Source organism: Crossiella cryophila, assembly GCF_014204915.1.
In the GTDB taxonomy this organism is placed as follows: domain Bacteria; phylum Actinomycetota; class Actinomycetes; order Mycobacteriales; family Pseudonocardiaceae; genus Crossiella; species Crossiella cryophila.
In genome coordinates this window covers 3,162,567-3,277,909 of sequence record NZ_JACHMH010000001.1, presented here as the reverse complement: position 1 = coordinate 3,277,909, position 115,343 = coordinate 3,162,567, and the positions used below count along the sequence as shown (strand labels likewise).

At 71.4% G+C, this 115,343-nt stretch carries 97 protein-coding genes, 2 pseudogenes and 1 riboswitch (2 of these 100 cut by a window edge); of the genes and pseudogenes, 38 read left to right on the top strand and 61 right to left on the bottom strand.

What is annotated here, in order from left to right; translation table 11 throughout:
- On the bottom strand, window positions 1-508 hold the 5' portion of the coding sequence (locus HNR67_RS15215; RefSeq protein ID WP_312987310.1) for a sensor histidine kinase. 755 nt of this gene lie to the left of the window's left edge; only the first 508 of its 1,263 coding nucleotides appear in the window; it begins with the start codon at window positions 506-508; its stop codon lies off the left edge, out of view.
- 155 nt (window positions 509-663) lie between these two features.
- Between HNR67_RS15215 and HNR67_RS15210 the strand changes: the two genes are divergently transcribed.
- The 4 genes from HNR67_RS15210 to HNR67_RS15200 all read left to right on the top strand — a co-directional run bounded on the left by HNR67_RS15210 (window position 664) and on the right by HNR67_RS15200 (window position 5,413).
- The gene (locus tag HNR67_RS15210; protein ID WP_185002709.1) at window positions 664-1,080 is read left to right on the top strand and encodes a hypothetical protein; all 417 of its coding nucleotides are present in this window, start codon (window positions 664-666) and stop codon (window positions 1,078-1,080) included.
- A gap of 204 nt (window positions 1,081-1,284) precedes the next feature.
- Complete coding sequence (locus HNR67_RS43475; protein WP_312987308.1) at window positions 1,285-3,030, top strand: hypothetical protein; 1,746 nt, start codon at window positions 1,285-1,287, stop codon at window positions 3,028-3,030.
- The gene (locus tag HNR67_RS43470) at window positions 3,027-4,271 is read left to right on the top strand and encodes an aldehyde dehydrogenase family protein (RefSeq protein WP_221489909.1); all 1,245 of its coding nucleotides are present in this window, start codon (window positions 3,027-3,029) and stop codon (window positions 4,269-4,271) included. The genes HNR67_RS43475 and HNR67_RS43470 overlap by 4 nt, the downstream gene beginning before the upstream one ends.
- Entirely contained in the window at window positions 4,265-5,413 is a 1,149-nt protein-coding gene (locus HNR67_RS15200) for an MFS transporter (protein WP_185002708.1), read from the top strand. The genes HNR67_RS43470 and HNR67_RS15200 overlap by 7 nt, the downstream gene beginning before the upstream one ends.
- Here HNR67_RS15200 and HNR67_RS15195 read toward each other — a convergent pair.
- Genes HNR67_RS15195 through HNR67_RS15170 form a run of 6 tightly spaced genes read right to left on the bottom strand, consistent with a single transcriptional unit; the run spans window position 5,379 to window position 10,856 of the window.
- Entirely contained in the window at window positions 5,379-6,176 is a 798-nt protein-coding gene (locus HNR67_RS15195) for an ABC transporter permease (RefSeq protein WP_312987306.1), read from the bottom strand. The two genes, HNR67_RS15200 and HNR67_RS15195, sit on opposite strands and share 35 nt — an antisense overlap.
- On the bottom strand, window positions 6,154-6,954 hold the full coding sequence (locus HNR67_RS15190; protein WP_185002704.1) for a 2-aminoethylphosphonate ABC transporter permease subunit: 801 nt from the start codon (window positions 6,952-6,954) through the stop codon (window positions 6,154-6,156). The genes HNR67_RS15195 and HNR67_RS15190 overlap by 23 nt, the downstream gene beginning before the upstream one ends.
- Window positions 6,951-8,021: an ABC transporter ATP-binding protein gene (locus HNR67_RS15185; RefSeq protein ID WP_185002703.1), complete on the bottom strand. Its 1,071-nt coding sequence runs from the start codon at window positions 8,019-8,021 to the stop codon at window positions 6,951-6,953. The genes HNR67_RS15190 and HNR67_RS15185 overlap by 4 nt, the downstream gene beginning before the upstream one ends.
- Entirely contained in the window at window positions 8,018-9,046 is a 1,029-nt protein-coding gene (locus tag HNR67_RS15180) for a 2-aminoethylphosphonate ABC transporter substrate-binding protein (protein WP_185002701.1), read from the bottom strand. Before HNR67_RS15180 ends, HNR67_RS15185 begins: the two co-directional genes overlap by 4 nt.
- Window positions 9,047-9,057: 11 nt before the next feature.
- Window positions 9,058-9,744, bottom strand: coding sequence for a phosphonatase-like hydrolase (locus HNR67_RS15175; protein WP_185002699.1), 687 nt, complete (start codon window positions 9,742-9,744; stop codon window positions 9,058-9,060).
- On the bottom strand, window positions 9,741-10,856 hold the full coding sequence (locus tag HNR67_RS15170; protein ID WP_185002697.1) for a TIGR03364 family FAD-dependent oxidoreductase: 1,116 nt from the start codon (window positions 10,854-10,856) through the stop codon (window positions 9,741-9,743). Before HNR67_RS15170 ends, HNR67_RS15175 begins: the two co-directional genes overlap by 4 nt.
- Before the next feature lie 142 nt (window positions 10,857-10,998).
- Here HNR67_RS15170 and HNR67_RS15165 point away from each other — a divergent pair, with 142 nt between their 5' ends.
- A complete protein-coding gene (locus HNR67_RS15165) occupies window positions 10,999-11,502 on the top strand; it encodes a GNAT family N-acetyltransferase (RefSeq protein ID WP_185002696.1) in 504 nt (167 codons plus the stop codon).
- Here HNR67_RS15165 and HNR67_RS15160 read toward each other — a convergent pair.
- The gene (locus HNR67_RS15160) at window positions 11,463-12,086 is read right to left on the bottom strand and encodes a hypothetical protein (protein ID WP_185002694.1); all 624 of its coding nucleotides are present in this window, start codon (window positions 12,084-12,086) and stop codon (window positions 11,463-11,465) included. The two genes, HNR67_RS15165 and HNR67_RS15160, sit on opposite strands and share 40 nt — an antisense overlap.
- Window positions 12,087-12,142: 56 nt before the next feature.
- Here HNR67_RS15160 and HNR67_RS15155 point away from each other — a divergent pair, with 56 nt between their 5' ends.
- Window positions 12,143-12,868 (top strand): alpha/beta fold hydrolase, encoded by a 726-nt coding sequence (locus tag HNR67_RS15155; RefSeq protein ID WP_185002692.1) that lies wholly within the window; start codon window positions 12,143-12,145, stop codon window positions 12,866-12,868.
- Here the strand turns inward: HNR67_RS15155 and HNR67_RS15150 are convergent.
- Genes HNR67_RS15150 through HNR67_RS15135 form a run of 4 tightly spaced genes read right to left on the bottom strand, consistent with a single transcriptional unit; the run spans window position 12,855 to window position 18,011 of the window.
- A complete protein-coding gene (locus tag HNR67_RS15150; protein WP_246492515.1) occupies window positions 12,855-13,622 on the bottom strand; it encodes a GntR family transcriptional regulator in 768 nt (255 codons plus the stop codon). The two genes, HNR67_RS15155 and HNR67_RS15150, sit on opposite strands and share 14 nt — an antisense overlap.
- Before the next feature lie 20 nt (window positions 13,623-13,642).
- The gene (locus HNR67_RS15145; protein ID WP_185002689.1) at window positions 13,643-16,363 is read right to left on the bottom strand and encodes a bifunctional acetate--CoA ligase family protein/GNAT family N-acetyltransferase; all 2,721 of its coding nucleotides are present in this window, start codon (window positions 16,361-16,363) and stop codon (window positions 13,643-13,645) included.
- A gap of 7 nt (window positions 16,364-16,370) precedes the next feature.
- The gene (locus HNR67_RS15140) at window positions 16,371-17,546 is read right to left on the bottom strand and encodes an acetoin utilization protein AcuC (protein WP_185002687.1); all 1,176 of its coding nucleotides are present in this window, start codon (window positions 17,544-17,546) and stop codon (window positions 16,371-16,373) included.
- A 21-nt stretch (window positions 17,547-17,567) separates the two neighbouring features.
- On the bottom strand, window positions 17,568-18,011 hold the full coding sequence (locus tag HNR67_RS15135) for an ester cyclase (protein WP_221489907.1): 444 nt from the start codon (window positions 18,009-18,011) through the stop codon (window positions 17,568-17,570).
- A gap of 64 nt (window positions 18,012-18,075) precedes the next feature.
- Here HNR67_RS15135 and HNR67_RS15130 point away from each other — a divergent pair, with 64 nt between their 5' ends.
- On the top strand, window positions 18,076-19,602 hold the full coding sequence (locus tag HNR67_RS15130) for an AMP-binding protein (protein WP_185002684.1): 1,527 nt from the start codon (window positions 18,076-18,078) through the stop codon (window positions 19,600-19,602).
- On the opposite strand, the gene HNR67_RS15125 is transcribed toward HNR67_RS15130, so the two are convergent.
- Both HNR67_RS15125 and HNR67_RS15120 read right to left on the bottom strand, forming a co-directional pair.
- The gene (locus HNR67_RS15125) at window positions 19,552-20,916 is read right to left on the bottom strand and encodes a pyridoxal phosphate-dependent decarboxylase family protein (protein ID WP_185002683.1); all 1,365 of its coding nucleotides are present in this window, start codon (window positions 20,914-20,916) and stop codon (window positions 19,552-19,554) included. The two genes, HNR67_RS15130 and HNR67_RS15125, sit on opposite strands and share 51 nt — an antisense overlap.
- A 10-nt stretch (window positions 20,917-20,926) precedes the next feature.
- Window positions 20,927-22,270: a glutamine synthetase family protein gene (locus HNR67_RS15120; RefSeq protein ID WP_185002681.1), complete on the bottom strand. Its 1,344-nt coding sequence runs from the start codon at window positions 22,268-22,270 to the stop codon at window positions 20,927-20,929.
- Window positions 22,271-22,481: 211 nt separating this feature from the next.
- Here HNR67_RS15120 and HNR67_RS15115 point away from each other — a divergent pair, with 211 nt between their 5' ends.
- Together HNR67_RS15115 and HNR67_RS15110 are read left to right on the top strand one after the other, a co-directional pair.
- Entirely contained in the window at window positions 22,482-23,024 is a 543-nt protein-coding gene (locus HNR67_RS15115) for a MarR family winged helix-turn-helix transcriptional regulator (RefSeq protein ID WP_185002680.1), read from the top strand.
- An 87-nt stretch (window positions 23,025-23,111) separates the two neighbouring features.
- Window positions 23,112-24,569: an aldehyde dehydrogenase family protein gene (locus tag HNR67_RS15110; protein ID WP_185002678.1), complete on the top strand. Its 1,458-nt coding sequence runs from the start codon at window positions 23,112-23,114 to the stop codon at window positions 24,567-24,569.
- A gap of 97 nt (window positions 24,570-24,666) precedes the next feature.
- Here the strand turns inward: HNR67_RS15110 and tuf are convergent, their stop codons facing one another.
- Window positions 24,667-25,854: an elongation factor Tu gene (gene tuf / locus HNR67_RS15105; RefSeq protein WP_185002676.1), complete on the bottom strand. Its 1,188-nt coding sequence runs from the start codon at window positions 25,852-25,854 to the stop codon at window positions 24,667-24,669.
- Window positions 25,855-26,396: 542 nt separating this feature from the next.
- A complete protein-coding gene (locus HNR67_RS15100) occupies window positions 26,397-27,248 on the bottom strand; it encodes a sulfurtransferase (protein ID WP_185002674.1) in 852 nt (283 codons plus the stop codon).
- A 98-nt stretch (window positions 27,249-27,346) separates the two neighbouring features.
- On the opposite strand from HNR67_RS15100, the gene HNR67_RS15095 reads away from it, so the two are divergent.
- The 5 genes from HNR67_RS15095 to HNR67_RS46235 all read left to right on the top strand — a co-directional run bounded on the left by HNR67_RS15095 (window position 27,347) and on the right by HNR67_RS46235 (window position 32,755).
- Window positions 27,347-28,039, top strand: coding sequence for a metal-dependent transcriptional regulator (locus HNR67_RS15095; protein ID WP_185002673.1), 693 nt, complete (start codon window positions 27,347-27,349; stop codon window positions 28,037-28,039).
- A gap of 267 nt (window positions 28,040-28,306) precedes the next feature.
- On the top strand, window positions 28,307-29,512 hold the full coding sequence (galK, locus tag HNR67_RS15090; protein ID WP_185002671.1) for a galactokinase: 1,206 nt from the start codon (window positions 28,307-28,309) through the stop codon (window positions 29,510-29,512).
- Window positions 29,513-29,606: 94 nt separating this feature from the next.
- Complete coding sequence (gene galE, locus HNR67_RS15085; RefSeq protein ID WP_185002669.1) at window positions 29,607-30,566, top strand: UDP-glucose 4-epimerase GalE; 960 nt, start codon at window positions 29,607-29,609, stop codon at window positions 30,564-30,566.
- A 3-nt stretch (window positions 30,567-30,569) separates the two neighbouring features.
- Window positions 30,570-31,169: a flavoprotein gene (locus HNR67_RS15080; RefSeq protein ID WP_185002668.1), complete on the top strand. Its 600-nt coding sequence runs from the start codon at window positions 30,570-30,572 to the stop codon at window positions 31,167-31,169.
- 881 nt (window positions 31,170-32,050) lie between these two features.
- Window positions 32,051-32,755 carry a helix-turn-helix domain-containing protein gene (locus HNR67_RS46235; RefSeq protein ID WP_312987298.1) on the top strand — a complete coding sequence of 235 codons (705 nt, stop codon included), beginning with the start codon at window positions 32,051-32,053 and terminating at the stop codon, window positions 32,753-32,755.
- A 19-nt stretch (window positions 32,756-32,774) separates the two neighbouring features.
- On the opposite strand, the gene HNR67_RS15070 is transcribed toward HNR67_RS46235, so the two are convergent.
- From HNR67_RS15070 to HNR67_RS15055, 4 genes are all read right to left on the bottom strand, one after another.
- A complete protein-coding gene (locus HNR67_RS15070; RefSeq protein WP_185002666.1) occupies window positions 32,775-33,887 on the bottom strand; it encodes a DUF4192 domain-containing protein in 1,113 nt (370 codons plus the stop codon).
- Window positions 33,888-34,078: 191 nt separating this feature from the next.
- Entirely contained in the window at window positions 34,079-37,438 is a 3,360-nt protein-coding gene (locus HNR67_RS15065) for a phosphodiester glycosidase family protein (RefSeq protein WP_185002665.1), read from the bottom strand.
- A gap of 207 nt (window positions 37,439-37,645) precedes the next feature.
- Entirely contained in the window at window positions 37,646-38,164 is a 519-nt protein-coding gene (locus tag HNR67_RS15060; RefSeq protein WP_185002663.1) for a M23 family metallopeptidase, read from the bottom strand.
- Window positions 38,165-38,727: 563 nt separating this feature from the next.
- Complete coding sequence (locus HNR67_RS15055; RefSeq protein ID WP_185002662.1) at window positions 38,728-40,572, bottom strand: Xaa-Pro dipeptidyl-peptidase; 1,845 nt, start codon at window positions 40,570-40,572, stop codon at window positions 38,728-38,730.
- 232 nt (window positions 40,573-40,804) lie between these two features.
- Between HNR67_RS15055 and add the strand changes: the two genes are divergently transcribed.
- From add to HNR67_RS15030, 5 genes and pseudogenes are all read left to right on the top strand, one after another.
- Window positions 40,805-41,818: an adenosine deaminase gene (gene add, locus HNR67_RS15050; protein WP_246492513.1), complete on the top strand. Its 1,014-nt coding sequence runs from the start codon at window positions 40,805-40,807 to the stop codon at window positions 41,816-41,818.
- A gap of 102 nt (window positions 41,819-41,920) precedes the next feature.
- Window positions 41,921-44,863 carry a helix-turn-helix transcriptional regulator gene (locus tag HNR67_RS15045; RefSeq protein ID WP_185002660.1) on the top strand — a complete coding sequence of 981 codons (2,943 nt, stop codon included), beginning with the start codon at window positions 41,921-41,923 and terminating at the stop codon, window positions 44,861-44,863.
- 133 nt (window positions 44,864-44,996) lie between these two features.
- Window positions 44,997-46,094, top strand: coding sequence for an alpha/beta hydrolase (locus HNR67_RS15040; RefSeq protein ID WP_185002658.1), 1,098 nt, complete (start codon window positions 44,997-44,999; stop codon window positions 46,092-46,094).
- A gap of 1 nt (window position 46,095) precedes the next feature.
- Entirely contained in the window at window positions 46,096-48,468 is a 2,373-nt protein-coding gene (locus HNR67_RS15035) for a GMC oxidoreductase (RefSeq protein ID WP_185002657.1), read from the top strand.
- A pseudogene (locus HNR67_RS15030) lies at window positions 48,465-49,076 on the top strand (patatin-like phospholipase family protein); the annotation flags it as partial. The gene HNR67_RS15035 and the pseudogene HNR67_RS15030, both read left to right, overlap by 4 nt.
- Window positions 49,077-49,273: 197 nt before the next feature.
- Here HNR67_RS15030 and HNR67_RS46660 read toward each other — a convergent pair.
- Window positions 49,274-50,020 (bottom strand): DedA family protein, encoded by a 747-nt coding sequence (locus HNR67_RS46660; RefSeq protein ID WP_407645130.1) that lies wholly within the window; start codon window positions 50,018-50,020, stop codon window positions 49,274-49,276.
- Complete coding sequence (locus tag HNR67_RS15025) at window positions 49,999-50,616, bottom strand: class I SAM-dependent methyltransferase (protein WP_247758681.1); 618 nt, start codon at window positions 50,614-50,616, stop codon at window positions 49,999-50,001. The genes HNR67_RS46660 and HNR67_RS15025 overlap by 22 nt, the downstream gene beginning before the upstream one ends.
- A gap of 82 nt (window positions 50,617-50,698) precedes the next feature.
- On the opposite strand from HNR67_RS15025, the gene HNR67_RS15020 reads away from it, so the two are divergent.
- On the top strand, window positions 50,699-52,051 hold the full coding sequence (locus HNR67_RS15020; protein WP_185002654.1) for a CoA transferase: 1,353 nt from the start codon (window positions 50,699-50,701) through the stop codon (window positions 52,049-52,051).
- Window positions 52,052-52,069: 18 nt separating this feature from the next.
- Here the strand turns inward: HNR67_RS15020 and HNR67_RS15015 are convergent, their stop codons facing one another.
- Entirely contained in the window at window positions 52,070-53,542 is a 1,473-nt protein-coding gene (locus HNR67_RS15015) for a PucR family transcriptional regulator (protein ID WP_185002652.1), read from the bottom strand.
- A gap of 133 nt (window positions 53,543-53,675) precedes the next feature.
- On the opposite strand from HNR67_RS15015, the gene HNR67_RS15010 reads away from it, so the two are divergent.
- The 4 genes from HNR67_RS15010 (at window position 53,676) to HNR67_RS14995 (ending at window position 58,477) form a co-directional block, all read left to right on the top strand.
- The gene (locus HNR67_RS15010) at window positions 53,676-55,115 is read left to right on the top strand and encodes a sodium:solute symporter (RefSeq protein WP_185002651.1); all 1,440 of its coding nucleotides are present in this window, start codon (window positions 53,676-53,678) and stop codon (window positions 55,113-55,115) included.
- Window positions 55,116-55,345: 230 nt separating this feature from the next.
- Window positions 55,346-56,335, top strand: coding sequence for an agmatinase (speB, locus tag HNR67_RS15005; protein WP_312989586.1), 990 nt, complete (start codon window positions 55,346-55,348; stop codon window positions 56,333-56,335).
- Entirely contained in the window at window positions 56,332-57,516 is a 1,185-nt protein-coding gene (locus HNR67_RS15000; RefSeq protein ID WP_221489903.1) for a pyridoxal phosphate-dependent aminotransferase, read from the top strand. Before speB ends, HNR67_RS15000 begins: the two co-directional genes overlap by 4 nt.
- A gap of 460 nt (window positions 57,517-57,976) precedes the next feature.
- On the top strand, window positions 57,977-58,477 hold the full coding sequence (locus tag HNR67_RS14995) for a PadR family transcriptional regulator (protein WP_221489902.1): 501 nt from the start codon (window positions 57,977-57,979) through the stop codon (window positions 58,475-58,477).
- Window positions 58,478-58,953: 476 nt separating this feature from the next.
- Here the strand turns inward: HNR67_RS14995 and HNR67_RS14990 are convergent, their stop codons facing one another.
- The 3 genes from HNR67_RS14990 to HNR67_RS14980 all read right to left on the bottom strand — a co-directional run bounded on the left by HNR67_RS14990 (window position 58,954) and on the right by HNR67_RS14980 (window position 63,515).
- On the bottom strand, window positions 58,954-59,928 hold the full coding sequence (locus HNR67_RS14990; RefSeq protein ID WP_185002647.1) for an aldo/keto reductase: 975 nt from the start codon (window positions 59,926-59,928) through the stop codon (window positions 58,954-58,956).
- 33 nt (window positions 59,929-59,961) lie between these two features.
- The gene (locus HNR67_RS14985; protein WP_185002645.1) at window positions 59,962-61,236 is read right to left on the bottom strand and encodes a glycosyltransferase; all 1,275 of its coding nucleotides are present in this window, start codon (window positions 61,234-61,236) and stop codon (window positions 59,962-59,964) included.
- 1,235 nt (window positions 61,237-62,471) lie between these two features.
- The gene (locus tag HNR67_RS14980; protein ID WP_185002643.1) at window positions 62,472-63,515 is read right to left on the bottom strand and encodes an aldo/keto reductase; all 1,044 of its coding nucleotides are present in this window, start codon (window positions 63,513-63,515) and stop codon (window positions 62,472-62,474) included.
- Between the two features lie 135 nt (window positions 63,516-63,650).
- Here HNR67_RS14980 and HNR67_RS46655 point away from each other — a divergent pair.
- Window positions 63,651-63,794, top strand: a pseudogene (locus tag HNR67_RS46655) (TetR/AcrR family transcriptional regulator); the annotation flags it as partial.
- Window positions 63,795-64,276: 482 nt separating this feature from the next.
- Here HNR67_RS46655 and HNR67_RS45665 read toward each other — a convergent pair.
- The 4 genes from HNR67_RS45665 to HNR67_RS14960 all read right to left on the bottom strand — a co-directional run bounded on the left by HNR67_RS45665 (window position 64,277) and on the right by HNR67_RS14960 (window position 69,842).
- Entirely contained in the window at window positions 64,277-65,545 is a 1,269-nt protein-coding gene (locus tag HNR67_RS45665) for a Gfo/Idh/MocA family protein (RefSeq protein WP_221489901.1), read from the bottom strand.
- Between the two features lie 33 nt (window positions 65,546-65,578).
- Entirely contained in the window at window positions 65,579-66,460 is an 882-nt protein-coding gene (locus HNR67_RS14970; RefSeq protein ID WP_185002639.1) for a spermidine synthase, read from the bottom strand.
- A gap of 492 nt (window positions 66,461-66,952) precedes the next feature.
- A complete protein-coding gene (locus tag HNR67_RS14965; RefSeq protein WP_185002638.1) occupies window positions 66,953-69,103 on the bottom strand; it encodes an alpha/beta fold hydrolase in 2,151 nt (716 codons plus the stop codon).
- 115 nt (window positions 69,104-69,218) lie between these two features.
- Window positions 69,219-69,842, bottom strand: coding sequence for a maleylpyruvate isomerase family mycothiol-dependent enzyme (locus tag HNR67_RS14960; RefSeq protein ID WP_221489900.1), 624 nt, complete (start codon window positions 69,840-69,842; stop codon window positions 69,219-69,221).
- Between the two features lie 381 nt (window positions 69,843-70,223).
- On the opposite strand from HNR67_RS14960, the gene HNR67_RS14955 reads away from it, so the two are divergent.
- Window positions 70,224-70,610, top strand: coding sequence for a CGNR zinc finger domain-containing protein (locus HNR67_RS14955; RefSeq protein ID WP_185010671.1), 387 nt, complete (start codon window positions 70,224-70,226; stop codon window positions 70,608-70,610).
- On the opposite strand, the gene abc-f is transcribed toward HNR67_RS14955, so the two are convergent.
- On the bottom strand, window positions 70,585-72,204 hold the full coding sequence (gene abc-f, locus HNR67_RS45660; RefSeq protein ID WP_185002634.1) for a ribosomal protection-like ABC-F family protein: 1,620 nt from the start codon (window positions 72,202-72,204) through the stop codon (window positions 70,585-70,587). The genes HNR67_RS14955 and abc-f overlap by 26 nt on opposite strands.
- A 91-nt stretch (window positions 72,205-72,295) precedes the next feature.
- On the opposite strand from abc-f, the gene HNR67_RS14945 reads away from it, so the two are divergent.
- Window positions 72,296-72,913 carry a TetR/AcrR family transcriptional regulator gene (locus tag HNR67_RS14945; protein WP_312987290.1) on the top strand — a complete coding sequence of 206 codons (618 nt, stop codon included), beginning with the start codon at window positions 72,296-72,298 and terminating at the stop codon, window positions 72,911-72,913.
- Between the two features lie 9 nt (window positions 72,914-72,922).
- The gene (locus HNR67_RS14940) at window positions 72,923-73,843 is read left to right on the top strand and encodes a LysR family transcriptional regulator (protein ID WP_221489899.1); all 921 of its coding nucleotides are present in this window, start codon (window positions 72,923-72,925) and stop codon (window positions 73,841-73,843) included.
- A 7-nt stretch (window positions 73,844-73,850) separates the two neighbouring features.
- Here the strand turns inward: HNR67_RS14940 and HNR67_RS14935 are convergent, their stop codons facing one another.
- The 8 genes from HNR67_RS14935 to HNR67_RS14900 all read right to left on the bottom strand — a co-directional run bounded on the left by HNR67_RS14935 (window position 73,851) and on the right by HNR67_RS14900 (window position 80,501).
- On the bottom strand, window positions 73,851-74,474 hold the full coding sequence (locus HNR67_RS14935; protein WP_185002630.1) for a DUF2567 domain-containing protein: 624 nt from the start codon (window positions 74,472-74,474) through the stop codon (window positions 73,851-73,853).
- Window positions 74,474-74,683, bottom strand: coding sequence for a biotin synthase auxiliary protein BsaP (gene bsaP, locus HNR67_RS14930; RefSeq protein ID WP_185002629.1), 210 nt, complete (start codon window positions 74,681-74,683; stop codon window positions 74,474-74,476). The genes HNR67_RS14935 and bsaP overlap by 1 nt, the downstream gene beginning before the upstream one ends.
- A gap of 37 nt (window positions 74,684-74,720) precedes the next feature.
- On the bottom strand, window positions 74,721-75,761 hold the full coding sequence (gene bioB / locus HNR67_RS14925; RefSeq protein ID WP_185002627.1) for a biotin synthase BioB: 1,041 nt from the start codon (window positions 75,759-75,761) through the stop codon (window positions 74,721-74,723).
- Window positions 75,762-75,835: 74 nt separating this feature from the next.
- On the bottom strand, window positions 75,836-76,687 hold the full coding sequence (locus HNR67_RS14920; RefSeq protein ID WP_185002626.1) for a hypothetical protein: 852 nt from the start codon (window positions 76,685-76,687) through the stop codon (window positions 75,836-75,838).
- Entirely contained in the window at window positions 76,687-77,406 is a 720-nt protein-coding gene (bioD, locus tag HNR67_RS14915; protein WP_185002624.1) for a dethiobiotin synthase, read from the bottom strand. Before bioD ends, HNR67_RS14920 begins: the two co-directional genes overlap by 1 nt.
- Window positions 77,407-77,454: 48 nt before the next feature.
- Window positions 77,455-78,732 (bottom strand): adenosylmethionine--8-amino-7-oxononanoate transaminase, encoded by a 1,278-nt coding sequence (locus HNR67_RS14910; protein ID WP_407645129.1) that lies wholly within the window; start codon window positions 78,730-78,732, stop codon window positions 77,455-77,457.
- Window positions 78,733-78,758: 26 nt separating this feature from the next.
- Window positions 78,759-79,580, bottom strand: a complete 822-nt coding sequence (locus tag HNR67_RS14905; RefSeq protein ID WP_185002622.1) for a hypothetical protein — start codon at window positions 79,578-79,580, stop codon at window positions 78,759-78,761.
- A 105-nt stretch (window positions 79,581-79,685) separates the two neighbouring features.
- Window positions 79,686-80,501, bottom strand: a complete 816-nt coding sequence (locus HNR67_RS14900) for a hypothetical protein (protein WP_185002621.1) — start codon at window positions 80,499-80,501, stop codon at window positions 79,686-79,688.
- Window positions 80,502-80,651: 150 nt separating this feature from the next.
- Between HNR67_RS14900 and HNR67_RS14895 the strand changes: the two genes are divergently transcribed.
- Window positions 80,652-83,270 (top strand): glycoside hydrolase family 97 catalytic domain-containing protein, encoded by a 2,619-nt coding sequence (locus HNR67_RS14895; protein ID WP_246492512.1) that lies wholly within the window; start codon window positions 80,652-80,654, stop codon window positions 83,268-83,270.
- A gap of 64 nt (window positions 83,271-83,334) precedes the next feature.
- Here HNR67_RS14895 and HNR67_RS14890 read toward each other — a convergent pair whose 3' ends face one another.
- Window positions 83,335-84,576 (bottom strand): cytochrome P450 family protein, encoded by a 1,242-nt coding sequence (locus tag HNR67_RS14890; RefSeq protein ID WP_185002617.1) that lies wholly within the window; start codon window positions 84,574-84,576, stop codon window positions 83,335-83,337.
- Between the two features lie 191 nt (window positions 84,577-84,767).
- Here HNR67_RS14890 and HNR67_RS14885 point away from each other — a divergent pair, with 191 nt between their 5' ends.
- On the top strand, window positions 84,768-87,503 hold the full coding sequence (locus HNR67_RS14885; RefSeq protein ID WP_185002615.1) for a glycoside hydrolase family 38 N-terminal domain-containing protein: 2,736 nt from the start codon (window positions 84,768-84,770) through the stop codon (window positions 87,501-87,503).
- Here HNR67_RS14885 and HNR67_RS14880 read toward each other — a convergent pair.
- Genes HNR67_RS14880 through HNR67_RS14860 form a run of 5 tightly spaced genes read right to left on the bottom strand, consistent with a single transcriptional unit; the run spans window position 87,464 to window position 92,891 of the window.
- The gene (locus tag HNR67_RS14880; protein WP_185002613.1) at window positions 87,464-88,681 is read right to left on the bottom strand and encodes a CehA/McbA family metallohydrolase; all 1,218 of its coding nucleotides are present in this window, start codon (window positions 88,679-88,681) and stop codon (window positions 87,464-87,466) included. The two genes, HNR67_RS14885 and HNR67_RS14880, sit on opposite strands and share 40 nt — an antisense overlap.
- A complete protein-coding gene (locus HNR67_RS14875; protein ID WP_185002612.1) occupies window positions 88,678-89,763 on the bottom strand; it encodes an ABC transporter ATP-binding protein in 1,086 nt (361 codons plus the stop codon). Before HNR67_RS14875 ends, HNR67_RS14880 begins: the two co-directional genes overlap by 4 nt.
- On the bottom strand, window positions 89,763-90,584 hold the full coding sequence (locus tag HNR67_RS14870) for a carbohydrate ABC transporter permease (protein WP_185002610.1): 822 nt from the start codon (window positions 90,582-90,584) through the stop codon (window positions 89,763-89,765). Before HNR67_RS14870 ends, HNR67_RS14875 begins: the two co-directional genes overlap by 1 nt.
- A complete protein-coding gene (locus HNR67_RS14865; RefSeq protein WP_185002609.1) occupies window positions 90,581-91,519 on the bottom strand; it encodes a carbohydrate ABC transporter permease in 939 nt (312 codons plus the stop codon). The genes HNR67_RS14870 and HNR67_RS14865 overlap by 4 nt, the downstream gene beginning before the upstream one ends.
- Entirely contained in the window at window positions 91,503-92,891 is a 1,389-nt protein-coding gene (locus HNR67_RS14860) for an extracellular solute-binding protein (RefSeq protein ID WP_185002607.1), read from the bottom strand. Before HNR67_RS14860 ends, HNR67_RS14865 begins: the two co-directional genes overlap by 17 nt.
- Window positions 92,892-93,047: 156 nt before the next feature.
- On the opposite strand from HNR67_RS14860, the gene HNR67_RS14855 reads away from it, so the two are divergent.
- Window positions 93,048-94,124, top strand: coding sequence for an AsnC family protein (locus tag HNR67_RS14855; protein ID WP_185002606.1), 1,077 nt, complete (start codon window positions 93,048-93,050; stop codon window positions 94,122-94,124).
- Between the two features lie 3 nt (window positions 94,125-94,127).
- On the opposite strand, the gene HNR67_RS14850 is transcribed toward HNR67_RS14855, so the two are convergent.
- The gene (locus tag HNR67_RS14850) at window positions 94,128-95,417 is read right to left on the bottom strand and encodes an amidohydrolase family protein (protein WP_185002605.1); all 1,290 of its coding nucleotides are present in this window, start codon (window positions 95,415-95,417) and stop codon (window positions 94,128-94,130) included.
- Window positions 95,418-95,490: 73 nt separating this feature from the next.
- Between HNR67_RS14850 and HNR67_RS14845 the strand changes: the two genes are divergently transcribed.
- On the top strand, window positions 95,491-96,087 hold the full coding sequence (locus HNR67_RS14845; RefSeq protein ID WP_185002604.1) for a TetR/AcrR family transcriptional regulator: 597 nt from the start codon (window positions 95,491-95,493) through the stop codon (window positions 96,085-96,087).
- Here the strand turns inward: HNR67_RS14845 and HNR67_RS14840 are convergent.
- Window positions 96,084-97,556, bottom strand: a complete 1,473-nt coding sequence (locus HNR67_RS14840; protein ID WP_312987286.1) for an aminotransferase-like domain-containing protein — start codon at window positions 97,554-97,556, stop codon at window positions 96,084-96,086. The genes HNR67_RS14845 and HNR67_RS14840 overlap by 4 nt on opposite strands.
- A gap of 107 nt (window positions 97,557-97,663) precedes the next feature.
- On the opposite strand from HNR67_RS14840, the gene HNR67_RS14835 reads away from it, so the two are divergent.
- The gene (locus HNR67_RS14835; RefSeq protein ID WP_185002601.1) at window positions 97,664-99,169 is read left to right on the top strand and encodes a DUF885 family protein; all 1,506 of its coding nucleotides are present in this window, start codon (window positions 97,664-97,666) and stop codon (window positions 99,167-99,169) included.
- A 1-nt stretch (window position 99,170) separates the two neighbouring features.
- Entirely contained in the window at window positions 99,171-99,797 is a 627-nt protein-coding gene (locus HNR67_RS14830) for a LysE family translocator (RefSeq protein WP_185002599.1), read from the top strand.
- 7 nt (window positions 99,798-99,804) lie between these two features.
- Here HNR67_RS14830 and HNR67_RS14825 read toward each other — a convergent pair whose 3' ends face one another.
- Genes HNR67_RS14825 through HNR67_RS14815 form a run of 3 tightly spaced genes read right to left on the bottom strand, consistent with a single transcriptional unit; the run spans window position 99,805 to window position 102,732 of the window.
- Window positions 99,805-100,686, bottom strand: a complete 882-nt coding sequence (locus HNR67_RS14825; protein ID WP_185010668.1) for an RluA family pseudouridine synthase — start codon at window positions 100,684-100,686, stop codon at window positions 99,805-99,807.
- A 41-nt stretch (window positions 100,687-100,727) separates the two neighbouring features.
- Window positions 100,728-101,291 carry a signal peptidase II gene (gene lspA / locus HNR67_RS14820; protein ID WP_312987284.1) on the bottom strand — a complete coding sequence of 188 codons (564 nt, stop codon included), beginning with the start codon at window positions 101,289-101,291 and terminating at the stop codon, window positions 100,728-100,730.
- A gap of 58 nt (window positions 101,292-101,349) precedes the next feature.
- Complete coding sequence (locus tag HNR67_RS14815) at window positions 101,350-102,732, bottom strand: aminotransferase class V-fold PLP-dependent enzyme (protein WP_185002598.1); 1,383 nt, start codon at window positions 102,730-102,732, stop codon at window positions 101,350-101,352.
- A 35-nt stretch (window positions 102,733-102,767) separates the two neighbouring features.
- A riboswitch (SAM riboswitch) is annotated at window positions 102,768-102,882 on the bottom strand.
- A gap of 261 nt (window positions 102,883-103,143) precedes the next feature.
- On the opposite strand from HNR67_RS14815, the gene HNR67_RS14810 reads away from it, so the two are divergent.
- Window positions 103,144-103,773 (top strand): hypothetical protein, encoded by a 630-nt coding sequence (locus HNR67_RS14810; protein ID WP_185002596.1) that lies wholly within the window; start codon window positions 103,144-103,146, stop codon window positions 103,771-103,773.
- Here the strand turns inward: HNR67_RS14810 and HNR67_RS14805 are convergent.
- Window positions 103,739-104,395, bottom strand: a complete 657-nt coding sequence (locus HNR67_RS14805; protein WP_185002595.1) for a M23 family metallopeptidase — start codon at window positions 104,393-104,395, stop codon at window positions 103,739-103,741. The genes HNR67_RS14810 and HNR67_RS14805 overlap by 35 nt on opposite strands.
- A gap of 113 nt (window positions 104,396-104,508) precedes the next feature.
- Between HNR67_RS14805 and HNR67_RS14800 the strand changes: the two genes are divergently transcribed.
- Entirely contained in the window at window positions 104,509-104,760 is a 252-nt protein-coding gene (locus HNR67_RS14800; protein WP_185002593.1) for a hypothetical protein, read from the top strand.
- Window positions 104,761-104,765: 5 nt separating this feature from the next.
- On the opposite strand, the gene HNR67_RS14795 is transcribed toward HNR67_RS14800, so the two are convergent.
- Window positions 104,766-105,284: an SDR family NAD(P)-dependent oxidoreductase gene (locus HNR67_RS14795; protein WP_312987281.1), complete on the bottom strand. Its 519-nt coding sequence runs from the start codon at window positions 105,282-105,284 to the stop codon at window positions 104,766-104,768.
- A 23-nt stretch (window positions 105,285-105,307) separates the two neighbouring features.
- Window positions 105,308-105,457, bottom strand: a complete 150-nt coding sequence (locus tag HNR67_RS45655) for an SDR family NAD(P)-dependent oxidoreductase (RefSeq protein ID WP_281403235.1) — start codon at window positions 105,455-105,457, stop codon at window positions 105,308-105,310.
- Window positions 105,458-105,536: 79 nt separating this feature from the next.
- On the opposite strand from HNR67_RS45655, the gene HNR67_RS14790 reads away from it, so the two are divergent.
- Both HNR67_RS14790 and HNR67_RS14785 read left to right on the top strand, forming a co-directional pair.
- A complete protein-coding gene (locus HNR67_RS14790; protein ID WP_246492511.1) occupies window positions 105,537-105,989 on the top strand; it encodes a hypothetical protein in 453 nt (150 codons plus the stop codon).
- Window positions 105,990-106,010: 21 nt separating this feature from the next.
- Window positions 106,011-106,451 carry a hypothetical protein gene (locus tag HNR67_RS14785; RefSeq protein WP_185002592.1) on the top strand — a complete coding sequence of 147 codons (441 nt, stop codon included), beginning with the start codon at window positions 106,011-106,013 and terminating at the stop codon, window positions 106,449-106,451.
- Here HNR67_RS14785 and HNR67_RS14780 read toward each other — a convergent pair.
- The 8 genes from HNR67_RS14780 to HNR67_RS14745 form a co-directional block, all read right to left on the bottom strand.
- A complete protein-coding gene (locus HNR67_RS14780; protein WP_185002591.1) occupies window positions 106,448-107,929 on the bottom strand; it encodes a potassium/proton antiporter in 1,482 nt (493 codons plus the stop codon). The two genes, HNR67_RS14785 and HNR67_RS14780, sit on opposite strands and share 4 nt — an antisense overlap.
- A gap of 208 nt (window positions 107,930-108,137) precedes the next feature.
- Window positions 108,138-108,710 carry a TetR/AcrR family transcriptional regulator gene (locus HNR67_RS14775; RefSeq protein ID WP_312987278.1) on the bottom strand — a complete coding sequence of 191 codons (573 nt, stop codon included), beginning with the start codon at window positions 108,708-108,710 and terminating at the stop codon, window positions 108,138-108,140.
- A gap of 39 nt (window positions 108,711-108,749) precedes the next feature.
- On the bottom strand, window positions 108,750-111,908 hold the full coding sequence (gene ileS / locus HNR67_RS14770; protein WP_185002587.1) for an isoleucine--tRNA ligase: 3,159 nt from the start codon (window positions 111,906-111,908) through the stop codon (window positions 108,750-108,752).
- Between the two features lie 420 nt (window positions 111,909-112,328).
- Window positions 112,329-112,931 carry a hypothetical protein gene (locus HNR67_RS14765; protein ID WP_185002586.1) on the bottom strand — a complete coding sequence of 201 codons (603 nt, stop codon included), beginning with the start codon at window positions 112,929-112,931 and terminating at the stop codon, window positions 112,329-112,331.
- Between the two features lie 25 nt (window positions 112,932-112,956).
- Complete coding sequence (gene wag31, locus HNR67_RS14760) at window positions 112,957-113,784, bottom strand: DivIVA-like cell division protein Wag31 (RefSeq protein WP_185002584.1); 828 nt, start codon at window positions 113,782-113,784, stop codon at window positions 112,957-112,959.
- A 46-nt stretch (window positions 113,785-113,830) separates the two neighbouring features.
- Window positions 113,831-114,115 (bottom strand): YggT family protein, encoded by a 285-nt coding sequence (locus HNR67_RS14755; protein ID WP_185002583.1) that lies wholly within the window; start codon window positions 114,113-114,115, stop codon window positions 113,831-113,833.
- A 19-nt stretch (window positions 114,116-114,134) separates the two neighbouring features.
- Complete coding sequence (locus tag HNR67_RS14750) at window positions 114,135-114,830, bottom strand: cell division protein SepF (RefSeq protein WP_185002582.1); 696 nt, start codon at window positions 114,828-114,830, stop codon at window positions 114,135-114,137.
- Between the two features lie 57 nt (window positions 114,831-114,887).
- Window positions 114,888-115,343: the 3' portion of a YggS family pyridoxal phosphate-dependent enzyme gene (locus HNR67_RS14745; RefSeq protein WP_185002581.1), read on the bottom strand. It continues 285 nt past the right edge of the window; only the last 456 of its 741 coding nucleotides appear in the window; the start codon falls outside the window, past its right edge; it ends in the stop codon at window positions 114,888-114,890.

The following is a 115,343-nucleotide window of genomic DNA, read 5'->3' as shown; positions in this document are numbered from 1 at the left end:
GCGGCGCCCACCACTTGTCCGGGCCGCCGCTGAGCGGGATCACGTCGAGGATGAAGTAGGTGGAGTACCGGCTGAACGGCAGGGTGAACGCGCCGACCAGGAACACCGGGATGATCAGCGTGAGCAGGCTGACCCCGAACCCGGTGATCAGGTGGATCATCAGCCAGCCCGCGATCCGCAGCCGCGCCCACGGCGAGCGCGGCCCGCTGGAGAGATCGGTGACCTGGATGCCGAGCAGGGTGCGCACCGCGGTGGTCTCCAGCACGCCGAGCGCCGGGATGAGCGTGGTCAGCAGCAGGGTGCCGATGGCGAACAGCACCGAGAGGGTGGCCAGCGTCCAGCCCTGCGGCAGCGGCAGCACCACGAAGTCGCGCAGCAGCTCCGCGACCGCGGTGCCCGCGACGAAGTACGGGCTCAGCAGCGCGCCGCCGAGCACGAGGTAGATCCACCGCAACAGGGTGGACCTGCTCGTCAGCGGGGCGAGCAGCTTGCCGAGGACAGCGGGCACGGGGACGATCCTGACAGGTCCGGCCCGGCCGCGGGCTCACTCCAGGGCGGTGTGGCCTTCCCCCTTGTGGGGGAGTCCGATGGACCGGGGGCGGGATGCCCCGGACCAGGGGCTGCGGCAGGCTGGGGGCACACTACGAGCCGGAGGTGCCGATCATGCCGACGTCCCAGCGCGCGACCCGCGGCACCGCGTGGCTCGGCTACGCGGCCTGCGTGTGGGCGCTCGGGTTCGCGGTGATGGTGTTCCTGACCGACCGGCCCGAACACGGCGGCTGGGGCCTGACCCTGTTGCCCACCGGCGATTCGCCGACGTTGTGGCTGCTCCAGCTGGCGGCGAGCCTGCTGATCCCGGCGGGCGGGGTGATCGCGCTGGCGCTGACCCAGCCCTGGGGCGCGAACTTCCCGCGTCCGCTGCTGCTCACTGTGGTCTGGACCGGCGCGGCGCTGGCCCTGGCCCAGGCCGGCTACGGGGTGTTCGGCTCGACCCGCTTGGATCCGTGGCAGACCGCCTGGTTCGTGGTGATGGGCCTGCTGCTGGCCACCACCGGACTGCTGCACCGCCGCGCGCGGTGAGACGTTTCACAGCGGCCGACTAAAGCAATTCTGGCTCCTTACGCGATCTTCACAGCTTTTCCGGGTTTATCCTGCCCGATTCGCGGCGATCCGTTCCATTTCGTCCGGATCACCGTGGGATGTCGGGTGGATTTCTTATACCAGTTCATTACCTTTCCGGTTCTGCGGCACCCGTCGCAAGGCTTACACCGTTAGTGGGACGTCATGGACAGGACAGGTTCCCGCTGCGTAGGTTTTGAGACATCCCATCACCCCATCGCGCAATTCCGGGGAGCAGGTCCGATGCCGCCACGAGACTGGTGCGTAACCGAGTCAGCCAAAGTCAGCGCGTTGCTCGACAAACGCGGGGATGCCACCGGCGAGGTCCTTTTCGGCGCCGGTTTCGGACCGTCCGGGTTACCGCACATCGGCACGTTATGCGAGGTCGTGCGTACGAGCTTCGTCCAGCGAACGTTCGCTGAGACCACCGGCAGGCCGACCAGGCTGGTCCTGGTCTCCGATGACATGGACGCGTTGCGGAAAGTCCCGGACGGCTTTCCGAACCGGGAACTGCTGACCGGTCACCTGGGTATGCCACTGCATCGGGTGCCGGATCCATTCGAGCAGGATGAAAGCCTTTCCAGTGGAATCAACGCCCGCCTGCGCCGGGTGCTGGACGCCTTCGAGGTCGAGTACGACCTGGTGTGCAGCTCCACCGCGTACGCATCTGGTAAGTACGATGACACGATCCGTTCACTACTCGCGGACCTGGCCGGGTGCAACGATCTGGTGGGCGCCTCGGTGGGCCCGGTGCGCCGGAGTTCGTACAGCATCCTGATGCCGGTTTCGGCTTATACCGGCCGGGTCATCGAACACACCAGGGTCCTTTCGGTGGATCCGGTGGTGGGCTCGCTCACCTATGAGATCCCGGCCGACGTGATCATCCAGCGGCCCGGCCTTGACTACGGGATCGAGCCGCACGAGTACTACGCGGGCGAGCCCATCGGCGAGCCGATCACGGTCTCCGCGCTGGGCGGGGCCTGCAAACTCCAGTGGAAGGCCGACTGGGCCATGCGCCTGCTCGCCCGCGGCGTGGCCTACGAGATGCACGGCGAGGACCTGGCCGCCTCGGCCCAGGTGGTCCGCCGGATCTTCGCCCGGCTGCGCCGCGAGCCGCCGGTGCTGTTCGGCTACGGCCTGTTCACCGACGAACGCGGCCACAAGATCAGCAAGTCCCGCGGCAACGGCTTCTCCCTGACCGAGGCCCAGGACTACCTCACCCAGGAGGCCCTGCGCCTGCTGCTGTACCGGAAACCCCGGCGGCCCAGGCGGTTCGCCCCGGCGCTGGCGCCGCGGATCAACGACGCGGTGCGGCACGAACTCCGCCGCGCGGCCGATCCCGGGCGCGGCGCGGGCGCCAGGGTGCGGCTGCACCGGATCGGCGCGGGGGCTGGGGTGGCCGGGCCGGGGTTCGGGAAGCTGGTGCGGGTCCTGGACGCCTGCGCGCCGGTGGACTTCGCGGCGGCGGTGGAGTTCGCGCGGCGGTACTTCGCGGAGGTGGACCACGAGCTGCTGGTGAAGGCGTGGCACTTCCACGACGCCCGCCGCCCACTCACCGCGGCCCCGGGAACCGCCGCCGATCGCCCGCACGACGCGACCCCGGCCGCACCTCGCCCGCGCGATGCCGCCCTACTCCCCTGGCTGCCGACCCCCGCCCACACCGCCCTGCTCCAGCGCGTCGCCGAGGTCATCGAGCTGGCCCCGCCCGCCGAACTCGCCATCCGCCTCGGCCTGCTGCTCACCGTCTCCCCGCTCGGCAAGCCCGCCGCCTGCCGAACCCTCTACCTGGCCCTGCTCGGCCGCCCACACGGCCCGCGCCTGGCCACCTGGATCCGGATCACCGGACCCAAGCGCACGCTCCGGCTGTTGCGCGAGACCCTCGCCCGCACCGAACAAGGTGGTTCGCCGTGACCGTCACCACTGCCCCCGTGTCCACTGTGGACTTCCCGGAGATCCGGCAGCGCGCCGCCTCCTTCGCCGCCGACCTGCGTGAGCGCACCGAGGAGATCGTGCGCAGCCTCTCCGGCTACCAGTGCGCGAACGTGGCGCTGGACGAGATCGAGCGCTCGGTGGAGTTCCTGGACAACCTGCACCACAACCGCGAGTACTTCCAGGGCCGGATCCAGGGGGTGACCAGTTTCCTGCCGTTGAACCAGCCGCTGTACGCCACCGTGTGCTTCGGCGTCATCCCCTCGCTGCTGGCCGAGGACGCCGCGCTGCGCCCGCCGACGGTGATGCACCCGCACTACCGCAAACTCGCCGACGTCCTGGACCTGCCGCGCTACTTCCCCAATCTGCGAGTGTCCTATCAGGACCGGGAGGTGTTCGTGGCGCAGCGGGCCCGGCGCACCGACGCGGTGGTGTTCACCGGGTCCCCGGACAACGCGGCCAAGGTCCGGCGGCTGTTCCTGAAACGGACCCTGTTCATCCTCAACGGTTCCGGGCACAACCCCCTGGTGGTCACCGAGTCCGCGGACCTGGAACGCGCGGTGGACAGCGCGCTGCGGGTGGTGCTCTACAACCAGGGTCAGGACTGCGCAGGGCCCAACGCGATCCTGGTGCACCGGGAGCGGCTGGCCGAGTTCCGCTCGGCGCTGGTGCTCCGGCTGCGGGGTCTGGAGCACCGCGTCGGCCCCTACGCCGATCCGGACAACCTGGTCGGGCCGAACAGCGATCCGGACCACCCGCTCAAGTTGATCCGGATGTTCAAGGAGGACCGGGAGTTCTGCGTGTACGGCGGTGAGATCAACCCGGTCAGCGGGATGATCCGGCCGACGGTGTTCGAGAAGGATCTGGCGCTGGGCGGGAACTTCCAGGAGTTCTTCGCCCCGGTGTTCTACCTCCAGCCCTACGACTCCGACGCCGACCTGGCGGGCTACTTCACCGACCACCGCTACCGGCAGAACGCCATGTACGTCTCGCTGTTCGGCGCCAGCCCGTACGTGGACTCGCTGCTGGACACCCCGCTGCACGAACCGGACTCGATCCTGCGGGACACCGATCTGCACCTGACCGAGAAGGGCTACCTGCCCTACGGCGGCCAGGGTCCGGCGGCCTCCTGCCGGTATGTGGACGGGGAGCGGGTGCCGGGCGCGACCTCGCCGCAGCGGGACATCTTCCGGCATCTCGTGGCGCCGCGGCTGGCATGCTGAGCCGCCGCTGGGAACCGGTCGCCGCGGTCAGCACGGTCGCGGTGGTCGGCCTGGCCACCGGGCTGGCGATTCCGTTGGTGTCACTGCGGTTGGCCGCGGCGGGGGCCTCCAGCGCGGTGGTCGGCGCGGCCGCCGCGCTGCCCGCGCTGGGCATCCTGTGCGCGGCCCCGCTGACCGGTCCGCTGACCCGGCGCTGGACGGTGAAAACCGTGCTGCTGGGCGCGTTGGCGCTGTCCGCGCTGAGTTTGCTGCTGCTCACCACGACCGCGGATCTGACCGCCTGGCTGGTGTTGCGGTTCACCGTGGGCGCGGCCGCCGGGATCCTGCTGGCGCTGGGCGAGACCTGGATCAACGAGGTGGCCGCGGACGGGGTGCGCGGGCGCTGGGTCGCGGTGTACACCTCGGTGTTCACCCTCTGCCAGGTCTCCGGGCCGGGACTGCTGGCCTGGCTGGGTTCCGGCGGGTCAGTGCCGATCCTGGTCACCGTGGCCGCGCACCTGCCGGGTGTGCTGCTGCTCGCGCTGACCCGGTGCGAGGTCGGCGGCGGACATCAGCAGCGGTCGTTCGGGTTGCTCGGTTTCGCCCGCCGGGCGCCGGTGATCGTGCTGGCGGTGCTGATGTTCTCCTTCTTCGACAGCGTGGTGCTCGCGTTGTTCCCGTTGTACGGCATGGCCTACGGGCACCCGGAGCAGGTCGCGGTACTGCTGGTCGGCGCGGTCTTCGCCGGGGACGCGTTGCTCCAGGTGCCGCTGGGCTGGCTGGCCGATCGGGTGGACCGGGGCAGGCTGCACCTGGCCTGCGGGGTGGTGGTGTTGTTGCTGGCCTTGGGTTTGCCGGTGCTGATGGCGCATCCGGTGCTGCTGTGGCCCGCGCTGGTGTTGCTCGGTGGTGCGGCGGGCGGGGTCTACACGCTCGGGCTGGTGCGGATCGGCGAGGGGTTCCGGGGCGCCGACCTGGTCACCGCGAACGCCTGCGCCACCACGGTCTGGGGCCTGGGCAGCCTGGCCGGGCCGCCACTGGGCGGGCTGGCGGTGGAGTTGCTGCGGCCGGACGGGCTGATGCTGGCGCTGGCCGCGGTGACCGGGTTGTTCCTGCTGTCCGGGCGGATCAGCGTTCCGCGCCACGGGGTTTCAGCGCGCTGAGCCCGAACAGCCCGGCCACGGTGAGTGCCAGCAACAGCATGGTGCTCGCCGCGGCCAGGAACACCTCGCCGCGGTCGGTGTGCGCGAAGATGCTCACCGGCAGCGTGCGCCAGTCCGGCGGGTACAGCATGATCGTCGCGCCCACCTCGCCCATGGACAGCGCCAGGCCCAGCCCGGCCGCACCGGACATCGCGGGCAGCAGCAACGGCAATCGCACCCGCCACAGCACCCGGCCCGGCCGCGCACCCAGGCTCGCCGCGACCTGGTTGAGCGCCGGATCCGCCCGGTCCAGCGCGGCGGCCACCATGCTGTAGGCGAAGGGCAGCACGATCACCAGGTGCGCGATCAGCACGATCCACCGGGTGCCGTTGAGCAGCAACGGTTGTCGGCTGAACGCGACCAGCAGGGCCAAGCCGACCACCACCGAGGGCACCGCGATCGGCAGGTGCAGCACCAGGTCCACGATCCGGCGCGGGATCGGCGGCAGGCTCCGCACCACGACCGCGCCCCAGGTGCCCAGCAACACGGCGGCCAGTGAGGCCAGTGCCGCGGTCTGCAGGCTCACCACCGCGCTGGCCAGTCCGTCGCCGGAGACCGCCGTGGCCAGGTGCCCGGCGGTGTACCCGTCCGGCAGCACGCTGTTCCAGCTGCTCGCGATCGCGGCCAGCGCGATCATCGCCAGCGGGGCGAGCACGATCACGCCGAACAGCACGGCGAAGACCAGCCACAGGATGATCCGGCTACGCCTTGTCCAGACCAACACGGTCTGCCCCCGTCCTGCTGAAGACCCAGCGGTAAAGACCATAGAGAGCGAGGGAAAGGGCCACGTTGACCACCGCGACCACGCTGGCCTGCGGGAAGTCGAAGGTGACGATGCCCTTGGTGTAGACCAGCATCGGCAGGGTCACCACGTCCTTGGCGCCGACGAAGAGCACGATGCCGAACTCGTTCATGGTGAGCAGCAACGTCAGGCACGCCCCGGCGGCCAAAGCGGGACGGGCCTCGGGCAGCACCACTCGCCACAGCACCCGCCACGGCCGCGCGCCCAGACTGGCGGCCACGTCCAGCTGGGCGCCGGAGATCTGCCGGAACGCGGCCAGCGCGGGCCGCAGCACGAACGGGGTGTAGAAGGTGATCTCGGCGAGCAGCACACCCCATGGCGTGTACAGGAAATCCAGGGTGCCCTGGCCGAGGATCGCGTTGAGCACGCCCGCGCTGCCGTAGAGGAAGGTGAAGGACAGCGCGATCAGGAAGGAGGGGAACGCGAGCACCGCGTCCACCAGTCTGGCCGCCACTCCGGCGCCGGGGAACGGCGCGAAGGCCAGCACCAGCGCCAGGAAGGTGCCCAGCAGCAGGCAGCCGACGGTGGCGCAGACCGCGAGCAGCACGGTCCGCCACACCGCGCGGCCGAACTCGGCGGAGGCGAACACCTCCGCCCAGGCGTCGCCGGTGAAGGACTGCTGGGCCAGCAGCACCAGGGGGTAGACGAAGAAGCCGAGCACCACCAGCAGTGGCGGCAACAGCCACAGCAGCCGGGTCACCGGGCACCGCCGGCCGGGACCAGCGGACAGCCGTCGGCCACGGTCACCCCGACCCGCTCGCCCAGCGCGGGCAGGCCGTCCATTGTGGACACTTCGGCACGGGCGGGGCCGAGGCCGTCGAGTTCCAGGTCCAGCCGGAACCCGTTGCCGCGCCACTGCACGCCGACCAGCCGGGCGGGCAGGCCACCGGCGGCCTCGGCGTGCACCGTGAGCCGGTGCGGGCGCACGCCCAGGGTGGCCTCCTGCCCGGCCAGCATCGTGCCGGTGGTCTCCGCGCGCAGGGTCAGCGAGCCGAGCCGGACCTGGGCGCCGGTGTCCGCGCCGATGTCCAGCACCCGCACCGGGAGCAGGTTGGCCGAGCCGAGGAAGGAGGCGGTGAACGCCGAGGGCGGCCGCTGGTACAGCTCGCGGGCCGGGCCGATGTCGACCAGCTTCGCATCGCGCATGACCGCGATCCGGTCGGCCAGCGCGAGGGCCTCGCCCTGGTCGTGGGTGACGTGGATGATCGCGGTGTCCGGCAGTTCGGCGCGCAGCCGCAGCAGCTCGGCGATCATGTCCTCGCGCAGGGCGGCGTCGAGTGCGGAGAGCGGTTCGTCCAGCAGCAGCACCGGCGGCCGGATGGCCAGTGCGCGGGCGATGGCGATCCGCTGCTGCTGCCCGCCGGAGAGTTCGCGCGGATACCGGTCCCGGAAGCCCGCCATGCCAACGAGTTCGAGGACCTCGGTGACCCGGCGTTCGATCTCCTTGCGACCGGCGCGGCGGGCACGCAGGCCGAAGGCCACGTTGTCGAAGACCCGCATGTGCGGGAACAGCGCGTAGCTCTGCACCACCACGCCGAGGCCACGCCGGTGCGGTGGCAGGTCGGTGACGTCCTCGCCGCCGAGGAAGACCCGGCCGCCGCTGGGCCGCAGGAATCCTGCGATGGCCTTGAGCGCGGTGGATTTGCCCGAGCCGGAGGGGCCGAGCAGGGCGAGGGTCTCGCCGACGGCGACCTCCAGGTCGAGTCCGGCCAGCGCCACCGTCCGTCCGAAATGGACGCTCACCTGTTCAAGGCGTACCGCGCTCATCGGCCGACTGCCTTGCCGTAGGCGGCCAGGTCGGCGTCCAGGCGGGTCAGCACCGTGTTCCAGTCCGGCTGCCAGATGTCGACGCCGTCCAGTTCCGCGCTGATCCGGGTGGCCAGCTCGCCCTCGGCCTTGATGTCGGCGCGCCCCGGCGTGCCGAAGCTCTCCGGCGCGGTGCGCTGCACCTCGGTGGAGAACAGGAACTCCAGCAGTTTCTTGCCGGACTCGCTGTGCGGGGCCTGTGCGGCCAGTCCGGCGTGGTACGGGATGGCGAAGGTGGACCGCTTGCCCGCGTTGTCGGCGGGCAGGAAGATCCGCATGTTGGACTTGTCGTTGTTGATCAGCGCCAGGTTCATCTGCAGGTCGCCGTTGGCCACGTGCAGTTCGCCCTTGGCCACCTTGGGTTGCAGCTTGCCGGTGGAGGAGGACGGGCCGACGTTGTTGGTCTCCAGGCGCTTGAGGTAGTCCAGGGCGCCCTGGTCGCCGAGCACGTGCTGGAGCTGCAGCAGCACCGCGGTGCCGTCCCCGGCCTGGCCGGGGGTGGAGTACTGGAGCTTGCCCTTGAAGCGAGGGTCCAGGAGGTCGTCCCAGGTGCGCGGGGCGGGCTGGGCGTGGTCGGGGTTGTAGACCATGACCAGGTAGTTGTTGATCATCGCCGCGTACCGGTCGCCCGGGTCGCGGGCGCCGGCCGGGACCTGGTCGGCGCCCGGGATCCGGTGCTCGGCCAGCAGGTTCTGCTGAGCGGCGCGCTGGATGAACGGCGGCAGCGTGACCAGCACGTCGGCCTGGGGGTTGGCGCGTTCCTTCTCCATCCGGGACACGATCCCGCCGGAGCCCTCCTCCACCACGTTGACCGCGATGCCGGTCTTCCTGGTGAATTCGGCGAACCGCTTGGCGTACCAGTCCTTGAGGCCGTCGGCGCTGTAGACGACGACGGTGTCCGCACCGCTGCCGCCCGCGGTGCCACCGCAGGCGCTACCGACGGCGAGCAGGGTCAGGGTGATGGCGGCGGCCAGCAACCGGCGCATGGGGTTCTCCCTCAACGGCTTTCGGGCTTGATCAGCAGATCGGGTAGCTCACGGACGGAGTCGAGCACGTGGGTGGCGCCTGCGGCGGTGAGCGCCGCGCGGTCGTGGGCTCCGGTGAGCACGCCCGCGACCACGGTAGCGCCCGCACGGAGTCCACTGTGGACATCGGCGGTGGTGTCGCCGACCACGGCGACCTGACGGACGTCGGTGATACCCAGCCGCAGCACGGCGGTGAGCACCAGGTCGGGGTAGGGCCGTCCGCGCCCGGCCTCGGCGGGGGTGAGACTGAGGTCGACCAGGTTTTCCCAGCCCAGTCCGGCCAGCAGCCGGTCCCGGGTGGGCGCGGCGAACCCGGTGCCCAGGGCGACCTTGATCCCGTTGTCCCGCAGGCGGGTGATGGCCTCGGCCGCGCCGGGCACCGGGTCGCAGTGTCCGGCGTCGACCAGGTCGGCGTATGCCTGCTCGAATGCCTGGTTGGCGGTCTGGGCGCGGTCCTCGTCGTTGTCGAGCAGCGCGCGGAAGACGGTGATCTTGGATTCCCCCATGGTGGCGCGCACGTAGTCGAGCATGCCGGGGTAGGCGGGCGCGTCCGGTGCGACGCCGACCGCGCCGACCGCGGCGGTGAACGCGCGTTCGACCAGTCCGCCGTCGAGCACGGTGGTGCCGGCCATGTCCAGCACTGCCAAGGTGATCGTCACAGTCCGGCCTCCAGCGCGGTGGTTTCGGCGATCGCGGGCGAGCAGGTCATGCCCCGCCCGCCGGGTCCGGCGATGACCCAGGCCCGGTCGGTGAGCCGGGCCCGGTGCACGATCTCGCCGGTCCGGCTCTGCGCGTACACCCCGGCCCAACGTCGCCGGATCGGCGGAAGTGCCTGTCCCAGCAGGGATTCGGTGACCTCGCGCAGGTACTCGTACGGTGCTTCCTCGGTGTCGAACGGGAACGGTTCCTCGTACCCGTGCGTGTCGCCGATGGTCAGCCCGCCGTCGCGGCGCTGCACGACCAGCAGCTGCATGGCGTGTTCGGCGGCCACCGCGGCCTGCGGCTGGTTGGCGCGCAAGGCATCCAGGGCGGGTCCGGCGTAGGCCGGGTAGTAGCGCAGGCTGTCCGCGTCGGCCACCGCGGTCGGGAAGTCCGCGCCGAGCGGTTCGGTCTGCATCATCTGCAACCGCACCCGCCGCAACGGCAGTTCCCCGGCCACCTCCCTGGCCAGCCCGCCGAGCTGCGCGCCAATGCACAACAGCACCAGGTCGGCCTCGTGCCGCTGCCCGTGATCGTCCCGGACCCCGTCCGCGGTCAGCTCGCGCACCTCGCGGCCGGGCAGCCAGGTGTAGCGACCGGTGGCCTGGAGGTGTTGGCGCAGCGCGGGTTGCGCGGTCCTCGGCTCCACCGCTCCGTCCTTGTCGCACCACAGCGCGGCCAGGAAGTCCCCGCGCAGCGCCGGGTTGCGCAGCCGGGCCTGCTCGGGGTCGAGCAGGGTGGTGCCGCGCTGGGCCGCGGCGGCGGAGGCGGCGAACGCCTCGGCCACGGCCAGTTCGGCGTCGGTCCGCAACACGGTGAGCGACCCGGCAGGCCGGAACCCGAGCGCGGGCACCTCGGCGCCCAGCCGCTCCCACAGTTCGCGGGCGCGCAGCGCGGTGGCCAGTTCGGCGCCCTCGGACCGCCCGCTCACCCAGACCAGGCCGAAGTTGCGCACCGAGGCGCCCCTGGCCTCGGGCTCGCGTTCGAGCTGGATGACGTCATGGCCTCGGGAGAGGGCCTGCCAGGCGTGCATGGTCCCCAGCACGCCGCCGCCCACGATCAGTACTCGCACCCGGCACACGGTTGTCGGCGCAACCGAACAGCCCGGGACCATCAGCCCAACCAGGGGTGAACTCCCAGGTAAAGATGAACTAGACCAGTTACCTGTTCGTTATCCAGCGGCGGTGTCCAGGGCTAATGGGTACGGTGCCGCGGTGCCCGTGATCGAACGCCTCCGGCTGGAGCACGCCGCGGCCGTGCTCGCCTTCGAGCTGGCGAACCGCGCCTACTTCGCGGCCTCGGTGCCCGACCGGGGCGATGACTACTTCACCGGTTTCCAGCAGCGGCACCACGCGCTGCTGGCGGAGCAGGCGGCCGGGGTGTGCCATTTCCACGTGGTGCTCGGCGAGGGCGGCGAGGTGCTGGGCCGGGTGAACCTCGTCGATGTGGCCGATGGCTGCGCAGAGCTGGGGTTCCGGATCGCGGAGCAGGCCGCGGGCCAGGGCCTGGCCACCGCCGTGGTGCGCGAGATGTGCGCGCTGGCGGCGCGGGACTACGGACTGGCTAGCCTGCGGGCCGCCGCGGCGGTGGACAACCTCGGCTCGCGGGCCGTGCTGGGCCGCGCCGGGTTCACACCGACCGGCGAGCAGGTCCTCCTGTCCGGGCAGCCGGGGCTCCGCTACCTGCTGCGGCTGGCCGCTCCCGCGATCACCCGGTGAAGGAGCGCGGACACCCGCTCCGCGGGCACCCCGTCCAGTCGCGCCGAGATCAGCACCTCGTCGCCGTGCTGGCTCAGCACCGCGTAGACGTCCTCGCCCAGCACCCGGCACTCCCGGCCGCGCCGCTCCACCAGCCACCCGGCGTCCTCGAACGCGCCGGCCAGCGCCCACAGCGGCACGCGCGCCCGGATCTCGACGGCGTCCGGGAGGCCCCACTGCTCGCGCGGTAGCCACTCGATCCCGCCGTCCCGCACCAGCAGCACCCGAGCTTGTTCCAGCCGCTGGATCAGCCGACGCGGGTCGACCAGTGGCAGCGTCCCGTCGCCCGCGCTCAGCGAGTCGAAGTGGTGCCAGCGCAGCTCACCGAGCACCTGCTCGGCCTGGTCCCGCACCACGACGGTCAGGTCACCCATGCACATGCAGTAGACGGGTTCCAGGCCCTCGCGCACCGCGAGCACCTCGCCCCACCCGGCGGCCTCGGGACCGCGGGCGAGCACCACTCCACGATCGCCCGCACCGCGCTTGACGGGGATCCGGTACTCCCGGGTCACCCGGATCGTGTGCGCCTGTGTCCACTCGATCACACCGGCCAGTATGCGGCTTGACCCTCACAGCGGTGTGAGGATTTACCGTCCCGATCATGACCCGCCACACCGTCCTGCTGGCCCATGGCGTCGGCAGCACCGTCGAGGACAGCTTCGGCCCGATCCTCGACGCCCTGTCCCGCGAGCACACCGTCATCGCCCAGGACTACCCCGGCTCCGGCGCCACCCCGCCCGAGCCACTGACCCTGGACGGCCTGGCCGACCGCCTGGTCGAGGGGGTTGAAGGCCCGTTCACCGTGCTCGGTTTCTCCACCGGCTCCGCCGTGGCCGTGCGCATCGCCACCCGCCATCCGGACCGGGTCGACGGCCTGATCCTGACCGCCGGTTTCGGCTACCCCGAACCGCACCTGCGCCTGGCCCTCACGCTCTGGCGACGGCTGGTCGAGTCCGGCGAGCACGCGGCGCTGGCCGAGTACCTGACCCTGCTGTGCCACAGCACCGACCACCTGGCCACCGCGGACGTGCCCGCGCTGGTGGCCGGACTGACCAAGTGGCTGGCCGACGACCCCACACCGGGCGTGCTCGACCAGCTCGCGATGGCCCTCGACGTCGACGTCCGGGCCGAGCTGCCCGGTATCCGGGTGCCCACGCTCGTGCTCCCGGCCCGCGGCGATGTGCTGTGCACGCCAGGACATTCCCGGGTACTGGCCGAGGGCATCCCCGGGGCGCGGCTGGTGGAGCTGGCCGGCGGGCACGCGGTGGCGCAGGAGAACGCCGCGGCCTGGGCGGCGGAGGTGCTCGGGTTCCTCAGTGCGGTTTGAGGTGGGTGACGAAGCTGAACCGGTCGCCGCGGAAGAGCGAGCGGACGCGTTCGATCGGGTTGCCGTGCTGATCCGTTGAGATCCGGTGCAGCAGCAGCATGGGCAGGGCCGGGTTGGTGCCGATCAGCAACGCCTCGCGCGGGGTGGCCAGTACCGTCTCGACCCGTTCCTCCGCCTCGGCGAAGATCACGCCCAGCTGCTGCTGCAGGCAGGCGTAGAGCGATTCGGCCGGGTCGAAGACCTCCAGCAGCCCGGGATAACGCTGCTCCGGCAGGTAGGTCGACTCCAGCCCGACCCGCTCGTCGTCGGCCAGCAGCACCCGCTCGATGTGGATCACCGGCGCGCCCACCTCGACCCGCAGGTCGATGGCCAGACCGGCGTCGGCGGTGAGCCGTTCCAGGGTGATCAGGTTGCGCCCCGGCCGCACGCCCTGGGCGCGCATGCCCTCGGTGTAGCTGGACAGCGACAGCGGCTGGCTCAGTTTGGGCGGCGCGATGCTGGTGCCGCTGCCGTGCCGCCGTTGCAGTTTTCCTTCCAGCACCAGCTCCCCCACGGCCTGGCGCAGGGTGACCCTGGACACGCCGAACCGTTCCGCCAGCTCGCGTTCACTCGGCAGCATGGTGCCGGGGCCCAGCTCCTCGATCACCGCGCGCAGTTGGACCTTGACCGCGTAGTAACGAGGGATCCGCCCGTGTTCGGGGATCCCGTCGCGAACCGGTTCCCCGGCGCGGTGGGCAGGCTGGGCAGGTGGCATGTGATCAACCATATGTCCAGTCAGCGAAGTCGGCGCGGTCCACTGTCCGGTCGGGACGGTGGCGGGCCGAGGCAGGCGCGGGCGCTGGTCACGAACGCGCCCGCGGCGGAGGCCAGCACCGGTTCCAGGGCAAGCGATCGGACCTCCGGCAGGTCCTCGGCCAGCGCGGCCACCCGGAGCACGATCCCGGCCAGCGCGTCCAGGTCGGCAGGCACGTCGCCGCGGTAGCCCATGAGCAGCGGAGCCGCCTTGGGTGCGCGGACCAGGCTGTCGGCGTCCACGTCGGTGAGTGGCACGGCCCGGTAGGCGCGGTCACCGAGCAGGTCACTGACCACTCCGGACAGTCCGAAGGAGACCAGGGTGCCGAAGGACGGGTCGTCCTGCAGGCCGATCACACAGGAAGCGCCCTTGGGGGCCATGGCCTGCACGTAGACCTCGGCGTTGGCGGAGACCTCGCGCAGGTCCGCGTACGCCGAGCGCACCGCGTACCGGCCGGGCAGGTCCAGGCGCACGCCGACCAGGTCACCGCGGTGCCGCAGCCGGGCGCTGGCGGACTTGAGCGCCACCGGGTAACCGATCTCCGTGGCTGCCTCGATCGCGGTGTCCACATCGGACACCACCCGGTAGGGCACGATCCGGATGCCGTAGCAGCCCAGCAGGTCCAGCACCTGCTCGTCGGTGAGCGGCACCTCCTCGGCGGTCACCCACTCGTCCACCAGCGCACGGGCCCGCGCCGGGTCGATGTCCTCCGGGCGGGAGAAGTGGCCCTGCGGCGCGGACCGCCACTGCGCGTACCGGACCGCTCTGGACAGGGCGAGCACCGCGCGTTCCGGGCTCGGGTAGGAGGGCAGCGAGCCGGGTCCCGGCGCGCCGTCGGGTCCGGGCACGGCCAGCTCGGCGGGCACGCCTTCCACGGCCAGGAACGTGGACACCACGGGCTTTCGGGCCCCGCAGCCCTCGGAGACCGCCTCGCGCAGCGCCCGCGCGTAGGAGGTCCCCGGCACCGCGACCGGTGGGGCGAACACCGCGACCAGGGCGTCCACATCGTCGCGGCAGACCGCCTCGCGGATGGCCTCGGCGAAGACCTCCGGTGCGGCCGAGGGGCCGACGTCGATGGGCTCACAGGCCAGTTCCAGGCCCTGGGCGAGCGCGGAGTCGGCGGCGAGCATGCCCAGTGCCGAGGAGTTGCCGACGATGGCCACCCTCGGTCCGGCCGGCAGTGGCTGGTGGGCGAAGAGCAGTGCGGTGTCGAAGAGCTGGGCCAGTGACTCGACCCGGATCACCCCGGCCTGCTCGAACAGCGCCTGCACGGATGCCTCGTCCACCGCCACCGAGGTGGCCGCCAGTCCGGGCCGCACCGCGTGCCGACCGGACTTGACCGCGATGATCGGTTTGGACCGGCCGAGCCTGCGGGCCAGCCGCCCGAACTTGCGTGGGTTGCCGAAGGATTCCAGGTACAGCAGCACCACGTCGGTGGCCGGATCGGTCTCCCAGTACTGGAGCAGGTCGTTGCCGGAGACGTCCGCCCGGTTGCCCGCGGAGACGAAGGTGGACAGGCCGAGGCCGCGTTCGGCCGCGGTGGCCAGGATGGCGCTGCCGAGTGCGCCGGACTGGCAGAAGAAGCCGGTGCGGCCGCGGCCGGGCAGGGTGGGCGCGAGGCTGGCGTTGAGCCGCACGGCCGCGTCCATGTTGACCACGCCGAGCGCGTTGGGCCCGACCACCCGCATGCCGTGCGCGCGGGCCTCGGTGACCAGCTCGCGCTGCCGGGTGGCGCCCTCGGTGCCGGTCTCGGCGAACCCGGAGCTGACCACGACCAGGGCTTTGACCCCCTTGGCCAGACAGGCGTCCATCACCTCGCCGACCTTGGCGGCCGGCACCGCGACCACGGCGAGGTCCACGTCGTCGGGGATGTCGAGCACCGTGGGGTAGGCGCGCACGCCGCGGACCGAGCGGTGCTCGGCGTTGACCGGGTAGACCGGTCCGGCGAAGTCGGCGACCAGGAGGTTGCTGAGCACGGCGTGGCCGACCTTGGCGTGGTCGGTGGAGGCGCCGATCACCGCGACCGAGCGCGGGTGCAGCAGGTTGTGCACGCTGCGCGCCTCGGCGGCCTGTTCCCGCGAGTGCGCCACGGCGAGGGATTCGGTGGTGGGGTCGATGGCGAATTCCAGGTGCAGCACGCCCTCGTCGAAGGCCCGGCTGACCGCGTACCCGGCTTCCCGGAACACCCGGACCATCTGCCGGTTCTCCGCGAGCACCTCGGCCACGAACCGGCGCACGCCGACCTCGCGGCCCGCCGCGGTGAGGTGTTCGAGCAGGATCGAGCCCAGGCCACGGCCCTGGTGCGGGTCCTCGACCACGAAGGCGACCTCGGCCACCTCGCCGTCGGGTGACTGCGCGGTGACCGGGGACTTGATCAGCGCGGCCTTGCCGGTGCCGCTGAGCCGGTCGAACCGGCCAACCGCCAGGATCTCGTCGCCGAGCAGCGCGACCAGGGCCACCCGGTGCTGGTGGTCAACGGTGGTGAACCGTTTCAGGTCGCGGTCCGGAATGCGTGGGTACGGGCCGAAGTAACGCAGGTAGCGGGTGCGCTCGGACAGCCTGCCGTGGAAGGCGCGCAGGCGTTCGGCGTCGTCGGGAGTGATCGGCCGCAGGTGCACCGTGCCGCCGTCGGACAGCACGACGTCGGCTTCCCAGTGGCGCGGGTAGTCGTAAGGATCCGGTTCAGACTCGGACTCGCTCATCGGTCCCTCAGTCGCGTGGATCATCGGGGTCGAGGCCGTGCAGCGGGAAGACCGCTCGCCGGGTGTCCCGGATGGCGGAATCCACCGCGTCCTCGGCGGAGTTGTCCCATGGCACAAAGCTAGGGTCGCACTCGTCGGTCATCGAGGTGGGCAGCGGCACGTGTGGCGCGAGTCGCGCCGTGTGCGCGATCCAGTCCGCCGGCAGGCTGGTGTCAGGGTCCAGATCGCGGTCCAGGACGGTGGCCAGCAGGTGCGTCCACGATCGGGGGACAACGCGCATGAGCGCGTAGCCACCGCCGCCGAGCACCAGCCATTTGCCGTCCGCGTAGGTCTCGGCCAGCTCGCGTAGTGCCTGGTAGGTGGCCCGGTGCCCGTCCACCGACAGCGACATGTCGGCCAGGGGGTCCTCGCGGTGGGTGTCCGCGCCGCACTGGGTGACCAGTACCTGCGGCCGGAACGCCTTGAGCAGCGAGGGCACCGTGGCGTGGAAGGCACGCAGCCAGCCGGCGTCGGTGATCCGCGGTGGCAGCGCCAGGTTGACCGAGGTGCCCTCGGCCGCGCCCACGCCCAGCTCGCGGGCGTAGCCGGTGCCCGGCCACAGGGTCAGCGGGTGCTGGTGCGCGGAGATGGTGAGCACCCTCGGGTCGTCGTAGAAGGCCGCCTGCACGCCGTCGCCGTGGTGCACGTCGACGTCGATGTAGGCGACCCGTTCCACGCCCTGGGCGAGCAGGTCGGCGATGGCCACCGAGCAGTCGTTGTAGACGCAGAACCCGGCCGCGTGCCCGGCCATCGCGTGGTGCAGGCCGCCTGCCAGGTTGACCGCGCGGTCCGCCCTGCCCTCGGCGATGGCGCGGGCCGCGACCAGCGAACCGCCCGCGACCAGCGCCGATGCCTCGTGCATGTGCTCGAAGACCGGGTTGTCCGGGGTGCCGAGGCCGTGCCCGACGTCCCAGGCCGAGGTCGGCGCGGCCTGCACCGCGGCCAGGTAGCTCGGCTCGTGCACCCGTTCCAGCTCGGCATCGGTGGCCGGCACCGGCAGGTGCAGGCCCACCCCGTCCAGCACGCCCAGCGAGCGGGCCAGCCGCACGGTCAGGTCGAGCCGGACCGGGTTGAGCGGATGGTCCCCGCCGAGGTCGTAGCTCAGAAACGACTCGTCCCACACGACTGCGACCCGGTCACCCATGAGGTGAAACCTACCTCGAACTCACCCGGACAAGCCCTGGATCGGGGCCAGCCCGAGCTGCACCAGGATGCTCAGCATGTCGGTGTAGACCCGCTCGCACACCAGGTGGGCGCCCTCGAAGACGAAGAACGCGGTGGCCCGCACGGTGAACTCGCGCCCGGTGGCCGGGATGCCGCGCAGCGGGCCCTGGTGGGTGCCCTTGAGTAAGAACTCCGCGATCACCGCGTCATCGGCGTGGTGCAGTGCGAGCAGCTCGTTGCGCTGGTCCGGGAACGCGGTCCGGCTCTCGTCGAAATACCTGGTCACGGCCTCGGCGCCGTCGTAGACGTCCCCGGTGGCGACGATCTCGTAGCGCGGGTGCTCGAAGGTGCCGAGGGTGACGTCGAACTCGTGCCGATTCTCCGACTCCATGTGCTCCCGCACGATCGCCTCACGGGTGGCGCGCAGCTCCGAGTTCACCGACACCTTGGCACTCCTTGCTCGTTCTGGGTGTTTACGCGCCCATGGTGCCCCGGCACGATCGTGCATCGTGGCTATTCCTCGGATTTCCGCACCGGATCGAGAGCTTGCCAACCACTACCGCGCGCTGGGCGTGTGGCGGGAAACGACCGTGTTGTCCGATCTACGCCGGGCGGTGGCGGAGTTCCCGGAGCGCCGCGCGATCGTCGCCCAGGTCGCCGGGCAGCCGGAACCGGTGTGCCTGACCTACCGCGAGCTGCACCGGCAGGTGTTCCGGTTCGCCGACGCGCTCCGGGCCAGGGGTGTCGGGCCTGGTGCGGTGGTGTCCTTCCAGCTGCCCAACCGGTGGGAGAACGCCGCGCTGACCCTGGCCTGCGCGGCCCTCGGCGCGATCGCGGCGCCGATCATGGCGAGCATGGGGCCACGCGAGCGGGCCCGGTTCCAGCAGTGGACCGGCGCGCGGACCTGCGTGCTGGCCGAGGATCTGCCCTTCTTCCTCGACGGCGACTGGGCCGGGGTGGACGACGGGTCAGAGGATGATCCGGACCGGGTGTTCCTGGTGCTGTTCACCTCGGGCACCACCGGCGAGCCCAAGGGCGTGCTGCACAGCCACAACACCCTGCACGCCAACCTGGTCAGCTTCGCCGCCGAGGAGGACCTGGGTGAGCCGGTGGTCTCGGTGACCCCGCACTCGCTGTCCCGGATCGCCGGACTGGGTTTCGGCGTGCTGCTGCCGCTGTTGCGTGGCGGCACCGCGCTCTACCAGGACGAGTGGGATCCGGCCGGGCTGCACCGGCTGATCTCGGCTCAGGGCGCCACCGTGCTGGCCGCCGCGCCGCCGTTCATCGCCGCGCTGCTGGCCGCGCACCGGGCCGAGCCGCTGCCGCTGTCCTGGCGGTGCGTCATGGCCGGTGGCATGCCGATCCCACGCCAGCTGCCCGGCGAGGTGGCTGAGCAGTTCGGGCTGCCACTGCGGGCGCTGTGGGCGATGACCGAGGGCGGTTTCAGCTGGACCAGGGCCGATGACCCGGCCGATGCCGCCACCAACAGCGACGGCCGGTTCGGGCCGCACCTGGAGTTCGAGCTGGCCCCCGGCGCGCACGAGGACGAGTCCCGGCTGTTCATCCGCGGCGCCGCGGTGGCACTGGCCACCCTGGACACCGGTTCCGGCGCGGTCAGGGTGCTGGCCGAGCACGGCTGGTACGACACCGGCGACCTGGCCCGCGCCGACGGGCGCGGCGGGATCCGGGTGACCGGGCGCAGTGTGGACCGGATCGGCGGTATCTCGATGATCCTGGTCAAGGAGGTCGAGGACGAGCTGGCCGGGCATCCGGCGGTGGACCAGGTGGCACTGGTCGGCTACTCCGACCGGTTCCAGGGCGAGCTGGCCTGCGCGGTGGTGGTGCCCGCGGGTCCACCACCGACGCTGAGCCAGTTGCGCGCCTACCTCACCGAACGCGGCATGACCGAGTGGTACCAGCCGCATCGCCTGGAGCTGGTGGCCGAGCTGCCGCGCAACGAGATGGGCAAGGTGCGCAAGAACCTGCTACGCGAGCGGATCGCCGCCGCGGACCAGACCTTCCACCCTGGCATGTAGTGCGTCCACAGTGGACTCGTGCTCGGGTTTCATCAGGACGCTGCGCAGGATCCGCGCCTGTGCGGCGTCCTCGTTGAGCCGGTGCCCACGTTGGCGCAGTGCCTCGGGGGTGACGGTGTAGGTGGCCAGGAACACCGGGTCGGCCTGGCTGGTCATGCCCCGGTCCATCGTCCCGGCGCTGGCGGTGTCCACTTCGGACAGTGTTGGCCTGGTGGGGAAGTAGCTGACGATGTCGAGTTCGGGGCGCTGGTACAGGGTCAGCTCGGCCGAGTCCTCGATCAGATCGGTCCAGCGTTGCGCGGCCCGGCGTCCGGCCGCGACCACCTCGCCGAGGCCGGATCTGTTCAGCGGCAACACCTTCAGCGTCAGCCAGAGTGCCGCCGCGGCGGCTCCGGCCCGGCTGCACTCCAGGGAGATCTCGCCCAGGTGCAGCTCGTCGGAGGTGAAGTAGGTGTAGGGCGAGTCGTGCCGGTAGAAGCGGCCCACCGCGGGATCGGCGAAGAGCACCGCACCGCAGCCGTAGGGCTGCAGGCCATGCTTGTGCGGATCGACCACCACCGAATCGCAGCGCGCGATGGCCCGGAACGGCTCGGCCGGGATGCCGAACTCCCCCGCGACCAGGGAGAAGAACCCGCCGTATGCCGCGTCCACGTGGATCCGGACGCCGTAGGTCTCCTTCAGCGCCAGGGCTTCGTGGATCGGGTCCACCGCGCCGAGTCCGGTGGTGCCGGGGGTGAGCACCACGGTGCCGACGTCCCCGCGCCGCAGCCGCTGTTCGAGGGCGTCCAGGTCGATCCGGCCGCCGGCGTCGACCGGCACCGGCTCACCGGCGATGCCGAGCACCTGGCACATCCGGCTGTGCGTGTAGTGCGCGTCCGCGCTGTAGAGCACCACCTTGCCGGGGTGGGTCTCCCGCGCCACGAACAGCGCCTCCAGGTTGGCGATGGTGCCGCTGCTGGTGAGGTGGCCGAGGTGGGTGTCGTAGCCGAACATCCCGGCGAGCTGGGCCACGACCTCCTTCTCCAGCTCCGCGGTGGCCCGGCCGCCGTCCAGGGCGTGGTTGTTCGGGTTGATCTGCATCGCGGCCACGTACCCGACGATCGCGGCCGGGTGCGGTGGTTTGAGCATCTGGCCCGCGTAGCTCGGGTGGAAGAACGGGTAGTTGTCCCGCAGCCGCTCCCCCAGTTCACCGAGTGCCTCGCCGAAGCGGGTCTCGTCCACCTGCAACGCCGGATGCGGGGTGAAGTCGCCGAACCCCTTGGCCCAGGACTCGTGCTGGTCAACGGCGGCGCTCAGCCAGTGCCGGAGATTCACCTTGCGCTCCTCACAGGTGGTAGGCGTACTCGCGGAACTCCCAGTCGGTGACATAGCGGGCGAACTCGGCCACCTCGAACCGCTTGACCGCGGCGAAGGCCTCGACCAGTCCCGGCCCGAGCAGCTCGGTGAGCGCGGTGTCCGCGACCAGCGCGTCCACCGCGGCACCCAGGTCACCGGGCAGCGTGCCCGCCTTGGCCGGGTCGTAGCCGTAGCCGATCAGCGGGTCGCCGGGCCGCAGTTTCTCGCTGATGCCCAGGTAGGCGGCGGCCAGCACCGCGGCCGCGCCCAGGTACGGGTTGGCCGCGGCATCGCCCAGCCGGACCTCCAGCCGGGCCCCGCCGCCGCGTTCGGGCGGGATCCGCACCAGCGCACAGCGGTTGTCCAGGCCCCAGTCCACCAGGAACGGGGCCAGGGTGTCCGGCTGCAACCGGCGGTAGGCGTTGATCGTGGGCGCCAGCAACGCCGTCAGCGCGGGCGCGTGCGCCAGGATCCCGGCCACCGCGGACAGGGCCAGCTCGGACAGGCCGTGCGGGCCGTCCGGATCGTCGAACAGGTTCGCCCCGGCACCGTCCGTTATGGACAGGTGCAGGTGGAAGCCGGAGCCGCCGTCGTCGTTGAACGGCTTGCCCATGAAGGTCGCGTGCAGCCCCTGGGTGGCGGCCAGTTCGCGCACGCCGAGCTTGAAGCCGAAGCAGGCGTCGCTGGCGGCGAGTGCGCCGGTGTGGCCCAGGTTGATCTCGAACTGGCCGGAGCCGAACTCGTGGTTGCCGCCGACGATGTCCAGGCCCATCCCGGTCAGGCCGCGCAGGAAGTGCGGCAGCAGTCCGCGCGGATCGCCCTTGAGGCCGGTGGTGTAGACGTTGCCCAGCCCGTGCCCGTACCGGCGGAAAGCGCCATCCGCCTCCTCCAGCAGGAAGAACTCCAGCTCAGGACCGACCACCGGACTGAGCCCTTCGGCCGAGAAGTGCTCCAGCACCCGGCGCAGGGCCGCCCGCGGATCCTCCACCGCGGGCGACCCGCCCGGCTCGGACACCTCGGCAACGCACCAGGCCAGTCCGTCGGCCCAGGGCAACCGGGTCACCGTGTCCAGGATCGGCCGGGCCACCACATCGGGCAGTCCGGCCGCCAGCGCGGTCGGCGCGGCGATGTTCTCGCCCCGCGCGCTGGTGTAGTAGACGCCCCGACAGAAGGACAGTCCGCGCTCGGCCACCTCGGGCAGCAGCCGGACCGGGATCTCCTTGCCACGCGGGATGCCCAGCAGGTCGGGGAAGAGCACCCGGATCAGGTCGACGCCGTCCGCGGCCAGCGCCGACGCGACGGCCGTGGCCCGCTCACCCGCACTTTCGGCCATGCCCGACCCTCCGGAAAGTTGTTTGGACCCGAACAATACGTAGGCGCCGCAGGGCACACAAGGGTCAATCGTTTGGCCCCAAATGAACTTTGGTGCCCATTTGCATGCGCATGCACCGGCCCGTGGAGGCGCCCAGTCCACTATCGGGGAAGCAAACGATTTGGGCACGCCTGACACGTTCACTCGGTCGGCGCGCCCGGTTACCCGCACAATGATCGCTGTGACCACACAGCGCACCGTCCAGGAGACCGAGCACGCGGTCCGGGAACGGCTCGGCGACCTGCCGCTGGACTTCGAGGCGATGGCGGCGGTCGCCAACATCCACCGGGCCGCGGTCGCGGTGCGCAATCACATGGAAAGCGTCATCCTCCGGCCCGCCGGGCTGACCTGGACCGGGTTCGTGGTGCTCTGGGTGGTCTGGATCTGGGGCGACATGGAGACCAGGCACGTCGCCGCGGAGGCAGGCATCACCAAGGGCACGCTCACCGGGGTGGTCAAGACCCTGGAGCAGAGCGGCCTGGTCGAACGGCGCGAGCACGCCGCGGACGGCAGGCTGGTGGTGCTGCACCTGACCACCAAGGGCAAGCGGTTGATGCGCAAGCTGTTCCCTGCCTTCAACGCCGAGGAGTCCTTCGTGGTCGACGAGCTGTCCAGCTCGCGCCGCCAGGCCCTGGCCACCACCCTGCGCGGGCTGATCGGACACCTCGAACGCGAGGGCGAACCGCGCCGGGCCGCCCTGCGTGAACAGGGCTGATCGGCCCAATCATCATGCCCGGCAGGCGGTTGACCCGCCTGCGGCCGCGACCTAACTTGTTTGGAACCGAACAAGCCAGGGGGCGGAATGGTCGCGACCGTGGCCGGGGTGCGCATCCCCGAGGAGCATTGGATCGGTGGCGCCTGGGTTCCCTCGGCCCGCCGGTTCACCGATCTCTCCCCGCTGGACGAGCAGCCCATCGCCGAACTGGCCCTCGGCGGCCCGGCCGAGGTGGACGCCGCGGTCACCGCTGCCCGCAGGGCCTTCCGCGATTTCTCCCGCACCACCAGGGAGGAACGCGCCGAGCTGTTGCACGCCATCGCCGATGAGGTGCTGGTCCGGCTGGACCACCTGGCCGCGGTGGAGACGGTGGACAGCGGCGGCCTGCTGCGCACCCACCTGCGCGCCACCCTGCCCAGGGTCGCGCACCACTTCCGCTTCTTCGCCGACCGGCTGCTGGAGCTGCACCACCCCGACTTCCACCTGCGCGCGCACCGCAACCACGTGAGCTGGGACCCGGCCGGGGTGTGCGGACTGATCACGCCATGGCACTCGCCGCTGCTGCAGGCGAGCTGGCGGATCGCCCCGGCGCTGGCCGCGGGCAACACGGTGGTGCTGAAACCGGCCGAGTGGGCGCCGCTGACCGCCGCACTGCTGTGCCGGATCACCGCCGAGGCCGGCCTGCCCGACGGGGTGCTGAACCTGGTGCAGGGCACCGGAACCGAGGCGGGCGCCGCGTTGGCCGCGCATCCGGGGCTGGCCCGGCTGGCCTACACCGGCTCCGCACCGGCAGGTCGCCGGGTGGCCGCCGCGGCCGGTGCCACACTGACGCCGGTTTCGTTGGAGCTGGGCGGAAAATCGCCGATCATCATCTTCGCCGACAGCGATCTGGACCGGGCCGCCGCGGTCGCGGTGGAACAGTTCGACCACGCCGGCCAGTTCTGCCACGCCGGCGGCAGGCTGCTGGTGGAACGCCGGGTCGCCGAGGAGTTCAGCACCCGATTCCTGATGCGTGCCAACGCCCTGCGCCAGGGCGACCCGCGGGACGTGCGCACCGACATCGGCCCACAGATCCACCGCACCCACCTCAAACGCATCGACGGCTTCGTCACCCGCGCCCTGGCCGCGGGCGCCCGCCCCCTGCTCGGCGGCTCCCGCCACGACCGGCTGGGCGGCCTGTACTACCGCCCCACCCTGCTGGCGGACCCACCACCCGGCGGCGAGATCCTCACCGAGGAGATCCTCGGCCCGGTACTCACCCTGCAGACCTTCGACACCGAGGCCCAGGCACTGTCCCTGGCCAACAACAGCAGGCATGGCCTGGCCGCCACCGTGTTCACCGGCAACACCGACCGCGCCCGCCGCGTCACCGCGAACCTGGTCGCGGGCACGGTGTGGGTCAACTGCGGCGCGGTCCGCGACCTGCGCGCGCCCTACGGCGGGGCCCGGCAGTCCGGCATCGGCCGCGGCGGCGGCCAGTGGAGTTTCGACTTCTACTGCGACCTCAAGAACACCGTCTTCGCCCCCGACGGCCTGCTGGACTGACCCCGCGACGGGTCTGGCCCCGCGACACGATGCCGCGGGGCCAGCCCATTCCGTCAGCGCGGCCAGCCCGATTCCTCGGTGCGGCCCGCCCACTCCTTCAGTCGAGCAGCTCGCTGATGGTGCCCGCGCCCACGGTCCGCCCACCCTCACGGATGGCGAACCCCAGGCCCGCGCCCATCGCGACCGCCTTGCCCAGCCGCACGGTCAGCTCGACCGAGTCGCCAGGACGCACCACGACGCCCTCGGGCAGCTCGATCTCACCCACCACGTCCGCGGTGCGGAAGTGGAACTGCGGCCGGTAGTTGGCGTGGAACGGCGTCCGGCGACCGCCCTCCTGGGTGGAGAGCACGTACACCTGCGCGGTGAACGCGGTGTGCGGCCGCACACTGCCGGGCAGCGCCAGCACCTGCCCACGCTGCACCTGCTCCCGCTTCACCCCGCGCAGCAGGATCGCCGCGTTGTCCCCGGCCTGCGCCCGGTCCAGGGACTTGCCGAAGGTCTCCAGCCCCGTGCACACACTGCCGAAGGTCGGCTCCAGCCCGACCACCTCCACCGCGTCGCCGAGCGCGATCGAGCCCTGCTCCACCGCACCGGTCACCACGGTGCCGCGACCGGTGATGGTCAGGACGTTCTCGATCGGCATCAGGAACGGCAGGTCGAGGCGGCGCACCGGCTCCGGCACGTGCTCGTCCACCGCGCGCAGCAGGTCGAGCACGCTGTTCACCCAGCGCTCGTCGCCTTCCAGCGCGCGCAGTCCGGACACCGGGATCACCGGCACCGCGTCCCCGTCGAAGCCGTACCGGGACAACAGGTCCCGGATCTCCAGCTCCACCAGGTCCAACAGCTCCTCATCGGCCACCACGTCCGCCTTGTTCAAGGCCACCACCAGGTGCTCGACCCCGATCCGCCGGGCGAGCACGATGTGCTCCCTGGTCTGCGGCTTGGCCCCGTCCTCGGCGGAGACCACCAGGATCGCCCCGTCCAGCTGCGCCGCACCCGTGATCATGTTCTTCACGTAGTCGGCGTGCCCCGGCATGTCCACGTGCGCGTAGTGCCGGGTCGGCGTCTCGTACTCCACGTGCGCGATGTTGATGGTGATCCCGCGCTCAATCTCCTCCGGCGCCTTGTCGATCCGGTCGAAGGCGACGTAGTCGGTGGTGGACCCGGCCTGCTCGGCGAGCACCTTGGTGATCGCGGTGGTCAGGGTCGTCTTGCCGTGGTCGACGTGGCCCATGGTGCCGATGTTGAGGTGCGGCTTGGTCCGGGTGTACTGCTGCTTGCTCATGACTGTTCCTCGGGTCGGATGAGACCAGGCTCGACCCTCACGTTCGGTGAGGGTCAAGCGAGAACCGACCAACGACCCCCGGTCGGATGAACGAGCAGGGGGCCGCCGGGGCGGGCCACCCTCCTCCTTCGGTTCTCCACAGCGGGAGGAGGGTCAGCTTCGCGCGCCGGACAGCCAGGCTGAGACGGCCGACAGCGCGCCCGGCAGGCAGTGGCCTGCGAGCGATGCGCTGTGGACGGTCCCGAACATGCCGCGAAGAATGACAGGACGCGGTGCGCCCTGTCATCCGATTTTCCTTGCACCGCCAAGATTTCCAGCCAGGCACCACCATTCCCGGCGACACCTCGCCGTTCCCGGCAAGACCCCACCACTCCGGCAGCACCCCCGCCTCTCATCGAGGCCCCCAGCTTCCTTGCGGCGCCCCACTTCCGCTCGCGGCGCCCGCCCAGTCACCCGGGCAGTCAGCTAGTCCCCACCCAGTCACCCGGGCAGTCAGCCAGGCCCCGCCCAGTCAGCCGGGCAGCTCACCAACACCCGCCGGATCAGCCCGGCAGCTCACCGGTGGCCACCGGACGGCTCGGATCCGCCGACCAGTTCGACCACGACCCCGCGTACAACACCGCGGGCGCCGCCGCACTCGTCAGCCCCGACACCTCCAGCGCGAGCACGATCGAGGAGGCCGTCACCCCCGACCCGCAGTACGCCCCCACCGGCTGCCCCGCCCCGACCCCCAGCTCCCGGAACCGCGCCGCCAGCTCCTCGGCGGTGCGCCAGGACCCGTCCGGCCCGATGTGCCCGGAGAACGGCGCGTTCACCGCCCCCGGCACGTGCCCGGCCGCCGGGTCGATCGGCTCGACCTCACCGCGGTAACGCTCCGGCGCGCGGGCGTCCAGCAGCAACGCCTCCCGGGCCCATTTCCCGGCCTGCTCGGCGTCCAGCACCGGCAACTGCCCCGGTTCGACCACGATGTCACCCGGCCGTGGCGACGGGACTTCGGCCGTGACCGGGTGTCCAGCCTTCGTCCACGCAGAGTAACCTCCGTTGAGTACGGCGACCTCGCCATGCCCGGCCCAGCGCAGCAGCCACCACAGCCGCGCCGCCACCGAACCGTCGCCCGCGTCGTAGGCCACCACGGGTGTCCCGGCGGACACCCCGGCCGCGCGCAGCACGGCCTGGAGGTGATCTGTGCCGGGCAGGGGATGACGACCGAGGGGTCCCGGCGTTGCAGAGAGGTCGGCGTCGAGGTCGACGAAGACCGCGCCCGGCAGATGGTCGCGGTCGTAGTCGGCGCGGGCCGGCGGCCCGGCGAGCCGCCACCGCACGTCGAGGACCACCGGTGGGTGGTCAGTGGTGAGCAGCTCGGCCAGCGCGGCGGGAGTGATCAGCGGATGCACCACCCCATACTGCCCGCCCGCACTACTCCTGACACCGGGTGAACGCCATGGATGTCAGCCAGTAGGACTAACATTGCCCACGACGAAGGGGAGCGCGTGTGAACGACCTCATCGACACCACCGAGATGTACCTCCGCACCATCTACGAGCTTGAGGAAGAGGGCGTGGTTCCACTGCGCGCCCGCATCGCCGAGCGACTGGAACAGAGCGGGCCGACGGTCAGTCAGACCGTCGCGCGGATGGAGCGCGACGGGCTGCTCATTGTCGCCGACGACCGGCACCTTGAGCTGACCGACGCCGGCCGCAGCCGGGCGATCGCCGTGATGCGCAAACACCGGCTCGCCGAACGCCTGCTGGTCGACGTCATCGGCCTGGAGTGGGAGCACGTGCACAGCGAGGCTTGCCGCTGGGAGCACGTGATGAGCGAGGCGGTCGAGCGCAAGCTCGTCAAACTCCTCAACCACCCCACCACCTCGCCCTACGGCAACCCCATCCCCGGTCTGGACCGCCTGGGCGTCGGCGAACCCGCCCCGCCCGCGGACCTGGACCTGCGCCGGCTCACCGACATCGCCAGGGCGGGCGGTGGTGAGGTGGAGGTCTGCCGCATCGCCGAGCACGTCCAGTCGGACCCGGACCTGATGAACGAACTGAAGTCGGCGGGCATCACCCCCGGCGGCACAGTGCGGGTGCACCAGTCCGGCGCCAGCCAGCCCGTACGCGTCACCGGCGACTCCGCCTCGGCCGAGCTGACCTACGACATCGCCCACGCGGTGCTCGTCCGAACCCGCTGAACCCGCCCGACCCGCTGGCCACCAGCAGCGGGTCCGGGCGGCGCCCGACGCCCCGATCCGGGCCGCCTCCAGTGACCCGGTCCGGGCAGTCCCCAGCACCTCGGCAGTCCCCGGCACCTCGGCAGTCCCCGGCACCTCGGCCGAGGTAACGCCCGGCCCCCAGCCTGGGCAGCCCCAGGCAACCTGGCTCCGAGGTCTCCAGCGCCTCCGGACGCAGCACCACCAGCTCACTCACCATCCGCCGCCGCTATCCACCATGGAGTACGTGTGAACCAGGCCCAACGGGCGGCGGAGGAGTTCCGCACGCGCATCGGTGAACCCACTGGCGTGTGGTCGGCCCCCGGCCGGGTGAACCTGATCGGCGAGCACACCGACTACAACGACGGTTACGTGCTCCCCTTCGCGATCCCGCACCGCATCGCCGTGGCCGCCGCCCCCCGCACCGACGGCCTGCTCTCGGTGGCCACCCTGGGCGATGACGGCAAGCTCAACCAGGCCGACCCCGTCCCAGTCGCCGCCCTGACCCCCGGCCTGCTCTCCGGCTGGCCCGCCTACCCCAGCGGCGTCGCCTGGTCCCTGCGCGAGAACGGCATCCCGGTCACCGGCGCCACCCTGCTCATCGCGGGCGACGTCCCCGCGGGCGCCGGCCTCTCCAGCTCCCACGCCCTGGAATGCGCCACCGCCCTGGCCCTCCTGGATCTCTCCGGCCACCCGGCGGTCCAGGCCCCCGCTTCTCCCGGCTCGGGCGCGGCCAGCCTCGCCCCCGACCTGCCCACCCTGGCGCGCTGGATCCAGCGCGCCGAGAACGACTTCGTCGGCGCCCCCACCGGCCTGCTGGACCAGACCGCGTCCCTGCGCTGCGTCGAGGGCCACGCCCTGTTCCTGGACGTCCGCTCCGGCGAGACCGAGCAGGTCCCGTTCAACGCCGCCGCCCACGGCCTGGAGATCCTGGTCATCGACACCAGGGCCAGCCACTCGCACACCGACGGCGGCTACGCAGCCCGCCGTGCGGGCTGCGAACAGGCCGCCGAACTGCTCGGCATCCCGGCCCTGCGCGATGTCTCCCTGGACGGCCTGGCCGCGGCCGAAGCCACCCTCCCGGAGAACCTGCGCCCCCTGGTCCGGCACATCGTCACCGAGAACGCTCGGGTCCTGGCCACCGTCGACCATCTGCGCGCGGGCGACCTCGCCGCGATCGGCCCGATCCTGACCGCCTCGCACGCCAGCATGCGCGACGACTACCGCATCTCCTGCCTGGAACTCGACGTCGCCGTCGACTCCGCCCTGAACGCGGGCGCCCTGGGCGCCCGGATGACCGGCGGCGGTTTCGGCGGCTCGGCGATCGCCCTGGTCCCGGTCGAACTGGGCGAGCGGGTCCGCGCCGAGGTCACGGCCGCCTTCGCCGAACGCAGGCTGACCCCGCCGCGCCTGTTCAGCGGGGTGCCCGCGGCGGGCGCTGGCAGGGACAAGTAGCCGCTTCGCTAGGTTGACCCGGTCGGCCGCCGCCGCGGAACTCCAGCGCGGCCGCGCTGACCAGCAGTTCTCTCCCACAGGAAGGTTGGATGTAGTGAGGCTTCTCGTCACGGGCGGCGCCGGATACGTGGGCAGCGTGTGCGCTGCCCGGTTGGTGGAGTCCGGACATGAGGTGACCGTGGTGGACGACCTGTCCACCGGCCACGCCGACGCGGTTCCCGCGGGCACCCGGTTCGTGCAGGGCGACATCGGCGAGGTCGCGGGCACCCTGCTCGCCGAGGGCTTCGACGGCGTGCTGCACTTCGCCGCCAAGTCCCTGGTCGGCGAATCCATGGTCGACCCGGCCAAGTACTGGCAGGGCAACGTGGTGACCTCGCTGAAGCTCCTCGACGCGATCAAGGAACACGGCACCCCCCGCCTGGTCTTCTCCTCCACCGCCGCCACCTACGGCGAGCCGAAGGAGGTCCCGATCCAGGAGACCGCGCCGACCAGCCCGACCAACACCTACGGCGCGAGCAAGCTGGCCATCGACCACGCGATGACCTCCTACGCCGCCGCCCACGGCCTGGCCGCGGTCAGCCTGCGCTACTTCAACGTGGCCGGCGCCTACGGCCAGTTCGGCGAGCGCCACGCCACCGAGACCCACCTGATCCCGCTGGTGCTCCAGGTCGCCCTGGGCCAGCGCGAGCAGATCCAGGTCTTCGGCGACGACTGGCCCACCGAGGACGGCACCTGCGTCCGCGACTACATCCACGTCGTCGACCTGGCCGACGCCCACCTCCTCGCCCTGGAACACGCCACCGCGGGCGAGCACCGGATCTTCAACCTGGGCAACGGCACCGGCTTCTCCGTCCAGCAGGTCATCGAGACCTGCCGCACGGTCACCGGCCACCCCATCCCCGCCAAGATCTCCCCCCGCCGCGCGGGCGATCCCGCGGTGCTGATCGCCGCCAGCGACCGCGCCCGCGAGGACCTGGGCTGGAAGCCCCAGCGCGCCGACCTGGCCGGCATCGTCGCCGACGCCTGGGAGTTCACCAAGGCCAGGACCAACTGACCCATGCCTGACACCCCCGTCCCCGCCGCCCCGGCGGCCACCTCAGCCACCCCGGCGAGTGCCCCGACCACTCCGGTGGTCGGCCCAGCCACGCCGGTGGTCGGCCTGGTCGTCTCCGGGGCAGGCGGGGCCGAGGGACTCCTCGACGGCTTCGTCCGCCCCGCCGTCACCCAGGGCTGGCAGGTGGCCATCACCCTGACCCCCACCGCCGCCCGCTGGTTCGAGGCAGCCGACCTCGTAACGCCCCTGGCAGATCTCACCGGTCTCCCGGTCCGCTGGAACCCCCGCCTGCCAACGGAACCCAAGCCACACCCGCCCGCGGACTGCTACGCGGTGGCCCCCGCCACGGCCAACACCATCGCCAAACTGGCCCTGGGCCTGTCCGACAACCAAGCCCTCACCCACCTGTGCGAAGCCCTGGGCATGCCCAACACCCCGGTCATCCTGCTCCCGAGGGTCTCCCCGGACTCCACCCGCCACCCAGCCTGGCCCGGCCACCTGGAACGCCTCCGCGACGCAGGCGTCCGCATCCTGCCCACCACCAGCGGCCCCACCATCCCCTGGGAACAGGTCCTGGCAGCGGTGGCGGACGAACTCAGCTGACGCGCCGAGCCCACCAAGCAACCACGCCGAGCCCGTCGCAAGGCGCCCGTCGGCGTCACCGCGGACACGCCACAGCACCCGCGACGGCACCAGGCTCATCAACAGCGTCCCGCTAGGCGGCGAAGCCCGCTCTCGTCCGAAGCGCAGCGGCCAAGTGCCGCGCCACGGTCATCCCGCAGTGTCCCGCCGCGCCAACGGCCAACGGCCAACGCAGGCTGGTGTCCGCCACCGACAACGCCGCCCGGTCCTGGGCGAGACGGGCGAATGTGACGGTGGCGCCGTGATCAGTCGCTGGCACACCGAGGCAGTGCGGGCCAGCGCGCTGGACTGGACGATCCTGCGACTGTCGAGCTTCGCCCCGAACACACTGGGCTGGGCCGATCTGTCCGGGCCGGTGCACCGGCCCGGACATGACCGGCACGGCCGCCCAGGGTGTGTTCGATCTGCGGGACATGGACATGGACATGGCGACGGCGGATATCCTCCTCTCTTCCGTCCACAATGGACAGACTGGTAGTTGATCTGACCCGAGCCGCTCAGCGTGCCGCATCAAGCGGCGCGCCTGGCGGAGGCATGGGCTCGGTTGCTCGGGCGGGGATGGGAACGGCGATCGTGGACGCGATCGCCGCTGGGGCGTCCTGGGCACGGCGGGGGCATAGCGCCGTGGTGACCGGGACATGTCGCTGGTGCCGGGCGGGGCGCGACGGGGTTCGGGTCGTGGGCTGGGGATCACCTCCGGGAGTTCAGTGGCTGACCGGCAGGACCGCGGGTAACCGATCAGCGGTCGGACGCTTTGTCGTTATTCGATAAGGCCGAGGTTCGGGGGAACCATTGAACGTGCTGTGTTGGGGGCCGGGGCGCCCACTCGGTGGTCGCGGTGGGTGGCGGTGGTCGCCGCGTTTGTGGGGATCGTCCGGCTGGTCGAGGTGGGAATCCGGCTGACTGTGGGGGAACAGTCGGTCGGACTGGCGAGGTCGGCGACCGCGCCGCACGGGCTGGCGCCGAGGTTTCGGGTCGGGGGTGGGATCGTCACCTTTCTCGCTCGGGACGGTTCGGTGGAGTTCTTCTGGATGGCGCTGCTGGCCTGGCTGCCTTACGCGCTGATCGGTGTGGTTGCGCTCCTCCTGGCGGCTCGGGTGATGCGTCGGGTCAATGTGGGTGAGCGGCCGATGTTCGCCGCGACGACGGCGCGAGCGTTGCGGCACATCGGGTTCCTGCTGTTGTTCGGCAACCTGGCCGCCGGGGTGCTCGACTCCGTGGCGCGGTCCGGGCTCACCGAGGTGGTGCTGACCGTCCCCGCGATGCTCCAGTGGCCGGACGGTCGTGCGTTGGTCTGGACGTTGGTCGGGTTGGCCGCGCCGGCCGGGTCGGAGATCGTCCGGCGCGGTGTGGTGGTGCGGGACGAACTCCTGGAGCGCCGGGGCATGACGCTCACCGAGCTGTCCCATCGGGTTCAGATCAGCATCGCGAATCTCTCCATTCTCAAGTCCGGCAAGGCAAAGGCCATGCGGTTCTCCACGCTGACCCTGCTGAGCGACGCGCTGCGCTGTCAGCCGGGCGAGCTGCTGAGGTACCGCTCGGACTGACCGGCGGGGGTCTCGCGGTTCAGTCCACCTTGGTCGACTGCTGGGGGATGACGATGTCCATGCCGAGCCGGTGGGAGTTGTTGACCGCGGTCAGCACGTCCTTCGGCGGCAGTCCGGCGTCGATGGCCCGGCCGAGCAGCGAGGCCAGCATGTGGCCCGGCTGGGCCTTGGTGGCGTGTTCCAGGGCGATGTTGGCCAGCACGCCGTCACCCCGGCGGTACGCGGCGAAGGCGAGCAGGGTGGCCGGTTCGGCGCATTCCGGCGCCGGGGTCTCGCGGGTCAGCTCCAGCCACAGCCGCTCGGCGGCATCGCCTGCTTCCTCACGCAGGGTCATGGTCAAGGCCACGTCCCGGACCCGGTGGTCGTTGAGGGACAGCGCGAGACGGACGATGAGGTTGTCGGTCACCTTGAAGGAGCCGTCCGCGATGTTCTTCAGTTCGGCCTGGATGGCACGGATGCCTGCCGCGGGCGTCGGGCCGCCGCCGGGGATCGTGTGGTCCGTGTGCCAGTCGAGCCGGCAACTGCGCCTGCTCAGCGCCTGTTCCTCACCCTCCAGGTTCTTGGCCAGCTCCGCTCGGGAGTCGTAGGTGATGCCGCCCGCGGCGACGGTGGCCACGGTCAGCAGCGAGGCATCCGGATCCGGCACCGCTCCGGTGTTCTCCGGGTGTTCGTAGTCCTGCCAGGAGGCGTTGTGCCGGGTGCTGTCGGCCCACAGCGATTCCATGACCTCGATGCCTTGTTTGCGGAGTACCTGGGTGAGGGCGAGGACCAGCGCACGCCGCGGCGGCCGGGTGGGCAGGGCGACGACGGTCCCGGATTCGTCCGGCTCGGTGGGTTTGCGCGTGCCACCGCCGATGACGCAGAGCTGCACCGAGGTGGCTCCGCTCTCGAGGATGTTGTCGCGGGCGAACGCGACGAACTCCTCCTCACCCTTGGGCGAGGGCAGATCGGCGCGGAGAACGCGTTGGATCTCCAGCCTGGCGCGGTCGGCCAGGTAGAGGATCACCACCGAATCGGTCGGGTGGAAGCCGATGAGCGGTGGCAGGGCGGCGATGACGTCGCCGGGTTCCCAGAGGTGGACGGTCTGCCGGGGTGGGCACGGTGGGGCGGCGGTGGCCGTGGCTGTGGTCATGGATCGAGCTTGGCGGGGAGGGGGCGGGGAGGGAATCGGCTCGGCGGGAGGCTGTGGACAGGTGCCTTGTTGTGGATAGGTCGCGATCTTGAGAGCGGTTTCAGGCGGGAGTGGCGGCGGGGTGGTGTATAAGGCGGTCCCGGCGTGGTTGGTGCCGGGACCGCCGCTGGGATTTCGGATTCCGCCGCAAGTCAGCGGACTGTGACGGGTGCGCTGACAGCCGTGTTGTTGACGGTCAGCGTGAGGGTGGCCGTGCCGGGTCGCAGGGCGGTGAGCACGCCGGTCGCCGGGTCGAAGGCGGCGATGTGCGCCGGGCCCGCGGTGGCCGGTGGCCCCACATGCAGTGCGTCGGTCGCGGTGTAGGTGGCCGCGATGGGATAGGTGATCGGGAACGTCCGGGCACCCTGCCGCACGGTCGGCGTCAGCCGGTGGCCGACGCCAGGGGCCAGCGTGGCCGGGACGTCCAGCGTCAGGCCGTCCACATGCGGGCGCTGCTCGGCCTGTACGGGATTCGCGGCGGCGGGGTCGACCCGGAGCAGCGTCCAGCCGGTGAATCCGCCGTCGGCCGGGGCCGCGGCCGGCGCCTTCCCGGAGTTTCCGTTGATCAGGTAGGGGACGCCGTCGCGCCTGGTCGCGTGGAACAGGCCGGCGTGCGCGGCCACCGACACCGCCGGTTTCCCGCTCCTGGCCCGGAATTCGGCCAGCCAGGTGGTCAGCAGGCTGGCTTCCTTGGCGTCGGACAGCTCCGAGGCGGCCGCGGGGGTCGGATCGTCCACCGGGTGGTGCATCGCGACCAGCACCGACCTGACGTTCGGATCGGTGGCCGCGGTGTCCAGCGCGGTGCGCAGCGCGCGTACCTGGTCGAATCCGCCCGCGCGGAGCGAGCCCAGCGAGGAGTCGAGCAGGATCAGGCGCAGGCCGTTCTTGTCGACCACCCGGTGGGTAGCGCCGAAGTGCTTGCGGAACTCGGAGGTGTCCCCCGGTCCGTAGGTCTCGTGGTTGCCGGGCAGGTAGAACCAGGGAACGCGGTCGCCCAGCTCGCTGTCCAGGATCTGCCGGGCCAGGGCCATGTCGGCGGGCAGGGCGCGGTCGACGAGATCGCCGTTGATCAGCACGACCTCGGGCCGGGCGGCCAGCGCTTCGCGGAGGGTGCGCCGGGCCTGTGCGACCAGCGGGCCCTCGGGGGCGTCCGCGGTGAACTGGGCGTCGCTGACCACCGCCACCCGCACCGCGCCTGGACGGGGTTCCAGCGTGCCGGTGCGGATGATCGCCGGGTCCTGGGCCATGGGATCGGCGGGAACGGTGATCGGGACGGCGGCCTGCGCGGTCAGTTCGGCGAAGGCGATCTTGCCTTCGTACTGGCGTTCGCGGTCGGTCTCCACCACGTAGAGCCGTTGCAGGCGGAGCTGTCCGGTCAGCGCGGCCGGAATCGGGGCCTCGACGTAGCGCCAGCCGGTCCAGTCGACCTGGCGGGCGAGGTCCACGACGGTGGGCGTGCCCGCGGCGTCCAGCAGGGTCATGCGCAGCCACGCCTTGCTGTTGTCACCGTGTGCCCACACGCCAAGCCGTTGGGTGCCAGGGGGCAGCGCGGCGGGCGGGTCGGCGTTCAGATAGGCGGCGCGGGTCGCGGTGGTGCCGGTGAGGCGGTAGTCGAGACCGATCGCCTTGCCACCGTTTCGGCCTGGCACCAGGGAAATCGTGGCACCGACCACGGCAGGGAAGACACTGGTCTGCCAGCCGGTCAGATCGTCCATTGTGGACACAACGCGAGGGCTGACGCCGACAGTGACGCCCAGGTGGGTGGTCAGGTCGCCGACCTTGGCCTTGACCACGGTGGCACCGGAGCCGGTGACGGCCGCGGCGACGAAACCGTTGCGGTCCTTGCTGATCTGCACCACGCGCTGGTCGTATTCGAGGGTCACGTCGGCGGGTTCGAGCCAGCTGCTGAAGCCCTCGGCGTCCTGCCCGAGGATCTGGAACCGGCCGCGGGCGCCCAGTCCGGACAGCGAGACGCGCTCAGTGTCGGAGTCGATCCGGGCGGCCTTACCCAATACGGTGAAACTCGCCGATCCCTTGGCAGAACCCCGGGAAGCGGTCACAGTCGCCTTCCCGGAAGTGCTAGCGTGGAACACACCTCGGGACACCTTCCCGGCTTGTGTTGGGGCAACACGCCAGGTGGGTTCACCGGGGACAGGGGCACCAGTCTCGTCGTGACCATGGGCAGTCACGACTCGGGTCTGACCGGCAAGCACTCGGTCGGCCGCACCGGCCCGGACAGCCGGTTCCACGCGGAAGGCGGTCAGACGGCCGCTGCCGCGATTCGCGGTCAAGCCGATTCCGTTGGGCACCAAGCGTTCGCCACCGTCGGAGGGCTGGTTGTGCACGCCGGCGGCACTGTCGCCGGGGCGGCGGGCCAGCAGCGTGGACGAGCCGCCGCCGTCCAGGTTCAGGGCGTCGTCGGCACCGAAGGAGCGCAACAGTTCGGCGAGTTCGCGTTCGGTCATGCCTCGGCTGTCGGCCTGCCTGCCGTCGACCGTCACCATCCACAGGCGACGGCCGTCAGCGGAGAAGCCGACGGCGGTACGCGGGTGCATGGTGGTGTCGTCGAGGTTCTGCACGACGCCGTCCTTGACCAGGACCCGATTGCCGCCGACCGCGGCGAGCGGGACCGGGCCGTCGGTACGCGGCTTGTAAGCCACCTCGACCCGTTGACCCGGGACGAGACCGGCGAGGCGATCGGCGCCCGCGTCGACGCCGAGCAGGTAGGCGGTGTTGGCCGGGATCGGCCCCTCACCCGGGGTGGGACGGACCGCGGTCACCACGCCGTCACGCAGCTCTACCTCGGTCGCCTTGGACGCGGTGCCGATGGCGGTGCGGCGGGACGCGTGGCCCCACAGCGCGGTGAACACGCCGACGCCGTTGGCCGCGATGACCGGTGAGTTCAGGTTGGTGCCAGTCAGGCGGATGCCGCCGGGCAGGGTGATGGTGGCATCGAGGAACACCTCGGCCAGACGTCCCAGATCAGCGGGACCGACGGCCGCGGTGAGGTTGTGGCCGGTGGCGGGGGCGTGCCGCAACGCGCCCGCGTCCATGCCGACGCCGAGCGGGGCGCCGGTGGCGTTGATGTCGAAGAAGTCGCCGTTGACCCCGGCGACCACACCGCGGGCGGCGGCCTGTTCGGACAGCGGGCTGCGGGCCGCGACCACGCCGGGGCTCAGGTAGGCGGGGCGCAGGGTGCCACGGCCCAGGTCGGCGGTGAGGACATCGCCGCGGATCCAGCCACGGGCGTCCAGGCGGTCGAACTCGGTCAGGTCCAGGCCGGGGGCGACCGGCGAGGTCACCTCGCTCACCGGCAGGGCGTCCGCGCGGGGCGCCGCCGTGGTGAGCGTGGCAATGGCGCCGTCGGCGGCGGAGGCGGCCGGGGCGTCCTCGATCGGACGCGGGCCCAGCGGTGCGGTGACGCCGTGCCGCTCGGCCAGGGCCGGGGCGGGGACGGCGGTGGTGAGGGCGAGGACCGACAGCAGGGCGACGGTGGCGCGCAGGGCTCGCACGGCGACCTCCGGATCAGGACGGACATCCAGCTTGGTGAATTGCCAACAGAAAGCACAACGCACCTGGGGGAAGTTTGACTAGCCGCCAGATGGACGCCGGATGACACGCCCAGGAAAAAGCGGACCTCCCGGCCCAGGGGGGTGAGACCGGGAGGTCCGTGGGTGGCGCGTCACTGGGGGGGGCGATCTGACGCGCCACGTCAGGGGTCAGCAGTTCTGACTGGTGTAGTTCCGGGTGCCGTAATACAGGGCGGCCGCGCCGTTGAAGGCGATGCGGACGGCGGCGCCGTTGAGGCGCTGCTCGAAGTGCAGGTGTGCGCCGGTGGAGCCACCGGTGTTGCCGACGTTGCCGATCTGCTGACCGCGGGTGACCCGCTGGCCGACGCTGACCCGTTGCGCCGACAGGTGGGCGTACCGGGTGCGCCAGCCCGCGCCGTGGTCGATCTCGATCCACCGGCCGTAGCTGGTGGAGCCGAGGTTGCCGACGACGGTCACCGTGCCGGCGGCCGAGGCGTCCACGATGTCCCCCTCGTCGTTGGCGCGGTTGAAGTCGATGGACAGTTGCGGGTTGTGGTTGGTGCGGGTCTGTCCGGACCAGACCTGTCCGCAGGGGAACGGCAGTTGGAACGCGGGTGCGGCGCTCGCCGAACCCGTGCCGACCACGACGGTCAGCACGGGGGCGACGACGACTCCGGCGAGCACCGCGACAAGACGCTTGCTGGGCATGTGACCTCCGCAGGGATGAGGAGGTGACAGGACAGCAGCGGCTTGTACAACCCGCCTACAAACCATATACAAACTGCGGCGGCACTTGGTTAAGAATTCTCGAAATCGGTTCAGGTGACTTGATCACGACTGGTCGCGACGTTTGGACGACTCGGGCGGGGCGGAAAGGCCCAGGGAAGGGAGGGAGGGCAGGCGGGGACTAGGCCGGGAGCGAGGAGCAGAGGCCCGGCGACGCTGGCCGGGGTTGCTGGCGGCCGGGCCCAGGGGCACTGGTGGGGACAGGCCGAGGCCCCCGAGCTTGGGTGCTCGGGGGCCTCGGTGGTTGGGGTTGATCAGCGAGGTCGCCGGCGGTTCGGGCTGAGCGGCGGGTCGCCGTTGGTTGGGCCTGAACCGACTGCGTCGCTGGTGGTTGAGACTGAACCGGCGGGTCTCCGTTGGCTGGGACTGAACCGTCGGGGTCGCTGGTGGTTAGGGCGAACCGGCGGGTCGCCGTTGGCTGGGGCGAACCAGTGGGTCTCCGTTGGTGGGGATGGGCCCCGGGCCGCCGTTGGTTGGGTTGTGGGCTACGAGCCGAAGGCGGCTCGGGCCGCGGCGGTGCCGCCCACGATCGGGAGGGTGAACTCGGACTGGTTCAGGTTGACCGACAGGCCGGCGCCGGGCTTGGGGCGCAGGGTGTAGTCGTAGTCGCTGGAGAGCAGGACCAGGCCGAGTTTGTGGCCTGCGGGCAGGACGTAGTCGTCCGGCTGCATCTCGAGGTTCACCCGGTACTGCACTCCCGGGCGCAGGGGCTGGGTGCGGTCTTCGCTGGTGCGGTTCTGGGGGTCGGTCCAGCCTCGGGTGATGATGTGGTTCTTGCCGTCGGGGGCTCGGTCGACCAACAACGCCGTGAGGTTGGCGGCGGGGCGGGTGAAGGAGACCTTGAGGTCCACGCCGACGGTGCCGGACACGCGCAGTGGGGCCGCGGCCGGGCCGCTGAAGTAGGACAGCCGGTGTGGGGACTCGGCGGCCGCGGTCAGGTCCTCCGCCTTCTTGCTCGCGTCGTCGACGATGTTCTCCAGGACCGGGCGGCCGTGGACTCCGTCTACGTGGCTCAGGGCGCCGGTGGTGTTGCCGCCGGGCAACGGGTGGAAGCCGACCTCGCGGGTGCCGGGGGCTGGCCATTCGGCCTCCTGCACCCAGCTCTTGTCCTCACGCTGCACGGTGGCGCGGGGTTCCTGCTCCACCCCGTTCTGCTGGCTGTACAGGTACCGGGTGAACCAGCGGTTCAGGGTCTTGAGCCACTCGTCCTTGCGCAGGCTGAACGGGTCGGAGTGGCCGGACTGGTGCCACCAGATCTTGTGCGGGGTGCCCTGCTTGCGCAGCTGCTCGTACCACTGCGCGGCGTGCTTGGTCTTGACGTTCCAGTCGTTGAGGCCGTGCACGACCAGGGTCGCGGCCTTCACCTTGCGGACGTCGTTGAGGTAGTTGCGCTCGTCCCAGAACTCGCTGTAGTCGCCGGTGATCCGGTCCTGGGCGGTGGCGACCTCGGCGATGATCGGCTTGCAGACCTCGCGGTCGGTGCGGGTGTAGACGTACTCGGCGAGCACGTCGGCGTCCTCACCCTGGTAGGTGCCGGGGGCGACTACCGCGCCATCAGCCCGGTAGTAGTCGTACCAGCTGCTGATCGCGGCGATCGGGACGATGGCCTCCAGGCCCTTGACCCCGGTGCTGGCCACCGCGTTGGGCAGGGTTCCGTTGTAGGACACGCCCATCATGCCGGTCTTGCCGGTGCTCCAGGTCGCCGTCGCGGCGGCGCCCTTCTCGTCGCGGGCCGGGGCGCGGCCGTTGAGCCAGTCCACAATGGACTTCGCGCCGATGGTCTCGTTGCGGCCGCCGGTGGTGGGGCAGCCGGTGGACTCGCCGGTGCCAAGGGACTCGCCGTAGACCACCGCGAAGCCGCGGGAGGTGAAGTACTCCTCGTAGCGGGACACCGGGATCGGCTTCTCCCGCGGTCCGCCCACGGCGGCCTCGACCCGCTCGTCGGTGCGGGCGCTGGTGACCGCGCCGTCGCGGCCGGGGCGCTTGGGCACGTGCAGCTCGACGTCGACGTTGTGGTTGGGCACGTCGTTGGTCGGCGCGTAGTACGGGCTGGGCAGGTAGACCACCGGCACCTTCAGGCCCGTGGTGGTCACCTTGGGCCGCACCACCAGCGCGTGTGCCTCGTCGTCCTTGCCGTCCCGGTCGGAGTCGACCGGCGCGCGCACCCAGACGTTCTCCCGCAACACGTCCTTCGGGTCGAACACCGGTTGGGCCGCGCCGTCGGCGAACACCGGACCGCTCGGCGGGGCGGCCACGGCGGGGGCCGCGGTCAGCGGCAACGCGGTCAGTGCGAGCGCCACGGTCAACGGAACACTGCGAGCACGCCTCATGGGCACTCCTGGTGATCTTGTGTGCTGGTTGGCACCGGCACCCTTTCCCGAGGTGTGGCGCGTGTCAATAGCCCGTTGACCGGCTCCCAACGGATGGTCAAGACTGACCGGGTGACCTTGTTGACCGGTGCGCTGCTGCCGCTGTACGGCAGCGACCACTCCCGGGGCGACCTGGCCTGGTAGCGGCGGCTTCCGCCCTCAGCCCACCGCACCTCACCGAAAGGTCATCCCCATGGACATGCGTTCCTTCGTCGCCGCCCTGCCAAAGGCCGAGCTGCACGTACACCTGGTCGGCGCCGCCTCGGTGGACACCGTGCTGGAACTGGCCCGCAGGCACCCGCACCGCGGCGTCCCCACCGACCGGGCCGAACTGGCCCGCTACTACGAGTTCACCGACTTCGCGCACTTCATCCAGGTCATCGGCGCACTGGGCAGGCTGGTCACCACCGAGGACGACGTGGTCACCCTGCTGGTCGGCCTGGCCCGCGACCTGGCCGCCAACCAGGTCCGCTACGCCGAGGTCACCGTCACCCCGGTCAACCACTTCAACGCGGGCATCGGCGATGAGGACCTGGTCCGGGCGCTGGCCACCGGCCGGGAGCGGGCCGCGGCCGAACACGGCGTCGAGCTGAACTGGATCTACGACATCCCCGGCGAGCAGGGCGTCGAGGCCGGCTGGCGGACCGTCAACTGGTACCTGGACCACAAGCCCGCGCACACCGTCGGCTTCGGGCTGGGCGGGCCGGAGATCGGCGTGCCCCGGGGCCAGTTCAAGCCCATGTTCGACCTGGCCCGCGAGGCCGGACTGCCCAGCGTGCCGCACGCCGGGGAGACCACCGGCCCGGAGTCGGTGTGGTCGGCGATCCACGATCTGGGCGCGGTGCGGATCGGGCACGGCATCCACTCGGTGCAGGATCCCAAGCTGCTCGCCTACCTGGCCGAGCACCGCATCCCGCTGGAGATCTCCCCGCACTCCAACCTGCGCACCCGCGAGGTGCTCGACCTGGCAGATCACCCGCTGCCAAAACTGTTGGCCGCGGGCGTGCCGGTGGTGCTCAACACCGACGACCCCGGCATGTTCGACACCGACCTCAACCGCGAGTACCTGGCCGCGCACGAGAAGATGGGCCTGACCGCGAAACAACTGGTCGAGATCGCGCGCACCGGGGTCGAGGTGTCCTTCGCGGGTGAGGCGACCAAGGCCCGGCTGCTGGCCGAGCTGGACTCGGTCACGCTGCCCGGCTGAGGACCTTCTCTGGAGAACCCCCCATCGGACGGCTCCGCGTCGCCGCCGCGGGACTGGCATAATCACTCCGCGGCGGCGATGTGGGTGGGGGGTTCGGAAACGATGTCCGGTCGGCGGGATCAGCAGATCACCCCGACGGCAGACCCGACGCTGCGTCCGCTGGTCGGACGGCAGCCGTTGCTCAAGGTCCTCGGCAACACGCTGAAGCGCTCCACCCGCAAGACCTTCTTCCTGGTCGAGCTGGTCGGCGAGCCCGGCGTCGGCAAGTCCCGGCTGGTCACCGAAGTGGCGAACCAGGCCCGTGAACTGGGCATGGCCACCCTGGCCGGCCGGGCGGCCGAGTTCGAGCAGGACGCGCCCTTCGCCGCGGTGGTCGACGCCCTGGACGACCACCTCGAATCCCAGATCGGCCTGCTGACCCGGCGGCTGCCGCTGCCCGAGGCGCGGTTGCTGTCCTCGGTCTTCCCCGGGCTGACCATCGACCTGCCGCAGGTGCCGATCCCGGCCGGGGCCGGTGGCGCGCGCTACCGGCTGCACCGCGCCGTGCGCACGCTGCTGGAGGTGCTCGCCGAGTCCTCCGGGCTGACCCTGCTGCTCGACGACGTGCACTGGGCCGATGAGGCCACCATCGAACTGCTCGACTACCTGGTGCGGCATCCCCCGCGCGGGCAGGTCGTGATCGCGGTGGCCTACCGGCCGGCGCAGGTCTCCGCCCGGCTGCGCACCGCGCTGTCCCAGGTGCCGGCCGGTCAGGGCACCCGGGTGACGGTGAGTCCGCTGTCGCAGAAGGAGACCGAGGAGTTCCTCGGTCCAGGGATGAGCCAGGCGAAGCGGCGCAGGCTGTACGAGTCCAGCGGCGGCAACCCGTTCTACCTGGAAGCGCTGTCCAGGGCGGAGAACGGCAACGGCAACCCGCTGGCCCAGATCACCGGCGACCTGGCCGAGGACGCGCTGCGCGATGTGCCGGACGCGGTGCGCTCGGCACTGCAGGTGGAACTGGGTCAGCTCTCCTCCAAGGCGCTGCTGATCGCGCACGCCGCCGCCGTGGTGGGCGATGAGTTCGAGCCCGCCGCCGCGGCCGCCGCCGCTGAGCTGTCCGACGGCGAGGCGCTGACCGTGCTGGACGAGCTGGTCGGCCGGGACGTGGTGCGGATCGCGCCGACCCCTGGCCGCTTCCGCTTCCGGCACCCGCTGGTCCGGCACACCGCCTACACCTCGGCCTCCGCGGGCTGGCGGATGGCCACCCACGGCCGGGTCGCGGCCTACCTGCAGAAGCTCAACGCGCCCGCGCCGCAGCTGGCCAGGCACGTGGTCCGCTCGGCCGGGTTCGGCGACGTCGACGCGGTCGGCGTGCTCACCCAGGCCGCCCGCTCGGTCGCGCCGCGCGCGCCGATGACCGCCTCCTACTGGCTCACCCAGGCGCTGCGGCTGCTGCCGGACATCCCGGCCAACACCGGCGACCGGATCCAGCTGCTCATCGAACTGGCCGCCGCCCAGGGCGTGACCAGCCAGTTCACCGAGGCCAGCGGCACCGCGCTGGACGTGCTGGAACGGCTGCCCGCGCAGGCATACCAGCAGCGGGCGATGGTCGCGGGCAACATCTACGCCAGGGTGACCCGGCTGCTCGGCCGGGCGGTCGAGGCGCGTGCCCTGCTGCAGCGGGAACTGCGCGCGGTCCCGGCCGAGGCCATCCAGCACGCCGGACCACTGCACCTGCGGCTGGCCGTGGAGGCCATCTGGTCGGCGGAGTACGCCGAGTCCACCCGGCTGCTCGACCAGGTGCCCACCGAGCTGGTGCCGCAGCCGATCGCCTACGCCGTGGCCGCGCTCCGGCCGATGCCCGCCATCGCCGGCGGGGACGGCGCGCGCGGCCTGGCCCTGCTCGACGAGGCCGACCGGGTGCTGGTCACCGCCACCGCCACCGACCTCGCGCCCTGGCTGGACGCCTTCACCTGGCTCTGCTTCAGCGACCTGCTCACCGGCCGCTACCGCAACGCGCTGCCCCGGTTCGAGCGGGTGGTGGAGATCGCCCGCAACACCGGCCAGAACTACATCCTCCCCCCGCTGCTGGTCGGTCAGGCCCAGGCGGCGGCGGTGCTCGGCGACATGGACGAGGCGTTCACGCTGACTGAGGAGGCCATCGACATGGCCAGGGTCGGCGGCTCGCAGCAGTCCATGGCGATGGCACTCGGCTCCCGTTCGCTGCTGCTGACCTGGTCCGGCGAACACACCGAGGCACTGCGGGTGGCCGCCGAGGCGACCGAGGCCGGTGGCCTGGTGCCCGAGTGGTGGGGGCTGCGGGCCAGGGTCGCCCAGGCCATCGCGGTGGCCCACTCCGGCGACCTGGACGGGGCCGCCGCGGACGAGGTGTGCGACCTGCTGGAGTCGGTGCAGCGGGACCAGCCGATGCTGCTGTTCTGCTGCGAGGCCATGGCGCACCTGCTGGCAGGCGCGGGCCGCTGGGCCGAGGCCGCCGCCTGGGCCGACCGCGCCGAGCGGATCGCCGACCCGGCGCTGGAGATCAACCGGGCGCTGGCAGGCACGGTCCGGGCGCACGCGCTGACCGGCACCGATCCGGCCGCCGCCGCCGAACTGGCGCTGCGCTGCGCCGCCGTGCTCGAACAGGCCGGGCTCAAACTGGACGCCGCCCGCGCCCGGCTGCGCGCCGGACTCGCCTTCACCGCGGCGAAAGACCGGGTCAGGGCCCTGCCCGAGCTGGCGACCGCGGCCGATGCCTTCGCCGCCTGCAGGGCGAAATCACTGCGGGCCGAGGCGCTGCGGGCCACCCGCCGCCTGGGTGTCCGGGTGGCCGTCCCAGGTGGACCGAAGCAGAGCGGGCCGTTCGGATTGTCACCGCGAGAACTCGAAATCGCCCGACTTGTGCTCGACGGGCACACCAATCAGCAGATTGCTGAGAAGCTGTTCATCGGCATCCGCACGGTGGAGACCCACGTGTCACACGTGTTCACCAAGCTCGGCGTGACCTCGCGGGCCAGCGTCGGCCGGGTGCTCGGGCCCGCCCTGGACGCCCACGACAAGGGCTGAACCGACCGTCGACACCGGGGTCGGGGCAGCTCAGCGGCCCGACCCGGATGAAGATGTCAGTGATTCCCACGATGGCACGGACCACGCGTCCTGGCCAAGGTGGACACACACACGATGGTCAGGTGAAGGACCCATGAAACGCGAGATCCCGCTGTACACGCTCGACGGCGTGCGCGACGCGGACGTGTCCACGCACCCGTTCACCACCGAGGACGGCCTCGGCCTCAGCATGCTGCGGTTCCGGCGCGCGGAGAGCCAGGACGTCGTGCTGCTCATCCCCGGACTGACCCAGTCCAGCGACATGTACATCATGCCGGAGCACCGCAACCTGGTCAGCTACCTGCTGGACAACGGCTTCGGCGACGTGTGGACGCTGGACAGCAGGCTCAGCAACCGGCACCCCTACAACCAGGGCATGCACCGCTACTCCCTCGACGACGTGGCGCACTGGGACAACGCCGCGGCGGTCGAGACCATCCGGCGCTCGATCGGCCCCGACCGCAGGCTGCACGTGATCGCGCACTGCCTTGGCGCGGTCTCCTTCCTGATGAGCGTGTTCGGCGGGGCGGTCAACGGCATCACCAGCGTGGTCGCCAACAGCGTCGCGCTCACCCCGAACCTGCCCACCTACTCCGCGGCGAAGATCTCCTTCGAGCCGGAGCTGTTCGAGTACGTGCTGGGCTTCGAGTACATGGACCCGCGCTGGGGGGACGCGCCGCGGTTCACCCGGCCGTGGCTGGCCGCGAAGGTCATCTCGGCGATGCACCGCGAATGCGATGTCTCCGCCTGCCACATCCTGAGCCACCTGTGGGGAGCGGGCTGGCCGGCGATGTACCGGCACGAGAACCTGCTGGAGGTCACCCACCGCAGGCTGGGCGACCTGTGCGGCGGCAGCGGGATGAACTACTACCGGCACGTCCGCAAGATGTACCTGGCCGGGCGCGCGGTGAAGTACGACCCGAAGGACGAACGGCACGAGGAGCTGCCCAACGACTACCTCGGCAACGCGGCCAGTGTGACCACCCCGATCCTGCTGACCACCGGCGATGCCAACAAGGTCTTCGGCGACTCCAACGAGATCTGCTACCGCAAGCTGGAGAAGATGGCGCCGGGGCGGCACGAGTTCCGCATCCTGCCCGGCTACGGACACCTGGACCCGTTCATCGGCGAGCACGCCGACATGGACGTCTTCCCGCACCTGCTCGACTTCATCAAGCGACAGGCCGGCTGAGATGGCCGAACACGTCGACGTCGTGGTGGTCGGAACCGGCTTCGGCGGTTCCGTCAGCGCCTACCGACTAGCCGAGGCAGGCAAGTCGGTGGTGGTGCTGGAACGGGGCCGGAAGTACCCGCCCGGCTCCTTCGCCCGCTCCCCCGCGGAGATGCGCAACAACTTCTGGGACCCGACGCGGCGCCAGTACGGGCTCTTCGACGTGTGGAGCTTCCGCGGTTTCGCCTCGGTGGTCTCCGCCGGGGTCGGCGGCGGTTCGCTGATCTACGCCAACGTGCTCAAGCGCAAGGACGAGAACTGGTTCGTGCACGACGAGCCGTTGCACGGCGGCGGCTACGAGACCTGGCCGATCACCAGGGCCGACCTTGACCCGCACTACGACGCGGTGGAACGGATGCTGACCCCGGCGCCGTACCCGCTGGACCACCCGGATTTCTCGGATATGCCGAGGACGAAGGCCATGCGCGAGGCGGCGACCGCGCTCGGCCTGGAGTTCGAACGACCGCCGCTGGCAGTCCGGTTCGCGGCTCGGCCAGGGGGCGAGCCGGGAACCGGGCTGCCGATCGAGGAGGCGGGCTACGGCAACCTGCACGGGGAGCAGCGCCGTACCTGCCGGTTGTGCGGTGAGTGCAACATCGGCTGCAACGACGGCGCCAAGAACAGCCTGGACCACACCTACCTGTCCGCGGCGCAGCACTACGACGCCGACATCAGGGACATGTGCGAGGTGCGGTTGATCCGCCCGCTCTCCGGCGGCGGCTACGAGGTGGGCTACCGGGAGCACCAGCCCAACGGGGTCACCAGGGCGCGCACCATCAGCTGCGACCGGCTGGTGCTGGGCGCGGGCACCTTCGGCACGCTGCACCTGCTGTTGCGCAACCGGCCGCGGCTGCCGCGGCTGAGCCGGGCGCTGGGCACCCGGTTCACCGGCAACGGCGACCTGCTCACCTTCCTGCTCAAGGCCAAGGACCGCGACGGGGTGCGCGATCTGGAGGCCAACCGCGGACCGGTGATCACCAGCGCGATCCGGGTGCCGGACGCGGTGGACGGGGAGGGCATCACCGGGCGCGGGCACTACATCCAGGACGCGGGCTACCCGAGCTTCGTGGCCTGGCTGGTGGAAGCGGCCAACGCGCCCAGTCAGCTCAACCGGATCTTCGGGTTCGCGGCCAAACGACTGCTCAACGCGATCGACCGGTCGCCGAGCACCTCGCTCTCGCACGACCTGTCCGAACTGCTCGACGACGGCGTGTTCACCGAGAGTTCGGTGCCGCTGCTGGGCATGGGACGGGACATCCCGGACGGGGTGGTCCGGATGCGCGAGGGCTGGCTGGACGTCGACTGGACCACCGAGACCAGCGAGGAGTACTTCAGCGGGGTGCGCGCCACCATGCGCGGGGTGTCGGAGGTGCTGGGCGGGGAGTACCGGGACAACCCGATGTGGCTGACCAAACGGATCATCACCGTGCACCCGCTGGGCGGGGCGCCGATGGGGCGGCACTCCGGCGAGGGCCTGTGCGATCCCTACGGCGAGGTGTACGGGTATCCGGGGCTCTACGTCGCCGACGGCTCGGCCATGCCGGGACCGGTCGGCCCGAACCCCTCCCTGACCATCGCGGCCTGGGCGGACCGCCTCTGTGATCGGCTCCTCGGGGGAGGGGAGTCCGAGTACGGATCCACGGTCGAGCCCATGGACCAGCACTGTTCGGAGGGAGCAGTGCGGGTCCCCGAGGAGCCGGCCGGCCGAGGGGGGCCGGCCGGCTCCGCCGGGTTGTCCTTCACCGAGGAGATGACCGGTTCCTTCGCCCTCGGCGAGACCGAACCCCGGCAGGGCGAGCTGGTCGGGCGGCGGGACGAGCGGGGGCTCTCCTTCCGCCTCACCATCGCCATCGAGGACCTGGACCGGTTCCTGGACGACCCGAGTCACCTGGCCAAGGCCACCGGCTGGCTGCACTGCGACGACCTGGGCGGTCGGCTCGCGGTGCCCTTCGGCCGGTTCAACCTGCTGGTGCCGGGCTCGGCCACGGACACCCGGCACATGTACTACCGGCTGCACCTGGACGACCTGGCAGGCAACCCGCTGACCCTGACCGGGCACAAGGACCTGCACGACGACGCCGGTCCTGACCTGTGGTCGGACACCACCACGCTGTACGTGCGGATGTACTCCGGGCACGTCTACGAGGACGACGAGCCTGGCGAGCCGATCGGCGCTGGCGTGTTGCACATCCGGAAACGGGACTTCCTGCAGCAGCTCACCACCATCCGGGCCACCGGACCAGATCCGCTGGGCTCGGTGGAGCGGTTCGGCCGGATGTTCCTTGGCAGGTTGTGGGAGGTCTACGGCCCGCGCGGACCGGAGGACGAGGAATGAGCGGTGGACTGGCGCTGGTGCTCTCCGGGGGCGGGGCGCAGGCGGCCTACTTCGGCGCGGGGGTGGCGCAGGGGCTGGCCGAGCTGGGGCGGACGCCGCGGATCTACTCCGGGACCTCGGCCGGTGCGCTCAACATCGGGCTGCTGGCCGGCGGGATGAGCCCGGACGCGCTGACCCACCTGTGGGCCGAGCTGGGTTCCGCCGACGTCTACCGCTTCCGCGCCGACCTGTACCGGCTGCTGCGGCCCTGGCAGCTGCTGCGGCTGGCCGACGACCTGGTGGGCAACGCGCTGGGCGTGATCGGCTGGACCTGGCTGCTGGACACCTCGCCCGCGCGCAAGACCCTGGCCAAGGTGCTCGACGGCGACCGGCTCTCGATCAGGGAGGGCGTGGTGGCGGTGGTCTCCGCGGTGGAGCACGCCACCGGCCGGGTCACCCGGTTCACCAACACGCTGCCGCCGGAGCACCGCCGCACCGACCGGTACCGCCAGGTCGAGCTGACCGTGGACCACCTGCTGGCCAGTGCGGCCGCGCCGGTGCTGTTCCCGCCGGTGGAGATCGACGGGGTGGAGTACACCGACGCCGGACTGGTCGCCAACACGCCGCTGTCCCCCGCGCTGGCCTACGAGCCGGACACCGTGGTGGTGGCCGCCTCCTCCCGGCGGCAGGCCACCGACCGGCCGGACTCGCTGGACGAGGCGCTCGGGCTGCTCTTCGCCAACGTGGCGCGGTTCGCGGTGGAGCAGGACTTCCGGCACGCGCAGACGGTCAACGAACTCGCCAAGACCGGGGCGACGGAGAAACGTCAGGTGGAGCTGGTGCTGGTGGAGCCCAGCGCGGACTTCAGCATCTCCGGGTTCGTCCGGTTCTCCCCGGACACCGCCCGCGCGGTCGCCGAACACGGCCGGTCCAGGGTGCTGGAACTGCTCGGCTGACGCCGCCGCCAGGCCACCACCACCGCTACCAGCAGCAACACTCCGAGCAGACCGAGGCTGACCCAGCTGGACACGGTGGCCACCAGCTCGTAGGAACGCCCGGCGGCCCAGCCGACGAGCACCCACAGCGCGCCCCAGACCGGCGCGACCGGCACGTTCCACCTGGCGAAGCGGTGATACGGCAGCCCGGCCATGCCGGCCAGTCGCGGCACCAGGGTGCGCGCGCCGACCACCCACTGGCCCAGCAACACGGCCCGTTCGCCGAAATCGCCGACCAGACCGCTGATCCACTGCCAGCGACGCGGGCCGATCCGGCGGACCGTCCAGCTCCGCGGCAGGTCACCGGTGCCGCCGAGGCTGCGGCCGCGACAGTAGGCCAGCTGCGAGCCGATCAGCGCCGCCGCGCCCGCGGTGATCATCGCGGGGACCAGCGGCACCGCGCCGAGCTGGGTGAGGAAACCGAAGACGAGCAGCGCGCTGGCCCCTGGCAGGATCACGCCGATGACCAGCGCGGCCTCGGCGACGAGCAGCAGCCCGACCGCGAGGAAGATCAACAGCGGCGGGAGTCCGCTCAGGTACTCCCGCAGCAGCTCGATCACGTCTTCGGGCGCCGGCACACGTAGGTGATGGCAGGCGGCACGTTGCGCCAGACCACCCGGGTGAGCAGCACCTCGTCGAAGACTGATTCGAGCAGGTAGCGGAACTTGCGCGCGCCGACCATGCCGAGCGCGTGCACGTAGGCGAAGGTGGTGAACACCCCGGTCTGGCCGATGCCGTCGGCGACGTGGCCGATGATCTGCCGCTGCACCTGCTCCGGGATCAGCACCCAGGGCAGGCCGGAGACGACCGCGTCCACCGAGCCGGGTTCGCCGTGACCGCGGTCGGCGAGCACCTTGTCCAGGTCGGCGGCGTTGGCGTTGACCACCTCGATCGCCGGGTAGGCCGACTGCACGTGCTGGGCCAGGTCCTGTTCCAGCTCGATGGCCAGGTAGCGGCCCCGGCCACCCAGCCGCGCCTCGATCGCGCCGCTGACCGCACCGGTGCCCGCGCCCAGCTCGACCACCAGCGGCTCGCCCTGGCCGGGCACGACCGAGGCGAGCCGGGCCGCCAGTGCCGGGGAACTGGGCACGACCGCGCCGATGAGGCTCGGCTGGCGCAGGACCGCGGAGACGAACACGGCCAGCGAGTTGCGTGGTGGGGGTGCGGATGTCACCCGACCAGACTGCCTTATCAGCCGGGTGTGATGTGCACGGGGATGTCCAATCTCAGGGCTTTTTCAGGGCTAGCGTCGGTTCATGAACGCTCTCCAACAGGTGTGGGGCGCGATCGGCGGCAGGCCCGCCGACCTGACCTCGGTCACCGTGACCAGCCCGGACGAGATCCTCCCGTCGATCTTCAAGGTGACCGAGGCCGCCACCGCGGCCGTGGCCGCGAGCACGCTGGCGGCGGCCAGGTTGTGGCACACCCGTAGTGGGCCCGCCCCCGAGGTGGTGGTGGACGGCCGGGCGGCGGTGACCGCGTTCCGCAGCGAGCGGTACCTGCGGGTGGACGGGGTGGCGCCGCCGGTGTGGGGGCCGTTGTCCGGGGATTACCCGACCGAGGACGGCTGGGTGCGGCTGCACTGCAACTACCCGGCGCACTACCGGGCGGTGCTGCGTGCGCTGGCGGTGCCCGAGTCCGCGGTGGCCCGCACGCTGCGCACCTCATCGGCGGTGGCGGTGGAGGAGGCGGTGCTGGCCGCCGGTGGCGTGGCCGCCGCCCAGCGCAGCCGCAGCCAGTGGCTGGCCAGTCCGCAGGCCAGGGCGTTGGCCAGGGTGCCGTTGGTGGAGTTGACCAGCCGTTATGACACTCCGCGCCGTCCGCTGGGTCCGGCGGAGCGGCCGCTGTCCGGGGTGCGGGTGCTCGATCTGACCAGGGTGATCGCCGGACCGGTGGCCGGGCGCACGCTCGCCGCGCACGGCGCGGACGTGCTGCGGGTGGGCGCGGACCATCTGGAGCTGGTGGACGCGCTGGTGGTGGACACCGGGTTCGGCAAACGCTTCTGCCACCTGGACCTGCGCACCCCCGAGGGCCGGGACGCCCTGCGGACGCTGGTCCGGCAGGCCGACGTGCTGCTCCAGGCGTTCCGGCCCGGCGCGCTGGCCCAGCTGGGGCTGGGGCCTGCGGACTGCGCCGCGCTCAACCCCGGACTGGTGACGGTGTCCGTCAGCGCCTACGGCCAGACCGGTCCGTGGTCGGGGCGGCGCGGGTTCGACAGCCTGGTGCAGATGGCCACCGGGTTCACCCACGAGACGGCCACCGCCGCCGACTCCGCCGTCCCGGTGCCACTGCCCGCGCAACTGCTCGACCACGCCACCGGCCACCTGGCCGCGCTGGCCGCGATCGAGGGGCTGCGCCGTCGCGCCCAGCACGGTGGCTCCTGGCACGCCGAGGTCTCCCTGGCTCGCACCGGAGCCTGGCTGGACGGGCTGGGCCGGATCGACGGGCTCGGCCTGCCGCCGGTCGAGGTCGCGGACCTGCTGACCGAGACGGACACCCCGTTCGGCCGGGTCCGGCATGTGCGCCCAGCGGGCACGATCGCCGGCCAGGCGCCGTACTGGGCGAGCCCGCCGCACCGGCCGGGCGCGGATCCCGCCGCCTTCGCCTGAGGTGACTCGGCCCTGACCTCAGGTTTGCGCGGGATGCGGCTCGGGCAGCCAGCGCAGGGCCAGCCACAGTTCAGCGCGGGTGTCCGGGTCCTGCGGGTCGCAGCCGAGCAGCTTGGCCGCGGTGGCCACCCGGTGCCGCACGGTGTTGCGGTGCACGCCCAGCATCGCCGCCGCGGTCTCCCAGTTGCCACCCCCGGCCAGCCAGGCACGCAGCGTCTCGATCAGCGGCGCGGGCGCTCCGGCCAGTGGCGCCAGCCGGGTCAGGGCGAATTCCGCGGCCTCGGCCGGGGGCACCAGCCCGTCCACGCCGGTGCGCGGCGATTCGATGATCGACCGGCCCTGCGCCACCGCCTGCTTCAGCAGCCGCTCCACCCGCCGCGCCGCCCCCGGCAGTCCGGCCCAGCGCACCGGCGCGCTCACCGCGACCAGCCAGCGCGGATCCGCCGCCAGCTGGCACGGCCCGGTCGCCGGGACCAGCGCACGCACCCCGCCGTCGGCGAGCAGTCCGGCCAGGGGGGTGCCCAGCCGGGTGGCCACCTCGGCGCGGTCGATCTCCCCTGCGGCCCCGGCCCGGCGCGCCCGCACCACCTGCCACTCGCCCCCCGCAGGCACCCCGGCGGCGGCCGCGACGTGCGGCTCCACCTCGGCCGCCGCGCCGTCGAGTACCAGCGCGAGCAGCGCGGTCACCGACTCCGCCACCGGCGTGGGCAGCCGGTCCGCGCCGCTCAGCACGGTTAGCAGGGCCACGCCGACCTCCAGGATCGCCCGGTCCGCGGTGAAGAAGGCCGGTTCCCGGCCCGCGACCAGCACCCGGTCGGTCCGGCCCAGCGCCTGGGCCACCACCTGGCCGCCGTCCCGGTGCGCGGTCGCCGAGGACGGCCCGCCCGGCGCCAGCAGCCGCGCGGCGAGTTCCTCCACCTCCCCGGTACCCGCGGGTACCGCTCCCCCGCTGCTCAGCCGATGCCGGGCGTCCACCAGGACCGCCCACCCGCCGAGTGCCGCGCCGAGTTGCCGGACCACCGCGGCCACCCCGTCCGGCCGGGCCGCCGCCCTGGTCAGCGCGGCCTGCGCGAGTGAGATCCGGTGCTGCCCGGCCCGTTCCTGCGCGGCCAGCATCAACGAGACGACCTGGCTGATCACCAGGAACGAGGTCCGGCTGGGCACCAGCAGCAACGGCAGCCCGTGCCGCTGGCAGGCGGTGACCAGGTCCGGTGGTACCTCGTCGTGCACCGGGGTCACCCCGAACCCGAGCCCCGCCGCGCCCGCCGCGACCAGCCGCCGCACGTAGCGGTGGATCTCCGCTCGCGAGTCCGGGAAGTCAACGCCAGCGGTCAGCAGCAGTTCGCCGCCGGTGAGGTAGAGCCCGGGGTCGGGCAGCTCGCAGATGTGCACCCAGCGGATGGTCCGGTCCGCCCTCGGCCCGCTGAGCTGGGTCAGCCCCAGATCGGTCCGGCCGAGCAGCTCGTGCAGACCAATGGTCACCGTGGCCATGCCGCGACCTCCCCACTACTGGACGAATCATCCTGGACTGTCGCATCCATTGTGCGAATCATCCACTTCGCAGCAGGTCGGCGGATCCCTACGGTCCTACCAACCTGGTTCCACTCGCGGCGAAGGAGGACCGGTGACGATCGACTCGGCGGTGATGATCACCTACCTGGTGGCCATGGTGGTCATCGGCTGGTGGGCGGCCCGACGGGCCAAGGACAAGAGCGGGTTCCTGGTCGCGGGCCGACGACTCGGCTACGTCATGTACTCCGGGACCATGTCCGCGGTGGTGCTCGGCGGCGCGTCCACGGTCGGCGGCATCGGGCTCGGCTACCAGTTCGGGCTGTCCGGGGCGTGGATGGTGCTGACCATCGGTCTCGGCGTGCTCGGCCTGAGCCTGGTCTTCGCCGCCCGGATCACCCGGCTCAAGGTCTACACGGTCAGCGAGATGCTGGACCTGCGTTACGGCGGCAAGGCCGCGCCGGTCTCGGGCGTGGTGATGTGGGCCTACTCGCTGATGCTGATGGCCACCTCAACCATCGCCTGCGCCACCATCTTCGGCGTGCTGTTCGGGATGCCACACATCCCGTCGGTGCTGCTGGGCGGCGGGATCGTGGTGGCGTACTCGGTGCTCGGCGGGATGTGGTCGATCACCGCGACCGACATCGTGCAGTTCGTGGTCAAGAGCGTCGGCATCCTGCTGGTGCTGCTGCCGGCCGCGATCATCAAGGCAGGCGGTTTCAGCGCGATGGCGGCGAAGCTGGAGCCGCAGTTCTTCTCGCTGTGGACCATCGGCGGCGAGAACATCTTCAAGTACGTGCTGCTGTACTTCTTCGGCCTGCTCATCGGCCAGGACATCTGGCAACGGGTCTTCACCGCCCGAAATGACAAGGTCGCCCGCGTCGGCGGCACCTTCTCCGGCATCTACTGCCTGGTCTACGCCTTCGCCGGCGCCCTCATCGGCACCGCGACCAAGGCCCTGTACCCGGCACTGGAGTCCAGGGACCGCGCCTTCGCCACCATCGTCACCGAGGCATTGCCGGTCGGCCTCAAGGGCCTGGTCCTGGCCGCCGCACTGGCCGCGGTCATGTCCACCGCCAGCGGCGCCCTCATCGCCTGCGCCACCGTGGCGGGCAACGACCTGTGGCCCCGGCTGCGCCGCAACCCCGCAGCAGGCGACGACCTGCGCACCACCCGCCTGTTCACCCTGGTGCTGGGCCTGCTCGGGGTGGCCATCGCCTGCCTGGTCTCCGACGTGGTCACGGCGTTGGATGTCGCCTACAACCTCCTGGTGGGCGGCCTGTTGGTACCCATCCTCGGCGGCCTGGTCTGGCGCAGAGCCACCCGCACCGGCGCTCTGACCGCGATGACCCTGGGCGGCCTCACCGTCATCGGCTGCATGGCCTACTTCGGCCTCTCCGCCCAGGAACCGATCTACCTGGGCCTGCTCGTCGGCCTGATCAGCTTCATCACGGTCAGCCTGCTCACCCCACCCGACGACCCAGCCCGCCTGGCGGCGTGGACCCGCAGACTCGCCGGCAAGGACGCCCCCACCGAACCAGTGCCAACCCCATGACCGCCCCCGCCCAGAGCGGACCCACCAGCACCCCGGCCACTTCCGGCATGCCGACCGTGCCCTCCACGGTTCCCGGCCAACCCACCGTGCCCGCGCCCTCCACAGATCCCGGCATGCCGACCGCGCCCACTCCCCCCGCGATCCCCGGCCAGCCCGCCATTCCCAATCCCCCCGCGGTCCCCAGCCCACCCGCCGTTCTCACTCCCTCCGCCACCCGCGGCCAGTCCGCCATCCCCAGTCCGCCGGGGAGCCCCCGCTCGCCCGGCACCTCCGCCACCCGCGGCCCGGTCGACGCGGCCCGGGTCCCCCGCTTCGCGGGCTGGTCCACCTTCGCCCGGCTACCCCGCCGCGACGAGGTCGACCACTGCGACATCGGCGTCCTCGGCTTCCCCTTCGACGCGGGCGCCTCCTACCGCCCCGGCGCCCGCTTCGGCCCGGCCGCGATCCGCGAGGGCAGCCGCCTGCTCCGCCCCTACCACCCCGGCCTGGAGATCTCCCCCTTCGCCGGCGTCCAGGTCGCCGACTGCGGGGACGTGGTCGCCAACCCGTTCGACATCGCCGAGGCCCTGGCCCAGATGACCGCCGCGACCACCGCCCTGGTGGCCACCGGCGCCACCCCGGTCGCCCTCGGCGGCGACCACACCGTCGCGCTGCCCATGCTGCGCGCGGTCGCCGACAGGCACGGACCAGCGGCGCTGTTGCACTTCGACGCCCACCTGGACACCTGGGACAGTTACTTCGGCGTCGCGCACACCCACGGCACGGTGTTCCGCCGCGCCGCCGACGAGGGCCTGCTCGACACCTCCCGGCTCACCCACGTCGGCATCCGCGGCCCGCTCTACGGCCCCGGCGACCTGGCAGCCGACGCGGCACTCGGCTTCCAGGTGGTCACCTCGATGGACCTGGAAGAGACCAGCGCCCGCGAGATCGCGGCCGGCATCGCCGCCCGGATCGGCGACGCCCCGCTCTACATCTCGGTGGACATCGACGTGCTCGACCCCGCGCACGCCCCCGGCACCGGCACCCCGGAGGCAGGCGGGCTGACCAGCCGGGAGCTGCTCGGCATCCTGCGCGGCCTGGCGGGCTGCCACCTGGTCGGCGCGGACGTGGTTGAGGTCAGCCCGGCCTACGACCACGCCGAACTGACCGCGATCGCCGCCGCGCACACCGCCTACGAACTGATCAGTCTCATCGCGATGCACAAGGAGAAGAACCCGTGATCACTCGGGTCAGCAGCAAGGTCGCTTCGTTCACCGAGTCGGTGATCCGGGAGATGACCCGGTTGGCCACCGCGCACGACGCGGTGAACCTGTCTCAGGGCCTGCCCGACTTCGCCTGCCCGCCGGAGCTGAAGCAGGCGGTCAAGGACGCGGTGGACGCCGACCTGAACCAGTACCCGATCACCTTCGGCGAGGCCGGGCTGCGCGAGGCGATCGCCACCAAGACCGCCTGGGCCTACCCGGGCTGGCAGGTCGACCCGGAGACCGAGATCTGCGTGACCTGCGGCGCCACCGAAGCCATGGTCGCCACCATGCTCGCCCTGGTCGAACCGGGCGATGAGGTGATCATGTTCGAGCCGCACTACGAGAACTACGGCCCGGACGCGGTGCTCGCCGGGGCCACCCCGCGGTTCGTCTCGCTGCACCGCCCGGACTGGTCCATCGACGAGGCCGAGCTGCGCGCGGCGTTCACCGAGCGCACCAGGGCCATCGTGGTGAACACCCCGCACAACCCGACCGGCAAGGTGTTCAGCCGCGCCGAGCTGGAACTCATCGCCGAGCTGTGCCAGCGCCACGACGTCCTGTGCATCACCGACGAGATCTACGAGCACATCCACTTCCTCGGCGACGGCGGCCACATCCCGCCTGCCACCGTGCCAGGGCTGGCCGACCGCACGATCACCATCAACAGCGTGTCCAAGACCTACGCGGTCACCGGCTGGCGGGTCGGCTGGACCATCGCCCCGGCCTGGGCGACCAAGGCGATCCGCACCGTGCACGACTTCCTCACTGTCGGCGCGCCCACCCCGTTGCAGGCGGCCTCGGTGACCGCGCTGCGTCTGCCGCCGGAGTACTACACGGGCCTGGCCGCGCACTACCGCGAACTGCGGGACCTGCTCTGCCCGGCGCTGACCGAGATCGGCTTCCGGCTGCACGTGCCGGACGGCGCCTACTACGTGCTGTGCGGCACCGAGGACCTCGACCCAGCGGGCCACGACATCGAGTTCGCCCGCCGTCTGGTCACCGAGCTGGGCGTGGCCGTGGTCCCGGGTTCGTCCTTCTACGCCAACCCCGAGGAGGGCCGGAAGCTCATCCGCTTCGCCTTCCCCAAGCGTCCCGACACCCTGCGCAGCGCCATCGACCGCCTGCGCGCACTGCACCGTGTCCCAGCCAACACCTAGCCTCTGAGCTGCACAAACACGGCGGGTCCCGATCCAGGGGACCCGCCGTTTCCCTGTTCGAACCCAAGTCATGGTTGCGTCTCTGACTGTTCGCGATATATCGTGAACACATCGACGACACGATCAGCGTGTCGCGACTGTTCAAGGAGAGATCGCTATGACTGCCCATGCAGCAGCTTTCGGCCCCTGGTTCGGCGGCCCCCGCACTCGGCGGACGCCCTGGACCATGTTGGGCATGCACAACGACACCGGCGAAGGCCGCGGCGAGCGCGGTGACCGTGAGGATCGCGGCGACCGCGACCGCGACCGCCGAGGCGACCGCGAGGAGCGCGGCCACCGACGTGGCGGCCCCCGCGAGCGCGGCCACGGCGGCCGAGGCCGAGGCGGCCACCGCCACTTCTGGGGCTGGACCCCGGACCGGGGTCCTGGCGGCCCGCGCCACGGCGTACCGTTCCCGCCCATGCCCCCCGGATTCGGCGGCCCCGGCAGCGGCTGGCAGCGCCCCAAGGTCGGCCGCGGCGACGTCCGGGCAGCGGTGCTGCTCGTACTGGTCGACGGCCCCACCCACGGCTACCAGCTCATCGCCGACATCACCGAACGCAGTGACGGCTTCTGGCGCCCCAGCCCCGGCTCGATCTACCCGGTGCTCAAGCAGCTCACCGAGGAAGGTCTGGTCGTCTCGGAGAAGGAGGGTGGCCGCCAGATGGTCGAACTGACCGAGGCCGGCCGCGCCTACGTCGCCGAGAACGAGGCCGAACTGGCCGTGGTCTGGGACACCGTCAGCGGCGGAGTCGACACCACCGTGGTCGAACTCCAGGAGCTACTCGGCCAGGTCCACCAGGCCGCCCTCCAGGTCGCCGCCGCGGGCACCCCGGAGCAGACCGCCCGAGCCCGCCAACTCCTCGCCGAGGTCCGCCGAAACCTGTACCGGATCCTGGCCGAAGAGGACGAGCAGCAGTGACCGGCCCGGCCGGGGCGTGACCGAACACCGGTCACGCCCCACGCCGCCGCCACCCGCACGGCTCAACAACCCCGCCGCGGCCCGGCGCAGCCGTTATCCCAGCGCGACCGATGCCCACGGACCTCTTGGCTCACAACGGCTTCCGCGCCACCCGCGTACCAAGAGCGTCCAGCCATCGCCGCGCACCACCCGGCTCACACCACCCGGCCTATTCCATTCCGCGCCCACCATTTGGGCGCCCACCGCCCGGCAAGCTCCATCCAGTGCGCACCACCCGGTCGAATCAACTGGCACGCACCACCCCGTCGAAATAGCCGGCACGCACCACCAGGTGCGGAACCCACCGGCGCGCGCTATCCGTTGCGGCGCAACCGATGCCGGACAAACCGATCGCCGTGACGGGCCCGCGCACCCCAGTGGCGCATCGCCCAGCCTGACCCGCACAGCCCCGCCTCACCCGGCCGAAGTCACCGGAGTCAGCAGGCCGCGGCCAACCGGGCCAGCTGGTCCGCGCTCAGTTCCAACTCCGCCGCGGCCAGTGACTCCTCCAGCTGCGCCACCGAGCTGACCCCCAGCACCGGCACCACCAACGGGTTGCCGTGCAACAGCCACGCCAGCACCACCTGGTTCACCGTGGCGCCCAGTTCGGTGGCCACCGCCTGGAGCACGGCGATCTTGCGCTGAGTCCCCGGGTGGTCGTAGTGCTCGTGCAACGGCCGGTCCGGCCGGGTGTAGGCCCCGAACAGCAACGTCGTGTACGCGGTCAGCACCAGGTTGTCCTCGGTGCGCACGTAGTCCAGCAGCTCATCGCTGGCCTGGACGTGCCCGGCCTGGCGCAGCTTGACGTCCGGCCGCGGCCGGAGGTAGCTGTGCCGGAACTGCAGAACGCCGTACGGTGCGAGCCCGTCCTGCTTCGCCAGTTCCCGCGCGCGGTCGATCCGCCAGGTCGGGTGGTTGCTGCAGCCGGGCACCCGCACCTTGCCCTGTACGACGGCCTTGCCGAACGCGCCGACCGTCTCGGCCAGCGGCACGGAGCGGTCCTCCATGTGCGCGTAGTACACGTCCAGGTGGTCAGTGCCCAGCCGACGCAGACTGTTGTCGAGCTGGGTGCTGATCACCTCGGCGGACAGGCCTTCCGCGTTGTCCGGGAACGCCCCGGGCTTGGCCGGGTCCGGCAGCGCGCCCACCTTGGACGCCAGCACCACCTCGGACCGGTTTCCCCTGGTGCGCAACCAATCTCCGAGCAGGTTCTCGCTCTCGTCGCCCTTTCCGCTCTCGGTCCAGAACACGTAGTTGTTCGCGGAGTCGATGAAGTTCCCGCCGGCCTCGACGAACCGGGCGAGGATGGCGAAGGAGGTGTCCCGGTCCACTGAGGACCCGAACGGCAACGCGCCAAGGCACAACACGCTGGCCCGCGGTCCGTCCGGCCCGCCAAGGGTGATCTTTCGCATGCGCCGAGCCTGTCGGCTGGAGCGCGCTCCAGGTCAAGCCTTACGCGACACGAGTTTTTCCAGCACCGTCACCGCGGCCTCGGCGCCAGGCTCGGCGTTCACCAGCTTGCCGAGCCGTTCCGCGCGCTGTGCCATGGCCGCGTCGGTTGCGGCGAGGTGGATCGCCTCGGCCAGCGCGGCCGTGGTCAGCGTGCGCTGCGGAATCGGCGGCGGCGCCACTCCGAGCTGGTGCATCCGCCGTGCCCACTGCGGTTGGTCCACCCCGAACGGGCAGGTCACCTGCGGCCGTCCGGCAGCGACGGCCGCGGCGCTGGTGCCGCCGCCACCGTGATGCACCACCGCGGACACCCTGGGGAACAGCCAGTCGAACGGCACGTGCTCGGCCTGGAAGACCTCCGCGGGCAGTTCGTCCGCCTGCAATCCGCCCCAGCCGGACACCAGCACCGCCCGCACACCCGCCAGCCGCACCGCGTCCAGGACGGTGCGCGCCGAGCGCCGCGGATCGCCGCCGACAGTGCTGCCGAAGGTCACGCACACCGGTGGTGAACCGGCGTCCAGGAACTCCACCAGCTCACCCGGCGGTGCCCAGTCCGTGGCCGCGGGCAGGAACCAGTAACCCATGCTGTGCACGGCATCCGGCCAGTCCGGCGCGGGCGGGAACACGTGCGGGCTGAACGCGTGCAGCACCGTCGTGTGCCTGCCGTCCGGCTGGCGCAGCGGGTCGTGCGATCCCCGGCGCCGAGGCAGGCCGAGCACCTGCTCCCGCCACCGGTCGGTCGGTCCGGACAGCAGTCGTCCGGACCAGGCGAGCAGTGTGTAGGTGAACCGGTTGAACGCCGGCGGCAGCCAGTCCGGCACCGAGATCAGCGAACAGGGGAACGCATCCGTCGGCACGTAGGAAGGTTGCGGCGAGGCCAGCACCGACGGAACTCGTAGCTTCTCCGCGATGTGCTGCCCAGCCGTGATTGGGTGATGTACCACCAGGTCGGGCCCGAACGCCGCGGCCGCCCAGCTGTCCTCGAGCACAGCGGTCGCCGCGTCCTCGCCGCGCCGGAGGGCTTCGAGCCAGGCCACTCCGGATTGCAGCGCGCCGCCTTCTCGCGAAGCTCGAAGCTCCGCGCTGTCGGCCAGCTCAACAAGGGCATCACTGATCGGCGCAAAAGGCAAATCGTGCTCGGCGACGTAGGACTCGAAGCGGGCGGGCGCGGCCAGCACCACCTTGTGACCAGCGCGATCGAGCGCGCGGCCGAGCGCGACGAAAGGCTGGATGTCCCCCAGCGAGCCATAGGCGAGCAGCAGCACGTTCATCGTCGTTGCCCCGTTTGCGCGTCGTCGTTCCGTCAATGCGACGAACACAATCGGTTGCAGCCTCCTGTCCGGTACCCCCCAAAGTATGAGTCAGGCCCGAGTTCACGTACTCGAAACCACCAGACATCACTGATTGTGCCGCCGTTTCGGCAAGACCCTGGCGGCGGTATCCCACGGTCGTGGGAACTGGCTACGTTTGGCCAGGACATGGTCGGAACCTCCCCTCGGAGGCGCTACTGTGCATGGCGAGGACGTTCCCTGGTGGCCAGGTATCTTCCGTCCTCTGCTGCATCGCGTGGCTCCTGATGCCGACCAGCTTCAGGTGACCCGAGAGCTCCGGGTCTGGTTCGCGTTGTGCAACTCCCCCGCCGTGCCGCCGAACCGGAGGCGGGCCGAGTACTCAGCCCGATATTGCCCCGCGTGTGTGCGATCCACGCCCAGGTTCCGCCATGTCAACCAGAATCAGGAGGTCCCCACACCCATATCCCCACCAGGCCACCATCCCCAGCCCGAACCGCCTCATCCCGGTCACCCCCACCGCGGCACGCACCCGCAGTCGAGTCGATTCCTTTCAGGCCAACCTCGGCGCGGCAGGCCCGGCCCTCGCTGAACCAGCCCACAGCGGCCAGGCGCGGCACTGCTCCCGGACTTCTTCGAGCCAGTCCGGCGGCAAGCCAAGCCGGAGAACCCATCCCGCTGGTTCGGCAGGCCCCGCCGGGGCATCGGCGCACTGGACCGTCCGAGCAGGTCCAGTTGTCCGCCGGCCCCGGCTACCAGCCAGGCACGTTGCCCGGCAGGCACGCAGTCCTGCCAGGCACACAGTGCGACCGCGGTCAGGGCTCGGGTCCGAGATGAGGCGACAAGGGCTCCGGCCAGGCCAGGCAGGACTACCTGTCCGTGCCGGGCCAGCCAAGCCGGTCCCCGCGGCCGGCACCCCATCGATCCAGGCACTGAGCCGGCCTAGGACGGCTCAGCCGCCAGATCGTCCGGGGTGCGAACCGCGAGGACTGCCCAGCAAGCCCCTGCGAGTTGAGGCATGGTCGCGACTGCCTCAACTCGGCCGGCGGCTTCCGCTGGACCGCACGAGCCCGCACGGGAGTGGATCCATCCCGTGTTGCCCGTGCGGCCCCAGTGGAGGCCGACCGGATGGGGTTGGGCCAAGGCTGGCCCGGCACCGCCCGAACCTGGCCGGTGCGGATCTGTCCCCGGCGTGTGGTCCTCGCTGCGCGCCGGGGTCAGACCGCGGCCCTGGTCTCCCGTGGACGGCGACGCTGGCTCAGGTCGGTGATGCCCGGCGGCTGGTAGAAGCTGTCGTCGGGATTCAGGACCGTGCCGGGCGGCACCAGTTCGTCGATGCGGTTCAGCACCTCGTCCTCGAGCACGGTGTCCTTGCCCGCCAACAGGTCCGCGAGCTGCTCCGGGGTGCGTGGGCCGATGATGGCCGAGGTCACCGCGGGGTGGGACAGCACGAACGCCACGGCGAGGTGGGCCAGCGAGTGGCCCGAGTCCGCGGCGAGCTTGAGCAGCTGTTCGATCACGGCGTACTTCCGCGCGTTGGCGGGGATCGCCGGGTGGAACATCTGCTGCTGCACCGGGTGCGCGCCCTCGGGCAGCTGGTAGCCGGGCCGGTAGCGGCCGGTGAGCCAGCCCCGGTTGAGCGGGCCCCAGGTCAGCACGCCCATTCCATATCGAGCGCAGGTCGGCAGAACGGAGGTTTCGGCTGCACGGTTGAAAATCGAATAGGGCGGCTGCTCGGTGCGCATCCGAACATGGCCGCGCCGTTCCGACTCCCACTGCATTTCCACGATGAGTTCGGCCGGGAAGGTCGAGGTGCCCGCCGCGCGAACCTTGCCCGAGCGCACCAGATCTGACAGTGCCCCAAGGGTTTCGTCCAGGGCGGTGTCCTCGTCGGGCCGGTGTAGCTGGTACAGGTCCAGGTGGTCGACGTCGAGCCGGCGGAGGCTGTCCTCCACGGCGCGCACCAGCCACCGGCGGGAGCCGCCGCGCCGGTTGGCGTCCTCGCCCATCGGTAGGTGCGCCTTGCTGGCCACGACGATGTCGTCGCGGCGGCCTTTGAGTGCCTTGCCGAGGATTTCCTCGGACTCGCCGTTGGAGTAGACGTCGGCGGTGTCCACGAGGTTGATTCCCGCGTCGAACGCGGTGTGGATCATTCGTACCGCTTCGCCGTGGTCGGCGTTGCCCATGGCGCCGAACATCATCGCGCCGAGGCAGTAGGGGCTGACCTTGATTCCGGTGCCGCCGAGGGTGCGCAGCCGCATGTCTCGTGTCCCTCAGTTTGTGGTGGGATAACGGATCTGCTCGACCCGAGACATCACCGTATCGGCTTAATGTGAATACACAACACCCATGTTGCGTATTCACGGAGAGATGCAACGGCTGGGTATCGCCTGCCCATGTCCTTGGAACCGCCGCTACGCGCGGATGCGGAACGCACCCACCACGCGTTCCTGCGCGTGGCCGACCGTTTGCTGAGCGCGGATCCAACGACCACAGTGCGGCAGATCGCCAACGCCGCCGGAGTGGCCCGCACGACCGTGCACCGCCGGTTCGCCACCCGAGAGGCCCTGGTGGCGGCGATGATTGACGCCATCATGGCCCAGGTCGAGCACGCGATCAATGCCGCCTGCACCGAAACCGCGCCGCCGCTGGTCGCCTTGCACCAACTGGCCGCGAATCTGGTGACGGTGAAGAGCGTCCGGCGGTGCACACCGAAGCGGCAGGCGCTGACCGATTCCGAGACGCTGTCGTCGGAAGACCGGGCCCGGGGCAAGTCGCAGGCACTGTCCGAGCGGATTACCGCGGCCGGGCTGCTGGCTGCCGAGGTCTGCCGGGCCTGGCCGAACGTGTTGTCACCACGCTTTCCCACGGCCCAGGCCGTCGCGGTTGAGCCGTGGGCACGGCGACCGGAGTCGCCGTGCCCACCCCCAGGCTCCCCTGCCACCAACACTCTCGCACCGGCACGGCGGGATCCCTCCCGCTGCGAGGTGAGCCTGTTCCCCCTCGGGAGTGAGCCTTGCCGTCAGCCGAAGCTGCGACACCGTCGGCTGCTCGCCGCTTCGGCCACCGTATCCAGCAGGCAGTGCAATCCGACCGCCGTGGTGAAGTCCGGGTCCTGCGGTGTCCCGGTCCGTACCGCCCGCACAAGTTCCGCGTACAGGCGGGCCACGCCCTGCGCCGGCCCCGCCGACACCGTGGCCACCCCACTCCGATAGCTCTCCGGCACCGGAAGAACCTCCAGCGCCGACATCAACTCCAGCACCGAGGCGGTTCCCCACGATGGGTGCAGGCCCGGCCCGGCAGGCGCAGTCGCCGCCCTGCCGTCGGCTCGTGCCCCGATCACCCGCGAGGCGACCGCCTCGAACCCGTCGCCCTCGACTGGCGAAGCGACTGTCTCCGGCTCGGCCATCGCCGCAGTGGTCGACACGATCCTTGCCGCTGGTGAACCCATTGGCATCCGGCTGGCGATCGTGCTTGCTCCACCTCGCGAGCCCCGGGCCAACAGCACGGTGGACTCCTGTTCGCCGATCCGTCCCGGGCAGGCCAGGATCAGCGCACCACGGCGGCCCTGCACCTCCATGCGGAAGCCAGTGCCACCGGGGGCGCCGGCTTGCAGGTGCGCGGAGATGGCGACGCCGGATTCCAGGAGTCCCTGGACGAGGACCTGGTCCGGGGAGTTCACGCCGGGGCAGCGGGTGGCGAAGGTCGCGGAGAGTTCGGCGAGTTCGCCCAGGCAGAAGCGGAGGATGTCCAGGGCCTGGCCACCGTCGCCGGTGAGCAGGGACTCGCCGGCCGAGGATTCCGGTGGGGTGGCGGGCGCGGCGCTGAGGGTCACGCCGAGTACCTCGCCGATTTCGCCGCGCGCCAGGAGGTCTCGGACGAAACGTACGCCGGGGTCGGCTCGGCCGCGCAGGCCGACGACATGGTGGACGCCGGATTGGGCGGCCAGGGTGCGGAGTTCGATGGCGGATTGGACGTTGGTGGTCAGCGGCCACTCGCAGAAGACGTGTTTGCCCGCGGCCAGCGCGGTGCGCACCAGGTCGTCGTGACCGGGGACCGGGCCCGCGATGGTGACGATGTCCACCTGGCGGTGGGTGACCAGTTCGGTGGGGTTGGCACAGGCGAACTGGGCGCCCCACTGGTCGGCGACTGCGGTGGCGGACTGTTCCGGGTCTGCCACCGCGAACAGCTCAACGCCGGGAAGTCCTTGCAGCGCGGGGAAATGCGCGCGGGTAGCCCAGCCCCGCGCCAGCTCAGCGCCGATCACCCCGACTCGCATTGCCCTACTCATGCAAGCAGCATGAAACCTCCAGCTTGCTGGAGGTCAACCCCCGAATGCGCGCTTGGGTGGCACCGGGGCGACCATGGGCGCGGTGTCACTGATGGGTTCGGCGCCCGCGCACAGCTTGGTCAGGTCGGCATCGGACACACAGCGCGCCGGGAAAGCCGCCGAGTGCACCCGGGTGGTGATCTCCGCCACCGGGAGGTCCGCGGTGGAGCCGACCAGGACCAGGTTGCCGAAGCGGCGGCCGCGCAGCACCGCTGGTTCGGCGACCAGCAGGACCTGCGGGAAGACCAGCCGCAGGGTGGCCACGACGCGCCGGGCGAACTTCAGGCCGGGGCCGTCGGTGACGTTGACGATCACGGTGCCCTCCGGCCGCAGTACCCGGGCGATATCGCCGACGAACTCCTGGGTGGCCAGGCCGCCGGGCATGGAGGCGCTTTGGAAGGCGTCCAGGACAACAAGATCCGCCGAGTCGTCGCGCCGGGTGGTGACCCCCTCCCTGCCGTCGCACACCCGTACCCGCAGGGCGGGGACGGTGCGCAACTGGAGGTGTTCGCGGACCAGGTCGATCAGTTCGCCGTCGGCGTCGAAGACCAGTTGCCGCGAACCGGGCCGGGTGGCCGCGATGTAGCGGGGAACGGTGCAGGCGCCGCCGCCGATGTGCAGGGCGTCCAGGGCGGCTTCGGGCTGGCCGAGGCAGTCGATGACGTCACCGATGCGGCGGATGTAGTCGAATTCCAGGTGGGTGGGGTCGTCAAGGTCCACATAGGACTGGGCGACACCGTCGACACTGAGCAGCCAGCCGTTGGGCCAGTCGAGATCGGCGAGCAACTCGGCCATGCCGAACCGCACCGGGTACTGACCGGGCACCGGGCCACGCACCACACTCCGCTGCCCCTTGGATTCCCGCCCGCGCCGCATCCAGCCCCGTCCTCGATTGCCATTTGGCCAACCCGCCAACCCTAACCTCCGGCGTCGGAGGGAGTGGAGGGCGGAGCAGAGACGCCGACGGACGGGGCGGGAGCCGGGGTGCGCCGGGGCAGAAGCGCGAGCGGGCGGAGCGGGCCGGGCAGTCCGGGCTGGACGAACGGGCCGGGCGGGCGGAACGGGGCGGGCGGACGGAACGGGATGAGCGGGGCGGGGTGGGATGAGCGGGCGGGCGGGATGAGCCGGAGCGGAGCAAGGCTGTGCCGGACTGAGGCAGGTTGGGCGCGAGACAGAGCTAGGAGCGAATCAAGTCGAGGACGGGGCGAAGGCGAGATTGGGGCAAGGGTGAGCGGGGCGGTGCGAGGACGGGGCGGGGTGTTCTTGGGGCGAGATGAGGGGGCCGAGGGCTGGGCCGGAACTGACTCCGCCCGCCGAGCCGGGACGAGGGACGCCCGGCCCGGCGGGATGTGGTGGGGCTCGCGCGGGTTAGACGGCGTTCGGGAAGGTCGCGGTGAAGCGGGTTCCGTTGATCTCGCCGCGGATCTTGAGCGTGGGTCTGGGGTGGAAGGGGTTCCAGCGCAGGGTGAGTTGGGTGGTGGTGGCGCCCTGGGTGATGGTGAGGGTGGCGGTTGCTTCTTCGGTCTGGGCGGGGATGGTGATCGTGCCGGTGACTGCGGCGTCGGTGACGTGCTGGACGTTGTCCAGGCGGATCTGGGGGTTCTCGTAGTGGATGGTGCCGCCGCGGACTCCGGGGAGTTGTTTGCGGCCGGCTTGCAGGGCGGTGTTGGGGTTTCGGCGGGACAGGGCGTCGTTGGCGGTGGTCAGGGCGACTGCGAGGGCTGTGCGTTGGGGGCGGGTGAGGGTGGGGGCTTGGGGGGTGGGGAGGGTTTTGGTGGTTTGGGGGAAGTGGGCTTGGGCCTGGTAGGTCTCGGCGGTGCAGGTGGGGGTGGGTTTGGCTGGGGTGGTGAGGAAGGTGCGGACTGCCTGGGTGACGCAGGGGGTGTAGGAGTAGTTGGCGATGCTGGAGACGTGCTGGCCGAAGGGGACGATCAGGGCCCGGCCCTGCGGGACTGCGGCGGCCAGGGTGCGGGCTGCCTGGTCTCCGCCCAGGTCCAACTGGCCGCCGATAGCGAGCAGGGGGACGTTGGGGAGGGTGGCGCCGGGTGGGATCAGTGGGGTGGGGCGTGGGGTTGGCCAGTTGGCGCACCAGTCCTCGGTCCAGCCGAAGGCGCCCATGACCTCGGCGGCGGTCACCGGGCGTTCCGGGTTGGCCTGGCGGTAGCGGGCCAACTCCTCGCGGCGGACTTCCGGGGTGGCTTCGCGGGAGAAGGGGTGGGCGCCGTCGGCGCACCAGTAGGCGAAGAACGGGGCGGTGTAAGGGGATCCGCGGGGTGGGAGGGTGGGGCCGGTGGCGGCCAGGCGATGCAGGGGGGCTGGGTCGTTGGTGAGGTAGGCGTGGATGGCGGCGTTGATTTCTCGGCCTACCGAGGGTTCGCCGGGTTTGGCGATGAGGTCGGTGAGGGCGAAGAGCGGGACCTTGGGGTCGGGGGTGGCGCGGAGGCGGGTCATCAGGGCGGACCAGCGGTTCGCGGGGGTGCCGGGCAGGGCTCGGCAGGCCGGTGACGGGGTGCAGATCGCGGTGAGCTGGGTCGCGGTGACCTTGAGGCGGTCGTTGAAGGTTTCGCCGGTCGCGTAGCCGTCGGGGCCCACCTGGGTGCTGCTGTCGGAGATGATCGCCTTGGTGCGCTGGGGAAAGCGGACGGCGTAGGCGGTGGCGTCGCGGGTGCCGTAGGACGTGCCGTAGAGGGTCAGGGCCGGGATGCCCAGGGCGGCGCGGACGGCTTCGATGTCGGTGACGCGCTGGTCGGTGGTGAAGAACTGGATCCGGGGGCCGATGCGGGTGGTGCAGTCGGTGAACGTCTGGGGTGTGGTCAGGTCGAGGTCGGGGCAGGCGAAGGGGGCGGCCTGGCCGAAGCCTCGGCGTTCCACGGCGAGGACGTCGAAGTTGGCCGATTCGGCCCCCAGGGCCCGGCGGTGGCCTTGTACGGCGCCGCCGAGGGAGGAGGCCGGGCCGCCGCCCAGGGCGAGGACGGTGCCCGCGGCGGGGCGGGACTGGTCGGTGCGGGGGTAGTGGGTGAACGGGATGGGGATGTGTTCGCCGGTGGGGTCTGACCAGTTGAGGGGGACTTCGAGGGTGCCTTCGCACTGCTGGGTGGCGGTGGCGCAGGAGTGGGTGGGCGGAGCGGTGGGTGAGGACAGGGCGAGGGCTGCGGTTGTGGGGACGGGTGCGGTGGGGTTCGCGACGGTGATGGGGGTAGGGCGAGGTGCGGCGGCGGCCGGGATGGCGGAGACGGCGGCGGGGCTGGGGACGGTGGGAATGGTGACGATGGCGGGTTGAGGGGAGGCGGCTGTGGCGATGGCGGCGACGGTCGTGGCGGAGGCAGCGACGGTGGAGGTGGAGGTGGAGGCGGAGGCAGCGGCGGTCGTGGTGGAGACGGAGGCAGTGAGGGCGGTGGCTGCGGTCGTGGCGGAGGTGGTGACGGCGGAGGCAGGTTGAGGTGTGGCGGAGGCGAACGCGGGCAGGGTGAAGGCCAGCAGGGTGGCGGGCAGGATTGTGCGGATTGTGTTGGGGTGCATGGAGACCTTCCCTTGGTGTGGCTGGAAGGTATTCACGCCGTGGGGGTGGGGGCGTCAACCTGGGGTGCCAGGTGTGGGGTGGTACCTGGGTTGCAGGCGGGGGTGGCGGGTGAAGTTAGGGCCAGGGGTTGAGGGTTGGTAAGGGGGTGCCGGGGGTGGTGGTTACCGGGGTGGGTGGGACTCGGCCGGCCAACCAGGCTGCGATGGCGGTGGGGGTGCCTTGCAGGGACACGGGGTGGGGCAGGCGGGGTTGTAGGTAGGTGGTCAGGTAGGTGGTGAAGGCTTCGGGCCAGTCGGTGGGGGTGTAGGTGAGCCGTAGGTCTGTGGTGTGGATTTCTGTTTCTCGCCACCAGGCCAGGGCGGTGTCCTCCAGGGTGCCGGCGCGGTAGGTGACTGGGCGTTGCCAGTCCGGTGGGGTGGACCTGTTCCAGGTTGCTTCCAGGGTGTCCAGGGACTGGTGCAGGGTTGGGAGCAGGAGTTCGGGTGGGTGGTGGGCGGCCGCCTCGATGGCGGCGTCCCGGGCTGGGCGGCCGCCGTCGTAGACCTCGATCTGGGCGCCCTGGTAGGCGTACTCGGCCTGGCGGGTGAAGGCGGCGGCCAGGTTGGTCAGGTGGGCGACCACGTGGCCTCGGGTCCAGCCGGGCAGGGCAGAGGGGGCCGCGGTGTCGAAACCGGTGCGGGCCAGGGCGCGGAGGCGGTTGTTCGCGGTGTGCAGGGCCTTGGTCAGGTCGGGGGTCATGGGTCTCCTAATGGGTTTTGGGTAGTTAACCATTAGGGTGTGACTGTGGGCAGTGGTGTGGTGGTCGTGGCGTTGGCGAGCACGATCCGGCATGACGGGCGGGGTGGGGTCGCCGACGACCTCGGGGATCTGGACCGGTATCGGCGTTGGTTGCGGGATCCGGACGCCGATGAGCTGACCCGGCTCGCGTTGGTGGGGTTGCGGCGGGCGGTGCGGTCGCTGTTCGCGGTGCTGGTCGCGCCGGAGCCGCCGAGTGCGCCGGATGCGAGCCGGTTGTTGCCGGTGGCGGAGGCGGTGGGGCGGATCAACGCGGCGGTGTTGCCGACTCGGGCTGTGCTGGAGTGGGGGGACGAACCCGTTGCGCGGGTGGAGATCGCGGGGATGGACGCTGCGCGAGTGGACATGGCGGGGGCGGGCGCCGCGGGGGCAGGCACTGCGGGGATGGGCGTTGTGGGGACCAGCGTTGCGGGGGTGAGTGTTGCGGGAGAGGGCGTTGCGGGAGAGGGCGTTGCGGGGGAGGGCGTTGCGGGGGAGGGCGTTGGGAGGGTGGGCGTTGCGGGGGATGCGGCTGTGCGGGGGGCTGTTGTGGTGGATGGGTTTGCGCGGGCGGCGATTGAGTTCCTGGGGTCCGGGGAGCGGTTTGGGCTTCGGGTTTGTCGGGGGCCTCGGTGTGTGAAGTACTACCTGCTGGCACATCCTCGGCAGGGGTGGTGTTCGCCTGCCTGTGGGAATCGGGCTCGGGTCAGTCGGCACTACCACCGGCGGTGAGGCGGCCGGCGATCAGTTCTCGTTGGGTGCCAGTGAAGTTGGCGCGCAGGCGGCGGTCGTGGGAGACGATGACTACCGCGCCGGGGAACTGGGACAGGGCCTGTTCGAGGTCTTCCACCAGGGACAGGGCCAGGTGGTTGGTGGGTTCGTCGAGTAGGAGCAGGTCCCAGGGTTGGGTCAGTAGGCGGGACAGGGCCAGGCGGCGGCGTTGGCCTGTGGAGAGGGCTCCTACTGGGACGTGCAGGTCTTGGGGGCGGAACAGGCCGAGGGTGAGCAGGGGGTTTGTGTGGTCTTCGGGCAAGCCTGGGCGGCCTTGGGCGTAGGCGGCGAGCAGGGTGGCGTGGGGGTGGGGGGTGGGGATTTCCTGGGGGAGGTAACCGATTCGGCCTTTGCGGTGGACTTGGCCCGCGTCGGGGGTCAGGTCTGCGGCCAGGATTCGGAGCAGGGTGGATTTGCCCGCACCGTTGGGGCCGTGGATCAGGAGGCGGTCTTGGGCAGCGATGGTGAGGGTGTCGATGTGCAGGCGGTTGGCTACCCGGATTCCTTGCAGGGTCAGGAGATCGCCGGTGGTGCCGCCGGTGAGGGCAGTGGTGAAGGTGAGTGGGTCCGGGGGCCTTGGGACGGGGGTCTCTTGCAGGCGGCGTAGGCGTTCCTGGGCGTTGCGGACCCGGCTGGAGATGGAGCTTTGGACTCGGCCGGCGTCGCGGTCGTAGGCCATCTTGTTGCCGTCCTTGATCGCCCGGCCGGGGGCGACCCGGTGTGCGGTGACCGTGGCGGACACGGTGAGTTGCCGGATGTCCTCGCACCAGGTCGCGAAGTCCTGTTCCCAGCGGCGGCGGGCGGCGGCGCGTTCGGCCAGGTAGCCGGAGTAGTCCTGGCCGTAGCGGGTGACCTTGGCCTGGTCGGCGTCGACCTCCAGGATCACCGTGGCCACCCGGTCCAGGAACACCCGGTCGTGGGAGACCAGGACGATCGTGCCGGGGTGGGTGCGGAGTTGGTCCTCCAGCCAGTCCAGGGCCTGGTCGTCGAGGTGGTTGGTCGGCTCGTCCAGGAGCATCAACTCCGGGGCGGCGGCGAGTAGGCAGGCCAGGCCGAGGCGGGCGAGTTCGCCGCCGGAGAGGCTGCCCAGGGTGCGGTGCCGGTCCAGGTGGGCCAGGCCCAGGTGGTGGATGGCCTTGTCCACCCTGGCGTCGGACTCGTAGCCGCCGCGCAGCTCGAAGGCGGTGAGCAGGTCGCCGTACTCGGCCAGCGCGGCGGACGCGCCCAGGTCCGTCTCCAGTTCGCGCAGGCGGGACTCCATGGCGCGCAACTCCGCCAGGGCCGCGTCGATGGCCGCGGTGACCGTCGCCTCCGGTGGCAGGGCGGTGACCTGGGCGAGGTGGCCGATGCCGTTGGCCTGCGCGATCACCTCGCCGTCGTCGGGGGTTTCCAGGCCGGCCAGCAGGCGGAGCAGGGTGGACTTGCCCGCGCCGTTCTCGCCGACGATGCCTGCCCGCTCGCCGGGCCGGATCGAGAAGGACACGTCGTCCAGCAGCAGGCGCTCGCCGTAGGACTTGCGCAGGCGGCGGGCGGTGAGCTGAGTCGTGTTGGTCAAGCAGTACCTCCGAGTCAAATGCAACTGTTGTCGCGTTAGCTGGAGAGTGGCATACTTCCGAGCACTAACGCAACTGGAGTTTCATTTGACTGTGGACGAGACCACCCCCGGCACCGTCCGGCCCGGCGGGCGCACCGCCCGGACCAGGGCCGCCGTGCGCGATGCCACCCTCGCCGAGCTGGCCCGGCACGGCTACCAGGGCCTGACCGTGGAGAACGTGGCCGAGCGCTCCGGCGTGCACAAGACCACCCTCTACCGCCGCTGGGGCGGGCCGGACGGGCTGGTGGTGGACGCGCTGGACCTGGCGGGCGAGGACGGCTGGCGTCCGCCGGACACCGGAACGCTCGCCGGTGACCTGGCCGAACTGGCCTCGCAGGTCTACGGCACCTTCACCGACCCGGCACAGGCCGCCGCGCCCTCGGCCTTCGTCGCGGCCGCCTTCGACTCCGAGCGGGCCGCGGCCGCGTTGCGGCGCTTCTACGCCGACCGGCACACCCGCTCCGCCGAGGTCGTCACCCGGGCCATCCGACGGGGTGAACTTCCGCCGGACACCGATGGCGAGGCACTGGTGCGGGCGGTGACCGCGCCGCTGTACTTCCGGTTGTTCGTGACCAGGGAACCCCTGGACGAGCCGCTGACCGCCCAGGCGGTGGCCGCCGCCGTGGCCGCGGCCAGGGCGGGCGTGTTCACCAGCGCCGGAGGTGCGTAACCTCGGAGGGTGCGTGCGGAGTTGTTGGACCCGATCGCGCTGCGGACCTTCGTGTCGGTGGTCGAGCACGGGTCGTTCACCGGGGCTGCCGCGGCCGGTGGCTACACCCAGTCAGCAGTGTCCCGCCAGATGGCGGCTCTGGAAGACCTCTGCGGCGTGGAGCTGTTCGCCCGGATCCCCCGCGGCGTTCGCCTGACCCCCGCCGGGGAGTACCTGCTCCCCCATGCCAGATCCCTGCTGGACCGGCTCACCGACACCGCGCGGGCGCTGGACGCGATGCGCACCCTGGACGCGGGCTGCCTGCGGGTCGGCGCGTTCGCCAGCGCCAACGCGGCCCTGCTGCCCGGTGCGCTGGCCCGGTTCCGGACCGCCTATCCCAAGATCACGCTGACCCTGCGCGAGGGCACCACGGAACGGCTGCTGCCGCTGGTGGAGGCCGGTGACCTCGACCTGGCCGTGGTCAGCACGCACAAGCGGCCGAGCCTGGACGTGCCCGGCGCGGAGCTGCTGCCGGTGCTGGAGGATCCGCTGCTGGTCGCGTTGCCGGTGACGCACCGGCTGGCGAACCGGCGGCGGGTGCCACTGGCCGAGCTGGCCGGGGAGAGCTGGATCGTGGCGGACACCCCGGAGGCCCTCGGCGCGCTCAACGCGACCTGCGCGAGTGCCGGGTTCACCCCGGACACCCCGCTGCGGGTGGCCGAGTGGACCGCGAAGCTGGGCCTGGTCGCCGAGGGGCTCGGGGTGACCATCGTGCCGGGCATCGCGGCCGGGCGGACCCCGGCGGAGGTGGTGCTGCGGCCGATCACGCCGGATCCGCCGCGGCGTGCGGTGTGCCTGGCGGTGCCGCGGCACGCCCGCCGCTCCCCCGCGGTGCTGGCCTTCCACGCCGAACTGCGGGCCAGCGCGGCCGAACTGCGACCGGCGGGCTGAGACGGACTCAGCCGAGCCGTCGGCCCAGGTCGTCCATGCCGTTCCAGGCCGCGCACGCGCCGTAGACCACGATGAAGGCCAAGGGCTGGGCCAGTATCGCGGTCAGGTGCACCGCGCCGGGGGCCACCGTGTAGACATCGCCGAGCTGCACCGAGGTGGGCAGGTCGTACCAGAATCCGGTGAACAGGCCGCCCATCAGCGTGGCCAGGTAGGCCGCCAGCGCCGACCCGGCGGTGGCCGCGATCATGACCACCGGTCCGCGGCGGCGGCGCAGCAGCCAGACCACCGCGCCGGTGATGGCGCCAGCGGCCAGGGTGAGCAGCACGAACACCGCGAGCGAGTCGAACTGGTGGTTGGAGTCGCCGGGCAGCGCTGGGGTGCGGCCGTTGGTGGCGACCTGCCGCTGGATCGGCGGGGCCAGCAGCGACCACAGCAACGCCACCGGGATGCCGATCAGCGAGATCAGCGAGGCCATGCTGATCGCGGGCAGCAGATCGGGCTTGACCACCACCCTCGGGATCGGCCGGGGCATCGGGAAGGGCAGGTACGCCTCTTCCGGCAGCTGGCCGACCGCGCCGCCGGGCTGGATCCGCAGCGGGTCCGCCCGGCCGGGCAGTGGGGGCTCGTTCATCACAGCCGACCTCCCTGGCCGCCCTCGGTGGAACCGTGCACGCTGCACTTCGCCGACCAGCCCGCCGGACTGACCTGCACGATCATCCGGCGCGCGCACTGCGGGCAGAACCGCGGCGGGTCGATGGCCCGCCGGGCCTGGCAGACCCGGTGCGCGGCCTCGGCCTCGGGTTTGCCGCAGATGTCGCAGAACAAGGATGTCGAGGTCATCGCCGTCGTGGTGGGAGGCGTGTCAGTCGGGGGCGTGTCAGAACGTGTCATTGAGCGCCTTGATCGGCATGTTCAGCTCTTCCAGCATGTCCAGGTCGCTGCTGGCCGGCCTACCCAGGTTGGTCAGGTAGTTGCCGACGATGATCGCGTTGATGCCGCCGAGCATGCCCTGCCGGGTGCCCAGGTCGCCGAAGGTCAGCTCCCGGCCGCCGGAGAAGCGCAGGATGGCGCGGGGCAGGGCGAGCCGGAAGGCGGCCACGGTGCGCAGCGCGTCCGAGCCCTCCACGATGGAGAAGTTCTCATACGGGGTGCCCGGCTGCGGGATGAGGAAGTTCATCGTGCACTCGTCCGGGTTGACCTCGGCGAGCTGGGCGGCGAACTCGGCGCGCTGCTCGACGCTCTCGCCCATGCCGATGATGCCGCCGCAGCAGACCTCCATGCCCGCCTCGCGCACCATCCGCAGGGTCTCCCAGCGCTCCTCCCAGGTGTGCGTGGTGACCACGTTGGTGAAGTGCGACTTGGCCGTCTCCAGGTTGTGGTTGTACCGGTGCACCCCCATCGCGACCAGCTCGTCCACCTGCTCCTGGGTGAGCATGCCCAGCGAGCAGGCGATCTGGATCTCGATGCCTGCCGCGCGGATGGCCTCGATCCCGGCCTTGACCTGGGTGAGCAGCCGCTTGTCGGGTCCGCGCACGGCGGCCACGATGCAGAACTCGGTGGCGCCGGTGGCCGCGGTCTGCTCGGCCGCCTTGACCAGGCCGGGGATGTCCAGCCAGGCCGAGCGCACCGGCGAGGGGAAGCGGCCGGACTGGGAGCAGAAGTGGCAGTCCTCCGGACAGCCGCCGGTCTTGAGGCTGACGATGCCCTCGACCTCGACCTCCGGTCCGCACCAGGCCATCCGCACCTCGTGCGCGACCTGGAGCAGGTCGGCCAGGCGCTCGTCAGGCAGTCGCAGCGCGGCCAGGATCTGCGGTTCGGTCAGTCCCTCGCCGCGTTCGAGCACCTGCTCGCGGGCGATGTCGAGGATGTCCCGCTCGCCCGCGTCACGCGCGGTGGCCTGTTTGGCGGCTGTGGTCACCGTGTGTTCCTTCCCGATGGACGCTCGGTCGGCTCATCCTGCCTTACCGGAGCGGCGGTGTGGTGCGGCGTACCTCACTTCCCGGAGCCGCGGATCCGGGCTTGTCTGCCGCGGGTCACCGTGCCCAGCAGCGCGCATCCGGCCAGTCCGAGCAGGCACCAGCCGACGATGCGCACCCCGCCCGGCGGGTCGGCCGCGATCAGCAGCAGCACGCCCGGCGCGATGAGCAGCAGCAGGACCAGGCCGAGGCAGCCCAGGTCCAGGCGGCGGGCGGAGTCGCCGAGGCCGAGCGAGGCGGCGGTCGCGGCGGCGGCCATGGCCAGCAGCGCGGCCCCGGCGACCGCGCACCAGACCCGGCCGGTGTGGCTGCGGTCGGGGTCGAAGGCGGCCAGCCAGAGCAGGGACAGGCCGGGCAGCGCGAGCAGGCCGATCGCGGCGAGCGAGCAGCCGATCCGGTTGGCCGCGGGCACCGGCTCCTCGGCCTTGGCCGGACTCGGTGCGACGCCGTTGACCTGGCCGTTGCCCGGCTCGACCGGCTCTGCTGGCTCGGTCTGGCCGCGGTTGAGGATCGCGCCGAACATGACCAGCACCCCGGCCACCACCAGGATCCAGCCGACCACGGTGATCCCGGTGTCCGCGCCGAGCAGGGCGAGCAGCAGGCCGGGGGCGGTGAGCAGGGGCAGGCCGAGGCCGACGCAGCCCAGGTCGTAGCCGGGGCGTTTGCCGTCGCCGACGTCCAGGGTGACCAGCAGCCCGGCCACCGTGGCCACCAGCAGCACCGCGGCCCCGATGGTCTGCCAGATCCGGGTGGCCGGATCGGTGGTGTGGAAGACCGCGGCCCAGATCAGGTAGGCGGCGGGCCCGGCGAGCAGGAGCAGCAGGACGACCGCGCAGCCGGGTGATTTCCGGGCCGGGGGCCGGGGCATCAGGTGAGCCCGTGCCGGACCGTGAACTCGGCCGCGTCGAACTCCCCGCCCAGCTCGGGCGCGAGGCAGCGCCGGGCCAGCAGCAGGAAGTCCTCCTCGTGGTACTTGCCCGCGCCCTCGGGCAGCACGCCCAGCAGCGGCGCCCCGGTGACCTCTGGCAGGTCGGCCAGGTTGTGCCGACAGGCCAGGTCGGGCTGGTGCGGCCAGCTGCCCACGACCACGCCCTGGCAGGTCAGCCCGCGACGGCGCAGCGCCTCCACGGTGAGCGTGGCGGTGTTGAGCACGCCCAGTCCGGCCGAGGCGACCAGCAGCACCGGCGCACCGAGTGCCCAGGCGGCGTCGGCCAGGGTGCTGCCCGCGGTGTCGAAGCGGACCAGCAGCCCACCGGCGCCTTCCAGCAGCACCAGGTCGTGGTCGGCGGCCAGCCCGGTCGCGGCGGCCGCGATCTGGGCCGGTCGGACCGGCGGCATCCCGGCCGCGCGGGCGGCGGTGGCCGGGGCCAACGGTTGCGGATACCGGGCGAGTTCGCGCGCGGTGATGTCACCGGCGAGGCGGACCACCTCGTCGATGTCACCGGGTTCGTTCGGCCCGACCCCGGTCTGCGCCGGTTTGAGCACGGCGACCCGTTTGCCCTCGGCCCTGGCCAGCGCCGCGACGGCCGCGGTGACGACCGTCTTGCCGACCTCGGTACCGGTTCCAGTGATCACCAGCACGGTCACGTCTGTGCACGCTACTCAAGCGTTCGGGCGGGCCCGATCGGGGGAGGGCTACCCGGCGGCGGCCGCGGCGCACATGGCGGCGGTGATCCGCTGGACGTCGTCGTCGGTGCTGACATACGGCGGCATCGCGTAGACCAGGTCGCGGAACGGGCGCAGCCACACGCCCTCGCCGACCGCGGCGTCGGTGGCCGCCCGCATGTCCACCGGATGGTCGAGCTGGATCACTCCGATGGCGCCGAGCACCCGCACATCGCGTACCCCGGGTAGTGCCCTGGCCGCGGCCAGGCCCTTGCCGAGACCGGTTTCGATCCGCCGGACCTCGCCCGCCCAGTCCTGACTGAGCAGCAGGTCGAGGGAGGCGTTGGCGACCGCGGTGGCCAGTGGGTTGCCCATGAAGGTGGGGCCGTGCGCGAGCACCGGCAGCTCGCCCTGGGAGATCCCGTCGGCGATCCGCTCGGTGCACAGCGTGGCGGCCAGGCTGAGGTAGCCGCCGGTGAGCGCCTTGCCGAGGCAGAGCACGTCCGGGCTGATGCCGGGGTGGTCGGCGGCGAAGAGCGCGCCGGTGCGGCCGAAGCCGGTGGCGATCTCGTCGAAGATCAGCAGGACGTCGTTGGCCAGGCAGAGTTCGCGCAGCACGTGCAGGTAGCGCGGGTTGTGGAAGGCCATCCCGCCCGCGCCCTGCACCACGGGTTCGACGATGACCGCGGCCAGGGTGTCCGCGTTGTCCTCGATGGCATCGGCCAGGTGCTGCACGTAGACCGGGTCGATGTCGGCGTCGAAGCCGCGCGGTGGGGCGTCGACGAAGACCTGTTCGGGCAGGATGCCGCGCCAGAGCGTGTGCATGCCGCCGTCGGGGTCGCAGACGCTCATCGGCTGGAAGGTGTCGCCGTGGTAGCCGCCGCGCCAGGTGAGCATGCGGCGCTTGTCCGGGCGGCCGAGGGAGCGCCAGTACTGCAGGCACATCTTGATCGCGACCTCGACCGAGACCGAGCCGGAGTCGCAGAGGAAGACGTGCTGCAGCGGGGCCGGGGTGATCTCGACCAGCTTCTGTGCCAGCCGGATCGCGGGTTCGTGGGTGAGGCCGCCGAACATGACGTGGCTGAGCTTGTCGGCCTGGGCGTGCAGGGCGGCGTCCAGCGCGGGGTGCCGGTGGCCGTGGATGACCGCCCACCAGGAGGACATGCCGTCGATCAGCTCGCGCCCGTCGGCCAGGGTCAGGCGCACCCCGCGCGCGGACTCGACCAGCAGCGGCTCCTGGGTGCCGGGCATCGGCCCGTACGGGTGCCACACGTGCCTGCGGTCGAGGTCGAGGAGTTCCTGGCTCACCAGCGCACCCTAACCGCGGTGTCCGCTCACGTGGTGACGCGAGCGTTCTTGATCAGTTGCGGCCGGGCCGCCATCCGCCGTTCCAGGATCGCCGCGAACGCCTCGGGATCCTTGAGCGGGAACAGGATCGTGCCCTTGCGCCCTTGCACCGCCATCACCCGGCCCGGTGGCAGCGCGGCTCCCCCGTTGCCGTCCGGCTTGCCCAGCGCGCGCCGGGAGGGCTTGGTGTCCTGGGTGACCGCGCCGACGGTGACCTGCTCGATCTGCTTGAGCAGCAAGGACACCTCCTCACCGGAACCGCCCTGCTTCCAGCGCAGTTCGGTCAGTTCGAGGCGGACCTCGCCCGCGATCCCGTTGAGTTCGGCGAAAAGCACGAATCCGCATTCACCGAGATCCGGGGAGAACGGGCGCAGGAAACTCCGGCGGGCGCGACCGGCGAGCACCCCGGACAGGGTGGGCAGCAGCACGCACAGGGTCAGCACCAGCGGCCACACCCACCACTGGATCGGCGACCAGTAAACGGTGGCGGGCAGCATGGCGAAGCAGACCAGCGCGGTCAGCCAGAACGCGCGGCGGGCCCAGGCGGTCGGGGTGAGCCACCACTCCGGTTTGCGGGTCAGGCCCCAGACGTAACCGCACAGCGGACCGCCGGTGATGATCACCAGGCCGACCGCGGAGTCGATCCGGACGCTGAACCCGAAGATCACCAGCGTCACCACCAGGGCGGCGGCGAAACCCGGGATGATCACGTAGCCGAGGACCAGCAGGGGGTGGGCGCGCAGCCAGCGCAGGCGCAGCTCGGCCTCGCTGGCCTCGATGGACGGGCCGGGCGGCTTGGTGGAGATCACGGCAAGGGTTTATCAAACCCGGCCGATCGACGCGTCCGGAACGGCCAACTTGGGGTACGACAACGGCCAACACTCGGGATGATCTTGGGTGTCTACTGTGGACGTTCAGGTGCCGGGGGTGTGGGTGAGCTGGACGCGGGCGGACATTCGGCGGCGCAGGGTCTCGGCCACCACTTCCGGGTGGTTGACCGGGAACAGGACCAGGCCCTGGCGGCTGGTCACCGCCAGCAGCGGGACGGGCGGCAGGTCCGCGCCGTCGCTGCCGTCCGGCCTGCTCAGCGCGCCGCGCACGGACCTGGTCTCGTGGTTGGGGTCGGCCACCGAGACCTGCTGGATCTGCTGGAGGGGCAGCGAGACCTGGACGCCGGTGCCTGCCAGGTGCCAGCGCAGTTCGGTCAGCTCCAGCCAGATCCGGCCGGACATCCCGTCCAGGTCGAAGTGCAGCACGAACCCGGTCTCGCCGAGGTCGGGGGACGGCGGCGTGCCGAAGGCGCGGCGGGCCCGGCCCGCGAGCAGGCCGGCCAGGGTGGGCAGCAGCAGGCACAGGGTCGCCACCAGCGGCCACACCCATCGCTGGATCGGCGACCAGTAGCCGGTCGCGGGCAGCAGCGCGAAGCAGACCAGCGCGGTGATCCCGACGGCGCGGCGGGCCCAGGCGCCCGGGTTCAGCCACCACTCCGGTTTGCGGGTCAGCGAGGCGCCGAGGATGAGCAGCGGGCCGCCGCACAGGAACAGCAGCGGCACCAGGCCGTGCGCGGACACGGTCAGTCCGAAGATCATCAGTGTCAGCACCAGGGCCGCGGCGAAGCCCGGGATGATCACGAAGGCGAGCTGGAGCAGGGGCTGGGCGCGCAGCCAGCGCAGGCGCAGCTCGGCCTCGGCGGCCGGCAGGGACGGGCCGGGCGGCGTCGCGGGGATCACGGCATGGGTTTACCAAATCCGGTCAAATCCCGCGCCCGGAACGGCCAAACCGGTGTCCAACAACGGCCAACACGGCGATCTGGATAGCTGGCAGGGTGGATCGGAGCCGTCTAGCTGGGAGAACCGTTGAAGAGACGATGGTCCGGTCGGTTGGTCGCGGTAGTCACGGTGGTGGCGGGGGTCGCCGCCGGAGCGGGGGTCCCGGCCCTCGCGGACGGGCGGGGCGGCAGTGTCGCGGTGCGCGGGCCGGACGCGGGGATCACCGCGAAGGTGGACTTCGGCGCGGCGGACGGCTCGGTGTCGCTGTCGGTGCAGCGGGATGGCCGGGAGCTGATCCTGCCCTCGCCGCTGGGACTGCGCACCGAACGGGTGGACCTGACCCGCGGGTTGCGGCTGGTCAGCCAGTCCCAGCGAGCGGTGACCGAACGGTATCGGATGACCACCGGCAAGCGGCTGGACCGGGTGGCGCGGCTGACCGAGACCCGGTTCTCCTTGCGTGGCAACGGGGATGCGGCGGTCGACCTGGTGTTGCGGGTGGCCGAGGACGGCGTGGCCTACCGGTATGTGTTGCCGGGCGAGGAGATCGTGCTCGGCGAGGCATCCGCGTTCACCCTGCCCGCGGACTCCCCTGCCTGGCTGATGCCCTACAACCCGCAGCACGAGAACCGCCGGCAGCGCACCACGGCGGGCGGCGCGCCTGCCGGGATCTTCGGCAACCCCTCGCTGTTCCAGGTGGGCGCGGACTACGTGCTGCTGACCGAGGCCGGGGTGGACGGGCGGTACGCGGGCAGCCGGTTGGCGCACGCGGCCGGATCCGGCACCTACGCGGTGGAGCTGGCCGATCAGCGGGTGCGGCTGGGCGCGGGCACGCCGACCCCGTGGCGGACCGCGATCATCGGTGACCTGGGCAAGGTGACCGAGTCCACGCTGGTGGACGACCTGGCGGACCCGGCGCGGTTCAGTGACACCTCCTGGATCAAACCGGGCAAGGTGGCCTGGTCCTGGCTGAGTGAGCACTCCAGTCCGTCGAACTTCGCCCGGCAGAAGGAGTACGTGGACTTCGCCGCGCGCAACGGCTGGCCGTACGTGCTGGTCGACGAGGGCTGGAGCCCGCAGTGGGTGCCGGAGCTGACCCGCTACGCCCGCGCCCGCAACGTGGACATCCTGCTCTGGTACCACTGGCAGCGCCTGGACACCCAGCAGGAACGGGACACCGAGTTCGCCAAGGTGACCGGCTGGGGCGTCAAGGGCGTCAAGATCGACTTCATGGAGTCGGACTCGCAGTCCCGCTACCAGTGGTACGACCAGGCCCTGGCGGACACCGCCCGGCACCGGCTGATGGTCAACTTCCACGGTTCGACCATCCCGCACGGCCTGGCCCGCACTTGGCCGCATGTGATGACCATGGAGGCCGTGCACGGCGCGGAACAGCTGCCCCAGCCCACCGACAACCCGGTGCACCCGTTCGCGCGCAACGTGGTCGGCTCGATGGACTTCACCCCGGTGTCCCTGGAGGTGGGCCCGCGGACCTCGACCATCGCGCACGAGATCGCGCTGCCGGTGGTGTTCGAGTCGGGCTGGCAGCACTTCGCGGACAAACCCGAGGCGTACCAGCGTTTCCCGCGCGCACTGCGGTTCCTGGACCAGGTGCCGACGGTGTGGGAGGAGACCAGGTTCCGCAGTGGCTACCCGGGTCAGGACGCGGTGCTGGCCCGGCGCAGTGGCGATCGCTGGTTCTTCGGCGGCATCGCCACCGGCGACCCGGCCACGCTGACCGCGGGCCTGGACGTGCTGGGGCCGGGCCGCTGGCTGGTCGAGGTGGTCCGGGACGCGCCGGGCGGCCGCGGCGATGTGCTGGTGGACAGCGCGGTGCGCTCGTCCCGGGACCGGTTGTCGGTGGACGTGCCGCGCAACGGCGGGTTCGCCGCCATCGCCTGTCCGGCCACCGCCGGTCGCACCACCTGCCACCAGCCGGTGCCGCAGCCACCGCTGACCCGGCTGACGATCACGCCGACTGACGCCGGTGATGTGTTGGCGGGCAACAGTTTCGAGGTCACCGCCGAGTTCACTGTGGACAGTGCGAGGACACTGCGCGAGGTCGAGCTGCGGGCCAGTGCACCCGCGGGCTTCACGGTGAGCGGACCGGCGGTGACCGCGGCCCGGCTGGGCCAGGGCGGGCAGTTGCGTGGCCGGTGGCGGGTGACCGTTGGCGCGGAAGCGAAGTTCGGGCCGGTGGAGCTGCCGGTGTTCGCCGAGTTCACCGATCCGGCGTTGCCGCCGGGACGGCAGCGGATGCACGTCGGACAGGCGGTCAAGGCCGCGGTGGCACTGACCGGGCAACCGTGGGTGAGTGAACTGCCGTTCACCGCGGAGAGCAACGGCTGGGGCCCGGTGGAGCGGGACCGCTCCAACAACGACTCCGCCGGTGGCGACGGGAACCCGTTGCGGATCAACGGGATCAGCTATGCCAAGGGGCTTGGCGCGCACGCGCCGAGCGAGGTCTCGGTGCACCTGGGCGGCCGGTGCACCCGGTTCACCGCCCTGGCCGGACTGGACGACGAGACCACGTCACCGGGCAGCGCTGCCTTCCACGTGCTCACCGATGGCCTGCTGCGACAGGAGACCGGGGTGCTGCGGACCGGGCAGGCCGCGACCCCGCTGTCAGTGGACCTGACCGGGGCACGCACGTTGACGCTGCGGGTCAGCGACGGTGGTGACGGCCGGAACTTCGACCACGCCGACTGGGCCGAGGCCAGGCTGACCTGCTGAGTGTCTACATGGGACGGTGGCGCGTCCTGGGACACGCCACCGTCTTCCGTGGTGGGTTGGCGGTTCAGCCGTTCGGTCGCACCGGCAGCTCGACCAGCGAGCGGATCAGCACACTGCTGCGGTAGTTCAGTTCCGCCGACGGCACCGCCAGCGACAACTCCGGGAAGCGGGCCAGCAGACCGCCGATCGCGGTGACCGCCTCCAGCCGGGCCAGCGGCGCACCCACGCAGTAGTGGATGCCGTGCCCGAAGCCGAAGTGCCCGCCCAGCACCCGGTCGATGTCCAGCTCGTCGGCGTTCTCGAACTTGTTGCTGTCCCGGTTGGCCGAGCCCAGACCCACCAGCAGCAACTGGTCGGCGGGCACGGTCACCTCGCCAAGGGTCAGCGGTTCGGTGGTCATCCGGATGGTGCCGGTGATCACCGGGCCGTCGTAGCGCAGCATTTCCTCGATCGCGTTGTGGATGCGCTCGGGCTTGGCCTTCAGCTCGGCGAGCTGCTCGGGGTGGGTGAGCAGTGCGCGCACCCCGTTGCCGATCAGGTTCGCGGTGGTCTCGTGCCCGGCCACCAGCAACAGGAAGGCCATCGCGACCAGCTCGCCCTGGCTCAGCGAATCGTTGTCGTCGCTGGCCTGGATCAGGTCGGAGAGCAGGTCGTCGGTGGGCGTGATCCGCTTGGTCTCGATCAGCTGGACCAGGTAGGCGGCCAGGTCCTGGCTGTCCTTGGCCTGCTGCTGCGGGTCGTTGGAGTTGCCCAGCAACGAGTTGGACCAGCGGCGGAAGTCGGCCTGGTCCTGCTCGGGTACGCCGAGCAGCTCGCAGATCACGGTGACCGGCAGCGGGAAGGCCATCGTCTCCATCAGATCGACCACCTCACCCCCGGCGGCCACCTGGTCCAGCAGCTCGGTGGTGATCTGCTCGATCCGCGGCCGCAGCTGCTCCACCCGGCGCGGGGTGAAGGCCTTGGCGACCAGCTTGCGCAGCCGGGTGTGCTGTGGCGGGTCGCTGTTGAGCATGTGCCCGGCCAGCGCCTCGGAGAACTGCGGAGCACCCTCCGGCGCGGTCCGGCTGATCAGCTCGCGCAGCCGGGTGGAGTCCTTGCTGACCGCGGGCGAGGTCAGCGCCACCTTCACGTCCTCGTAGCGGGTGACCACCCACATGTCGAAGGAGCGGTTGGGCAGCGCGGTCTTGTGCACGGGCAGCTGCTGCCGCAGCTTCGCGTAGATCGGGTACGGATCCTGCATGTACTTCTGATCGAACATAGCCAGATCAGGCAGCGGCTCGGCCGCCGCGGCGGTGTCGTTGACCATTCCGGTGCTCTCCCCAAATCCGTCCCGGATTCACATACGTCACCGTATTGTGAACATCGTTAACTCAACGATTTCCGACCCTACTCCGCTCCCGGGCCCGCACAATGTCACCCGTTCAGAGCAACGTGCCGAAGGTCGGGAAAGTTCCCAACGGTATACACATGACCATCGTGGCTCACTAACGTGTGACCGTGCCTACGACGCCACACCGCCGCCTCGTCCATGTCGTCCCGCACACGCACTGGGATCGCGAGTGGTACGAACCGTTCCAGCGATTCCGGTTGCGGCTGGTGGACTTACTCGATGAGGTTCTGCCCAGGCTGGCGGCCGATCCGGAGCTGCGCTTCACCCTGGACGGCCAGACCGCCGCGGTGGACGACTACCTGGAGATCCGGCCCGAGGCGTTCGAGAAGGTCCGGGACCTGGTGGCACGCGGTCAGCTCGCGGTCGGGCCGTGGCGGGTGCTCGCGGACTCCTTCCTGTGTTCCGGGGAGAACCTGGTGCGCAACCTGGAGATCGGCCTGGCCCGGTCGGCGGAGCTTGGTGGCGCGATGCCGGTGGCCTACCTGCCGGACCAGTTCGGGCACGCCGCCCAGTTGCCACAGGTGTTGCGCGGCTTCGGTTTCCGCCAGGCCTGCCTGTGGCGCGGGGTTCCGTCCACTGTGGAGCGCAATGGGTTCGCCTGGGTGGCCCCGGACGGGTCCGCAGTGCGCACCGAGTACCTGCCCGGCGGTTACGGCAACGCGGCGGTGCTGTTCAGCGATCGGGCGGCCACCCAGGGCCGGGCCGAGGACTTCGCCGAGCGGATGACCTCGTGGTTCGGCGCGGATGAGGTGCTGGCCATGTACGGCGCGGACCACGGCGGGCCACTGCCCTCGCTGACCGAGCAGGTGCGCGCGGTCAGCGCCGCCGACTCCCCGGTCACGCTGCGGCTGGCCACCCTGACCGAGGCACTGGCCGACCGGGACCTGTCCGCGGAACTCCTTGAGGTGCAAGGCGAACTGCGCAGTCATGCCAGGGCGAACCTGCTGCCGGGGGTGCTCTCGGTGCGCGCGCCGGTGAAGCAGGCCATGGCCGCGGCCGAACGCATGGTGCAGCGTTACGCCGAACCCCTTGCCGCACTGTGGTTCCCGGCCGCGGCCCACCCGTTCACCGCGATGGCCTGGCAGCGGCTGGTGGACGCCTCCTGCCACGATTCGGTCACCGGCTGCGGTGCGGACAGCACCGCGGCGCAGGTGGCGGGCCGGATCGCGGAGGCCGAGCAGCTGGGTTCGGCGGTGCGGGACCGGGTGGTGGACGCCCTCGCCGCCCGGGTGCCGGGGGACGCGGTGCTGGTGGTGAACCCGAGTCCGTGGCCCCGCCAGGACCTGGTGCGTTGCACGCCGGTGGCCGCGGAATCCTGGGCTGCGGTGGAGTTCGAGCTGCCGGACGGACGGCGGGTGCCCACCCAGGAGGTGGACCGGCCCGCGCGGGTGCTGGTGTCCGCGGAGTTCCCGGCCGCGGCGATCGCGGAGGCGGTGCGGCGGCGGACCTTCGGCCAGGTGATGTACGACCGGGCGGTGCGCCAGGCCGTGATCGGCGACGGCGTGGTGGAGTTCTCGGTGGGAAGACTGGGAAATCCGGCCTACGACGTGGAACGGTTCGCCACCGAACTGGCGGGCCGGGCCGGGGAGCATCCGGTGTGGGAACTGCGGGTGGTGGACGAGCCGCGACGGGAACTCCTCGCCGTGGTACCGGTTCCACCACTGGGCTGGACCGGGATCCGGGCGGTCGAGGGCAGCGGCACGGTCGACGCTCCGGTGTCCCTTGTGGACGGTGTGCTGAGCAACGGACTGGTCTCGGTCTCCGTGCTCGATGACGGCACGCTGCGGATCACCGGCGCGGACGGCGGCGTGCTCGACGGGGTCGGCCGGATCTGCGACGGCGGCGACGCCGGGGACAGCTACAACTACGGCCCGCCGGTGGCGGATTCGCTCGTGCACGAGCCGGTGGCGATCCTGGTCTGCCCGGACGCGCCGGGACCTCTGCTCGGCGGGTACACCGTTTACCGCACTTATGAATGGCCGATCGGGCTACACGACGCGGCCGGGTCCGCTCGGGCAGGGAAAGCGGCCGCCACCGAGGTGTCCATGGCGGTGCGACTGCGCGCCGGGGAGCCGTTCGTGCGGGTGGAGATCCGGTTCGAGAACCGCAGCCGGGACCACCGGGTGCGCTGGCATGTGCCGGTCGGCGAGGTGGCCGGATCGCGGGCCGAGGGACAGTTCGGCGTGGTGGACCGCGGGCTGAGCAATGAGGGCGGCAACGGCGAGGCGCCGCTGCCCACCTTCCCGGCCTCGGGGTTCGTCACGGCCGGGCAGGCCACCGTGTTGCTGGAGCAGGCCACCGAGTACGAGATCACCGGCGGCGACCTGGCGCTGACCCTGCTGCGTTCGGTGGGCGCGATCAGCCGGAACCTGCACCCGCTGCGGGCCGAACCGGCCGGGCCGACCACGCCCATCCCCGGCGCACAGGAACTCGGCTGGCGCACGGCCCGGTTCGGCATCGCGGTCGGCGCCCGCTCCGATGCCGAGCGGATGGAACTGGTCGAACGGTTCACCCTGCCCCTGGTCAGCGCGCCGGGCACCGGGGAGCCCGGACTCCTGGGTGCCGCGACGGGCCTGGCGGTCGAAGGTGCGGTGGTCAGCGGCGTGCGGGAGCGGGAGGGCGAGCTGGAGGTGCGCCTGGTCGCCTACGCCGAGGAGCCGGTGCCCACCGTGTTGCGCTGGCCGGGGCTGGCCACCGCGCGGGTGACCGACCTGGCCGGGAACGTGGTCGGCAAGCTGGACGTGGTGGACGATGCGGTGGAGTTGGTGTTGCGGGGCTGGGAGATCGCGACGGTCCGGCTCGCTCAGGGGTTGCCGCAGAGGGTGATCATGCCGCCCTCGTGATCGGTGAGCACGTGACCGCCCGGACCGGCGGCGGGCAGCCTGCCCTCGGTCCGGGCCTCGTACCGGCTGCCGTCCGGGCCGTAGAGCAGCGCCCCCGACGCGCCGAGGAGCATCAGATCGCCGTCCACCGGCAGCAGCACCGGGGCGTCCGGGTTGGCGCTGATCGCGGTGCGGCCCGCGCGCAACGCATCCAGGGCGGCCTTGGCCAGTTCGCCTGGACCGTAGGCGTTCTCGTCCACGGCCAGCCAGGTGGTCGGGTTGCCGGGTTCGGCGTCGGTGCCGCGGCCGTGGAAGTCGCTGCCGCCGACCGGGGTGACGTGCATGCCCCAGGACCGCCAGAACGCGAGCGGGCCACCCCAGGTCCGGCTCCACCAGCTGGAGTGCCAGATCTCGGCCAGCGGTGGACGGAGGGGCATCGGGTCCCGCCAGGAGCAGTCGCCGGAGAGCGGGTGGTTGATGGACAGCAGCCCGCCGCGTTCCTCCACTGTGGACAGCCATTCGGCAGGGGGCCTGCGGAAGTCGATCCAGCCGATGTCGCCGAAGGCGTTGGCGTGCCCCGAATCGGTGGTGACCTCCTGGCCGGGGATCAGCGCGATGCCGTACCGGTCGCCGACCTCGGCCAGTTCGGCGTGGTGCGCGACGGTGTTGTGGTCGGTGACCGCGAGTGCGGACAGGCCGTTGGACACCGCCAGCGCGGCCAGTTCCGGCACGGTGAGTTTGCCGTCGGAGTGCAGGGTGTGCGAGTGCAGGTCGGCCGGGATCCAGCGCAGGCCCGCGGTGGCCGGTAACTGCCGGACCGGCCGGGGCGCGGGTGCCAGCGGGGCGGGTGGCGCGACCTCGACGAAGGCCGGGCCGAGGGTCACCTCGACCTGGGCGTGCGCGCCCTCGGGCGGGATCCGGTGCAGGCCAAGCACCACCCGCCACTCCCCCGGTTCCGGTTCGCCGGGCAGGTAGCCGGGGGTGGCGGTCTCGGCGGTGATGGCGAAGCGGCGGCGGGCCGAACCGGACCAGCCACGCCAGCCCGCCGGACCGGCGCAGCCGATGTCCAGGATGGCCGGGTCGGCGTAGGTCAGCTCGACGGTGATGCCGGCACAGCCCGGCGGGACCTCGAAGGACAGGTCCAGCCAGCGGCTCGCCGACCGGTGCTCGCGGGTGATCAGTCCACTGTGGATGATCATGCGGGCACCGGTTCCGGGCTGAGCAGCGAACCTTCGGCGTCGAAGAGCAGCAGCCTGCCGGGTTCGGGGACCGCGGTGACGGTGCTGCCGATGGGTGGCTCGTCCTGTTCCGGCACGGTGACGCCGACCAGCACACCGCCCGCGCATTCCAGCGACACCAGGGAACTCACCCCGAGGTTCTCCACCGTCGACACCACGCCGGAGATCCCACCTGCCGTGCCCCGCGGGGCGAGCCGGAGGTATTCGGGGCGGATTCCCGCCGTGACCTTGTCGCCGTCGGACACGGCCAGACCCAGGGGCCGACCCAGCCTCGCATCTGCCACCTCCACCTCGTCCTCGACGACCACCGCGTCGAGCAGGTTCATCGGGGTGGACCCGATGAAGTTCGCCACGAACACACTCGCCGGCCGCTGGAACACCTCACGCGGACTGCCGAGTTGCCGGATCCGGCCGGACTCCATCACCGCGATCCGGTCGGCCAGTGCGAGCGCCTCGGCCTGGTCGTGGGTGACGAAGACCGTGGTGATGCCCAGTTCCCGTTGCAGCCGCTTGAGGAAGGTGCGGGCTTCCAGTCGCAACCGGGCGTCCAGATTGGACAGTGGCTCGTCCAGCAGCAGCACCTCCGCACCCATCGCGATGGCGCGGGCCAGCGCGACCCGCTGCTGCTGGCCGCCGGAGAGCTGGGCGGGACGGCGCTCCAGGAGCCCGGCCAGGCTCAGTCCGGCCGAGGTGGACTCGGCGATCTCGCGTTGCGCGGCCTTGCTCTGCCCGCGCACCCGCAGCGGATAGCCGATGTTCTCCGCCACGGTCATGTGCGGGAGCAGCGCGTAGTCCTGGAACACCATGGCCACCCCGCGTTTGCCGGGGTCGACCGCGGTGACCTCGTTGGCGCCGATGGTGATCGTGCCGGCGTTGGACTGCTCCAGCCCGGCGATGGTGCGCAGCAGCGTGGTCTTGCCGCAGCCGGAGGGCCCGAGCAGGGCGAAGAACTCGCCGTCGGCGATGTGCAGGTCGAGGTCGTCCACCGCGCGCACCCCGTTGGGGTACACCGTGGAGAGTGCGGTGATGTCGATACCGGCCATCAGCTCTTGATCCCTCCGTGGAAGCGGAACCCGTAGCGTTTGCTGACGATCAGGTACAGCAGCACCACCGGTATCGAGTACAGCAGTGAGAACACCGGGATCACGGTGAGGTTGGCGCTGCCGCCCTCGTCCTGCAGGGTGCGCAGCAGCACCGCGGCCGGTTGCGTCTCGACCTCGCGCAGCAGCAGGAACGGCAGCAGGAAGTTGCCCCAGGCGTTGACGAAGGCCCACACCAGGATGGTCGCGATGCCGGGCCGGGCCACCGGCAGCACCACGTGCCGCAGCACCTGGCCCGGTGAGGCGCCGAAGACCCTGGCCGACTCCTCGTAGGAGCGCGGCACCGAGTCCATGAAGTCCTTGAGGATGAAGATGGCCGCGGGCAGCATGCCGCCGGCGATCACCAGCGCGGTGCCGTACTGGGAGTTGATCAGTCCGAGCTGGAACATCATCACGAAGATCGGCACCATCGCCGCGGTGCCGGTGACCACGCTGGAGAGCAGCAACAGCAGGTACAGCAACAGATCCCGGCCGGGGATGCGCACCCTGGAGAGCGCGTAGGCGGCCAGTGCGGCGCACACCGTGGTCACGATGGTGGCGATCCCGCACAGCAGCAACGAGTTCAGCAGCGAGGTGAGCGCGTACGGGTGCTCCAGGGTCTTGCCGACGTTGTCCAGGGTCCACTCCGGCCAGCGCAGGCCGAGGCCGGGTTTGGCGTCGAAGGGCGCGCTGGCCAGCCACAGCATCGGCACCGCGAAGAAGAACAGCACCGCCGCGATCAGCGTGTAGAACCCGATCCGGCGCAGCAGGTACTGCACGCTCATGAGCGCCTCCGCAGCAGTCGCAGGTACAGCCCGGCCACCACCAGGTTGGCCACCAGCAGCAGCAACGAGATCGCCGAGGCGTAGCCGAGCTGCCCGCCCTCCAGGGCCTGGCGGTAGATGAACACCGGCAGGGTCTCCGAGGCGTGGTTGGGGCCGCCGGCGGTGAGCAGGAACGGGGTGAAGTCGTTGGCCGTCCACAGGCTGATCAGCAGCGTGTTGGTCAGCACGTGCCCGCGGATGTGCGGGAACACCACGTCCCGCACGGTCTGCCAGCCGCTGGCGCCGACCAGTTTCGCGGTCTCCAGCTGTGAGGGCGGCACCGCGGCCAGCGCCGAGGAGTACAGCAGCATGGAGAAGGCGGTGCCGCGCCAGATGTTGAACAGGATGATCGAGATCAGCGGGTACCGCACCAGCCAGGCGGTGCCCTCGGTGCCCAGCAACAGGTTCAGCGTGCCGCCGTCCCGGTCCAGCACGGCGAACCAGAGGAAGGCGACCACCGTGCTGGGCAGGATCCAGGCCAGCAGCACCAGGCTCTCGGTGAGCCGCCGCAGCCAGGGCCGGGCCCCGCGCAGCAGCCAGGCCAGGCCGAAGCCGAGCAGGTTCTGCCCGATCACCGCGGAGCCGAGCACGAACAGCACGGTCAGCCACAGCGAGTTGCGGAACAGCGTGTCGCCCAGCGCGGTGAGGAAGTTGCCGATGCCGATGACCTGCGGGTTGGCCGCGGCCGGGCCGGTGAGCTGGTAGTCGGTGATGCCGATGTAGAGCGTCCACAGCGCGGGGAAGACCAGGAACAACGCGATCAGGGCCAGTGCGGGCAGCACGAAGGCGACCGCGCGGCCCACGCCGAGCCCGGCCACGTCGGCGATCCGGCCCCGCCGCGACGGAGTGTCCACTGTGGACTCCGCCGCGGGGGTGAGGTCAACCGGCGTCGACATTGGACTCGCCGACGATCTTGGACAGCGCGGCCCGGTAGTTCGACAGCGCCTCGGGCACGCTGCGACCGGCGATGACGTCAGCGGTGGCCTGTTGCAGGGCGGCGGACACCCGCGGGTACCCGGCCACCGGCGGCCGGTACTGGGTCACCGGCAGCACCTCGCGGGCCACGTAGGACAGCATCGGGTCGCCGGCGAGGACCTGGTCGTTGACGTCGGCGCGGGCGGTGACCTGCGCGCCGCCGCCCATCCGCGCCTTGATCGACTCGGCGGAGTTCATGAACTGCAGCAGCTCCCAGGCCTGCCGCGGGTACTTGGTGGCCGGGTTGACCACGTTCACCGCGCCGCCGGACATGCTCACGAAGTCCCGCCCGCCGACCCCGGGCTGCCGCGCCGGGATCTTGGCCCAGCCCACGACCTGGTCCCGGTCGGCCATCTTGGCCACGCCACGGGTCGGTTCGACCACCCCGCGCCACAGGTAGTCGCTCTCGATCATGATGCCGAGCCTGCCCTCGGCGAACTGGGCGAAGGACTTGTCCCGGCCCTTGGCCTCCTGCTGGGTCAGCGGATCGCCGAGACCCTCCCGGTAGACCTTGGCGTAGAACTCCAGCACCTCGCCCAGCGCGGGCCCGGCCTGCCACTTCCCGTCGCGGTAAAGCGGTTTCCCGGCACTGGCCAGCATCGGCAACACGCCCTGCATGGTGGTCGCCTCACCCATCGCGGTGCCCGCGTTGACCTGCAACGGGGTCACTCCGGGCAGCTTTTTCAGCCCCGCGGCCGCGTCCAGGATGTCCGTCCAGCTCTTCGGCTGCCAGTCCGAGGGCAGTCCGGCCTGGGCGAACAGCTTCTTGTTGAAGAAGAGCACCCGGCCGTCGGTGCCGTCCGGGATGCCGTAGCGCCGGTCGCCGAAGCTGCCGAGGCCCTGCACGGACTTGGGGATCTGCGCCCAGCCCTCCCAGGCGTCCACCTGGGACTTGCCCAGCAGCTCGTCCAGGGGTTTGAGCTGTCCGGCCTCGGCGAACTCGCCGACCCAGATGCCGTCGATGGTGAGCACGTCGGCGCCGCCGCCGGTCTTGAGGTCCAGCGCGACCTTGGTCTTGTAGTCCTCATCACCGGCGCCGCTGCCCTCGAACTTCACCGTGGCGGTGACGCCCTTGGCCTTCTGCGCCTCGACGAACTTCGGGATCACCCAGTCGGTGACCCAGGCCGCGCGGGCGGCGTTCTTGCCGCCGACCACGGAGTTGCCGGTGATGGTGAGCGTCAGCTCCTTCGCGTCGGCGTTGCGGGCGGTGTCGGTCTGCTGGGGGCTGCCGAGACATCCGGCGAGCAATCCCAGTGACGCGACCACAACGAGCGGAGTCGCGAGCTTGCGCATCCGCCACCTCCTCGGAGCCGGTGGTTCACCTGGCTGATCTACGTGGGGTGAAATAGTCACCAGACCGGGTGGAGGATGACAAGGGTCACATCTCTGGTTTTTCCGTCGGTGGGTGCGCCCCGACGGTGATCGCGGGGACGGGGTAGGTTTTTGCCCGTGGTGTCGCCCGATCCCGTTGACATGCGCCTGCTCGCCCTGCTGGCCGAGTCCGGGCGTGCGGCTCCCGTGCACGAGATCGCGGCCAGGGCCGGTCTGGACCCCCGGGAGGCCGCCTCCCGGCTGGTGGCGTTGTCGGCCAGCGGGTTGCCGCTGATCGTCGGCGTGGAGTTCGATCCGAACGGCCTGCGTGGCGCACTCGCCGCGGCCGGGGCGTGGACCGGTTTCCCGCCAGCCGCACCACCGCCCGCCGTGCCACCACCCGCACCGATGTACGGCCCGGCCGGGTACGGCGTGCCGAACGGACCCGGTCCGGCCTACGGCACCCCCAGTGGTCCCTACCCGGCGCACGGCACCCCCAGCGGCCCCTATGGCACGCCGAGCGGCCCGTATCCCGGTCCACACGGGACACCCAGCGGTCCGTACGGCACCCCGAGCGGCCCGTATCCGGCGCAGCAGCCGGGCAATCGCACCGGCGCCTACCCGCCGCCGCCCCCGGCCTACCCGCCCAGCGGCGGTTTCCCGGCCCAGCCACCCGTCGCCCCGCAGTTCCCGGCCGCTGGCGCGGATCCGATGAGCACCTGGGGCCCGCCGCAGTCGGCGGCCTGGGCCCGTGGCGACCAGCCGACGGTGAGCGCCGCCCCGGTGGCGAACAGCCGGGCCGGTGTGGTCGGCGGCGCGCTGGAAACCGAGGGCCAGGAAGGCGAACGCCTGGTCATCCAGCTGGTCGAGGTGGTCGATCCGGCGGACTTCCTGTTCACCGCGGCCGGGTACCGGCTGCAGGAGGGCGAACGTTCGGTGGTGGTGCACACCGAGCTGCACAACCGCGGCCCGGTGCCCTTCGCCTCGCTGCCGGACCTGTACCTGGTGCTGGTCACCGACGACGGGCAGCACATCTCCAAGGCCCCGGTGGCGCTGTCCTCCCGGCCGCCGCACCGGATCGGCGTGGCGCCGGGCGAGACCGCGGGCGGGCACACGGTGTACGTGCTGCCGGAGGCGTTGCGGCTGACCCACATCCGGTGGAGCCCGCACCCTGGCGACGAGGCGCACAGCCTGACCTGGGCGATCGAGGACTGAGGTTCAGGGCCTGCGGTCGATCCGGGTGCCGTTGCGCCAGACCGCGGTGATGCCGGGCAACGCGCTGATGTCCTGGGTCGGATCGCCGTCGACGAGCACCAGGTCCGCGCGCAGGCCGGGCCTGATCCGGCCGCGGTCACGCAGCCCGAAGTGCCGGGCGGGCGCCGAGGTGGCCGCGGTGAGCGCGGCGATCGGCGTGAGCCCCGCCTGGACCAGCAGCTCCAGCTCGAAGAGCAGGCCGATCGCGTTGGGCAGACCGGGGTTGGCGCCGTCGGTGCCTGCCAGGATCGGCACGCCCGCCTTGGCCAGGGCGCGGATGTTGTGGTGCACGGCGTCCAGGTCCGGTCTGTCGCCGGGGAACTCCTGCGGGAACCGGGCATCGGCGAACTTGCGCTGGGCCGCGGAGAGGTACGGCGTCACCCGCGGATCGGTGTAGCGCCGGTGGTAGGCGGGCTGGTTGAGCAGCGAGTGGAAGATGGCCAGGGTGCTGGTGACGAACGCGCCGGAGCGGGCGGCCAGCCACAGCTCCTCCCGGTTCAGCCCGCGGTCCTGCGGGGTGTGGATCAGCCCGTTCACCCCGGCGCGCAGCAGCCAGCGGGCGTCCGCGGCCATGGACACGTGCGCCAGGCTGAGCACACCGCGCTCGCGGGCCCGCCGGATGATCGCGCTGCCCTGCTCCGGGCTGATCGTCGGCCAAGGGTCGCTGGAGACCATCGGCTCGACCACGAACTTGATGTAGTCCGAGCCCTCGGCCAGCCGGTCGTCGACGTGCTGGGCCGGGGACATCCCAGGCCGCAGCCAGGGGAAATCCTTCGGCAGGCCGAGCTGGGAACCGTGGCCGCCGGGCACGGTGATCATGGCTCCGGCGGTCCACAGGTCGGCGGCCGCGGTGGCGCGGTCGGACTGCCGGGCGGCCACGTAGTCGCCGAGGTCGGCCCGCAGCCGGGGGATGAGGTTGAACATGTCCAGCTCGGTGGTGACGCCGAAGCGCGGTGAGTCGGTGCGCGGGATGCCGTGCTCGTGGATGTGCGCGTCGATCAGCCCTGGCAGCAGGGTCCGGCCCCGCCCGTCCACCTCCTCCAGTCCGGCGGCCGGGGCCGGGCCGCGGGTGAGGCTGACGATCCGGCCACCGGCGCAGACCACGGTCAGGCCGTCAAGCACGCGCTCGCCGTCGAAGACCCGGGCGCCCCGGATCGCGAAGGCGGTGCGGACCGGGTCGGCGGCGGCCGGTACCCCCAGCGCGGCCACGCCCGCCCCGGCGACCGCGGCCTTGAGCAGTGTTCGTCTGCCCATCGTGCACATAACCCCTCCGATACAGTTGACTCGCTGACGATTCGAACGTATCAGAGTCGGCTATGCTGGTGGCGTGGAGAATCTGACCGTGCCCGATGCCCGCCGGCACGCCATCGGCGCCGCCCTGCTCCGGCTCGTGGCCAGGGACGGCCTGGACGGGATCAGCCTGCGCGCGGTGGCCGCCGAGGCCGGGACCTCGCTGGGCATGGTGCAGCGGCAGTTCGCGGACAAGGACGAGTTGCTGTCCTCCGCGCTCCGGCAGACCGGCGCGGCCACCGCCGAGCGGATCCGGCGGATCCCGAAGCGGGCCCCGGTGCTGGACACGCTGCGCCGGATCGCCGACGAGCTGCTGCCGCTGGACGAGCAGCGGATCATCGAGGCGCGGGTGTACTACGCGTTCACCGCGAAGGCGATGACCCGGGCGGATCTCGCGGTGCTGGTCCAGGCGCGGGACGCGGAGTTCCAGGCGATCCTGACCGCGAGTCTCCTGGCCGCCGAGCAGTCCGGCGAGATCCCGCCCGGCCAGGACCACGCCGCACTGGCCCGGTTGTTCAGCTCGGCCCTGGACGGGGTGAGCCTGGCCCTGCTCACCCGCGCACCGGACTCCCCCACCGCGGACATCGTGGCCGGGCTGGACGCGGTCCTTGCCTTGATCACCCGGCCCGGTTAGACCACCGGCCGGGTCCCGCCGTCGGCCGGGCCGTGCCTGCGCAGTTCGGTCCAGGCCCGCTCCAGGCGGTCCACCAGCTCGTCCAGCACCGGCTCCGGGAAGGTGAACGGCAGCCGGATGTACTCCTCGTGCCCGCCGTCGGGGTCCATCGCCGCACCGGGCACCACCTCCACCCCGTGTCTCAGCGCGACCTGGGCGAACACCGCCGCGTCCACCCCGGGCAGCGCTATCCACAGCGCCGACCCGGCCCTCGGTTCCCGCCAGCGCCACTCCGGCAGCCGGGTACGCACCAGGCCGCCCAGGTGGCGCAGGCGTTGCCGCAGGATCACCGCGCGGGCCTTGGCGATCTCGGGCAGCCGGGGCAGCAGGCGGGCGGCCAGGGCCTGGTCCAGCAAGGGGCTGCCCATGTCGGCGAGCACCTTGGCCCTGGCGAGCCGGTCGATGATGCCGCGCGGGCCGCGCACCCAGCCGATCCGCAGTCCGGCCCACACCGGTTTGGCCAGTGAGCCCACGCTGAGCACCTCCACCGACGGGTGGGCGAAGGCGGCCACCGGCGGCGGCAGTGGGTCGCCGTGCCCGGCGGTCACGTAGGCGTTGTCCTCCAGCACCGCGAACCCGTGTTCCCTGGCCAGTTCGGTGATCCGGGCCCGGCGACCGGCCGAGGTGAGCACGCCGGTCGGGTTGTGGAAGGTGGGCATCAGGTACAGCAGGTCCGGCCGGTGCCGGGCGGCCGCGGCGGCGAGCAGGTCGGGGCGCACACCGTCCTCGTCGATCGGCACGCCGACCACGGTGGCGCCGCCTGCCCGCAGGATGTCCACCGAGCCGGGCCAGCCGGGTGCTTCGACCAGCACGGTGGCGCCCCGGTCCAGGTACAGCCCGGCGACCAGCGCGATGGCCTGGTGCGCACCGGTGGTCACCACGATCTCCGCGGCGGTGCTGGGCAGGCCGAGGCCGGTCAGGTGGGTGGCGATGGCCTCGCGCAGCGCGGGCAGGCCACGCGGGTGGTAGCCGCCGTCGGCGAGCAGCGCGGGCAGGTCGGTGTCGACCAGCTCGCGCAGGGCCACGGCCAGTTCGGGCACGGCCGGTTCGATGGCCTGGGCCAGCGAGATGGTCTGGCCGGGCCGGTCCACCAGCAGGTCCAGCATCGGCCCTGACCGCCCGCCGCGCACCCGCCCGTCCGGCCGGATCCTGGCGGTGGTGTGCGGGCTGACCGTGGTGCCGCTGCCCCGCCTGCTGTGCAGCACACCCTGTTCGCGCAGCCGGTCGTAGGCGGCCACCACGGTGGCCCGGCTGACCGCCAGCGCGGCGGCCAGTCCGCGTTCGGCGGGTAGCCGGGCACCGCGCGGCAGCGTGCTCTCGGCCACCAGATCGCTGATCGCCGCGGCCAGCCGCTGGTACCTCGGCCCGCTCCGGCCAGTCCAGTCACCCAGCAGCCGGACGAGTTCGGCCGGATCGGCGAAACGGTCCACTTCCGCCTCCATTGGCTGGTCAACGCGGGGAGCTTGCCGCGAAGACTAGGCCATCAAGTGGTCCATCTACCGAAGTGGACTGGAATCTGGACAGGTGAATCAAGATCATGAGTGTCCATGCCCGACTACGCGCCGTCCACGACCTCAGCGTGCCAAGGGCCAGGGAGGTCGCCGGGCTGCACGGCTACGACGGCCGCGTGCAGGACCTGTCCGCGGCCGGGGTGCGGCGCGGCCTGACCTCGCTCGGCCAGGGCGACCGCGCGACCGACTCCGACGACGAGATCCGGCTGCGCGCGGCCGAGCAGTCGCTGCGGATCCGCCTCGGCGACCTGGCCCGGCACCGCGCCGACCCGCTGCTGCACGTGGCCAACCTCGACCTGGCGGGGTATGACAGGGAATATGCCTCGGCCTGGCAGCGCCGGATCGCCCGGCAGGCCCACCTGTGGCAGTGGCCGGACGTGGTCTCCGCTGCGGTGGAGACCCTGGACCAGGTCAGCGCCCCCGCGGCCCGCGCCGCTTACCCCGCCGCCCGCGGCCTGGCCGACCTGGTCCGGGACGACGACCACGGCGCGGGGCCCGCGCGGGCCGCGATCGCCCGGCTGGTCGAGCACCTCGGCGCGGCCGCCCAGCACGGCGAGCCCTCCGCGGCACTCGGCGGCCCGGCGCTGACCCGGCTGCTCGCCGCCGACGAGGCCATCGACGTCGACCTGACTGAACTGGCCGAACGCGCCGACGCCGAACGCGACCGGGTGCGTGCCCTGCTCGATGAGTCCTGCCGCCGCATCGACCCGCTCGGCAGCACCAAGGCCACCATGAAGACCCTGCTCGCCGACCGCCCCAGCGCGGACGAGCTGCCCGCCTGGACCAGGGCCACCGTGCTGGAGGTGCTGGACTGGGCCGCCAGGCTGGGCCTGCCCGGCGATGGCACCTGCCTGGTCGGGCTGGTGCCGCCGTCGCGGCCGTGGGAGGTGGCCACCATGACCGGCGCGGCCCCCGCCGAACCGGACGGGCCGAGCTGGTTCCGGGTCAACCCCGGCAATCCGTCCTGGACCGCGGCCCAGCGCCGGGACTGGCTGAGCATGTTCGCCCGGCACGCGCTGCCGGTGATCGCGCTGCACGAGGTCGCCCCCGGTCACTTCACCCACAGCCGGGCGCTGCGCGAGGCCACCACCGAGGTCCGCCGCACGCTGATCCACGACGGGTTCAGCGAGGGCTGGGCGCACTACGTGGAGGAACTCGCGCTGGAGGAGGGCTTCCGGGACGGCGATCCGCGCTTCGCCGCGGCGGTGGCCAGGGACGCGCTGCTGCGGGTGACCAGGATGGCCTGCGTCATCGGTCTGCACACCGGCACGATGACCCAGCAGGAAGCGGTGCAGCGGTTCAAGGTGGACGCCTTCCTGGCCGGTCCGGCCGCCGAGACCGCGGCGAACCGGGTCGTGCTCAATCCCACCGGCATCTGTTACACCTGGGGCAAGCTGCTCATCCGCGACCTGCGCGACCGGGCCCGCCAGGAGTGGGGCGCCGGGTTCTCGCTGCACCGCTTCCACACCGCGCTGCTCGGCCTCGGCTCGCCGCCGCTGGGGCTGCTCGGCACCGCGCTGCGGGCGGGCTGACATGCCGACGCCCGCCGTGCTGCTCGGGTTCGTCGCGGCCACCATCACGCTGGTGCTGGTGCCCGGCCCGAACCTGGTCTACATCCTGACCCGCTCGCTCACCCAGGGCAGGCGGGCCGGATTCCTCTCCGCGCTGGGCGTGGAGGCGGGCACCCTGGTGCACGTGCTCGCGGCCGTGGCGGGGGTGTCCGCGCTGGTGGCGGCCTCGCCGACGGCCTTGATCGCGGTGCGCCTGGCGGGCGCGGCCTACCTCGTCTACCTGGCGGTGCGCACCCACCGCCAGTCAGCCGGCCTGGACCTGACCTCCGGGGTCGGGTCCAGGCCGGTCCGGCTGTTCCTGGACGGGGCGCTGATCAACGTGCTCAACCCCAAGGTGCTGCTGTTCTTCCTGACGTTCCTGCCGCAGTTCGTCCCGGCCGGGGCCGATCCGGTGACCACCCGCACGCACCTGCTGGTGCTCGGCGCGGTCGGTTTCGCGGTCGCGCTGGCACTGGACCTGGCCTACGTCCAGCTCAGCGCGCCACTGCACCGGCTGCTCACCCGGCGCCCGCGATTCGTTGGGTGGCAACGGGATCTGGCCGTCATCGTCTACCTGGGACTGGCCGCCTACACCGTGCTGACGGTCTAGCCGCGGCTCACTCGGCGCGCAGCAGGTCCAGCGCGGCCTGCAGGTCGGCCGGGTAGTCGCTGCTGAACTCCACCCACTGCTCATCAGCGGGGTGGTGGAAGCCCAGGGTGCGGGCGTGCAGCCACTGCCGGGTCAGCTCCAGGCGCTTGGCCAGCACCGGGTCCGCGCCGTAGGTCAGGTCGCCGACGCAGGGGTGCTTGAGCGCGGAGAAGTGCACCCGGATCTGGTGCGTGCGCCCGGTCTCCAGCTTCACATCCACCAGCGAGGCGGCCCGGAACGCTTCCAGGACCTCGTAGTGGGTGACGCTGGGCTTGCCGCTGGCGACCACGGCGAACTTGTAGTCCTGCCGGGGGTGCCGGTCGATCGGGGCGTCGATGGTGCCCCGGCTCGGATCCGGGTGGCCCTGCACCAGGGCGTGGTAGCGCTTCTCCACGGTGCGTTCCTTGAACGCCCGCTTGAGCCAGGAGTAGGCGTGCTCGCTCTTGGCCACCACCATCACCCCGGTGGTGCCCACGTCCAGCCGGTGCACCACGCCCTGCCGCTCGGCCGCGCCGGAGGTGGCGATCCGGATCCCGGCGCCGGCCAGCCCGGCCACCACGGTCGGACCGGTCCAGCCGGGGCTGGGGTGCACCGCGACGCCGACCGGCTTGTCGATCACCACGATGTCGTCGTCCTGGTAGAGCACGACCATGCCGTCCACCACCGCCGGGACCACCACGACCGGGTGCTCCGGCTCGGGCAGCGTGATCTCCAGCCACGAGCCGGCGATCAGCCGGTCGGACTTCCCGGCGGGCTGACCGTCGAGCAGGACCCCGCCGTTCTCGGCCAGGCCGGCCGCGATCGTGCGGGACAGTCCCAGCAGCTTGGCCAGGCCGGCATCAACCCGCATGCCGTCCAGGCCGTCCGGAACTGGCAGGGTCCTCTGGTCACTCACGCGTTTTCCTCCACCGTGGCCTTGGCCTTCGTCTCGTCTGCTCTGTGCTTCGCGACCCGCCCGTCGTAGTCGACGCCGAACAGTGCCAGCAACACCAGGAGCACGCCGCCGCTGACGATGGCCGCGTCGGCGATGTTGAACACCGGCCACACACTGCCATCAGGGGCGAACAATGACAGGAAGTCCACCACATGGCCCTCGCCGAAGCCGGGCGGGCGGGTCAGCCGGTCGGCCAGGTTGCCCGAGGCGCCGCCCAGCACCAGCCCGATGCCCAGCGCCCAGCCGGTGGAACGCAGCCGCGGCGCGAAGGCCAGGATCGCCAGCACCACCACCGCGGTGATCACCGTCAGCAGCCAGGTCTGCCCGGGGAACAGCGAGAACGCCGCGCCCGGGTTGTGCAGCAGCACCAGGTAGAGCGCGCCACCGGCGAGGCGGACCGGCGGCTGCCCGTCGAGCGCGGCGACCGCGAGGTCCTTGGTGATCAGGTCCGCCGCGAAGACCGCGATCGCCACCAGGGCGAAGGGCACCAGGCGGCGGGGCGGCTTGTCGTCCGTGCTCACCGCCCCATTGTCCCGCACTCCGGGACCAGGGCTTACTCAGCCAGCCCCGGCCCGTCGCTCAGCTCGCCACGAACGGCGGCAGCGGCCGCGGGTCGTTCACCGGCGCCCAGCGCCCGTCCACGATCTGGTACTTCCAGCCCGGCCCATGCGCGACCAGCTCACGCAGCGCGGCCAGCACCCGGTCGATGTGCTCGGCGGTGGTGCCCAGCCCCAGGCTGATCCGCACCGCGCGGTCGGTGTCCGACCCGGCCTGGCCGAGCAGTCGCCGGGTGGCGATGTGCGCGCAGAACGCGCCGTCGCGCACGCCGATGCCGTGTTCGGCCGAGAGCACCGCGGCCACCAGACCGGGGTCCTGGCCGTCGAGGGTGAAGCTCACCACGCCGACCCGTTCCTGGGCCGCGCCGAAGATGGACAGCTCGCGGAAGCCGGGGATGGTGTTGAGCCCGGCCCGCAGCCGGGTGAACAGCTCGGTCTCGTGCGCGATCACCGCGTCCCAGCCGTGCTGGGTGATGGTCTGGCAGGCGCTGGCGAAGGCGTGCACACCCACCACGTTCGGCGAACCGGCCTCGTGCCGCTCGGGCGCGGGCGCCCAGCCGACGCCGAGGTGGTCGCCCCAGTCCACCACGTGCTTGGTGGCCCCGCCGCCGACCAGGTACGGCTCGGCCACGTGCAGCCAGTCCGCCCGGCCGACCAGCGCGCCGCTGCCGTAGGGCGCGTAGAGCTTGTGCGCGGAGAGCACCACGTAGTCCACGTCCAGGGCCTGGATGTCCACCGGGCGGTGCGGGGCGAGCTGCGCGGCGTCCAGGGCGATCCGGGCGCCGAAGCGGCGGGCCACCGCGGCCAGTTCGCGCACCGGCCACAGCTCGCCGGTGACGTTGGACGCCCCGGTCAGCACGACCAGCCGCGCGCCCTCGGGGGTCTGCTTGAGCGCGTCCTCCAGGGCGCGGACCGCGCCCTGCGGGGTCTCCGGGGTGGCGATCCGGGTGACCCGGGGGCCGCGCCAGGGCAGCAGCGCGGCGTGGTGGTCGGTGTCGAAGGTGACCACGCTGGCACCGCGCGGCACGCTGCGGGCCAGCAGGTTCAGCGCGTCGGTGCTGTTGCGGGTGAACACCACGACGTCGGTGGCGTGCGCCCCGACGAACTTGCGCACCACCTCCCTGGCCTGCTCGTAGACCTTGGTGCACACCTGGGAGGCGAAGCCGGCGCCGCGGTGCACGCTGGCGTAGTAGGGCAGCAGCTCGTCCACGGCGTCGCGGACCGCGGCCAGACACGGCGCGCTGGCCCCGTGGTCGAGGTTGGCGTAGGTCACGCGCTCCCCGGTGACCAGCGGGACCGTGGTGTGCGCGCCGACCACGGCGGGCACGACCGGGACAGCAGCGGTGGTGACAGCGGGTGCGGTGACCGCGGGGGTGGTCTGCGCCGGGATGACAGCGAGCGACATACAAGCCTCCAGGATCCGGATCGGACCTGCTGGGAGGCCCGCGCTTGCCCGTCGCACCTCACGACGGACCAGGTCCTCACCCGGAGCACCCCACCGCGGTAGGAGGGTTGCCGACCAGCGAGCCGGGGCTTGTTGCTGGTACTCATGACCTTGGCCTCGAAGCTAGCCGACGACCCGAGGACTTGGGAAGCCCCCTTCCAGATACCGGGAAAGCCGCCGATCCGCGCGGCCCGCCGAACGGGCATCTGATCGGGCACCGGTTGGGGCGATTCCGCACCGGTCACCGAGTTGATATTTCTTCCCGGTCTAGCCTGACCGAACCGGTCGACAGGGCCGGGAACTCCACCGCAGGGGGCTGTTATGGAGAAAAGCAGCACGAGCAGAATTCGGCGCGGCTTTGTGCGATTAGCCGTGGCCACGATGATGATGAGCAGCGCGGTCCTTGGCGCCGCGGCCGTGGCGCAGGCCGCGCCCGCCGAGCCGCCGATCCCGGCCGAGATCGCGCCCGCGGGTGTCACGGCGAAGCTCGCGGCACCCGGTCGCGTCGCCGCCTCGCCACTGCTTTGCACTGGTCACGCGGTCGAACACGGCAACTGGAACAACGCCGATCCGAACGCCACCGGTATCGCCAGGGCCGAGCTGCGGGACTGCCAGTCGGTCACCGTCTGCGAGGGCTCGATCTGCCGCATCGTGCACGACGCGGGCTGGACCATGCGCCTGTTCGGCAAGTGCTCGCCGACCAACTGCGACTGGGGCTGGAGCAATTCCGAATTCCGCCAGGCCGCCGGTCACATCCACGCGTTCTACGACCACGGATTCGCCAAGCGGCACGTCTGGGCGAAGATGTCGCAATACCGTCCTGGTCAGCTGGGATTGTCTGGAGAACCGATTTTGTCGATCCGAACCGGCCGGACTACGAAGTGCAGGAATGGTTCCACCGCGGCTGATGCCGGAGTGACGAACAGCACCGGGACGGCCCGCCGACGGGCCGTCCCGGTCACCGCGCTCAGACCCGGAATCGCCCAGGCAGGGTCACGCTGAACCCGTCGCTGACCCGCTCCGCGCGCCCGGAGTACTGCTGCGCCCCCGCCCGGATCCGCCACGCCCCGAACACCTTGCCGTCCACCGGCACCCCGACCTCGGCCGCCACCCGGGTGCTCACCTCTTCATAGGACAGCCCGCTCCAGTCCGCTGCCGTGCTCGGCGCCGCGTTGAGCTGCCACAGCGTGAAGTGCACATGCGCCCCGCTGCTCGACCCACCACACGGCAACGCGTTGCCGGTACGCCCCAGCGGCGTCCCCGCGGCCACCTCCTGCCCGTCCTGAACCTGGATGTCCTCCAGGTGGTAGTACCCGGTACGCCACCCGTCCGAGTGATCCACGGTCACCCAGTCGCCACCGGAACAGCTCTGCATCCGCACCGTGCCGGCCGCGGCCGACCTGGCGATGCCGTCGCTGGGCGAGAAGTCGATCGCGTTCTTGACCCCGCTCTGCCCGTTGTCCGAGTGCACCCCGGCCGAATAGGTCTGCTGACCAGTGGCGAAGGGCAGCCCGAGCACCGGATCGGCCACCGGCGCGGCCACCGCGACCGGCGCGAGCAGCAGGCCACCGGAGAGCAGCGCGGCCGCGGCCAATAACCAGGTGGAACGGCGGTTCCCCGACATGTTGACTCCTTACAGGGGGCACCCTTTCGGGTGAAGGAGTTCATGAAGGTAGCCAGTTGGGCGCGGACCGTCAGGCCCCAAACGATGTCCGCCAAATGGAGCAGAGGAGCGTCATGCCGACCTTCGACGGCCGGGAGATCGAGGTCATCCAGTTCAGCGACCTCGCGGGCGAGGAGTGGGTGTACGAGTTCCGCGACCCCGCCTGGGACCCCAACTCCACCATGCTGGCCATCGCCGTCCCGGACGCCGGGACCTGGGCGGACGCGGTGGTGAGCATCAACCCGCACAAGGGCGACCTCCCGCTCCGCTTCCTGGAGTGGGCGGTGCGGATCGCCGCGGAGCGGGAACGGCCTGCCGAGGGTTGAGCGGCCTACCAGGGCAGGGGCTGGCCGTGGCGGTAGAAGCCGCCGGTCGGGCCGCCGTCGGCCAGCCGGACCGCCCAGGCCACACTCGCCGCGCCCGCCGTCACCGGCCCGCCGCCCGGCCCGCCCATGTCCGTGGCCACCCACCCCGGGCACACCGCGTTGACCAGGAAGTTCTCCGCCCGCAGCTCCGCGGCCAGGATGCGGGTCAGGGCGTTGAGGGCGGCCTTGCTCGTCGAATAGCCGGGCGTGCCCGCGCCGAGTTCGCTGATCGAACCGGCCTCGCTGGAGACGTTCACGATCCGCGGGTGCGCGCTGCCGCGGAGCAACGGCAGCAGCGCGAGGGTCACCTGCCAGGCGCCGAACAGGTTGGTGTCGAAGGCTTTCCGGACCCGGGACAGGTCGGCGGTGCTGGCCAGGGCGTCGGTGTCGTAGTCGACGGCGGCGTTGTTGATCAGCACGTCCAGGTGGCCGTGGTCGGCCTGGAGTTCGGTGGCCAGGCGGGTGATCGAGGCCGGGTCGGACACGTCCAGTTGCCGGGGCTCGGCGTTCAGCTCCGCGGCGGCGGCGCGGATCGCGTCCGGATCGCGTCCGGGTCACGGCCGGTCATGATCACTCGGTCGCCCTCGGCGGCGAGCAGGCGGGCGGTGGCCAGGCCGATGCCGCGGTTGGCGCCGGTGATCAGCACGATGCGGGACATGGCCGCCATTCTGCCCGGGTCCGGCGGCCGGCTGGCGACAGCCGAAAACGGGTTGGCGCTGGTGGCAGACTCGGACTCGATGAAATACGTGATCGTGCGCTACGAGGACTACGGCTCCTACGGCGCCTACAACCACTGCGCGGACGCCTACCTGGACGTGCTGCCGACCCTGGCCGACCAGCTCCCGCCCGGCGCACGGGCCTTCGCCACCGACCCGGACCACTACGACTTCCACGGCAAGCGGTGCGTCAAGGACCTCAAACCCGTCGAGACCCGCACCGAGGGCGACCAGCTCGTCCTCGAACTCCGGCACAACTGCTGGAAACACGACGCCGACCTGGTGCTGCGCTACACCGGCGTCACCGAGTACACCGTCGACCCGCCCGGCGAGCTGCCGAGCGAGGTGCGGCTGGACGAGCTGCTGCCGCACGAGCAGGGCGTGCGGCACGAGTTCGTGTGTGTGGGCGGCTCGATCGTGGTGGTCGCCGCGGACGTGACCGCGGCATGGACACCCACCGACTGCACCGGCTAGCCGGTGGCAGACTCGACCGCGATGAGATACGTGATCGTGCCCGTGGACGACAGCTCCTCCTGGATCGACCCGGAGGCATACCTGGCCGTGCTGCCCACCCTGGCCGCCGACCTGCCGCCGGGCGCACGTGCCTTCGCCACCGACCCTGAGCACTACGACTTCTCCGGCAAGCGCTGCGTGAAGGACCTCAAACCCACCGAACCCCGCACCGAAGGCGACCAGCTCGTCCTCGAACTCCGGCACAACTGCTGGAAACACGACGCCGACCTGGTACTGCGCTACACCGGCGTCACCGAGTACACCCTCGACCCGCCCGGCACCCTGCCCGGGGACCTGATGCTGGACGAGCTGCTGCCGGACGCGCGCGGGGTGCGGCACGAGTTCGGCTGTGTCACCGGGACGATCGTGGTGGTCGCCGCCGACGTCACCGCGGCCTGGGTGCCCACCGCCTGCACCGGCTAGCTCTCCCCGCGCTCGCCGCGCCAGCGGGCGTAGCGGCCGGCCCGGTCGATGGCGCGGATGCGTTTCTCCGCCTCGTCCCGCGCCGTCTCGGTGCTGACCACCAGCAGCTGGTCGTCGAACTGGAGCCGGGTCACCGGTTGCGGGGTGAAGCCCTTGCCCTCCCGGACCACCAGGCTCACCGTGGCGCCCGCGGGCAGGCGCAGTTCGGAGACGTAGACGCCGTGCAGCTTGGAGCCCTCGGGGATGCGGATCTGCAGCAGCTCCGCGCCCAGCTCGTCCAGCGGGCCGGCGTCGACCTGGACCTCCTGCAGCTCCCCCCTGCGCACCAGGCCCAGCCAGCGGGCCAGTGCGGGCAGGGTGCTGCCCTGGATCAGGGTGAGCAGCACGACCAGCACGAACACCACGTCGACCAGGGTCTGCGCGCCTTCCACGCCCTGGGTCACCGGGATCATGGCCAGCACGATGGGCACCGCACCACGTAGCCCGGACCAGGCCAGGAAGGTCTGTTCCCGCCAGGGCAACCGGAACGGGGTGGCGGAGAGGAACACCGAGAGCGGGCGGGCCACCAGCAGCAGCACGCCACCGGCCACCAGCGCGGGCACCAGCACGTGCAGCAGCCGGGACGGCGAGGCGTAGAGGCCGAGTAGGACGAACAGGCCGATCTGGGCCAGCCAGCCCAACCCCTCGGCGAAGGAGAGCGTGTCGGAGCGGTGGGGCAGCCGGGCGTTGCCGAGCACCAGCCCGGCCACGTAGGCCGACAGCAGGCCCGCGCCGTGCACGCCCTGGGCGGCGGCGTAGGCCAGCACGCACACCCCGACCGTGGCCAGTGGGTAGAGACCGGTGGCCGGCAGGGCCGCCCGGCGTAACGCGAACGCGCCCAGCCAGCCCAGCGCGATGCCCACCGCCGCGCCCATGGCCAGTTCGTAGACCACCAGCGCCGGGGTCCACCAGCTCCACGGATCGGTGCCGGCCAGCAGCACCACGGCCAGGTACACCGGCGCGTCGTTGAGGCCGGATTCCAGCTCCAGCGCGCCCGCGAGGCGTTTGCTCACCCCGACCGAGCGCAGCACGCTGAACACCGCGGCCGCGTCGGTGGAGGAGAGCACCGCGCCCCACAGCAGCGCGGTGCGCCACTCCAGGTCCAGGATCAGGTGCAGCAGGCCGCCGGTGACCGCGATGCTCACCCCAACGGCCACTGTGGACAGTGCGATGCCCAGGCCCAGCGCGGGTTTCACCGCGGTCCAGCGGGTGGTGAGGCCGCCCTCGGCCAGGATCAGCACCAGCGCGGCGATGCCGAGGGACTGGGTGAGACCGGCGTCGGAGAACTGGATGCCGAACCCGGCCTCGCCGATGACGAGCCCGATTCCCAGGTACAGCAACAAAGACGGTAGGCCGAGCCGGACGGACACGCGCACGGCGAGCACCGCCACCAGGAGTACCCCGGCGCCGATTCCGAGCACGGTCGTCAGGTCGGTCATAGGGCGCCTCCGGACTCAGACTAAGACTCTGCTGTGTCCATTGTGGCTGCTCAGCACCGATTTTTCGGTAATTGCGATGAATTATGCATGACTCTATGCCCGGAGGTGCTCGCCGGGATAGGCTTGGGGAATCCCCCTCCGCCGGTTCACGGCCACCCGGAACCCCTTGCGGGCGGCCGGTTTCGGCCGGGTCACGGGAAAACTCCGGTCAGTTCTGCCTGCTGAGCAAGGCGGCCATGGACTCGTCCAGATGGGCGCGGCGCTGTTGCTTCGTGCTGGGCATGGCGGCCGGGGCCATCCGGAACAGGTGCGCGTGCCCCAGGTACGCGCTGTAGGCCAGCACCGCCCGCCTGCGGGCCTCCGCCTTCGCGAATCCGCACTGGCCGAAAAGTGTTGTCAGGTAAGTGATCCGGCGCTGGGTGACCCGGTCAAGCACCGGCCGGATCACCGGGTCCTCGCCCGCGGCGAGCAGGGCCAGCTCGACCGCGTTGCCGCACGGGTGGTCCAGCACCCCGGCGAAGAGCAGCCGGAGCCGCCGGGCCGGGTCGGGTTCCTGTTCCGCCAACGTGATCACGGCTTCGGTGTGTTCCTGTTCCCAGCGCGCCAGGGTGGCCACCAGCAACGCCTCCCGGTTGGCGAAATGCCAGTAGGCACTGCCCTTGGTGGCGCCGACCCTGGCCGCCAGGGGTTCGATGGCCACCGCGGCCAGTCCGCCCTCGGCCAGCGCGGTGAGCGCGGCGGCGGTCCAGTCGGCGCGGGTCTTCCTGAGCTTGGCTGGCACGACCATACGGTAGCGTACGGTCGTGCCGGCCAAGTCGGATCAGGACTTCGTGACGGCGACCTTGACCGCGGTGCCCTCACCCACGCTGCCCGCGAACCCGCCGTCCCCGGCCGGACCGTGGGTCAGCGAGCGCGCGAGGGTCTCCGCGGTGATGAACTCCACGAACGCGGTGACCGCCGGGACCACCTCGGCCGGGACCTCCACGGTCAGTTCGATCCGGTCGGAGACCTCCAGTCCCGCCTCGCGGCGGGCCTGCTGGATCACCCGGACCAAGTCGCGGGCCAGGCCCTCGGCGGCGAGTTCCGCGGTCACCTCGGTGTCCAGCACGACCAGGCCGGAGCCGCCGGGCAGCGCGGCCGCCGCACCGGGGTCGGAGGAGACCAGCCGCTGCTCGTACTCCGTGGGCAGCAGCTCGATCCCGGCCGCGACCACCGCGCCGGTCTCGCTGGTGGTCCACTCCCCCGCCTTGACGGCCTTGATCACCTTCTGCACGTCCTTGCCCAGCCGCGGCCCGCAGACCCGGGCGTTGACGGCCAGTTCGACCCGGCCGTGCGCGGCCACGTCGGTGGTCAGCACCACGTCCTTGACGTTGACCTCGTCCCGGATCAGCTCCTTGAACGGGGCCAGGTCGTCGGCGTAGGGCGCGGCCACCACGAGCTTGGCCAGCGGCAGCCGGACCCGCAGCTTGTTCGCCTTGCGCAGGGACAGCGCGGTGGAGCAGACCTGCCGCACCTCGTCCATGGCGGCGACCAGCTTGTCGTCGGCGGGCAGGTCGGCCACCGCCGGGTAGTCGGTCAGGTGCACCGAGCGCGCTCCGGTCAGGCCGCGCCAGACCGCCTCGCTGGTCAGCGGCAGCAGCGGCGCGACCACCCGGCAGACCACCTCGAGCACGGTGTGCAGGGTGTCCACCGCGTCCTGCTCACCGGCCCAGAACCGTTCCCGGGAGCGGCGCACGTACCAGTTGGTCAGCACCTCCAGGAAGTCCCGGACGGACTGGTGCGCGGTGGCCAGGTCGTAGCCGTCCAGCGCCTCGCGCACCGAGCGCACCAGGTCGTGCGTCTTGGCCAGCACGTACCGGTCCAGCACGTGCTCGCTGTCCACCCGCCAGGTGCCCTCGACCCCGGCCGCGTTGGCGTAGAGGGACAGGAAGTACCAGGAGTTCCACAGCGGCAGCACGGCCTGGCGGACCGCGTCCCGGATGCCGCGCTCGGTCACGCTCAGGTCGCCGCCCCTGGAGACCGGGCTGGCCAGCAGGAACCAGCGCATGGCGTCGCTGCCGTCGCGGTCGAAGACCTCCCGGACGTCCGGGTAGTTCTGCTTCGACTTGGACATCTTCTGGCCGTCATCGCCCAGCACGGTGCCGTGCACCAGGCAGTTGCGGAAGGCAGGCCGGTCGAACAGCGCGGTGGCCAGCACGTGCATGGTGTAGAACCAGCCGCGGGTCTGCGCGGTGTACTCGACGATGAAGTCGCCGGGGTAGTGGTTGTCGAACCACTCTCGCCCGGGGGTGTGGGGGTGTCCCCCACTGTCACTGTCGAACGGGTAGTGCACCTGGGCGAAGGACATCGAGCCGGACTCGAACCAGCAGTCCAGCACCTCGGGCACCCGGCGCATCATCGACTTGCCGGTCGGGTCGTCCGGGTTGGGCCGGACCAGGTCGTCGACCACCGGCCGGTGCAGGTCGTCCGGGCGCACGCCGAAGTCGCGCTCCAGCTCGTCCAGCGAGCCGTAGACGTCCACCCGGGGGTAGGCCGGGTCGTCGGAGGTCCACACCGGGATCGGCGAGCCCCAGAACCGGTTGCGGGAGATCGACCAGTCGCGGGCGTTCTCCAGCCACTTGCCGAACTGGCCGTCCTTGATGTGCCCAGGCACCCAGTTGATCTGCTGGTTCAGCTCGACCATCCGGTCCTTGAACTGGCTGACCGCGACGAACCATGACGACACCGCGCGCTGGATCAGCGGGCTCTCGCAGCGCCAGCAGTGCGGGTACGGGTGGTTGTAGGTCTCGTGCCGCAGCAGCACGCCCGCTGCCTTGAGGTCGCGGATGATCGCCTTGTTCGACTCGAAGACGTGCTGACCGGCATACGGCGGGACCTCGGTGGTGAACTCGCCGCGGCTGTTCACCGGCACCACCGCCTCGATCCCGGCGGCGTCGGTGACGAGCTTGTCCTCCTCACCGAAGGCGGGCGCGATGTGCACGACACCGGTGCCGTCCTCGGTGGTGACGTAGTCGGCGGCCAGCACCTGGTGCGCGCGCTCGCGCCCGGCGAAGAACGGGAACACCGGCGTGTACTTCCGGCCGACGAGGTCGGACCCCTTGTAGCGGGCCACCACGTGCTCGGCGGCGTCCTCGCCCAGCTCACGGGCGTAGGCGGCCAGCCGGGCCTCGGCCAGCAGGTAGCGCTCGCCCTCGTGCTCGACGGTCACGTAGTCGACGTCGGGGTGCACGGCCATGGCCAGGTTGCTCGGCAGCGTCCACGGCGTGGTCGTCCACACCAGGGCCAGTTCGCCGGTCTCCAGCCGCATGCCGACGGTGACCGCGGGGTCCTGCCGGTCGCGGTAGACGTCGTCCATCTTGGTCTCGGTGTTGGACAGCGGCGTCTCGCAGCGCCAGCAGTACCAGAGCACCCGGAAGCCCTCGTAGACCAGGCCCTTGTCCCACAGCGACTTGAAGGCCCACATGACGCTCTCCATGTAGGGGAGGTCCAGGGTCTTGTAGTCGTTGTCGAAGTCCACCCAGCGGGCCTGCCGGGTGACGTAGTCCCGCCAGTCGCCGGTGAACTGCAGCACCGAGGCGCGGCAGGCCTCGTTGAACTTGTCGATGCCGAGCTGCTCGATCTCGGACTTGTGCGTGATGCCGAGTTCCTTCTCCACCGCGAACTCCGCGGGCATGCCGTGGCAGTCCCAGCCGAAGCGGCGCTCGACCCGGCGGCCCAGCATGGTCTGGTAGCGCGGCACCACGTCCTTGACGTAGCCGGTGAGCAGGTGGCCGTAGTGCGGCAGGCCGTTGGCGAAGGGCGGGCCGTCGTAGAAGACGAACTCGTTGCGGCCCTCGTCCCCGGCCGGGCGGTTCTCGATGCTCGCCTCGAAGGTCCGGTCGGCGGCCCAGTAGGCCAGCACGTCCTGTTCCAGCACCGGGAAGGACGGCTGGGCGGGCACGCCTGCCGCGCTGTCGAGTTCGACCTTGGGGTAGGCCATGACGGGGATGCTCCTCGCGTGCGGTCGTCGGCTCGTACGGGCTCACGCCCACACGGGGACGACGCGCCGTCGCCGGCGCTCCGCGGTACCACCCCGCTTGCCGGCCTGCCCGGGAGTTCTCCCTGGCGGACCGGCCTCTCGTTTCTCGGCTGTGACGGGCCGTCCCGTCCGGTTCTACTGAGGCGGCGGACCGCCCGTTCTTCCGGAGGCTCCCCGGTGATGTCCGGATCAGCGCCTGTGTGTCAAGGGTAACTCGACTGGCAAATCGGATCCCGGCCACCCGCTCCGGGCCGCGACGCTAGGCCATACAGGTTGCCAAACCCGTTGTGCTCCCCCGAATGGGGTCACTGTGGGTGAGTTGGTACTACTTAGGCAACTTGAGATTGATCAGGCGGGTGTGACTTGGACGATGCGGTGGACTCAGCGGGCGCGATCGGCCCGGTGCGCTGCCGCCAGTCCGCGGTCCGGCCCGCAGCGCCCGCAGGGGGTGAAGCCCAGTTCGCGGGCTTCCCGCACGGGCAGTCGCAGCGTGGCCGAGCCGGTCAGCCAGGTGCACTCGGCCAGGTGGTAGCGCGGGTGCTCGTCGACCACCCGCACCTCGGCCTCCAGCGCCGCCACGATCAGCAGATCGGCGGCGTCGGTGTCCTCCTCGCCCGGATCGGCGGCGGTGCCGCCGGTGAGCGCCCCAGAGCCCGTGGACGGCTCAGCCGGGGACACCGCCTTCACAGCGGCATCCCCGGCTTCCTCGTCGTCCTCAGGCCCGGTTACGACCTTCTCCCGCGCGGCGCCAGCCGCCCCGGTGTGTTCTCCAGCGTCCGGACGGCCGACTTCCCCATCAGCAGCCGGGTCCGGATCCGCGGCGAGCGCCCGTCGTCGGCGCAGGAGCCAGTCCGCGAACAGCAGCAGCGCGGCTGCCACGCTCGCGACGACCGAACCCCACGCCCAGGCGGTCACCCCGGAGACCAGGGCGGTGACCAGCAGCCCGAAGGCGGCCAGCACCAGCAGCAGGACCAGGTACAGCACCTGACCTACTCCCTACCGCTCGGGATCAGCCGGCCTCGGCCGCACGGGTGCCGAAGGTGTAACCGGACTGGTTGGCCCGGCTCTCCGTCGGCGCCGCGGGGGCCGCGGAACCCTGGTCGATCAGTTCCTGCAGGCGGGACTCCAGGAAGGTCTTCAACCTGGTGCGGTACTCACGCTCGAAGGTGCGCAGCGTGTCGAGCTTCTTCTCCAGCGCGTTCTTCTCCTGGGTGATGGAGCCCATCACCTCGGTGTGCTTGCGCTGGGCGTCCCGTTCCAGGGCCGCGGCCTTCTCCCTGGCCTGACGCTCCAGGGTCTCCGCGCGGGTGCGCGCGTCGTTGAGCATGGTCTCGGCACGCGTGCGCGCCTCGTTGACCATGCTGTCCGCCTTGGCGCGCGCCTCGGAAAGGAGCTGCTCGGACTTGGTCCGGGCCTCCGAGAGCATGCCGTCGGACTCCGCCTTGGCCTCACCGGTGAGCCGGTCGGCCATCTCCTGGGCCAGGCCCAGGACCTTGGCGGCCTGCACGTGGTGGTCGCCTCCGGGGGAGGTCTGCTCCATCACGCTGGGCGGGGGCACGGGGGTGAGGCGGCGCGGCTCGTCGACCGCGCGGACCGGGGAGTGCCCGCCCGCGACAGTCTTGTTCCGTGCGTCCTCAAGCTCAACGCGGGCGTTGCCGAGTTGGCTGTCGAGCTGTTCGACCTGCTGACGCAGGTCGTTGTTCTCCTCGATCAGCCTTGCCAGCTCGGCCTCGATGAGGTCGAGGAAGGCGTCAACCTCGTCCTCGTTGTAGCCCCGCTTGCCTATCGGCGGCTTGCTGAACGCCACATTATGAACGTCGGCGGGGGTCAAGCCCATCAGATCACCTCACGCACTCGGGGCTGCCTTTCGATCCCGGTCCCCGTCACGAGATCGGCACCAGCCGCATCAGGATGAACACGACCAGCAGCAGCACCATAATCGACAAGTCCAGTCCGATGCCCCCGATTCGTACCATCGGGATCACCCGACGGGCCAGTGAGACCGGGGGGTCGGTCACTGTGTAGATGGTCTCCAGCGTCACCGCAACCCCGCCGGCCGGTCGCCAGTCCCTGGCGAACGATCGGACGAGCTCGACGACCACCCTGGCGGTCAGAAGCAGCCAGAAGGCGAAAAGCAGGTAATAGGCGATGACCCAGACCGGTAGCACGCCTCCACTCTGCCACTTTCTAGCTCTGACTGAAGTAGCCACCCTCCGCCAGGCGCCTGCGATCCTCCGCGGTGACGTCGACGTTGGGGGGTGAGAGAAGGAACACCTTGTTGGTGACCTTGTCGATATCGCCGCGCAGCGCGAAGGCCAGACCGGCGGCGAAGTCGACCAGACGGCGCGCGTCGGCGTCCGCCATCCCGGTCAGATTGATGATCACCGGGGTGCCCTCGCGGTAGTGCTCGCCGATGGTCCGCGCCTCCAGGTAGCTGCGCGGGGCCAGGGTGGTGATCCGGCTGAGCGGGTGCGAGGGGTGCTCGATGACCGCACGGGTCCGCGGTGCGGGCTCGTGCTGGGGCTGTGAGTCCACGGCGAGCGCGCCGCGGGTCTGGGGGGTGCTGGACACGCTGGCCGTCGACGTGGTGGCCGCCCAGGGCCTGCGCGTGCGCGCGGGCTCCGGCTCGGGCTCGTAGTCGTCGACGTCCTCGACCAGTTCCGGCCGGTAGGTGCCGAACCGGCGCCTGCGCGAGCCCCGCTCGGGGTAGGACTCGTACTCGGCGTCGGCGTAGCGGCGGTCGTCGTAGTCCCGGTCGCCGTACTCGTCCGCGTACTCGCGGCTGCGGCCGCGGTAGCGGTCGTCCTCTTCGGCGGCGTACCGGTCGACTTCGTCGGCGGGGACCATTCCGAAGTAGGCCTTCAGCTTCTGGAGCGCGCTCATCGCCAGCCCTTCCTACTTCTGGTCGACCTCACCCACCGTGGCCTCCGCTTCCACGGCTTAGGGCGAGGTTAGCCGCCGTCCGCCGAGCAACGAGGTTCCGACACGCACACAGGTCGAGCCGTGGTCAATCGCCGCTTCCAAGTCCCCGCTCATACCCGCGGACACCACGACGGCACCTGGATGCTCGTCCCTTAGACGCGCGGACACCTCAGCGAGTTCCCCGAAAGCGTCATGGGGATTACTACCTAGGGGTGCGACGGCCATCACACCTTTCAGGTTCAGTTCACCCGATCGCGTGATCTTGGCCACCAACTCAGCGAGTTGATCTTGCGGAACCCCACCGCGATGTGGATCACCATCCAGGCTCAGCTGCACGAGCACGTCCAGCGGGGCCTCCCGCTCCCCCTCGGCACGGGCCTTGGCGACCGCGTTCGCGAGGGCTTCGGCGAGCCGGACGCTGTCCACCGTCTGGACTACGCCGGCCCAGCGCAGCACAGCGCGTGACTTGTTGCG

Coding starts and splice junctions, on each gene's coding strand:
- HNR67_RS15210 (WP_185002709.1), top strand. CDS start 664: ATGCCGACGTCCCAGCGCGCGACCCGCGGCACCGCGTGGCTCGGCTAC.
- HNR67_RS43475 (WP_312987308.1), top strand. CDS start 1,285: ATGGACAGGACAGGTTCCCGCTGCGTAGGTTTTGAGACATCCCATCAC.
- HNR67_RS15200 (WP_185002708.1), top strand. CDS start 4,265: ATGCTGAGCCGCCGCTGGGAACCGGTCGCCGCGGTCAGCACGGTCGCG.
- HNR67_RS15185 (WP_185002703.1), bottom strand. CDS start 8,021: ATGAGCGCGGTACGCCTTGAACAGGTGAGCGTCCATTTCGGACGGACG.
- HNR67_RS15180 (WP_185002701.1), bottom strand. CDS start 9,046: ATGCGCCGGTTGCTGGCCGCCGCCATCACCCTGACCCTGCTCGCCGTC.
- HNR67_RS15155 (WP_185002692.1), top strand. CDS start 12,143: ATGACCCGCCACACCGTCCTGCTGGCCCATGGCGTCGGCAGCACCGTC.
- HNR67_RS15150 (WP_246492515.1), bottom strand. CDS start 13,622: ATGCCACCTGCCCAGCCTGCCCACCGCGCCGGGGAACCGGTTCGCGAC.
- HNR67_RS15145 (WP_185002689.1), bottom strand. CDS start 16,363: ATGAGCGAGTCCGAGTCTGAACCGGATCCTTACGACTACCCGCGCCAC.
- HNR67_RS15140 (WP_185002687.1), bottom strand. CDS start 17,546: ATGGGTGACCGGGTCGCAGTCGTGTGGGACGAGTCGTTTCTGAGCTAC.
- HNR67_RS15120 (WP_185002681.1), bottom strand. CDS start 22,270: ATGGCCGAAAGTGCGGGTGAGCGGGCCACGGCCGTCGCGTCGGCGCTG.
- HNR67_RS15115 (WP_185002680.1), top strand. CDS start 22,482: ATGATCGCTGTGACCACACAGCGCACCGTCCAGGAGACCGAGCACGCG.
- HNR67_RS15110 (WP_185002678.1), top strand. CDS start 23,112: ATGGTCGCGACCGTGGCCGGGGTGCGCATCCCCGAGGAGCATTGGATC.
- tuf (WP_185002676.1), bottom strand. CDS start 25,854: ATGAGCAAGCAGCAGTACACCCGGACCAAGCCGCACCTCAACATCGGC.
- HNR67_RS15080 (WP_185002668.1), top strand. CDS start 30,570: ATGCCTGACACCCCCGTCCCCGCCGCCCCGGCGGCCACCTCAGCCACC.
- HNR67_RS15070 (WP_185002666.1), bottom strand. CDS start 33,887: ATGACCACAGCCACGGCCACCGCCGCCCCACCGTGCCCACCCCGGCAG.
- HNR67_RS15060 (WP_185002663.1), bottom strand. CDS start 38,164: ATGCCCAGCAAGCGTCTTGTCGCGGTGCTCGCCGGAGTCGTCGTCGCC.
- HNR67_RS15055 (WP_185002662.1), bottom strand. CDS start 40,572: ATGAGGCGTGCTCGCAGTGTTCCGTTGACCGTGGCGCTCGCACTGACC.
- add (WP_246492513.1), top strand. CDS start 40,805: ATGGACATGCGTTCCTTCGTCGCCGCCCTGCCAAAGGCCGAGCTGCAC.
- HNR67_RS15045 (WP_185002660.1), top strand. CDS start 41,921: ATGTCCGGTCGGCGGGATCAGCAGATCACCCCGACGGCAGACCCGACG.
- HNR67_RS15040 (WP_185002658.1), top strand. CDS start 44,997: ATGAAACGCGAGATCCCGCTGTACACGCTCGACGGCGTGCGCGACGCG.
- HNR67_RS15035 (WP_185002657.1), top strand. CDS start 46,096: ATGGCCGAACACGTCGACGTCGTGGTGGTCGGAACCGGCTTCGGCGGT.
- HNR67_RS15020 (WP_185002654.1), top strand. CDS start 50,699: ATGAACGCTCTCCAACAGGTGTGGGGCGCGATCGGCGGCAGGCCCGCC.
- HNR67_RS15015 (WP_185002652.1), bottom strand. CDS start 53,542: ATGGCCACGGTGACCATTGGTCTGCACGAGCTGCTCGGCCGGACCGAT.
- HNR67_RS14995 (WP_221489902.1), top strand. CDS start 57,977: ATGCCCCCCGGATTCGGCGGCCCCGGCAGCGGCTGGCAGCGCCCCAAG.
- HNR67_RS14990 (WP_185002647.1), bottom strand. CDS start 59,928: ATGCGAAAGATCACCCTTGGCGGGCCGGACGGACCGCGGGCCAGCGTG.
- HNR67_RS14985 (WP_185002645.1), bottom strand. CDS start 61,236: ATGAACGTGCTGCTGCTCGCCTATGGCTCGCTGGGGGACATCCAGCCT.
- HNR67_RS14980 (WP_185002643.1), bottom strand. CDS start 63,515: ATGCGGCTGCGCACCCTCGGCGGCACCGGAATCAAGGTCAGCCCCTAC.
- HNR67_RS45665 (WP_221489901.1), bottom strand. CDS start 65,545: ATGAGTAGGGCAATGCGAGTCGGGGTGATCGGCGCTGAGCTGGCGCGG.
- HNR67_RS14970 (WP_185002639.1), bottom strand. CDS start 66,460: ATGCGGCGCGGGCGGGAATCCAAGGGGCAGCGGAGTGTGGTGCGTGGC.
- HNR67_RS14965 (WP_185002638.1), bottom strand. CDS start 69,103: ATGCACCCCAACACAATCCGCACAATCCTGCCCGCCACCCTGCTGGCC.
- HNR67_RS14960 (WP_221489900.1), bottom strand. CDS start 69,842: ATGACCCCCGACCTGACCAAGGCCCTGCACACCGCGAACAACCGCCTC.
- HNR67_RS14955 (WP_185010671.1), top strand. CDS start 70,224: ATGGACGCTGCGCGAGTGGACATGGCGGGGGCGGGCGCCGCGGGGGCA.
- HNR67_RS14935 (WP_185002630.1), bottom strand. CDS start 74,474: ATGAACGAGCCCCCACTGCCCGGCCGGGCGGACCCGCTGCGGATCCAG.
- bsaP (WP_185002629.1), bottom strand. CDS start 74,683: ATGACCTCGACATCCTTGTTCTGCGACATCTGCGGCAAACCCGAGGCC.
- HNR67_RS14920 (WP_185002626.1), bottom strand. CDS start 76,687: ATGCCCCGGCCCCCGGCCCGGAAATCACCCGGCTGCGCGGTCGTCCTG.
- HNR67_RS14890 (WP_185002617.1), bottom strand. CDS start 84,576: ATGGTCAACGACACCGCCGCGGCGGCCGAGCCGCTGCCTGATCTGGCT.
- HNR67_RS14880 (WP_185002613.1), bottom strand. CDS start 88,681: ATGATCATCCACAGTGGACTGATCACCCGCGAGCACCGGTCGGCGAGC.
- HNR67_RS14875 (WP_185002612.1), bottom strand. CDS start 89,763: ATGGCCGGTATCGACATCACCGCACTCTCCACGGTGTACCCCAACGGG.
- HNR67_RS14870 (WP_185002610.1), bottom strand. CDS start 90,584: ATGAGCGTGCAGTACCTGCTGCGCCGGATCGGGTTCTACACGCTGATC.
- HNR67_RS14865 (WP_185002609.1), bottom strand. CDS start 91,519: ATGTCGACGCCGGTTGACCTCACCCCCGCGGCGGAGTCCACAGTGGAC.
- HNR67_RS14860 (WP_185002607.1), bottom strand. CDS start 92,891: ATGCGCAAGCTCGCGACTCCGCTCGTTGTGGTCGCGTCACTGGGATTG.
- HNR67_RS14850 (WP_185002605.1), bottom strand. CDS start 95,417: ATGGGCAGACGAACACTGCTCAAGGCCGCGGTCGCCGGGGCGGGCGTG.
- HNR67_RS14835 (WP_185002601.1), top strand. CDS start 97,664: ATGAGTGTCCATGCCCGACTACGCGCCGTCCACGACCTCAGCGTGCCA.
- HNR67_RS14830 (WP_185002599.1), top strand. CDS start 99,171: ATGCCGACGCCCGCCGTGCTGCTCGGGTTCGTCGCGGCCACCATCACG.
- HNR67_RS14825 (WP_185010668.1), bottom strand. CDS start 100,686: ATGCGGGTTGATGCCGGCCTGGCCAAGCTGCTGGGACTGTCCCGCACG.
- HNR67_RS14815 (WP_185002598.1), bottom strand. CDS start 102,732: ATGTCGCTCGCTGTCATCCCGGCGCAGACCACCCCCGCGGTCACCGCA.
- HNR67_RS14805 (WP_185002595.1), bottom strand. CDS start 104,395: ATGTCGGGGAACCGCCGTTCCACCTGGTTATTGGCCGCGGCCGCGCTG.
- HNR67_RS14800 (WP_185002593.1), top strand. CDS start 104,509: ATGCCGACCTTCGACGGCCGGGAGATCGAGGTCATCCAGTTCAGCGAC.
- HNR67_RS45655 (WP_281403235.1), bottom strand. CDS start 105,457: ATGTCCCGCATCGTGCTGATCACCGGCGCCAACCGCGGCATCGGCCTG.
- HNR67_RS14790 (WP_246492511.1), top strand. CDS start 105,537: ATGAAATACGTGATCGTGCGCTACGAGGACTACGGCTCCTACGGCGCC.
- HNR67_RS14785 (WP_185002592.1), top strand. CDS start 106,011: ATGAGATACGTGATCGTGCCCGTGGACGACAGCTCCTCCTGGATCGAC.
- HNR67_RS14780 (WP_185002591.1), bottom strand. CDS start 107,929: ATGACCGACCTGACGACCGTGCTCGGAATCGGCGCCGGGGTACTCCTG.
- ileS (WP_185002587.1), bottom strand. CDS start 111,908: ATGGCCTACCCCAAGGTCGAACTCGACAGCGCGGCAGGCGTGCCCGCC.
- wag31 (WP_185002584.1), bottom strand. CDS start 113,784: ATGGGCTTGACCCCCGCCGACGTTCATAATGTGGCGTTCAGCAAGCCG.
- HNR67_RS14750 (WP_185002582.1), bottom strand. CDS start 114,830: ATGAGCGCGCTCCAGAAGCTGAAGGCCTACTTCGGAATGGTCCCCGCC.